Here is a 111,177-nt window from a genome sequence, read left to right as displayed (position 1 = left end):
CCGCCTCCGCCTGCGCCGGAGGGCCCACCGGGCACCTCCGCGCCGCCCGCGCCGCCCGTACCGGCTGTGCCGTCGGCTCCGGCGTCCGCTCCGTAGCTGCCGGCGCCGCCGCTCCCACCGGCCGAGGATGTCCCCCCGCCGCCGGGGTTGGACCCGAGGCTCGAGCTGCCGCCGGGGGTGCCGGCGGCACCGCCTCCGTCCCCTCCGGCGCCCGCGGCGACGCGGGTGTAGTTGCCACCGCCGCCACCGCCGCCGGCCACCAGCACCCGGTCGTCCAGGCCGTAGCCGGGGCCGGTGCGCACGTCTGAGGCGCCGCCGCCCGCGCCGCCGTCGAGGTACCCGAAGATGTTCCCGCCCTTGCCGCCGGGGCCTCCGCCGCCGTAGCCGCCGGTCCCTCCGACGATGATCTGGAGCTCCTGCCCGGGGGTGACGGCCAGGGTGGCCTTGACCTCCCCGCCCAGGCCGCCCGCGCCACCCGGGGTTTCGCCGGGCCCGGCCTGGCCCTGGGCGCCGAACGCGTCTACCTCGATCGAGGTCACGCCATCCGGCACGGTGAACGTCTGCGGGCCACCGGTGTAGGAGAACGTCACCGTCGTGGCGGCCTGGGCCGCCGGGGCCACCGCGGCCAGGCCGCCGGCGGCCAGGGCCAGGGCCAGGGTGCCCCGCAGGGCCAGCCTGGTCAGACGGCCCTGCGGGCTGCGCCCGCGCAGGGAGATGTTCGTGGTCGAGGGCATGAGGAAGGACTTCCCTTCGGCTTCGCCGCCTCGACCGCCCGATCCCTTTCGGACCGCGCTGCACAGCCGGGCGCCCAGACACGGCGGCGCGCACCTGCCCGGTGTCCCCGAACCCCGACTTTCATCACCGAACAGAACAGTTCAACGCCACGTCACGGTGAAACTCTCATCGATCATGTGGGCGCGACAGTCACCCGTCCGCGCACTAACCGCTGTCTTCGCAGGCGAAGCATTACTCACTTCACGCTTCTAGCGTTGCTGCCTTTTCTGCGCTAAAGCCGCCTATCAGGTCACACAAGGGCGAATTTGGAGGATCCAAGCGATCTCCGCAAACCCGGAAGCCGGGTGGGCAGCAACAACCGCCAAGAGCGGGCCTATCCCCAACCGCACGTCGACGAACGTCGCGGGGTGCGCGCCCGGGTCGGCGCCAGGACCGGATGGTCCGGCGGGTCATTTCCAGAACTTGGTCTCGGGAAAGGCGCCGGAGGGACCGTCCAGGAGAGGCCGGCCGCGGCCGCGCAGGTGCCGGTCCATGAAGGCGGCCACGTACGCCCGCGTGATCTCCAGATCTCTGGCCGATCGCTTGGTCAGCACCGTGTAGTCGGTGAACGAGGCGTGGTCGCCGCCCTGGATCGTGAGCCAGCGCTTCCAGCTCTTCATGAGCGCCCAGTCACGGCCCCAGGTGAAGTCCTTGCCGCCCGGCTCGTGCACCTCGCCGGCGCCCATCAGAATGAACGGCCGGGACAACCCCTCGCCGGGAAGGGGCACGAAGAACGGGCCGTCCATGTCGACCCCGGCGCGTACGCGCGAGTCCTTGACCATGGTCCACGACGTGCTCGATCCGCCCAGGGAGTGCCCCGTCATGCCGATGCGCGAACGGTCGACGAGCCGGGCGCCCTTCCAGACGGGGTGCCGTCCGAGCAAGCGGTCGAGCACGAACGACACGTCCGCCTGGCGTCCCCTGACCGCCTTGTCGCCGAAGGCCCGGGCGTCGGCCTCCTGTTCCGGGCAGGCTGCGCAGGCGGCCAGACGGCCTCCGGGGAGCGTGGTCCCGTACGACTCGTGGACGTGGTCGACGCCGACGACGACGTAGCCCCGGCTGGCCAGCTCCTCGGCGAGGCCGGTCAGCGACGAGCGCGTCATCGTGAACCCGGGCGAGAGCACCACCAGCGGCAGCGTCCCGTTCCGGCCGGCCGGGCGGGCGGGCGGGCGCCGGTCACCGAGTGGGTCCTGATGCCGCTGACCGCCTTGCTCGGGACGTCCGTGACCTTCTGTCCCTTGAGCATGGCGGCGGCTTCCTCGTCCGTCATGTAGGGCGCGGGCCGGCCGGCGGCCTCTCCGGCGGGGTACCACAGCGAGACCAGGTGCAGGCTGACCGTCCCCACGGCCCGGGTTCCGGTCGGGGCGGGCAGCGCGAAGGGCTGGACGGGCTTGGTGTGTGGCTCGGTCCGCGGCCCGGCGGGCCGTGGCCGCCCAGCGCAGGCGGGGACGCGGGCCGCGGGCGAGGGGCAGCCGGAGGCCCTGCCGCTGGGACGGCGCCTCGAATACGCCCCTCGCATGAGTTGTCAACCAGAGGTCAACGTGCGATTCGCCCGGTCAGGCTGGACAGACGGGCGGTGACGGACGTCACCTGCGCTGTGCGTACTTCTACGCCGAGCGAAATCCTGGCCGCCCCTACCGTCGAGGACATCGAACCGAACTCCTCGAACGGAGAACAGCCATGTCCCTCAGATCCCGCCGACCGATGATTGTGAAGCGTCTGGCGACCGCGGGCGCCGCAGCCACCATCGCCGCCGGTGCCGTCCTGGCCGGTTCGGCCGGGCCGGCACAGGCGGCCGGTGAAGACCTTCATGTCACGCTGCGCTTATGCACGATCTTCAAGACCCAGACCATCACCTGCGCGCCGGACTTCGTCCTGGCGAAGGACCCGATTCCCGCGGACGTTCCCTTCCGCAGGAACTACTCCCTGATCCACCGCCCGAACAGCCTGATCCAGAGCAACTTCAGCGTTCAGGTCTTCAGGAACGACACCGGGGGCCCGGTGATCGCGCAGACGAAGTCCGTCCTGCTGATCGACCAGCAGACGGGCAAGACGCTCGCCAAGGCGGTCGGCCCCCAGGTCACGCTCCCGGCCAACACAGTGATCACGAAGAACCTCTCCGTGTCGGAATCCGTCAACCCCAGCCAGGCCAACAGCGGCTACACGATCACCTGGCACAAGTGATCCGTCCGGATCGGGAGACCGCGCGACGGCTGGCCTGGCCTGGCCAGAGCCGTTGTTCTTACAGTCCCTGGTTACAGCAGGCCGCCGCCGCGGTGGACGACGTGGAGTTTGCCGTCGTACGCCGCGACGGCAGGGCGTTCGACGGAGGTGGCAGCGGGGCTGAAGGAGGTGTCAGTGCTCCAGCTGGTGCCGTTGAAGCTGGACCAGTAGAGCTTGGTGTTGCGGTTGGTGTAGCTGCCGCGGTGGACGACATACAGCTTGGCCCCGGTGCCGTCGTTGAAGACCGTCAGGGATGGTGAGACGGCACTGTTGTGGGTGCCCAAGGGGACGGGGCTGCTCCAGCTGCCGCCGCCCATGGTGTTGCGGCGTGCCCAGTAGAGTCTTTCGTCGGAGCCTGGGCCGCGGAAGACGCAGTACAGCTTGTTCTGGAACACGGCGAGTGCCGGACCGTCCGCGCTTCTCTGGTCCCAGGCGTTGCCGTGGTACCAGCCGTTGCCGTTGTAGTACACCGTGTGCAGATGGCCGTTGCCCTGGCCACGGTAGACGCAGTACAGGGTGTTCCCGAGAACCGCCAGCGCCGGCGCGGAGGGGCTGGCGTGGCCGCCGATCGGCGTGTCGGCGCTCCAGCCGGTGCCGTCGAAGGTCGACCAGTACAGCTGCTCGTTGTCGTTACTGCCACGGTGGACGCAGTACAGCTTGTTGTCGTAGGCGGCCAGTGCGGGCGCGGCATTGCTGAGGGGGCCGGGGAAGAGGGTGTCGGCGCTCCAGTTGGTGCCGTCGTAGTGGCACCACCACATTTGCTGGAAGTCGCCGCTGGTGTGCGCGCAGTACAGCTTGTTGTCGAAGACAGCCAGCGCGGCGCCCGTGCGAGCGGTAGCGGTGGGCAGCAGCGTGCCCTGGCTCCAGGTGCCGGCGTTGGAGGAAGTGGTCAGGCGCAGCCGTTCCTCGTCAGGCAGGGTGAGGCGGAGGTGGAGATCGAAACGGCCGATGCCGTTGAAGCCCCAGTGGTCGATGGCGCCCGGGCGGTTGGCCAGCGCGGCAAGCGCGGGCCGACTGAAGACGATGGTGCGATTCTGCACCAGATCGTCGTCGTTGCGGAACCACTCGATCAGCGCTTGGACGAGCGCGGTGATGACCGTGAGGTAATCCCCGATGTCCGATCCGCCGCCCTCCCAGTACCAGGCGGGATTGTCCTTGAACTGGTAGGCGATCTGCTGCAGCTTGTCGCCGATCTTCTTCAGGTCTTCGACGAGCTTGTTGTGCCAGGAGGAGGGGCTGTCGTCGGCTTCCCAGCACTGGATGTGGATGGGCAGGCTGTTGCCGACCCGGCCGTTGAACAGGGTGGTGCCCGCGTCGAACACGCGCACCGAACCGGTCTGGACGTCGCCGTACTCCCGCGTCTTGTTCCACTTGTTCCTGGCGGTCTCGTTGGCTGAGGCGTAGGCCCAGTAGATCTCGTCTTGAGGGCCGAACACGGTGTCTCCGGTACTGCGCCGGCATTCGAACCGTTGCAGGTCGAGCCTCAGGTCTATCGGCGGGGGCGAGACCGGGGTCGCGGTGTCAGAGCGGGAGGTGCCGACGACGGTGACGCCGTAGCCGTAGTCGGCCATGGCCTGGAGGAAGTCCTCGCTGTCGAAGGGCTCGTCCTCGGCGAGGGCGTCGATGTTCACGAAGTTCACGTTGGGCAGGGCGCGGAGTTCCTCGCCCAGGGCGGCGATGTCCTTGGCCAGGTCGTCTTGTGTGTAGCCCTCGGTGAGGGGACGATCGGCTACGGTGGCGGAGAGTGTCTGGCGGGTGCCGGCCGTGTTCTCCTCGGTGAAGGTGCGGCCGAATGCACGGACCTCCTCGTCGTCGTCCGCCAGTGGCCGGAGCAGGTCTACGAGTTCTTGTTCGAGCTCGGTCAGCTCCAGCCCGGCCTCCAGGCGCGCGGCGCCGCGCAGCATCACCCCGACCAGCAAGAAGACGGCCGGGGGCGGCGTTGCCCGGCGGGCGAGGCGTTCGGTGGCCGGGCGGCCCTGCAGGGTGGCCCGTACGCGTTCCAGTCGCTCCGCGCGCGTGGGATATGGCATGTGCTACCTCCATCACGGCCGGTCCCGCACAGACCGGCCCGGCATTGACGTTACGTACCGCAAAGGGTCGATTACACCCCTCGGGTAGGCGGAGACGGGAATTGTCCGCAACCGGCCAACGGGGTGCGGTCACCTCCGCGGGCCGATGTCCCGACAGTGGCCTGCCCTCCTCCCTCTCACGGCACGCTGCGCAGACGGCAAACCCTCCTCTCCCGCCCGGAGCGCGGCGACAGGCGTACCGCTGATCTCTGCACTCAGCCTCCTCGAAGACCGATGGGACAGAATGGGTTCAGCCTGGTGTGGGCCGCAGGACCCTGAACGTGTGCAGCGCCTGTCCCCTCGATCCCCGAAGGCCGTCCTGCGGGCACGCTCGATCAGGTCGCGGATGGCGTACGACCTTGTCCGAAGGAGATGTCATGCGGGTAGCGGTGGTCACGTTCGACGGGTTCAACGAACTCGACAGCTTCATCGCCTCGGCGCTGATCAACCGATGCCGGGCCGACGGGCTGGAAGCGTTCATCACGACGCCTACACCGGTGGTCACGTCGATGAACGGCGTCCCGGTGACCGGGCAGCGTCCGATCGAGTTCGTGCGCGAAGCCGAGGTCGTGCTCATCGGGAGCGGGGTGAAGACCCGCGACGTGGTCGCCGACGACCGGCTGCTGTCCATGTTGCCGCTCGACCCCGCCCGGCAGTTGATCGGTTCGCAGTGTTCGGGAGCGCTGGTGCTGGCTCGTCTGGGCCTGCTGGAGCACATGCCGGCCTGCGCGGACAGAACCAGCCGGCCGTTCGTCGAAGCCTGCGGCGTCACCGTGCTGGACGCCCCCTTCCACGCGCAGGGGAACATCGCGACGGCGGGCGGGTGCCTGGCGTCACAGTATCTGGCCACCTGGGTGATCACCCGCACCCTCGGCGAGGACGCCGCCCGCGCGGTCCTCGACTACGTCGCCCCGGTCGGCGAGAACGACGAAACGGTCGACCGCGGTCTCCGCGCCGTCCACGAGGGCGGCGGGCTCACCCTGCGTTGAGCCTGGCGAGCCTGCAGTATGACCGCGGGCGGCTCACGACACCAGGTAGGTCTGGCACGTCGTGCCCATGCCTCGACGGGCTCCCAAGCTTGCCTTGGGGCCGATGGAGGGTGAGGCGGCCGAGTGTGACCTGCTGTTCGTGAATCTGTTCCACGCCCGGATGGGCGAGAGCCGCTTTTCAAGTGGAACGGGTTCTATTGCGCTCCGCTGCTATGCGGTTCGCCCATGCCGGGTCCATGACCGACCCGTCGTACTGCGTCCCGCCGACCCAGGCCGCCGAGGTGGTGGGATGCGCGAGCGTCAGCGGGGCGGACTCGATCGTCCCCCGAAGGAGTCCGACGCGAGCTACCCGTACGCCCTGCGCGGCTACTGGGAGTTCCTGAAGGACAAGAGCTTCATCGAGACGTTCGTCCTGGCCGCGGCCATGGGAGCGGCGACCTCGACTATCCGGTTCACGACGTTTGTGCTCAAGCTACCGATTCGCCCGCCGGTGCTGGTCGCCCAACAGGCGAGTTCGATCGCCTGCCCGACCAGCAACCGGCTGGGCCTCGGCGTGTGGCTCAGCCCATGGCCCGAGGGCTTCGCGGCGATGGGGGTGCCGTGGTCACGAGCTGGACGCGCCGCCGGCCAGGCTGGCCGCCCTGCGGGCCAGGGAGGGAACAGCCGACCGGCCTTTCGAGATGCACGCGATCTCCTCCGACGCCTACAGCGCGGACCGGGTCAAGCGGCTGGCCGACAAGGGGATCATCGACCTGATCGTCGGTTTCCGGTGGCCGTACATGAAGGGTCCCGACACCGAGCCGCAGGCCAGGAAGATCGAGAAGCCGGAGCGCTTCGCCGAGTCCGCGATCTCCAGGATCAACCCCTAGCGGCAAACGAGAACAGGTTGTAGACACGCGGCCGGGCAACGAGAGCGGCGTCCATCACGGACGAGTATCGAGGCGATCACGCGGCATTCTCGGAGCTAGCAAACCGACTGATCAGTCAGTAGGCTCGCCGACGAAATCCATGGCGGCTTCGAGCAAGGGATACCGCGATGCCTGGATCTGATCAACTCGCCGGCCGTACGGCGGTCATCACCGGTGGGGCCAGCGGCATCGGGGCCGCGCTCTCGGCCGAACTCGGCGCGCGCGGGATGTCGGTCGTCGTGGCCGACATAGACGGCGCCGACGCCCGGCGCCTCGCCCGCGAACTGGATGAGAGCGGGATTCCCGCGCTCGGCATTCGCGTCGACGTCTCCGACCCCGAGTCGGTCGACGCCCTCGTACAGGCCAGTTACGCCGAGTTCGGCTCCGTCGAGGTGCTCTGCAACAACGCGGGCGTGCTCGCCTTCGGCACGGTCGCCGAATCGTCGCTCGGTGACTGGCGCTGGCTCTCGTCGGTGAACATCGAGGGCATGCTCAACTGCCTGCGTGCCTTCCTGCCGAGGATGCGCGAGCGGACCGGGTGGCGTCACGTGATGAACACCGCGTCGACCCATGCCTTCCTGCCCGACCCGCAGGGCACGTCCCTCTACAGCGCCACAAAACACGCCATCGTCGGCCTCTCGCTCGGGCTGCGGGCTGAACTCGAGCCCGACGGCATCGGCGTCACGATTCTGTGTCCCGGCCAGGTGGCGACCCGCATCCTCGACTCCCAGCGCAACCGGCCCGACGTGTTCGGCCCCCCGGCGGCCGAGTTGTTCGGAACAGGCACCGTCCCGATGGCCATCGAACCCGGTGAGGTCGCGCGCGACGCTGTCGAAGGCATGCTGCGCGGCGCCCCCTTCGTCTTCTCGCTTCCCGCGCACGACCACGACCGGTTCCGGTCCCAGGTCGAGGAGCTGTGGCGGCTCGCGGGCGATGCCCTGAACGACAGCGTCGAGCCGTAGGGACATCTCGATGGACGAGCGGCTCCCGCCCCAGTCCCCGCCGCAGACTCACGCGGCCGGCGTCTCTTCGACCGCGCCCGCGCCTCCTGAGTCGTCCGGACCCGGCGATCGGCACCGGGAGGACCGCGGTCTGCGGCGGCTGTTCGTCACCGTGCCGTTCGTCAGCGCCGCCGCACCACTGGGCTACGCCGTCTCGGCCTACTTCCTGGCGCTTCAGGTGCAGGCCATCGACACCACGGCCAAGGTCGAGAACCTGACCATCGTCAACACCATGAGCGCGCTCGCCGCGATGATCATCCAGCCGCTCGTCGGCGTCCTGTCCGATCGCACCCGTACGCGCTTCGGCGCACGTGCGCCATGGATGCTGGCCGGAGCCCTCTTCGGCGCCGTCGGGCTGATCACCGCGGGACTGTCGACGACCGTGACTCAGTTGGTCGTGGTCATGATGGCCGTACAACTCGGCTTCAATGCCCTCCAGGGTCCGCTCGCGGCGATCCTGCCAGACCGCGTGCCCTCCCGGCTGCGCGGACGGTACTCGACGCTCACCGGGCTCGGCGCGATCGCCGCGGCGATCGCGGGCCCGGTCCTCGCCTCCGCCTTCGCCACCCGCATCCCCGTCGGCTACGCCGGCTTCGCGGGCGTCATCCTGCTGATCATCGTGGTGTTCGTCGTGGTCAATCCCGACACCGACAACCGCGGTGTGGCACGGCCGGCGTTCTCCATCCGGGCCTTCCTCAAGGCGTTCTGGGTCAATCCCCTGCGCCATCCCGATTTCTTCTGGGCGTTCCTGGGCCGCGTGCTCATCTTCGGCGGCTACTACATGGTGCAGACCTTCAACATCTACATCGCCCAGGAGTACATCGGCCTGAGCCTCACCGAGGCCGCGCGGCTGGTTCCCCTGATCGGACTGATGGGCCTGCCCGGGTTCATCATCGCCATCGCGGTGTCCGGGCTCCTGTCGGACCGTGTGGGCCGGCGCAAGCCGATCGTCCTGGTCGGCGGGCTCATCATCGCCGCATCGGCGCTGTTCCTGCTGATCTTGCCGACTGTGGGCGGTCTGATGATCTCGACGGTCGTCCTGACCATCGGCTTCGGTGTCTTCATCTCGGTGGACCAGGCCCTCGTCTCGGAGGTCCTGCCCAGTGAGGACGACCACGCCAAGGATCTGGGCGTGATCAACATCGCCGCGACCCTGCCGAACACGATCGCGCCCGTCGCCGCCGGCGGCATCGTCACGATCTTCGGAGGGTACGCGGCGTTGTATCCCGTGGTGGCGATCGTCGCGGGCGCGGGCGCTCTGGCGGTTCTTCCGATCAAGAGAGTGCGCTGACGGGACAAGGCGCCCTCCCGGGCGGCCGGCCACGCGGGTGAACGGTAGGCTGGCGCGGAAGAAATTGGGCCTTGCACAACCATGTCCGCCTGCGTCGAGCGAGGCACCCGGACGACAGGAACGACGGATGGCGAAGACGCATGACGCCGAGCGAGCCGGTGCCGCCCGGCGCGCCAAGATCGTGAGCGCCGCCCTCACGCTGTTCGCGGTACAGGGCTACCGGGGGACCTCCCTCGCGGCCGTCGCCAAGCAGGCCGGGATCACCCAGTCCGGCCTGCTGCATCACTTCCCAACCAAGGAAGCTCTGCTGGCCGAGGTGCTTGCCGAACGCGACCGGCAGACCTTCGACGCGGTCGAGGTCGGCCGCGAGTACGAGGGGCCGGCCATGGTCCGCGCCCTGGAGATCGTGGATGACATGGTCAGGCGGAGCCGGCAGAACCGCGAGCTCACCCGCATGGGGCATCTCGGCGCCTTCGGCTCGAACGACCTCCCGGAGATCGCGCTGGAATGGGCGCGGGAGCGTGTCCGCACGTTCCGTGCTCATCTGGCCGCCGTGGTCAAGGAAGGCGTCGCTACCGGGCACGTACGCGCGGATGCCGACCCCTCTGCGGTGGCGTCGCTCATCATCGGCACCATCACCGGCCTTGAGGAGCAGTGGCTGCTCGACGAGTCCTTCGACATGGTCGCGGCGATGGGTGCCTTCATCCGGATCCTGCGCCGCGACCTGATCATCGAGGGCTAGCGCCGCCCTGGCCGGAGCCGTGGGCGAAGCCCGTGCGGGCCTCGCCCACTTGATCGGATGTCAGACCTTGACGGCGTTCGTGGAGTCGGCATGCTGCCGGTCGGCCTCGGTCCCGCGCAGGCTCTCGCCTTCGATGTCGAGATTCGGCAGGACCCGGTCGAGGGGCCGGGGCAGCCACCAGGCCGCGCGGCCGAGCAGCGACATCGCGGCCGGCACCAGGGTCAGGCGGACGATGAACGCGTCGACGAGCACGCCGACGGCCAGCGCGAATCCGATGGACTTGATGATCGGATCGTCCATGAACACGAAACCGCCGAACACGGCCGCCATGATCAGCGCGGCGGCGGTGACGACGCGGGCGTTGTGACCCAGGCCGTTGACGGTGGCCTGCCGCGGGCTGTCGCCGTGCACGAAGTCCTCGCGCATCCGGGAGACGAGGAAGACCTCGTAGTCCATGGCCAGGCCGAACAGGATCCCGATGAGCAGGATCGGCAGGAAGCTCACCAGCGGCCCCGGGACGTCGATGCCGAGCAGGTCGGCCAAGTGCCCCTGCTGGAAGATGGCCACGGTGATGCCGAACGTGGCGCCGACGGTGAGCAGGAAGCCCAGCGCCGCTTTGAGCGGCACCAGCACCGAGCGGAAGACCAGCATCAGCAGCAGGATCGACAGCCCGGCGACGAGCAGCAGGTAGACGGGCATCGCCTCGGCGAGTTTCGCCGACACGTCGATGCCGATGGCGGTGGCGCCGGTCAGCGCGATGGTGGCGCCCTGGACGGCGGCCACGCGCTCCCGGATGGAGTGCACGGTCCGCTCTGTGGCCGCGTCGGTCGGGCCGGCCTTGGGGATGATGGTCATCAGTACGGTGGTGCCCTGCTGGTTGGGCTGCGGCGGGGAGACGTGGAGCACACCGTCCGTGGACTCGATCAGCCGCGCGGCCTGCTCGGCGGCCATGCTGGTGGCCTGGGCGTCGGCGCCGGAGACAACGGCGATCAGCCTCCCGTTGAAGCCGGGCCCGAATCCCTCGCTGATCAGGTCGTAGGCCTCGCGGGCCGCCGAACCGGAAGCCGCGGTGCCGGCGTCGGGCAGGGCCAGGCGCATGTCCTGGGCGGGCAGGGCCAGCGCGCCCAGTCCGGCGACGCCGACTAGCAGGATCGGGATCCGCAGCCGGGTGACGAGCCGGCCCCAGGCGTACCCGAAGCCCTCGGGCCCGGGGGCGGGCATCCGCCCGCCACGCTGCCTACGAGGCAGGACGCGGGCGTCGGCGAAGCCGAGCATCGCGGGGAGCAGGGTGAGGGCGACCAGCACCGCCAGGGTGACGGTGCCGGCCGCGGCCAGCCCCATGACGCTCAGGAAGGGAATGCCGACCACGGAGAGGCCGGCCAGGGCGATGACGACGGTGGCGCCGGCGAAGACCACAGCGGAACCCGCGGTGCCGATCGCACGCCCGGCGGCCTCCTCCGCAACCTCACCCTCGGTGAGGTACTGCCGGTAGCGGAAGGTGATGAACAGCGAGTAGTCGATGCCCACGGCCAGCCCCAGCATCAACGCCAGGATGGGCGCGGTGCCGGTCAGTTCCAGCACCCCGCTGAGGGCGAACAGCCCGGCCATCCCGGCCGCGACGCCGATCAGCGCGTTCAGCAGCGTCATGCCGGCGGCCACCAGAGAACCGAAGGTGATGAGGAGGACCACCGCGGCGACCAGGACACCGAGCGCCTCAGTGGAGCCGATCTCCCCTCCCGCCTTCATGATCTCGCCGCCGTGCTCCGCCCGGAGCCCGCGCGCGGAGGCGCCGACCTGCTCGTACGCCGTACGCTGCGCCGCGCTGACCTCGTCGGCCGGGGTGTCGAACTGGACCTGGACCAACGCGTAGCGGCCGTCCGGAGTGACCGAACCGGCCGTGAAGGGATCGATGGCGGCGATCACACCGGGGACTCCACCGGCCTCCCGCACGACGGCCGCGACCGCGGCTTTGTCCAGTTCCCGTCCTTCGGACGCGGCGAGGACGATGGTTCCGGTCACGCCACCGGCCTGCGGGAACTGCACCCGCAGGGAGTCGAGCGCGCGCTGGGACTCCGTGCCGGGGATCGAGAAGTTGTCAGTGGTGGGACCCATGAAGGCGGCGGCCGCCCCGCTCAGCAAGGCGAGCAGAAGCAGCCAGACGGCCAGCACACGCCCCCGGCGGCGGAAGGAGAACCGGCCGAGCCGATACAGCACAGAAGCCATGAAGGATGTCTTTCCTCGAAGTTCAACGGGGGGCGCGGCCGAGCGTGCGCAGGGCGCCGTCGATCAGCTCGGCACGCAGGTCCTCGTCCGGCACCGGCACGTCACTGGCGCAGGTCACCGATACCGCACCGACGACCATGTAGGCGGTGACCAGGCCCCGGGACTCGGTCGAGCCGTCCACCATCGCGGTCATCAGCCGCCCCACGACGGCCGGCACGGCCCCCAGAGCCGGATGGCCGGCCAGCACGGGAATGTCCTGGAACAGGACCTTGACCTCGCGCCGGAACCGCATGGCCAGATCGACGAAGCCGGTGACGGCCGCGGCCACCGCCTGGTCTCCCTCCAGTCCGGAAAGCCGGGCGTCCAGCTCTCCCAGCCCTTCACCGGCGGGGGTCAGCAACTCGGCGAGGATCGCCTCCTTGCTGACGAAGTAGTAGAGCAAGGACGCCTTCGAACAGCCGACCACCTGAGCGATGTCGTGCAGCGAGGTGCCCTTGTATCCACGCGTGGCGAACAGACTCAACGCCGAGTCCAGGATGTGGCCGCGCAGGGCGGAAGCGGGACGTGCCATGCCCTCAACCATAACTGTCCGATCGGTCAGCTCTGACCGATCGGACAGGATTCGACTGTGGCCTTCCTCACGACGCAACATGGGCGGTTTATCCTGAGGGGCGGCCAGTCCGTCACGCTGCCCGCGACCGTCTCCGGCACCGCGACCTTCGCCGCGCGGGTGGAGATTTTCTCGGAGAAGATCCGGCTCACCTCGGCGGCATTGAGGGAGTCCAGCTGAGCGTCCAGCGACTGGCGAGGCGGCCCCGCCACAGGTCATGACCATGGACGGTCTCGTGGCCAACGCCCCAGCCGTTCAAGGGCCCCGCACGCAGAGTTTCACGCTGGTCAAGCAGAACGAGGGCAGCACCGGCATCCGTGCCTTCTATGGCGCCTAAGGGGGCACCCCTGGGGCTTTCGGCGGTGAAAACGACGCCGAACTGACGTTCACTCGCGTAGACGATCTGTGAACCCGGCGGCGCGCCGACGGGAAGCCCGCCGGCTGCCCGACGCTGTCCGTCGTCTGGCCCATGGTTCATGAACGCAGCCCCGCCAACGGTGCTGTGGTCAGCCCTTGATGGCCTCCGATCCGGCGCTCCCCGTGAAGCGGCGGGACGGGGAACGTCGTCCTCTGCTGAGGAACGGCGGCAGCTTGTCGCCCCGTTGGCCGGTCGGCGTGGTTGTCACGTGGGGCGACCTTCCGGTGGCAGGCGGGGGATGTCGGCGCGGTAGAGGCTGAGGAGCAGTCCGTAGGGCTCGGTGCCGTGTTCGGGGTTGAGGCGCTGACCGTGTTCGTAGTCTTCGATCCGTCCTGCCAGCGTGCGGGCCTCTTCCGGGGTGAGCCAGACGTGGTGCAGCACGGTGTGGCCAGGGTCGCCCGGTCGTACGGGTGACATCTCGGCCAGAGCCGCGTCGTGCAGGAATCTGGCGCCGGTCTCCTCGTCGAGCTGGAAGCCGCGGTTGACGAGTTCGAAGCGCTGTTCGGTGCCGCCGCGCACCTGGCGGGTGCTCGCGAGGCGGACGAGCCCGGCCTCGCGCAGGACCCGCACGTGGTAGCCGACCGTGCCCTTGGTGGAGTCGAGCGCGGTGGTCAGCTCGCTGAGGGTGGCCGGGCGCTGGCGCAGCAGGTTCACCATGCGGTGGCGCATCGGGTGTCCGAGCGCCTTGTACTGCGCGGATGAGCGCAGAGAGAGGAGCTGCTCATCGGTCATGAGGTCAAGTGTCGAGGACCGTCGACGCTTTTGACAAATCGCGCGAGACGTTGGCAGACTGCCGAGCGCCTAAAGCGTCGACATATCTAAACACTTGGAGGATGCATGCTTCTGTCCACGGCACACGTCGCGACCGACCGCCCCGAGCGGTACGCCAAACAGCTCGTCTCCCATCTGGGCCACAAGGCCGCCGCCGAGCACACCGGCCCGGGGTGCGCGACGATCACCTTCCGCTCCGGAGCCTGCTCTCTGCGGTCGAGTCAAGGGGTGCTCGTCCTGGTCGTCGAGGCCGCGGACCTCGACGCGCTGGGCGGCGTCCAGGACGTCGTCACCAGGCATCTCCTGCGCTTCGCCGCTCACGAAGAACTCCACGTCGACTGGACCGGGAGCCGGCGATGACCAAGGCCGCCCACGACCCCGACTTCCCGCCCAGGCTCCTGGAGTTCATGCGCGCGGCCTGGCTCGACCAGCCGCTGGACGTGCGTCCCCAACCGGGCGTGCCGCACTACGCGCGCCGCCGCGCAGAACTGTCGCGCGCTTTTCCCGGGGAGACGCTGGTCATCCCCACCGGACCTGCCAAGATCCGCGCCAATGCCACCCTCTACCGCTTCCGCCCGGGAAGCGACTTCTCCTACCTCACCGGCGACCACGACCCCGACGGTGTGCTGGTCCTGCGACCGGGCGGTGACGCCCTGCTCTACACCCACCAGCGCTCCTCGCGGGAGACGGACGAGTTCTTCCGCGACCGGGCCGGCGAGCTGTGGGCCGGGCGCCGCCGTACGCTCGACGAGAAGACGACCGAGCTCGGTGTCGACACCGCCCCGCTGGCCGGCCTCGACGCCGCCCTGGCGCGATGCGTGCCAGGGCGCACCCGGGTGCTGCGCGGGCTCGACGCCAGGGTCGACGCGGCCGTGCCCGCCGACGACGTCCGTGACCGGGCGCTCTCGGCGGCGATCGCCGAACTCAAGCTCGTCAAGGACGAGTGGGAGATCCGCCGGCTCCAGGAGGCGGTCGACGCCACCGTCCGGGGGTTCGAGGACGTCGCCCGGGTGCTGCCCGCCGACCGGGGTGTGTCCGAGCGGCTGATCGAAGGCGTCTTCGGGCTGCGCGCCCGGCACGACGGCAACGACGTCGGATACGGCTCGATCGTCTGCGCCGGAGCGCACGCCACGATCCTGTGCTGGAAGCGCAACGACGGCTTCACCGCGCCCGGCGAGTTGCTGCTCATGGACATGGGAGTGGAAGGCCATCAGCTCTACACCGCCGACATCACCCGCACCCTGCCGGTCTCCGGTGTCTTCACCCCGCTCCAGCGCGAGGTCTACGACATCGTCCACGCCGCCCAGCAGGCCGGTATCGCAGCGGTCAAACCGGGGGTGAAGTTCGCCGACGTCCATCTGACCTGCATGCGGGCGCTCGCCGAGGGCCTGGTCGAGCTCGGGGTGCTCAAGGTGAGCGCCGACGAGGCGATGGACCCGGCGTCGATGCACTACTGGCGGTGGACGCTGCACGGGTTCGGCCACATGCTGGGCACCGACGTGCACGACTGCGCCAACGCCCGGCCCGAGCGCTATCGCGGGGGCGAGCTCGGCGCGGGCAACGTGCTGACCGTCGAGCCCGGGCTGTACTTCCAGCCGGAGGACGATCTGGTTCCCGCCGAGCTCCGCGGGATCGGGATCCGGGTGGAGGACGACATCCTGGTCACCGCGGAAGGCGCGGTCAACCTGTCCGGCGCGCTGCCCAGCCGGGCCGACGAGGTGGAGAACTGGCTCGCCGCCCAGCGCGAGGCGGGACCTCGACTGCCGTGAGTCTCCTGGATGTGGCACGTGCCCGCCTCGACACCCCGGGATGCGCCGAGGTGGTGCATCTCAACAACGCCGGTGCGGCGCTCGCTCCGGCCCCGGTGCTCGACGCCGTCATCGGACACCTGCGGCTGGAGGGGCGGCTCGGGGGATACGAAGCCGCCGCCGTCGCGGCTCCGCAGGTGAACGCGGTCTACGAGGCGATCGCCCGGCTGATCGGCTGCCTGCCGGGCGAGATCGCCGTGGTCGAGAACGCCACCCGCGCCTGGGACATGGCCTTCTACGCGCTGCGCTTCGGACCGGGGGACAGGATCCTGACCTCCCGCGCCGAATACGCCAGCAACGTGATCGCCTTCCTGCAGGTCGCGAGCCGTACCGGGGCTCGGGTCGAGGTGGTCGACGACGACGAGCACGGCCAGTTGTCGGTGCGCGACCTGGAGCGACGGCTCGCCGCCGACGTCAAGCTCGTGGCCGTCACCCACGTCCCGACCCAGAGCGGACTGGTCAACCCCGCGGCCGAGATCGGCCGGCTGACCCGCGCCGCGGGCGTACCGTTCCTGCTCGACGCCTGCCAGTCCGTTGGGCAACTCCCGGTCGATGTGCGGAAGCTCGGCTGCGACCTGCTGTCGGCCACCGGCCGCAAGTTCCTGCGCGGGCCGCGCGGCACGGGTTTCCTCTACGTCTCCAAGCGGCTCGCCGACACCTTGGAACCGCCTTTCCTCGACCTGCACGCTGCCATCTGGACCGGCCAGGACACCTACGAGATCCGTTCAGGCGCGCGCAGGTTCGAGAACTGGGAGGCCAACTACGCGGCCAAGATCGGCCTCGGCGTCGCGGTGGACTACGCCCTGAGCTGGGGCGTCGAGGCGATCGCGGAGCGCGTCACCGCGTTGGCCGCCCGGCTGCGGCGGCGGCTGGGGGAGCTGCCTCGGGTGACCGTTCAGGACCGGGGGCAGCGGCTGTGCGGGATCGTCACCTTCACCGTCGACGGCGAGTCCGCTGCCGACGTGCACCGCCGCCTGAGCGCGGCCGGGATCAACACCAGCGTGTCCGCGGTCACGTCCGCCCGCTACGACCTGGGCGAGCGTGGCCTGGCCGCCGTGGTGCGGGCGTCGGTGCACTACTACAACACCGACGAGGAGGTCGACGCGCTCTGCGCCGCCTTACAGCGTCGGAACTGAGTGTTTCGTTCTGAAACTAGGAGTCCTTGATGTACCTCATAACCGGCGCCACCGCCCACTTCGGCCGACAAGCCGTCGAAGTGCTGCACGCCGCGGGCCACCCTGTCCGCGCTCTGACCCGCACGCCCGAACGAGCCGCCCTGCCGCAGGGCGTCGAACTGGCCCAGGCCGATCTGACCAAGCCCCAAACCCTCCCGGCCGCGCTCGACGGAGTGAGCGCCCTCCTGCTGGTCCTGCAGTACGGCATGGACCCGGCGCCGCTGCTGGCCGCCGCCCACGAAGCCGGGGTGAGCCGGATCGTCTTCCTGTCCTCGGGCGCGGTGGTCGACGGCGCAGGCGCGCAGCCGGATGTGATCGCCCAGTACCACGGCGACGTGGAGCGGGCCATACGCGAGTCCGGCCTGGAGTGGACGATCCTGCGGCTGCTCTTCCCGGCGATCAACTCGCTGACCTTCGCGATGCAGCTCTCCGGCGGCGACGTGATCCGCGCGCCGTACACCAGGGCCGCCTTCAGCGCCATCCACGAATTGGACGTCGCCGACGTCGCGCTCGCGACGCTGACCCGCCCCGGCCACGCCGGGCAGACCTACCACCTGACCGGGCCGGAGTCACTCACCCAAGCCGACCAGGTCGCCATCCTCGGCCAGGCTCTCGGCCGCCCGCTCACCGTCGAGGACCTCGATCCCGCGCCGGTGCTGGAGCAGATGAGCGCCTTCATGGATCCGGCCTTCCTCGGCGCGTTGTTCGAGCTGATGGCGGCCTGCGTCGGCAAGCCCGCCGACGTCAACGACACCGTCGAGCGGATCACCGGCCACCCCGCCCGCACCTACGCGCAGTGGGCCGCCGACCACGCCATCGACTTCTGACCCAAGGATCCTCCACTCATGCTGTTCACCAAGACCCTGGCCGCGCTCACCCTCGCCTTCACCGCCGTCCCCGCCCAAGGCGGTACGACGCAGCCCCGCTGGACGGGCGCCTGGGCGGCAGCCGTCCAGCAGCCCTCACCCGGCGGGCTGCCTTGGTCGTCCAACTGGTCGGAGCAGGGCTTCGAACGCCATTCTGTCCGTCAGGTGCTCCGCGTCACCGGGCCGGGAGCCGCCCTCCGCATCACCATCTCCAACCGGTACGGCACCGCGCCTCTCACCGTGAACGGGGCGACGATCGCCAAGGCCGCGACCGGCGCCGCCGTGCGTCCTGGCACTCTGCGCGCCGTCACCTTCTCCCGGCGCGCGGACGCCGTAGTCAAGGCCGGCCAGGAGCTGGTCAGCGACCCGATCCCGCTCCAGCTGCAGGCGCTCGACCGGCTGGCCGTCACTCTCTACTTCCATGGCGCGACCGGACCCGCCACCTTCCACGACATCTCCTCGGCCACCAGCTACCGGGCGTCCGGCGACCACCGGTTCGACCCGCGCGGCAGCGCCTTCACCGACACCACCCAGTCGTGGTACTTCCTCAGCGGCGTCGACGTGCTCGGCGCCTCAGCCCGCGGCGCGGTGGTGACCTTCGGCGACTCGGTCACCGACGGCACCGGCTCCACCCCGGACGCTGACAACCGCTACCCTGACCAGCTCGCCGAGCGCCTCGTCGCCTCCGGCACCCGGCTGACCGTCCTGAACAGCGGGATCTCCGGCAACCGGGTCCTCTACGACCACCCGCTCTTCGGCGAACGCGCCCTCGCCCGCTTCCAGCGGGACGTGCTCGACAAGCCGGGCGTACGAACGGTGATCGTGATGGAGGGCATCAATGACATCACCTATCGTGACCCCGACGTCACCGCCGATCAGATCATCGCGGGACACCGCGAGTTGATCCGGCGCGCCCACGCCCGGGGGATCCGCGTCGTCGGTGGCACCATCATGCCGTTCAAGGGCAACCCGTGGCTCTACCCCGACGGTACGGCTGAGCCGTACGGTCTGGAGCAGGTCCGCGACCAGGTCAACGCCTGGATCAGGACCGGCGGCGAGTACGACGCCGTGGCCGACTTCGAACGCGCCCTCGTCGCCCCGGACGACCCCGACCGCCTGCGCCCGGAGTTCAACGTCCGCGACGGCCAAGAGGGCGACTGGCTCCACCCGAACGACGCGGGCCTGAACGCGATGGCCGAGACCATCGACCTGAACGCACTGTAGGACCGCGGCCCCGCCGTCACGCGCCGCGGTTCGGCAAGACACCCGACAGCTGTCTTGCCGGCTTGCATCCGCGTGGGGCCGTCATACGGATCCGAAGCCTCCGGCCAGTCCAGAGATCCGAACTCCGTACAGGCTCCAGGGCGCCGGCCGGGGCTTCGGATCCGCCAGGCCCCCCGCTCGTGGCCGCACGCAAGCACGGACGTCAGGCGCCCGGGCGGCGGCTCCAGCAGGGGCCGATGGCGGTCTTCGGCTGACCGTGAACAGTGTTTCCACGAGCCCGGTCGCGTCGTCCCGAGCGATGGGCCTACGTCCGGGGTGGCATCTCGATGCCGGCCCGGCTGACGGAAGTGCTCTTGGTCAGGACCCGCAACACGTCCCGGCGCACGCGCTCGCACCGGCCGCGCATGGCCTCGCGGGCGCCGTCCGCGTCCCGGGCGCGCAGGCGCTCGTGGACGCCCGCCAGCTCCCCGGGCGGGCTCGCCACCTCCGGAGCGATCAACGCGGCCATCCGCAGCACCCGCTCCAACTCGTCCAGTACGCCGACGATCGCCTTGGCGTACCGGCCGTTGCCGCCGGCGTCGGCGATGACGGCCTCGAACTCGATCCCGGCCCGCAGCGACTGCTCCAGGTCGGCCTCGCCCGCCGCGAGCGCGCGGGGCACCTCGGCCAGCTCTTCGAGCCGCTCCAGCGCCGGGTCCTCGACGCCGCGGCGCGCGGCGGCGGCGGCGCTCTCGCCGGCCAGCAGCGTACGCAGCGCGCACAGGTCGTCGGTGTCCTGGAGGGTGATTGGGCTGACGACGTAGCCGGCGCGCGGCAGCGCGTCCACGAGCCCGTCGCGCCGCAGGCGGGCCAGCGCCTCGCGCACCGGCGTCTTGCTCATCTGCCACTGCCGCGCGAGCGACGCCTCGCTGAAGCTGCTGCCCGGCGGCAGTGTCAGGTCGATGATCTGGCGCCGGATCGCCCGGTACGCCTGGCCGGTGCGGTCGAGGCCGGTGACCTCCTGGCCGACCAGCAGCAACGCGGGCAGGTGAGCCATCGCGCCGGTCACGGGGTGAAGCGGGCGGGACGCCTCCCGCCCGTCCGCGATCAAACTTGCCACTTGTCGCACGACACCACTTCGAACCCCCGGCTCGGGAAGACGGCGTCCACGAAGAAGTCGTGCAGCGCCGGATCGCCGTCGCCGCAACCGTCGCTCAGCACCGTCACCTGGTAGCCGCGGTCGGCCGCGTCGTAGCAGGTCGCGGCCACCATCGCACTGGTGGCGACCCCGGCGACCGCCACAGTGGTGACGCCCCGCGCGCGGAGCACGAGGTCGAGGTCGGTCCCGGCGAACGCGCTGGCGCGGCGCTTCAGCACGACGACGTCCTCGTCGGCGACCGGCAGGGCGAGCTCGGTTCCGGCCGACCCCTCGTGGAAGGCGTCGCCGGCCTCGAAGAACGACTTCATCAGCGCGCTGCCGGGCGGCACGTCCGCCCCGTTGGCCCGGAACGCGAAGTGCACGAACACCACCAGGACGCCGGCCGCCCTGGCGCGGGGCAGCAGTTCGGTGAGCGGCGGCACGACCTGCTGGGCGAACGGGTAACCGCCCGTGATGCCCCGCTGGAGGTCGCCGATGATGAGTGCAGTGGTCACGACATTGCTCCGTCCAGTGTTTCCGGCGGGCGCGACGGCCCGCGCCTCCTCCGGTCAAACTGGGATCACAGTAGGCAAGAGTTGAGATATCAGCAACCGGAGCGCGACGGCGACGGTCTTCCGGCGCGCCGGAATTGCTGCGCCTTCGCGTGCCGCTGGTCTTCTTGGCCTCCGTGGCTCAGGTCCCCATCGCCCTGCCCGGCAACGTGGGCGGCATCACCTGGCCGGTGTGGCGGAAACGCCTGTCATGCGCGATCGGTGTCCGAGGCTCATCCTGCGATCGTGAGGGGCAGGCCGGACAGCAGGCGGTCGCGCAGGACGTCGCCGCGGACGCCGATCTCGGGCAGGTCGTCGGGGCCGGGGGCGCCGCTGATCAGCAGTTCCGGCACGAGGAGGCGGCTGAGCGGGACCTCGGGCGACGGGTCGGCCAGGGCGCCGACGTCGGCGTCGGACAGGTCGAGGTAGGCCGGCGTGAGGGCCCTGCCGTGCAGGGTGCCGGCGACCAGGTCGGGGCAGAACTCGTCCCAGAAGATCGAGACGGTGGTGCGCAGGTCACCATGGATCACCACCAGCTTGTCGGTCATGTCGCCGACGAACGTCTCGGCCGTCACGTGGCCGCGCACGACCAGCTTGGCGTCACCGGCCAGGTAGACGTTCCGCGCCCGCAGGTCGCCCAGGACGATCAACGCGGCGGAGCCGTCGTCCACGTCGGTGACGTTCCCGTCGACGACCAGGTCGCCGTCCACGATGTAGCCGGTCGCGGCGTCGGGGGCGTGCTCGCGCCACGGCGTGCGCTCGTGCTCGTCGAGGGGGAGCTCGCCGGTCACCGTGGCGGGACCGGGCACGAGGATGTACTCCTCCTCGTACAGGTTCCCGTACGTCTCCTTCGGCAGGCCGCGCCGCTCGAACAGGTCAACCGCATCGTCCCAGGCGAGATAAGTCGATCGCATGCGCGTGACCCTAGCAATCCAGCCGGGTGGTGTTCGCCGGGCGTGTTCCCGGCCGCCGAGATCACCCGCGGCGCGGGGCTCGTACGATGGCGGGGTGCGGTCAGTTGTGCCGGTTCGCGGTCAAGTGCCCGGATGGGAGATCACCGTCCCGTCGCGGCCCGGCGGCCTGCCCGGGGTCGTCATGGCGGGGTTCAGCGACCGGGCCAACGAGTTCCGCGACCTCGCCCTGGTCCCGCACCCCGCGGTCACCCTGCTCTTCGACCTCGGCGACGAGCCGTTCGTCATCGAGGACGACCACGGTTCCAGGCAGCTCGGACGCGTCGTCGCCGGCCTCGCGCCCCGGCAGGTGCGGGGGAGCGGTCTGACCCGCCGGATGGAGTGCCTGCAGATCCGGTTGTCGCCGATGGCGGCGCACGCCGTCCTGGGCGCGTCCGCCGAGCTGAGCGGCACGGTGGTCGCGCTCGACGACCTCTGGGGGCGCGAGGCCGAACGCGTCCAGGAGCGGCTGCGGGCCGCCCGGTCGTGGGAGGACCGGTTCGCGATCGCTCGGGACGCGCTGGCCAGGCGGGCCGACGAGGGCCGGGCCGCCGATCCGGAGGTCGCCTTCTCGTGGCGGCGGATGGCGGCCAGCGGCGGGCGGGTGCCCGTCGAGCGGCTCGCCGCCGAGGCCGGCTGGAGCCGCAAGCGCCTGTGGGCCCGGTTCCGCGCCCAGGTCGGCCTCACGCCCAAGCGGGTCGCCCGGCTCATCCGCTTCGACCATGCGGCCCACCGTCTGGCCGCCGGTGATCGGGCCGCCCTGGTGGCGGCCGAGAGCGGTTACGCCGACCAGTCGCATCTGCACAGGGACGTCATGACCTTCGCGGGGGTGACGCCGGCCGCGGTCGCGCTCTCGCCGTTCCTCGCGGTGGACGACGTCGCCTGGCCGTCCGGGCCTCCCCGCGACCTCGCCTAGCGGCTCAGGTCCGGCCGCCGCCGACCAGGCGCAGCGCGCTGTCCAGGCACAGGGCCGCCGCCTCGGGGGCGGTGAGTCGGCCGCCGGCGATCTCCTCCGCGGCGGCGTGCTGGAGCCCGATGACGGCCGCGGCCAGCCAGGCGGCGGGGGGCGACCGGTCGAAGTCGCCGGTGTCCTGGCCGCGCCGGACGAGCCGTTCGAGGCGCGGCGGCACGACGTCGTGGGGGTCGTCGTCCGCGGGCCGATGGGCCCGGGACACGGTGAGGTCGAGCAGCAGGGGATGGCGGCGCAGGAACTGCCAGCCGGCGTCGAGGAAGCGGGCCAGCGCGTCGGCGGGCGGGGCCGTGTCGAGGCCGGCGGCGTCGAGCAGGGCCGCGTACTCGGCGGCCGCGCTCTCGATGAGGGCGGCGAGCAGGGCGTCCCGTGAGGGGAAGTGGGCGTAGACGGTCTGGCGGGTGACGTTCGCGGTGGTGGCGATCTCTTCCACGCTGGCGTCGGGCCGCTCGCCGAGGACGACGCGGGCCGCTTCGAGGATCGCGTCGATGCTGCGGCGGGCGTCGGCTCGCCGGCGGCGGGTGCGGGTGGCGGTGTCGAGTGCGTCGGCCATCGCAGCGATGATAGCCCGCCGACGCAAACTTGACAGCGCGTAAGAGATAATTAAGTCTTACGGCATGTCAAAGTTAAGCGGCGATCCCGCGATCGAGGCGTACGGACTGGTCAAGGTCTACGGCGGGCACCGGGCGCTGGACGGGATCGACCTCACGGTCCAGCGCGGCCAGGTGTTCGGGTTCCTCGGGCCCAACGGCGCGGGCAAGACCACCACGATCCGCGTCCTGGCCACCCTGACCCGCCCCGACGGCGGCGCCGCCCGCGTCCTCGGCCACGACCTGCTCACCGAACGGGACGCCGTCCGCGCCCGCGTGGCCGTCACCGGCCAGTACGCCGCCCTGGACGAGGACCTGACCGGCCGCGAGAACCTGACCATCCTGGGTCGCCTCCACGGGCTGTCCCGCGCAGCCGTCCGGCGGCGCGCCGACGACCTGCTCGACGCCTTCGAGCTGACCGGCGCGGCCGGCCGTCCGGTGGGCGGGTACTCGGGCGGGATGCGCCGCAGGCTGGACATCGCGGCCAGCCTGATCGTGCCGCCCGAGCTGCTGTTCCTCGACGAGCCGAGCACCGGGCTCGACCCGCGCAGCCGCGGCCACGTGTGGGACCTGGTCCGGCGGATCGCCGCGGCCGGCACGACCGTGCTGCTCACCACCCAGTACCTGGAGGAGGCCGACCGGCTCGCCGAGCGGATCGCGGTCATCGACCACGGCCGGATCGTGGCCGAGGGCACCAGCGCCCAGCTCAAGGCCCGGGTCGGCGCGGGCACCCTGCGCCTGCGGCTGCTCGACGGCGGCCAGCGCCCGCGGGCCCGGCAGGTCCTCGCCGAGGCGCTGGCGGGGACGGTCCGGCTCGCCGACGACGACCCGCTCGCGCTGTCCATGCTGCTCAGCACCCGTGCCGACGCCACGGACACCGGCCGGCTGATCGGGCACGCCATGACCCGGCTCGCCGAGGCGCGGGTCGGCATCGCCGAGATCACGCTGGGACAGCCCAGCCTGGACGAGGCGTTCCTCGCCCTGACCGGCGACCTGTCCACCCCCGACCACCAGGACGTGAACGCATGACCACCACGGCACAGCCCTACCGGACCGACGTCCTGATCGCCGCGACCGGGGCCCGCCGCCGCGCCGGCGCGTTCACCGCCACCGCGACCTTCGCCCGGCGGGCCGTGCTCAAGACCAGGCACGACCCCAAGCAGCTGGTGGACTCGATCGCGATCCCGGTCCTGTTCACCGTGCTGTTCACGTACCTGTTCGGCGGCGCGGTCAGCGGTTCGCCCGGCGACTACCTGACGCTTCTCCTGCCGGGCACGCTCAGCATGAGCATCGCCATCGTCACCATGTACGGCGGCGCCCGCCTGGCCAAGGACGTGACGACCGGGGCCTTCGACCGGTTCCGCTCGCTGTCGGTGTGGCGGGGGGCGTTCGTGCTCGGCGGGCTGGTCAGCGACGCCGTCCGATACGTGTTCGCGTCCGGGATCGTGGTGGGGCTCGGGCTGGTCATGGGGTACCGGCCCGCGGGCGGGGTGGCGGGGGTGGCCGCGGCGGTGGCGCTGGTCGTCGCGTTCGGGCTGTCGCTGTCGTTGTTGTGGGCGGCGGTCGCGCTGCTCGTGCCCGACCAGGCGGTGGTCATCAGCATCGCGAACGTCGTGCTGATGCCGCTCTCGTTCGCCAGCAACATCTTCGTCGAGCCCGCGACGATGCCCGGCTGGCTGCGGGCCTTCGTCGAGGTCAACCCGCTCAGCCACGTCGCGACCGCGGCCAGGGGACTGATGAACGACACCGCGGGCGCCGCCGGGGCCGTGACCTGGTCGCTCGTCGCGACCGCCGCCGTCGCCGCGGTGTGCGGGCCGCTCGTGCTCTTCCTCTACGGCAGGCGCGGGTGAGGTGACGGCTCCTGGTGGGCGGCTCTGGTGATCTCGTGCACCGCGACCGGCCGTCCGTGGCCCGGGACCACCGTCTCGAACGCGAACCGCAGGCCGAGCTTGTCCATCACCCGGCGGGACCGCTGGTTGTCCACGTGACGGATGCTGACGATCCGGTCGAGGCCGCACTCGGCGAACCCGAACCACAGCAGCCGTCCGGCCGCCTCGGTGGCGTAGCCGTTGCCCCAGTACGCTCGTCCGAGCCGCCAGCCGATCTCCACGGCGGGCAGGATCTCGGGGAGGAACGCGGGCACCGTCAGGGTGACCCAGCCGGCCGCCAGCCCGGTCTCGCGCACGACGACGGAGAGCAGGCCGTGCCCGCTTTCCTGCCATTCCCGCCGGGCGCGCGCGATCCACGCCGCCGTGCGGTCCGGGTCCGGCGGCAGGACGGAACCGTCGCCGATGTACCGCATGACCTCGGGATCGGCGTTCATGGCGGTGAAGGGGGCGAGGTCGTCGTCGTCCGGCAGACGCAGCAGCAGGCGGTCGGTCGTCATGGGGATCATCCGGCGATGATGCCAGAACCGGGCGGCGCGGACGGTACCGGCGCGGCCCCGCGGCGCAGGGCCCACCACGTCGCGACCGCCGCGTACGCGCCCAGCACGGCGAGCCCCGCCCACCCGGGCAGCGGGAAGTATCCCGCCGAGGGCGCGTAATGGGCGGTCACCTGCGGATACTCCACCCGCGTCTGCAGCACGGCGAAGCCCGCCGCCGGGGTCAGCCGCAGCAGCCACCCCGCGACGGCGTCGGGCAGCAGCGGGAACGCCGTCAGGCCGTACGGCAGCGCGACCAGCGCGAGCGCGACGAGGGCCGCCGCCCGGCGCAGCCACACGCCCAGCCCGTACGCGAGGACGGCGCCGAGCGCGAGCACCAGGCCGGCGCCGGCGATCACCCGCGCCCCGGTGAGCAGCGGCAACGGTTGCGCCGGCACGCCGTTCCCCTTCATGATCGCGATGCCCACCGGCAGGACCACCCCCGCGGCGACCAGCCCGGTCACGAAGGCGGCCACCCCTGCGACGGCGGCGCGCACGGCGACCACCCGCCGCGGGACCGCCTCCCGGGCGGTGCGCGAGCCGAGGCGGGCCGCCACCACGAGCACGACGGCGAGCGCGATCACCAGCCCGGCCAGGAGGTTCTCGACGACGCGCGGGCTGTCCTCGCCGAGGGGGCCGATGTCGCCGGTGCCGCTGACCGTGACGACCTCGCCCTTCCGCACGGCTCCGGAGGGATTGTGGTACTTCTCCCAGTCGGTCTGGTTCATCTGACCGACGGGTTCACTGACCCAGTCGCCGTCGCCGCCCTCGACGGTGACGTGGTCGAAGACGCCGACGGCCTGGGTGAACCGCGACTCCTCCACCGCGCCGCCGAGGCCGGTCTCGCGGAGCGTGAGGTCGCCGGGTGAGGTGGCGAACAGGCCGACCCGCACGGTGTCCGGGAGCCCGGCCAGCGTCGCCGTGCCGACGGTGTGCCAACGGTTGCCGTCGGCGGACTCGGCGCCGGTGATGGTGTCGCCGGAGCGGGTCAGGCGCAGCCAGCGGGGGAGCCGGTCGCGGCTGCCCGCCACGTCGTGCCGGTAGTCGTACTGGAAGCGCACGCCGTGGGCGCCGGTCATGGCCAGGGCCGCGTAGCGGGAGCCCTGGCGGGGGCCGTCCTTGACGATGATCCCGGCCTTCGCCCAGGGCACCAGACCGGCGACGATGCTGTCGTGGTTCGGCGGGGGGTAGGTGATCGTCCCGGTCATGGACGTCATCCGGACCGTGATGGCGCCCTGGCGGCCCAGGCCGCGGTGCAGGAACCAGAACGTGTCGCCGACGGCGGAGCCGTCGGCGGCCACGGGGGTGGCGGGGCTGGCGGGGCAGGGGCCGTCGCAGGAGGAGTGGCTCCCGGACGCCGACGACAGGCCCAGCCCGATGACGGCGAGGACCGCGACGGCAAGGGCGGTCAGGCGGCCGGGACGGCGGAACGCGGCCCATTCCCGGCGGAGGAGGTCGGTGATCGACATGCCAACGGTTATAGGGATCGACGCCTAACACCCCCAGAACGACGCCTGTCACCCCGCTGTCACCGGGCCGCCTCGCTGTCGCGGCGGCCCTTCGGCGGGTCGGGGATGCTTCAGAATCCGGGGGGCGACGGACGGCGTGGCGGTTCTTCAGGGGGTGCGGGGGCGGCGCAGGGTGAGGGCGATGAGCGGGCCGGCCGCGAGCAGGAGTGAGAGGGCGGCGTAACCGTAGGTGAGCGAGGCCAGGGTGGCGACGCCGGCCACGAGCAGCGGGCCGCCGGCGTCGCCCAGCTCCCGGCCCAGTTCGGCGGCGCCCATGGTCTGGCCCATGCGTTCGGCCGGGGTGCGGGCGGCGAGGGCGGCGAAACCGAGCGGGGTGATGAGCCCCGTCCCGGCCCCGATCAGCACGGCGGCCGACAGGATGCCGGCCAGGCCGGGCAGCATGGCGCAGGCCAGCCCCGCCGCGGTGACCAGCAGCCCGCCCAGCAGGCCGGTACGGGTCGACAGACGCCCTTCGTCGAGGGCCCGCCCGGCCCTGGGCTGGACCACCGCCGCGCACGCCGCCAGGACGGACACCGCCGCGCCGGTCGCGACCGTGCCCAGCTCGGCGGCCCGGCCGGACACGGGCAGGAAGCCCACGCCGACCGACAGCGCGGCGGTGGCCCCGGCCAGCGCGGCGGTCGGCGCGAGGAAGGCCGGATCGGCCAGGCGCCGCGCCAGGTCCAGCACCGTCTGGCGGACCTTGGGCAGCGGCGGCACCGCGGGCACGGCCAGCGCGGCCCACACGGCGACCGCCGCGCCCAGCACGGTCAGGACCGCGAACAGCAGCCGCAGGCCGCCGGCCCACACCAGCACACCGCCCAGCAGCGGGCCCAGGGTGTAGCCGATCGACTTCCAGAAGCCGTAGCCGCCGAAGGCCCGGCCGAGCTTGGCGTCCGGATTGAGCCTGGCCACCAGCGCCGAGGCCGACGGTGAGAACGCCGAGGCCGCCGCTCCCTGGCCCAGGCGGGCGGCCCACAACCAGCCGGGGCTGTCGGCGACGACGTACAGTCCGGAGGCGACCGCGAACGCCACCAGCCCGCCCACCAGCACCGGACGGGCGCCTATACGGTCGGCGAGGCTGCCGAACAGGGGCTTGAGCAGCACCTCGGCGCCGTCGTACAGGGCCAGGAGCCCGCCGAGGACGAGCAGCGAGGTGACCGCGTCCGTGGAGAACCCGCCGAGGTTGGCGGCGATGCCGTGCGCGCCGAACGCGGTGGTGAACCCGGCCGCGTACAGCGGCCACATCCGCCGGCCCGCCGCCGCGGGCGCCGCCGCGGCGGAACCGGAAGGCGGCACAGGGGGCGGTGTGGTGGGCTCCCCGGAAGGCGGCCCGGGGGGCGGTGTGGCGGGCGGCCCGGAAGGCGGCCCGGAAGGCGGCGCGGGGGGCGTCACGCCGGCGGCCGGTCGAGTCTGGCGGCCACGGCGTCGAGGACCCACTCCAGGCCGGTCGCGAAGGACTCCTCGGCGGCCACCTCCGTGCCGTCGTGCACGAACTTGGCCAGCGTGGGGTAGCGGCCCGTGGCCAGCATCCGGCTCACGTGCGGGCCGTAGGCGCGCTGCCAGTCGAGCTTGGACAGGCCCGTGGCGCGCTCGGCCCGCAGCTGCGCGATCTCGCGCCTGATCGCGCCGGTCATGTACGCGCCGACGGTCTGCACGGCGTGCATGACGGTGTCGAGGTCCGCGAGGCCGTCGAGGGCGGCCAGCGTGCGTTCGGTCACGGCGAGGGCGTTCGGGCCCAGGCTCGGACGGCCGCCGAGCAGGTCGGCCAGCCATTCGTGACGGAGGGCGGCCTGCCTGGTGCGGACCGCGTGGCCGCGCAGCGCCTCCCGCCAGTCGCCGGGCGGCCCGTCGGGCAGGATCTCGGCGTGGACCTCGTCCACCATGAGGTCGAACAGCTCCTCCTTGGTGGAGATGTATCCGTACAGCCGCATCGGGCCGACGTCGAGCCGGGCGGCGACCTTGCGCAACGACACCGCCTCCAGCCCGCCCTCGTCGGCCAGCGCGACGGCCGCGGCGACGATCCGCTGCCGGTCGAGCGGCGCGGGGCGGGTCGGCGGCTCCGGACGGTCCCACACAGTCATGGATACATCGTACTGTTGCGATACAGCGTCTTGCGGCAATACAGTGTATCGGCATGAGACAACGTATCGCCGTAGTGGGAGGCGGCCCCGCGGGCCTCACCTTCGCCCGCGTCCTGCACCGTCACGGCCACCCCGTCGCCGTCTTCGAACGCGATTCCGCGCCCGACGCCCGTCCTCCGGGCGGCACGATCGACCTGCACGAGGGGATGGGCCAGCGCGCGCTGGACAAGGCGGGGCTGCTGGCCGAGTTCCAGGCGCTGTCCCGTCCCGAGGGGCAGGCCATGCGCATCCTGGCCCCCGACGGGACCGTGCTGCGCGACTGGCGGCCCCGTCCGGACGACCGGGCCAATCCGGAGATCGACCGCGGGCAGCTTCGCGACCTGCTGCTCGGCCCCCTGGACGTCCGATGGGGGCACGCCGTGACGGAGGTGACGCCCGGAACGCGGGACGGCGTGCTGCTCCGCTTCGCCGACGGGCGGCAGGAGACGTTCGACCTCGTGGTCGGCGCGGACGGGGCCTGGTCCCGGGTCCGCCCGGCGCTCTCCGCCGCGACGCCGCAGTACACCGGCGTCACCGCGGTCGAGACCTCCCTCGACGACGTCGACACCCGCCACCCGGACCTCGCCCGGCTGATCGGCGACGGTTCCCTGGCCGTCTACGGCGTGAACCGCGCCCTCGTCGCCCAGCGCAACAGCGGCGGCCACGTCAAGGTGTACGCCCAGTTCCGCGCGCCGCTGGACCGGCACGCGGGCACCGACACGGGCCCGGACGGCGCCGAAGCCGTGCGGTCCCGCCTGCTGGCGCTGTTCGAGGGCTGGGCCGACCCCGTGCTCGACCTCCTGCGCCGCGGCACCGCGTTCGCCGACCGCCCCCTTTACGTCCTGCCCGTCTCCCACACCTGGGCCCACGTCCCCGGGGTGACGCTCCTGGGGGACGCCGCCCACCTCATGCCGCCCTTGGGGGTGGGCGCGAACCTGGCGATGCTGGAGGGCGCTGAGCTCGCCGAGGCCCTGGCCGCCGGCCCCGGCGATCAGGACGAGGCCGTCCGCGCCTTCGAGGAACGGATGTGGGAACGGGCCGGCAGGTGGGCGAAGATGACGGCGGACGGCCTGGAACGTCTCGTCGGCCCGGATCCCGCCACGGCCATCGCCGTCTTCGACGAGGTCCAGGCGTCCTGACCGGCTTGCCGCCCGCCGGCCGCGTGCCCGACCTCACGGGACGGAACAGCTAGCCGACCGGCTCTCCCGCGCCGGTCCGCGGCAGCCGGTCGTACGGAACGGCGTGACGGGTCCGGCCGCGGACGCCGGTGGTGGTCGTCGCGGTGAACAGCGAGTTGAGCAGCGCCTCCTCCACCGCGTCCATGACCGCGGCGAACAGCGGGTTCAGACCGGCGTCGGGCAGGCGCGGGAGCTCCGGCGACGCGGTGCTGAAGGCGATGGCGTAGTCGCCGCTCCCGTTGGAGTACGACGCCCCGACGCGGCCCATCGCGAAGATCGCCCGGCGGGCCAGGCGGGCGAGCTGACGCGCGTCGAGTGGCGCGTCGGTGGCCACCACGATCATGCAGGAGTTGCCGACGGGCTCCTCGCCGGTGGCCCCCGGGACGAGCTCTTCGACCGGCATCGGGACGCCCCCCACGGTCAGCACGCCGCCGAAGTTCGCCTGGACGAGCGCCCCGACCGTCATCGCGGCCCCCTCGGCCACCGGCCGCCGGGACGAGGTGCCGATGCCCGCTTTGTAGCCCAGCGCCGTCGTCCCGGTGCCCGCTCCCACGCACCCTTCGGCGGGCAGCCCGCCGGACGCACCCTCCAGCGCGTCGAGCACGTGCCGCTCGGTGATCGGGCGGCGCCGGATGTCGGACAGGAAGCCGTCGTTGGTCTCGCCCACGACCGGGTTGAAGGAGATGCCCTCCGGGCTGCGGTCCATCAGGTAGGTGAGCAGCGCGTCCGCCGCCCGGAACGCCGACAGCGTGGCGGTCAGCACGACGGGCGACTCCAGCACGCCGAGCTCGTCGATCTGGGTGGAGCCGACCAGTTTGCCGTATCCGTTGCCGGCGTACACGGCCGCGGGCAGCGCCCGCCCTTCGGCGGTGAGCTGACGGGGGACGACGGCGGTGACCCCGGTGTGCAGGTCGGCGCCGTCGTCGAGGGTGGTGTGGCCGACCAGGACGCCTTCGACGTCGGTGATCGCGTTCAACGGCCCGGTCGGCAGTGCGCCGACGACGACGCCCAGTTCGCGCGCCCGCGCGCGTCCCCTCGTGGCTGCGGTGAGGTGATTGTCCATAATGTTCCCATTGTCGGGGCTCCGCTCCGCCGACGCGTGCCCCTCGGCGACCGATACGCTCGGAGCCCTTCGCGGGAGCCCCGGCCGGAGGGCCACCCGCCCGCACGGCACCGGAAGGGGCGCAGCAGGCAGATGACGGCCGGTCGGTGCACGCACGACCTCGAATTCCACGACGACGTCGCGATCAAGCGGTATGCCTCCTGGGGGCGGGGTGAACCCCGCCGGGAATGGCAGGCGCTCACCCTGCTCGCCGAACACGCCCCCGGCCTCGGCCCTGTCCCCGTGCGGGCCGCGCTCGACGGCCTCGCCACCGATCCCCGTCCGCCCGTTCTCGGGATGGCCGACGGCAACCGCGCGAACTACCTGTGGGACGAGCACGACCGCCGCGTCCGGCTCATCGACTGGGAGGACTCCGGCCGCAACGATCGCGCCTTCGAGCTGGGCGAGCTGTGCGAGCACATCTCCCGCCTCGACGGCGCCCTGGACGCGCGGCGTCTGCTGGCCCTGGTCGACCTCACCCCGGCGGAGGCCCTGCGCGTGCGGGACTTCCGTCTCCTGATCGCACTGGGCTGGTTCCTCCAGCTCGGCCCCGGTGGCCCGGCGGCGCCGCACAACCCGCCCGGCACGCTGGCGGTCCAGGCCTCGCGGGTGCTGCGGCTGCTCGGGTAGGGGCTGCCCGGGGCGCGCCGTCAGAGCAGGGTGCCGCCCGAGGCGTCCAGCCAGTGGCCGGTCACCCAGCGGCTGTCGTCGCCGGCCAGGAAGGCCACCGCGTCGGCCACGTCCGCGGGGGTGCCCACGCGGCCCATGGGGGACAGCGACGACAACCAGGTCAGCGCCTCCCCGACGAGTCTGCCCTGGTGCATGTCGGTGTCGATGACGCCGGGCGCCACGGTGTTGACGGTGATCCCGCGCGGCCCGAGCTGCTTGGCCAGCGTCGAGGTGAGCACGTCGAGCGCGCTCTTGGACATGGCGTAGCTGATCGCCGTCGGCATCGCCGAGCCGCGGGTCAGCATCGTGGAGACGTTGACGATCCGGCCGCCGTCACGCAGGCGGGGGAGTGCGAGCTGGGTGACGAAGAACGGGGCGGTGGCGTTGACCGCGAAGAGCCGTTCGAACTGCCGTCTGGTGACGTGCTCGATGCCGGGCTCGTCGTTCAGGATGCCGGCGTTGTTGACCAGGATGTCCAGCCCGTCGGCGCGGGCGTCGAAGGCGGCCCACAGGCGGTCGGCGTCGCCGGGCGTGCCCAGCTCGGCCCGCAGGGCGAACGCCTGCCCGCCCGCCGCCTCGACCGCGGCGACGGTCTGCGCGGCGGCCTGGTCGTTGCCGCCGTAGTGGACCGCGACGCGCGCGCCGTCCGCGGCCAGGCGCTGGGCGATGGCCCGGCCGATCCCTCTGCTCGCGCCGGTGACGAGCGCGGTCTTGCCATGGAGGTTGCTCATGATGTGTTCCTGTCGATCGGGGATGAGTCACCCGAAGGCCGCGGGCGGGCGGCAGGCGTGCCGCTCGACGCCCGCAGGGCGATCAAGGGGACTGGAGGAAGTCCAGGGTGGCCAGCTCGTTCACGGTCGTCTGCAGCTGGTCGATGCGGGCCCGGCCGATCCGGACCAGCTCCTCGCCCGCGGCGATCCACTGGCCGAGGTCGCGGGACAGGGGCGGGATGCCGGAGAGGATGTCGGCGCTCTCCTTGAGGGTGATGCCGACCCGCTGCGCGGCGAGGGCGAGCTTGATCCGGCAGACCGCGTCGACGGTGAAGCGACGGGCGTTGCCGCTGTTGCGGTGGCCGGTGATCACGCCGTAGCGCTCGTAGAAGCGGACGGCGTTGGGCGTCACCCCGGCGGCCCTGGCCACCTGCCCGACCGTGAGCGAGGCCGGGATCGTCTCGGATCCGGGACGGTCGGTGACGGTCATGGCGCGCTCACCGTCCTCTCAGCCGACTCCCGCCGGCCCGGTGTCGCCGAGTGCCGGGCCGGAGAGCGCAATCGTACGACGAGGGCCAGCGACATCACGACGAGGGCCGCCGCCTGGGTCAGCCGCAGGGCGTCGGTGACGGTGACCGCCTGCGCCGCCCTGTCCGCCGCGTCCATGGCGGCCAGGGCCGCGAGCGACGCGCCGCCGGTCATCGCGGCGGTCAGCGCCGTGAACAGCGCGCCGACCGCCACGGTGCCCATGCCGTTGGCGACCGTGCTCACCAGCGACAACAGCGCGGAACCCGAGGCCAGGTCGGGGCCGTGGAGATTCCGGCTGGAACCGGACATCGTCGGCATCATGATCGCGCCGGTGCCCGCTCCCTGGAGCAGCGCGAACAGCCCGAGCACCGGGTACGGGGTGTCCGGCGCGAGGATGATCACCTGGACCACGCCGGACGCGATCACGACCCCGAGCCCGGCGCCGACGACCCGCCGGGGGCCGAGCCGTTCAAGCAGCCGGGCCGCGACCTGCAGGCTGAGGCCCATGCCGACCGCGCCGGGGACCATCAGCGCCGCCGTGACCGAGGCGCTGTCGAGACGCAGCGTCTGGACGTAGGTGGGCATCAGCAGAGCCGAGCCGAAGTAGGGGGCGGCGTACAGGGCGAGCACCGCGGCGCCCCGGCCGAACGTCGGATCGCCGAGCAGCCGGATCCGCAGCAGCGGCTCCGGACGGCTCAGCGCCCGGGCGCAGAAGGCCGCGACCAGCACCGCGCCGATGGCCACCGCGGCGATCCGCGTCCAGGCCGGGCTGTCCTGGGCGCTGATGCCGTACGCCACCGCGACGATGCCGGGCACCAGCAGGATCGCCCCCACCAGGTCCGGCCGGACCCGCCGGCCGCCCGCGGGGCCGGCCGGCAACCAGGCCGGCGCGCCCGCGGCGGTCAGCAGCGCCAGCGGCACGGTGACGTAGAACAGCGCGCGCCAGGAGCCGGCGCCCAGGAGCGCCGCGCCGAGCAGCGGACCCAGGATCGGCCCGACCAGCATCGGCACCCCGGTGACCGCCGTCATCCGGCTGCGGCGTTCGGGCGCGACCGCGCCGAACCCGATCGCCATCCCCAGCGGCGCCAGCAGGCCGCCGCTGAGGCCCTGCGCCGCCCGCGCGGCGATCAGCCCGTCCAGGCCGCCGGCCGCGCCGGCGGCGGCGGAGGCGACCGCGAAGCCAACCAGCGCCGCCAGGTACACGCGCCGCGCGCCCCAGCGCGCGGCGAGCCCGGCGGCCAGCGGCATCGTCGCCACCATCCCGAGCGCGTACGCGGTGATGACCCATTGCACGGAGCTCAGCGACGCCCCGAACGCCGCCATCAGCGCGGGCAGCGCCACCACGACGATCGTGGCGTCCAGCACCGCGAGCAGCCCGCCGGCCATCAGGACGACCGCGGCGCGCAGCTCCGGCCCGGTCAGCCTGCTCACCGCCGACCGGCCAGGTCCGTGACGCGGACGGACCGCAGTGCCCGCGCCCACGTGCGCAGCTCGCCCATCGTCGTGTGCAGCGCCTGCGTCGTGCCCGGTGGGGGAACGAAACGGCCGCCGGCGTCCAGGTGCTCCCACGCCATCGGGATCAGCACCGACTCGCGGACCGTGGCGGCCCGCAGTTCGGGGAAGACCATGCGCAGCTGCGCCACGGCCCTGATGCCGCCGGAGGCGCCGTACCCGACGAACGCGACCGGCTTGTACGCCCACTCGGTGAAGTGCCAGTCGATCGCGTTCTTCACGGCGGCGGGGAAACTGTGGTTGTACTCCGGGACGAGGAACACGAACCCGTCGGCGCCGGCGAGCGCGTCGCCGATCGGGGACGCGGCCCCTCCGCCGGGCTGCAGCTCGTGCATCGGCAGCGAGACCGCGGCCAGGTCGATCATGTCGAGGTCGAGCCAGTCGATGGTGCTGAGCTCGCGCTCCAGCCAGGCGGCGAGCGGGTCGGCCATTCTGGGCCTGCGCACGCTTCCGATCACCACGGCGATCCGGAGGCGGCTGTCGGCGTTGGTTTCCGTCATGGGGCCGACGCTAGGAGTTCGCCTATGGGCGAACTCAAGTCGCCGAATTTTCGGCCTTTCCGGCGTCCGGCATAGTTCCGGGACGCCTGCTCGTCCTTGATGGGTGACATGAGGAGGAGGACGGGTGGATCCAGGCTTCGAGGCGGTTCTGCGGCAGTTCGTCATCGACCGGTCGGGGGCGCTGTTCCGCACGGCGTACCTGCTGACCGGTGACCGGCACGCCGCCGAGGACCTCGTCCAGTCGGCCCTGGCGAAGACGGCCGCGCGGTCGCGCGGTCGCGCGGCCTGCGCGACCCCGAGGCCGTCGAGGGGTACGTCCGCCGCACCATGTACCACGAGCAGGTGAGCCGGTGGCGCCGCCGGTCGCGGGTCGTGGAGGTGAGCACGGACGAGTGGCTCGACCGGCCCGGCGACGGGCACGCCGACGCCGCCGACCTGCGCCTGACGATGCGGGCGGCGCTGTCCCGGCTGACGCCCAGGCAGCGGACCATGCTCGTCCTGCGCTACTTCGAGGACAAGTCGGAGACCGAGATCGCGGACCTGCTGGGCGTGCGCGTGGGCTCGGTCCGCAGCCAGATCTACCGATCGCTGGAGCGGCTGAAGAAGACCGCCCCCGAGCTGAGCGCCGTGAGGGAGTTCCGTTGAACATCGAGAACCTGCTGCGTGAGACCCTCGCCGACATGGCGGACGAGCAGACGCCACCGCCTCCCGCCCGGTTCCTCCCGCAACGTCCTGCCCGGTTCCTGCGGCATCGTCCTGCCCGCCGGAGGGGCGTCGCGCTGGCGGCGGCGGCCGCCGTCGTCGTCCTGGCCGCCGGGGGGACGGTCGCCGTCCGGGCGCTCGCGCCGGAGCCGGGCCGCCCGGAGCCGTCCGCGGCCGCGCGGCCCGGTCCGGGACGGGCTCAGGTGGAGGTCGTCAACGACGGCGAACGGGTCTCCGGCCTGTTCGACGAGCTCGCCCGCGTGACCGGCAGGCCCGCGGAGTCGTTCGCCAAGGCCGCCGGGGACGGCCGGGCGCTCGGCCTGCCTCCGTACGCGAAGGGCGGGCTGGAGGGCTTCGCCTTCCCCGGCACGTACCGGTTCGCCGGCTCCGCCGCCCCGGCCGAGATCCTGGGCGAGATGGTGGCCCGCTTCCGCGCGACGGCGGACGAACTCGGCCTGGCCGCCCGGCCCGACGCCTTGGACGTGGTCATCGTGGCCAGTCTCGTCCAGGCCGAGTCGCCCACCGAGGCCGACATGCCGAAGGTGGCCCGCGTCCTGCGCAACCGGCTGGCCCGCGGCATGTCGCTGCAGGTCGACAGCTCGGTCCGCTACGCGCTCGGCAGGCGTCGCGGGCCCGTCACGATCGAGGACGTGCGGGTGCGTTCGTCGTACAACACCTACCGTCACCAGGGCCTGCCTCCTGGGCCCGTCGCCAACCCCGGCGCGGCCGCGCTCAGGGCCGCCCTCCACCCGGCCGCGGGCTCCTGGCTGTATTTCGTGCTCACCGACCCCAAGCGCGGCACCCTGGCCTTCGCCACGACCGAAAAGGAGTACACCGAACTGACCGAACGCGCCCGGAAACCCGGCTACCGAGAATGAGCGCCCGTTCGTCTAGTGTGCGTCGTCGGGGGACGCGGCGCGCATCAGCAGGTGGCCGCGGCGGAAGCGTTCGTCCTGCAGCGGCTCGCGGAGCATCCGGCCCACCTCGACGAACCCCTCCTTGCGGGCCAGGTCGGCCAGTTCGTCGATCGGCCACCGGTAGGCCGGCGTGACCTTGTGGTCGAACTCCGTGACCGGCCCGCCCTCGGACTCGAAGAAGCCGACCAGGAAGTGGCCGCCGGGGGCCAGCACCCGGCGGAACTCGGCGAGGTACGGCGGCAGTTCCGCCGGCGGCACGTGGATCATGGAATACCAGGAGATCAGACCGCCCAGCTCGCCGTCGGCCACGTCGAGGGCGTCCATCGAGCCGAGTTCGAAACGCAGGCCGGGATAGTCCCTGCGGGCGATGTCGAGCAGCGCGGGGGACAGGTCGACGCCGAACGCGTCCAGGCCGAGGTCGCGCAGGTGGGCCGTCATGTACCCGGGGCCGCACCCGGCCTCGACCACGGGCCGGGGCCCGGCGGCCCGGACGAGTTCGGCGAACGCCGCGACCAGCGCGCGGTCCAGCGGCAGACGGTCGAGCGAGTCGCGGGCGAGGTCGGCGTACAGGTCGGCGACGGCGTCGTAGGCGCGCGCCGTCGCCGTGAGGTAGGAGGAGTCGGCCATGGCGGACGACTGTAGCCCATCGGCTCGGGTGCCGCAGAGCCGTCGACGCCGCGACGGGCCGCCCGTTCTCGCGTATTCTGTGAACAAAAATCCAATCTGTTCATACAGATACAGCCCGGCCGGCGCGGCCATGGAAGGGATCCCCATGCTGAACGATCTGCCGTACCTGTCGGCCGGCGAAGGGCCGCCCCTGATCGTCCTGATCCACACCCCGCAGGCGGCCAACCCCACGGGCATGACGCGCTGGTCCACGATGCGGCTGGTCCGGCCGTTCACCCGGGACTTCACCGTGTACGTCGTCAACCGCCCGCCCGGACTGCCGTCCACCACGACGATGGGCGACCTCGCCGCGATCTTCGCCCGGGCGATCAGGGCCACGTTCGACGGACCGGTCAACGTCCTGGCCCTGTCCACCGGCGGATCCATCGCCCTGCAACTGGCCGCCGACCATCCCGGCCTGGTCGACCGGCTCGTCCTGGCGGGCACGGCCTGCACCCTCGGCCCGGTCGGCCGGCGGGCCCAGCGCGGCTACATCGAACGGGCCCGCCAGGGCAGGCGGCCGAGCCCCGCGCTGGCCGAGATCGTCACCGCGTCGGCCCTCGGCCGCGTCCTGCTCAGGGGCCTGCTGTGGCTGTCGGACGGCGGGCGCGCCGACCACGCCGACGCCGTCACCGTGCTCAACGCCGAGGACGGCTTCGACCTGCGCGGCCGGCTGTCCGAGATCAAGGCGGCCACCCTGCTGATCCAGGGCGGCGACGACCTGGTCTACCCCCTGGACCTGGCCCGGCAGACGGTCGACGGCATCCCGGACGCCCAGCTCGTCGTCTACCCCGGCCGCAGCCACAGCGGCACCTTCACCGACAGGAGATTCGCCCCCGACGCCCTCGCCTTCCTGACCGACGGCTGAGGGCCCGCCCCTCAGGGGCCGACCGGCCGCGGGGCGTCCCGCACCCGCCCCTCAGTGGCCGACCGGCCGCGGGGCGTCCCGCACCCGCGCCCGCAGCAGGGCGACGACGCCGAGCACCACGTGCAGGACCCCGGCCACCGCCGCGGCCACGTGCAGCCCGGCGACGAACGACGCCTCGGCCTGCGCGGCCGCCGCCGGCACGAGGGCGGGCAGCTGGAGGGTCTCGTCCAGGGTGGGGGCCAGGTCCGGCCCACGGAGCCGGAAGACCAGGGCGGCGAGCGAGCCGAGCAGCGCGATCCCGAGGGCGTTGCCGATCTCGTTGCTCGTCTCGGCCAGCGCCCCCGCCGCTCCGGCCCGTTCCGGCGGTACAGCCCCGACCGCGGTGTCGGCGACGACGCTGAACGAGATGCCGTACCCGACGCCCGCGACGACCGTGGACGCGACGTACCAGCCGGCACCGCCCGTGACGGCCGTCGGGAGCAGGAGCAGCAGCCCCACCGCGACGGAGAAGTGGCAGACGGCGAGCGCGGCCCGCCGGCCGACGCGGTCGACCACGAACGGCGTGACGACGCAGGTGACGGTGAGCACCACCGCGCCGGGCAGCGCGAGCAGCGCCGCGTCCAGCACGGGCAGGCCGAGAACGGACTGGAGGTAGACGCCCGACAGGTACGCCGTCGCCGACCACGCCGCCAGCGGCAACAGCCCGGTGACGATCGCCACGGTGAACACCCGGTCGCGGAACAGCGAGAACTCGATCAGCGGCTGCGCCAGGCCGCGCTGCCTGCGGACGAACCACGCCAGCAGCCCCGCCCCGGCCGCCCCCGCGACGACCGGGACGGCCGACAGCCCGTCGGCGGCGGCGTGCTTGAGCGCGTAGATCGCGAACAGCAGCCCGGCCGCGGACGTCACGACGCTGGGCACGTCCACGCGCCCGGCGCGGGTCGGCCGCACCTCGCGCAGCAGGACCGGCGCGAAGACCAGGAACAGGGCGAGGACGGGCAGGTTGACCAGGAAGACCGACCCCCACCAGAACCGTTCCAGCAGCACGCCGCCCACGATCGGCCCGGCGGCGAACCCGGCCGCGAACGCCGCGGCGAACACGCCGATGGCCTGCGCCCGGCGCCGCGGGTCGGCGAACAGCTCGCTCAGCACGGCCAGCGCCGACGGCAGCAGGGTCGCGCCCGCCACGCCCATCAGCGCGCGGGCCGCGATCAGCAACTCGGCGCTGGGCGCGAACGCCGCCGCCGTGGAGCCGGCGCCGAAGACCGCGGCGCCGGTCATGAGCAGCCGCAGCCGCCCGTACCGGTCGCCGAGGTTGCCGAACGCGATCAGCAGGGAGCCGACGGCGAAGCCGTAGACGTCGAGGATCCACAGGGCCTGGCCCGCGGTGGGGGTGAGGGCCTGGCTGATCCGGGGCATCGCCAGGAACAGGATCGAGCCGTCCATGGAGACCAGCAGGACGGGCCCGAGGATCACCAGGAGACCGAGCCAGGCCCGCAGGCCCGGGGAAGTGCGCGTGTGCTGTCGATACATGGCGCCGACACTCGGGCAGGACGCGCCCGGCAGCCATCCCCCTGGCGTGGGTGCACCCAGCAGGTGTACCCACGCGGCCCGCCGGTCGGCCTAGGCTCGGTGGCGTGGAGAGTCTCGGAGCGTTTCTGAAGAGCCGTCGTGACCGGGTCACGCCCGCCGCGATCGGGCTGCGCACGTTCGGGACGGCCCGCCGGGTCCCGGGGCTGCGGCGCGAGGAGCTGGCGCAGCTCGCGGGGGTGAGCGCCGGGTACTACACGCGTCTGGAACAGGGGCAGGCGGAGACCGCCTCGGAGCAGGTGCTCGACGCTCTGGCGCGGGTGCTGCGGCTCGACCGGATCGAGACCGTCCACCTGCACAATCTCGCCCGGCAACCGGCCCGGTCCCGGCTGTCCCGGCCGCCCGTGGAGGAGCCTCATCCGCGGGTGCTCGCGCTGCTGGAGTCGCTGAAGGACACGACGCCGGCGGTCGTGCTCGGCCGGCGTGGGGACGTGCTCGCGTGGAACCGTACGGGTCATGCGTTGATGGGGGAGCATCTGCCGTTCGAGGCGCCGGGGGATCCGGCGGACCGCCCGTCCGTCCCGAGGATGTTCTTCCTGGATCCGCTCTTCCGCGACCTGCACCGCAACTGGGACGAACTAGCCCGCATCCATGTCGCCTACCTCCGGCTCACCGCCGGCCGCTTCCCCTCGGACGCCCGCCTGGCGGAGCTGATCGGGGAGCTGACGATGCACAGCGCCGAATTTGCGGCGTTGTGGGCGGTGGGCGAGGTCGCCGACTGCACGGTGGGCACGATGCGCCTGCGGCATCCCACGGTCGGCGCGGTCGACGTCGACTACCAGGTCTGGCTCCAGCCCGACAGCCCCGACCACCGGGTCGAGATCTACACCCCGGCCGACCCGTCCTCCGCCGACGCCCTTCGCATCCTGACCCAGCAGAGCGGCCGGACGTCCTGAGACGTCCGGCCCTCGGGGGCCCGCCGGTCGCAGAGCTGTGGGGCCTTGGCAGCTGCTGCGGCGCGCGTCGCGCCCGGCGGGCACCCCGGCGGGTACCCGGGTTACGTCAGACGGTGCCGTTGAAGCGGCTGTAGTACGCGCCCACCTCGTTGCGGTGGACGTCGTCGTTGTACACGGCGTCCTCGTCGAACTTCGGCGAGTCCTTGATCTCCTGCTTGGTCCGCGCGAGGTGGACCTTGCGCTCCTGCGGGTCGATCCGCGTGACGGTGCCGGCCGGCAGCACGACCTTCTTGCCGAAGATCCACGGACCGGTGTCGACCACCAGGTAGCTGTCGCCGACGGTGTGGCTCGCCTCGTCCACCGAGCCGATCGAACCGTCGGTGGCCTCGACGTCGAAGCCGACCACGTCGAGAGTCTTGTCGCCGTAGACGTCGGAACCGTAGCTCCACATGTCCTGAGACAAGGGGTTTCCTCCTGATGATCTAGAGAACGTTGCCCACCCACTCTTCCCGGCTCAGCCGCGCCAAACATCGGGCCGCGGTCACTTTGCCGCGCGGGCGGCGTACGCGGCGAGGCCGTCGGCCATGCCCTGCATGAAACGGGTCAGGTACCACCGCCAGAAGCCACCCGAGAGCGGCATCCTCGGCTCGAAGGCGGCGGACCAGGTGATGTCGGTGCCGCCGTCGGCGGCCGGCGCGAGCTCGACCGTCCCGCGGTAGGAGCGGAACGGACCGCCCAGGTTGTCGTAGACGAACCGCCGGTCGGGGACGAGCTCGACGACGCGCTCGCGCGAGACGTTGCGCCCGGTGCGGAAGACCCTGGTGTCGCCCGCCTGCTGCCGGGCCGCCGGATCGCCGCCCTCGACGTCGGCGGAGTCGATCGGCGACCACGACGGCCAGGTGGCGGCGTGCGTGAGCGCCGCGAAGACGGCCTCGGGAGCGGCCTGCGAGCGGGCGGTCACGGCGAAGGAGTACGGCATGAGCCCCAACGTAGGCACCGGCCCGTCCGGAGGCCATGCGCACGATTGCCGTCGATCGGTCAGTTCTTGCGGTACGCCGACGGCCGCACGCCGGTCTGTCGCAGGAAGGCCGACGACAACGAGCCCGCACCGGCGAACCCGCACCGCCCGGCGATCTGCTCGACGCTGAGCGAGGTGGACGACAACAGCCGTCGCGCCTCCTCGACGCGCAACCGGGTGAGGTACCGGTGGGGCGTCTGGCCGGTGCCCTCCCGGAACACCCGGACGAAGTGGTACACGCTCAGATGCACCTCGGCCGCGACGGCGGCCAGCGTCAGCGGCTCGGCCAGGCGCTCGGTCATGACGGCGACAGCCGCCCGGACGGCCGCGTGCTCCGGGCCGGGCAGGCGCTCGTCCCCGCCCTGGGTCAGCAGGTGCGTCACGAGGAAGGCGGCGGCGGACTCGGCGTACAGGTCGCCGGCCGCCGCGCGGCCGGGCAGCGCGCGCAGGAGCTGCTCGACGACCGGATCACCGGCCGCCAGGGCCGCGGCGGTCGCCTCGAAGTCGGGCTCGCGGCCGCCCAGCGCGTCGGCGGCCCGCCGGACGGCCGCCGCGGGCACGTGCACCTGGACGGTGCGCAGCCCGGCCGCCGCCCGGTAGCTGATCGACCCGGCGCGGCCGGGGACCATGAGCTCCAGGTGGCCCGGGACCCAGCGCCGCCGGGCCGGCCTGCCGCCCGCGTGCATCCGCAGGTCGGCGTTCCCCGCCACGCAGAGCACGAGATGCAGGTCGGACACGGCGGGCAGCGCGAAGTGCTCGGCCTCGGGCGCGTGCCGGAAGCCCTGCACCAGCAGCGACCGCCAGCCGGCGTCGTCCCAGCTGTTGTACGTGTGCCGCACGTACGCCGAGGTGTCGAGGCCGGCGTAGGGCGCCAGGTCGAAGTCGGGCGAGTCGAACACGTTCCGAGCCTAACCGGATCACCGCGGCGGGGCCTCGGCGAGCGAGAGGCTGTTGCCGTCCGGGTCGAGGACGTCCACGTGACGCACGCCGTTGCCGTACGTCTCCACGGGCCCGTGCTCGATGCCGTGCCCGGCCAGCCTGGCCAGGATGTCGTCGAGCCCGGACACGCCGAACGTGATCATGGTGCCGCCGACGCGCGCGGCCCGCATGTGCCGGTCGTCGATGACGACCCACGCGTTCTCGCCGACCTGCCACAGGTGCTCCTCGCCGACGACCTCGTCCGCCGGGCGGCCGAAGAACGCCTCGTACCACTGCTGCGCCGCCGCCCGGTCGCGTACGCACACCACGCTGTACAGATCCACTCGGACCACTCCTTCCTGTCGCCATGGAGACTGCGCCGGTGGGGCGAACTCATCGGCTGACAGCGGGATGTGTGCAGTTTGTGAGCGGGGGGCCGGAGGGTGGGGGCGTTGGTGTCACCCGATGGAGGAGGAACCGGTTCATGTACCCCTGTGATGTCCCGTCCCGGCGGGCTGCCCGGCCGCGGTGGCTGCGCGCGCTCACGGCCGCCGTGCCGGCTGTGGGCCTGGCCGTGGTCGCGGCGCTCCCGGCCGCCGCCACGTCCCGGCCGGCCCTGGACGGGACGCCCGCCCTGCTGCAGCGCCTGGCGCGGGAGGTGGTGGCGGCCGGGGCGCCCGGCGTGCTCGTCCGGGTCGACGACGGCCGCGGCCGGCCCGTCGAGATCGCCGAGCAGGCCGCCTGGACCAGACGCGACCACGTGCTCAAGCCGGGCGACGAGTTCCGCATGGGGTCCAACACCAAGACCATGGTCGCCGTGCTGGTGCTGCAACTCGTGGCCGAGGGCAGGCTCGCCCTGACCGACCCGGTGGACAAGTGGCTGCCCGGCCAGGTGCCCGGCGGCGGCGCGATCACGCTGCGCATGCTGCTGAACCACACCAGCGGCCTGTACGACTACACCGACGACCCCGCCATCCTGCCCTCGCTGCTCGGCAAGGACAGGCGGCGGTGGACCCCGACGAAACTGCTGGCTTTGGGGGTGAAGCACGCTCCGCTGTTCGCGCCCGGCGCCAAGTGGTCCTACAGCAACACCGGCTATGCCGCCGTCGGCGCGGTCCTGGAGCGGGTCACCGGGGCGAGCCTGGCCGGCCTGGTCAGGGACCGGATCGCCCGGCCGCTCGGCCTCGCTCATACCTACTACGCGACCGGGCCCGCCTGGCGCGGCCCGTACGCGCGCGGCTACGAGCCGGACGCCGCCCACCAGCCGCCCGCGGTGCCGGCCGCGTTCCGGCGGCTCGCCGGGCCGCGCCACGACGGGCATGTGGACGTCTCCGGCCACGACCCGGGCTGGGGCGGCCCGGCCGGGGCGGTGGTGTCCAGCACCCGCGACTGGGCCCGCTTCCACGCCGCGCTCATGTCCGGCAGGCTGCTGCCCGCCGCCCAGCTCGCCCAGCTGCGCACCACCGTCCCGATGGACCCGCGGCAGCCGGACGGGCCCGGCTACGGGCTGGGCATCCAGACCGCCGCCCATCCGTGCGGCACGTTCTGGGGGCACGACGGCGGCATGCCGGGCTACCTGACCACCGGCCTCACCGACCGGACCGGCGGCCGCACGGCCACCGTGCTCGTCACGTCGGAGTACTGGGCCGAGTTCGAGGCCGACCCGAAGCTCGCCAAGGCCGTCCAGGCGCTGCAGACGGCGGTGACCTGCACGATGTTCGGCAAGCCGGTGCCGGGCGCCGGCTGAGCGGCGCGTTGACCGGGCGGCGTCGGCTGGGCGGCGCTAGCTGGGCGGCGTCGTGACGGCTGCTGCCACCAGGCTCTCGGCCTGTGCTCGTGACATCGCCGCGCCGCCCGCGTGTGCGGCGGCGAACGCGGCGGGGCCCAGGGCGGTCTCGGCCCGGCGGGTGAGCCGCCGCAGGTCGGGGTCGCCGGGGCCGGTCCAGCCGCCCAGGACGGTGGCGGCCCCGAGCAGTCGGCCGGCCCGTTCCGGCCGGTCCCGGCCGAGCTCGATCGCGGCGGCCACCACCGCGGTCGCGGCCGCGACCGGCGTGTGCCAGGTCAGCGTCAGGCGCACCGCCGGATGGTCGAGCCGGCGGGCCGCGCGGTCGGGGAACCCCTCCGCGAGGTCCGCCCGAGCCAGTACGCCCAGCAGCAGCGCGGTCAGCGGCGGCGTGGTGGATCGATCGGGAGGGGCGCAGGCCAGACCGGCCAAGGCATGTTCGCGGGCCGCCGCCGCCCGCCCGGCGGCCAGCTCCAGCCGGGCCAGCCCCAGGCGCGCCTGGGTGCTCGACTCCGCCGACCCGCTGCCCCCGGCCCGGTCGAGCAGGCCGGTCAGGTCCCGCCGGCCGCCGTCCACGTCGCCGGACTCGGCCCGGTGCAGCGCGGCGGCCACCTCGTTCTCCATGGTGTGCTCGGGCATGCCGAGCTCGCGGAAGCACCGGGTGGCGCGCTCGGCCAGGGCGGGCGCGGCGGCCGCCGCGCCGGACCGGACCAGCGCCGAGCCGAGGGCGCTCAGCGTCATGCCCTGGCCCCACCGCTCGCCGAGCTGCTCGAACCCGGCCAGCGCGCGGCCCAGCGTGTCCTCGGCCTCGGCGAGATGGCCGTTGTTCATGGCCAGCACGCCGCTGACCAGCAACGCCAGCGACCGGCTCCACGGATCCGTCCCCTCGGCCGGTACGGCGTGGTCGCCCTTCGCGGCTATGCCGACCGCCAGGCGGGCCATCTCGGCGATGGGATGCGTGCCCGGGACGAGCTGGGCCAGGGCCGTCCTGATCCGGTCGAAGGCGGCGTCGGTCTCCTCCGGCCCGGCGGCCTCGACGGTGGCGATCGCGTGGGCGGCCGCGACCAGCGCGCGGGATCGCGGGTCGGCCGGGCCGTCGGCCTGGAGCACCTGGCCGAGCAGGTCGAGCGACTCCGGCGGGAAGTCCCGCAGGAACCAGTACCAGCTCAGCGCGACGCCGAACCGCACGGCCCGTCCGGCGTCCCCGGACTCGACCGTCCAGCGGATCGCGGCCGACAGGTCGTCCCGTTCCGCCGACAGGCGGGCCAGCGGGCGGAGCTGGTCCGCCGTGCGCAGGTGGGGGTCGGCGGCCTCGGCCAGCCGCAGGAAGAACCGGGCGTGCCGGTCGCGCGTGGCGGCGACCTCGGCGCGTTGGGCCAGGCGCTGCAGACCGTACTCGCGGATGGTCTCCAGCAGGCGGTAGCGCGGCTCGGCCGGGTCGGCGGAGTCCACCAGGTGCAGCAGGGACTTGTCCACCAGCGCCGCCAGCAACTCCGGCACGTCGCCCGCCCCGCCGATGACCGCCGCGGCATCCGAGCCACCGATGGCGGCCGCATCGTCAGAGCCACCGAACGCCGCCCCGGCATCCGAGCCGCCGATGGCGGCCGCGGCGGCCTCGGTGAAGCTGCCGCGCACGACGGACAACCGTTCCAGCAGGGACCGTTCGCCGGGGTCGAGCAGGTCCCAGCTCCACGCGACGGCGGCAGCCAGGGTGCGGTGGCGCGGCAGCGCCGTCCGGCTGCCGGCGGTGAGCAGCCGGAACCGGTCGTCCAGCCGGGCCGCGACCGCCTCGACCGGCAGGACGCGCAGCCGAGCGGCGGCCAGCTCGATCGCCAGCGGCAGGCCGTCGAGGCGACGGCAGATCTCGACCGCCGCCGCCAGCGCGCCGCCCTCCAGGACGAAGCCTGGCCGTACGGCGGCGGCGCGGTCACGGAACAGCCGGACCGCCGCGACGGACCGAGCCGCCTCCGGCGTCGAGCCCGGTTCCGGCAGGTCCAGCGGCGGCACCGGGTGCAGGGTCTCGCCGTCGATGCGCAGGGGTTCGCGGCTGGTGGCCAGCACCCGCAGCCGCGGGCAGCGGCCGAGCAGCGTCCCGCACAGCGTGGCGGCGGCCTCGATCACGTGCTCGCAGTTGTCCAGCACCAGGACCAGGTCGTCGTCCGCGAGGAGTTCGACCAGGTCGTCCGGCTCGGCCCGCGCGGGCGCGCCCTCCTTGCGCGTCCGGAGCAGGTCGAGCAGCACGCGGGGGACGTCGTCGGGCCCGACCGCGGCCAGCGGCACGAACCACACCCCGCCGGACGGCGTGAGCCGCCGGCCGACCGCGCCGGCCAGCCGGGTCTTGCCCGCCCCGCCGGGGCCGACCAGGGTGACCAGCCGTGCCCGGCCGAGCAGGCCGGTCACCCGCCGCACGTCCTCGTCGCGGCCCACGAAGCTGGTGAGCGGGACGTCGAGATTGCCATGCGACCGGCTCGACGGCAACGGCCCGGACGGCCCAAGCGCCCCGGATGGCACAGGCGGCCCGGATGGCCCGAACGGCCCAGGCGGCCCAAGAGGCCCGGAGGGCACGGAGGGCCCACCCGGCCTGGATGGTCCGGGGGGACCGGCCGCCCGGCGGGGGCCGGGAAGGTCGCCGCGCAGGACCGCCAGGTGGGCTTGCTGGAGGTGCGGTCCGGGGTCGCCGCCGAAGTCGTCGGCGAGCCGGGCACGGATGCGCTGGTAGGCGGCCAGCGCCTCGGCCCCGCGCCCGTCGCGGGCGAGCGCCCGGATGAGCTGGGCGTGCAGGCGCTCGCGCAGCGGGTGGGCGGCGGCCAGCGATTCCAGCTCGGCGACCAGGCCGAGGCCACCGCCCAGCCTCAGGCCAGCGCGCAACGGGTCGCCGTCCAGTGTCAGGTCACCGCCCAGCCCCAGGTCACCGTCCAATGTCAGGTCACCGCCCAGCGTCGGGTCACCGTCCAGCGCCAGGTCACCGTCCAACCTCAGGTCAGCACCCAGCGTCAGGCCGGCGCCCAGTGTCAGGTCGGCCTCGATGCGGTCCTCCAGGGCGGCCAGCCGGGCGCGTTCGAGCCGGTCGGCCCCGGCGGCGGCGAACGGCGCCGCCCGCACGTCGGCCAGGGCCGGTCCGCGCCACAGGCCCAGGGCCTCCCGCAGGACGGCGGCCGCCTCGGCGGGCCGGTCCCGAGCGGCCGCCCGCCCCTGCCTGACCAGCCGCTCGAACCGCACGGCGTCGACGGCGTCCGGCTCGACGGCCAGCCGGTACCCGGCGGGGCCGGAGGTGAGCAGCCCGGGATGCCCGAGGACGCGCCGGAGCCGGGACACCAGCGACTGCAGCGCGTGCATGGGGGCCTCCGGCGGCGCGTCGTCCCACAACGCCTCGGCCAGGGTCTCGGGCCGGACGGCCCGACCGGCGTCCAGGGCCAGCCTGGCCAGCAGCGCCCGCAGCCGCGCGCCGCCGACCCGCGCCGGGCCACCGGCGGTCACCAGCGACAGAGGGCCGAGGACGCCCACGCGCAGCTGCCCGCCGTCGCCGTCCGGCCTGGTCGAGTCCGCCATGGCCAGGAGTCTGGCACGCGGCGGCGGGTCGTGCCGCCCTTGACTAACCGGACCACAGTCCGATACGTTGCCGGACACATTCGGACCGCAGTCCACTTGGAGATCGAGATGCTCAGGAAAATGATCACGGCCGGTTCGCTGGCGCTCATGGTGCTCGGCGCCTCGAGCGCGTACGCCGACTCGGGCCCCGGCAAGGTCGTCCACCACTCGCACAAGGAGGCCGGATCACCCTGCGAGGGGCTGAAGGGCTGCACGTTCGTGCAGCTGAAGGGCGACCCGAAGACCGGCCCCTCGGAGGCCGTGTTCACCCTCAAGGCCGGCACGCCCTTCCCGCCGCACTGGCACACCAGCCCCGAGCACGTCGTCGGCGTTTCCGGCGTGATGTCGTGGAACGTCAAGGGCCACAAGACGTACCGGATCGGCGCGGGCGACTACCTGTACTACCCGTCGAAGGCCGAGCACTGGGGCAAGTGCGCGGCGGGCGCCGACTGCGTCTACTACGTGTACGACTCCAAGCCCTACGACTTCCACCCCGCCGGCCGCTGAGCGGGCGTCGCCCCGCGGGCGCGGAAGGTGCGCCGGTAGGCGTCCGGAGGCACGCCGACCGTGCGGTTGAAGTGCCGGCGCAGCGTGGCCGCGGTGCCCATGCCGGTGGCCTCGGCGATGGCGTCCACGCCGTCGTCGGTGGTCTCCAGGAGCTCCTGGGCGCGGCGGATGCGCTGGGTGAGCAGCCACTGCAACGGGGTGGTGCCGGTCATCGACCTGAAGTGGCGGCCGAGGTGGCGCGAGCTCAGGTTCGCCCGGCGGGCCAGGTCCTCCACCGTCAGGGGCTGGTCCAGGTGCCGGCCCGCCCAGGCGAGCAGGTCGCTGAGGGGATGCCCGTGCGGCTCGGGGACGGGGGTGGCGACGAACTGGGCCTGGCCGCCGGGCCGGTGCGGCGCCACGACCAGGCGGCGCGCGATCGCGTTGGCGACCGCCGAGCCGTGGTCGCGGCGGACCAGATGCAGGCACAGGTCCAGGGCGGCGGCCTTGCCCGCGGCCGTGAGCACGCTGCCCTCGTCCACGTAGAGCACGTCGGGATCGACCTCGATCCGGGGATGGCGGGCGGCCAGGGTCTCGGTGTGGGCCCAGTGGGTGGTGGCCCGCCGTCCGTCCAGCAGGCCGGCCGCGGCCAGGACGAACGCGCCCGTGCACAGCGAGGCGACCCGCGCGCCCGCCTCGTGCGCCGCGCGCACGGCCGCGACGAGGTCGGCCGGCGGCTCCTCGTCCACCTCTGCCCAGCCGGGGACGATCACCGTGTCGGCCCCGACGAGCCGGTCCAGCCCGGCGTCGGGTTCGAGCAGGAACCGCCCGTCGGCCCGTACGGGACCGGCTCCGCAGATGACCGGCTCGTACCAGCGTTCGACGGGGACGGGCGGGGGCGAGCTGAACAGCTCGTAGGCCAGGGCCAGCTCGAAGTGCAGGATCCCGTCGGCGACGGCTACCGCGACTGTGGTCACGTCCGGAATTGTACGCATCATGTCGTTCCGGACGCTCGTGCGGCGGGGCGGTGGGCCGCCAGGATGTCCGCATGACGCATGCAGAGCTGACGAAGAACAAGGTGGCGGTCTACGGCGCGTACGGGCACACGGGCCGTTTCGTGGTGGCGGAGTTGCTGCGGCGCGGGCTGGCGCCCGTCCTGGCGGGCCGCGACGGCGACGCGCTCAAGGCGCTGGCCGAGGCGTACCCCGGGCTGTCGGTCAGGCAGGCGTCGGTGGACGATCCGGCGGCGCTGGACCGCGTCCTGGACGGAGTGACCGCGGTGATCAACTGTGCCGGGCCCTTCGCCGCCACGGCCGCCCCCGTGATCGAGGCGGCCCTGCGCGCCGGCGTCCCGTACGTGGACGTCGCGGCCGAGATCGAGGCCAACGTGGACACCTTCGAGCTGTTCGCGGAGCGCGCCCGGAAGGCGGGGGCGGTGATCGTGCCCGCGATGGCCTTCTTCGGCGGGCTCGGCGACCTGCTGGTCACGGCGGCGATGGACGACTGGACCGGCGCCGACGAGGCGCACGTGGCCTACGGGCTGGACAGCTGGCACCCCACGACCGGCACCCGGGCCGCGGGCAAGGTCTCCAGGGAGCGGCGCGACGGCCGACGCGTCCGCCACGCCGGCGGCCGGCTGGAGTACCGCGACGACCGGGCGCCGGCCGGGAAGTGGGCCTTCCCCGAGCCGACCGGGACGCGCGACGTCATCGCGGAGTTCTCGATGGCCGACATCGTGACCGTCCCGAGCCACCTGGACATCCCGGAGGTGCGCAACTACATGACGGTCGAGGCGGCCACGGACGTGGTGAACCCCGACACCCCGGCCCCGGTCGCGGCCGACGAGCACGGGCGGTCGGCGCAGCCGTTCGTCGTGGACGTGGTCGTGCGTTCGGGCGCCGGGGAACGCCGGGCGGTGGCCCGCGGCCGGGACATCTACGCCGTCAGCGCGCCGCTCGCGGTGGAGGCCGTCGAGCGCGTCCTCACCGGCCGGACCAGGGCCGCCGGGGTGGCGTCGGCGGGGCGCATCTTCGACGCGCCGGACTTCCTGCGGGCGTTGTCGCCCCACATCGAGGTCGAGCTCGACACCGCGGCGCAGCGCTGACCCTCGCGCGTCTGGACCGCGTGCGGGTCGCGGCGATCCTCCTGCCCGGCCCTGGTGGACACCGCGCGCCTGCGGCGGGCGCGGCGGGCGCCGATCCACGCCGCCGCGGGCGGGTTCAGCCCGGCAGCACCGACAGTTCGCAGGCGTAGGAGTCGGCCGGCGCGTTCAGCGCCCACACGACCATCGCGGCCAGCGATTCCGGCCGGATGCACGCCTGCGGGTCGTACGGGCGGCCGAAGGCGGCCCTGACCTCGCCCAGCAGGTCGGTCGCCGTGGCCGCGGGGTAGACCGTGGTGACCCGGACCCCGTGGACGGCCTCCTCCTCGCGCAGCGAGTCGGCCAGTTCGCGCAGCGCCGCCTTGCTGGCCACGAACGCCGACCAGCGCGGGACGCCGGTCAGCCCGGGGGAGGCGTTCACGAAGATCACATGGCCCTTGGACCGCCGCAACGCGGGCAGCGCGAGCCGGACGAGCTCGGCGGCGGAGGCCACGTTCACCGCCATCGTGCGCCGCCACGTGTCGGGGCCGGCCTCGGCGACGGCCTCCACGGGGGAGATGCCGGCGCAGTGCACCACCGCGCGTATCTCCGTGAGCTCCGCCGTCAGCGCCTCCATGGCGGGGGCCAGCGACGCGGGGTCGGCCAGGTCGGCCTCGATCCCGCGGACGTCCAGCCGCCCGACGTCACGTCCGACGGCGATCACCCGATGCCCGGCCGCGCCGAGCGCGGCGGCCAGCGGCCTTCCGATTCCTCCGGTGGCGCCGGTCAGCAGCACGTTCCCCATGGCGGCCGATCATTCCGGCAGGACGAGCAGGACGCAACGGCCTTTCCGCCCGTCCGCTCACATCCATCGGGAACGGTTCGATTTCACCTCTGGTGCACCAGGCGTATTCAGCGTACGTTACTCAGCACTCAGTATTCAGAGTGTGACATGTTACAGATCCAGAGGTCACCGTGAAGATCCACACAATCGCCGCCGGGCTGCTGGCCACCGGACTTCTCGCCGCCGGATGCGCCACCGGCGGAACCGGCACGGCCAAGGGACCCGCTCCCTCGATCGCCGCGTCCACCCCCGCGGAGTTGTCCGGTGAGGTCAAGGTGTGGTCGTTCGACGTGGGTGCGACCGCCCTGAAGCGTCTGGCGCCCGAGTTCACCAAGCTGCACCCCAAGGTGAAGATCGACGTGACGGACGTCGGCTACGACAACATCTACGAGAAGGTCACGGTCGGCATGCAGTCGGGCACCGGCCTGCCCGACGTCGTGCACCTTGAGGACGAGCGGGTCCCCGGCTACGCCAAGAACTTCCCCAACGGGCTGGCCGACCTCGGGCCGGTCGCCGGCAAGCTGAAGGCCGACTTCGACCCGGCCAAGTGGCAGACGGCCTCCGGCGAGGGCGGCAAGCTGTTCGCGCTGCCGTGGGACTCCGCGCCCGTCGGCCTGTTCTACCGGCGCGACTACTTCGAGCAGGCCGGCATCAAGGCCGAGGACATCCAGACCTGGGACGACCTGATCAAGGCCGGCGAGACGCTGAAGGCCAAGACCGGCAAGAAGCTCATGGTCTCCGACCTGGGCAACAGCGAGCCGCTGTTCACCACCCTGTTGCAGCAGCAGAAGCAGGGCAGGTTCGTGGACGGCAAGGTCGCGGTCAACACCCCGGCCGCCGTCAAGGCGCTGACCCTGATCAAGACGATGAACGACAAGGGCCTGCTGCAGAACGAGCAGGGCTGGGACGGCCGGGTCACCGCGACCAAGGAGGGCAAGGCGGCCGTCGCGCCCACCGCCGTCTGGTGGACGGGCACGCTGGTGTCGGAGATGCCGGAGCTCAAGGGCAAGTTCGGCGTGATCCCGCTGCCCGCGTTCGAGCCGGGCGGGGTGCGCACCTCGGCCAACGGCGGGTCCATGCTGGCGGTCACCGGCCAGACGAAGAACCAGCAGGCGGCGTGGGCGTTCGTCGAGTTCGTCACGGCGAACAAGGACAGCCAGCTGTCGATGATGAAGCAGGAGTCGCTCTTCCCGGCCTACCTGCCCGCGCTGGCCGACCCGTACTTCTCCGAGCCGGTCGAGTACTTCGACGGGCAGCCGGTCAACAAGATCTTCGCCGACCAGGTGCGCGCCATCCCGGCCGTGGAGTCCACCGACGACGACGCCGAGGCCAGTGAGCTGCTGAAGAAGCTGCTGCAGCGTGCGGTGGTGGGCGGCAAGGACCCCAAGGCCGTGCTGGACGAGGCGGCCGAGCAGATCGCGTCCGCCACGAAGCGGGAGATCGGATGACCGTTCGGCGCCGCCTGGTCCCCTGGATCTTCGCGGGGCCCGCCGCCGCGCTGCTGGCGCTGTTCTTCGCCTACCCCCTCGGGGCCAGCCTCTGGCAGAGCCTCCAGCGGACCGAGGACGGCCTGACCGAATGGGCCGGCCTGGAGAACTACCAGCGCCTCCTGCACGACGACAGGTTCCTGCAGTCCCTGGTCAACGTGGGGCTGATCCTGGTCGTGCAGGTCCCGATCATGATCGGGCTGGCGCTGGCGCTGGCGTACGTGCTCAACCAGTCGTGGCTGCGGTTCCGCGCCACGCTGCGGATCGCGTACTTCCTGCCCGCCGTGACGACGCTGGTCGCCTACGCGGTGGTCTTCCGGGTGCTGCTGCGCACCGACGGCGGCATGGTCAACCAGCTGCTCGGCGCCGAGATCGCCTGGCTGGACGACCCGGCCTGGGCGCGGGTGGCGCTGATCGCGTCCATCACCTGGCGGTGGACGGGCTACAACATGATCATCCTGCTGGCCGGCCTGCAGGCGATCGGCAAGGAGCAGTACGAGGCCGCCTCGATCGACGGGGCCGGGCCGCTGCGGTCGTTCGTCAGCGTGATCGTGCCGCAGCTCAAGCCGGTGATCCTGTTCTGCTCGATCACCTCCACGATCGGCACGCTCCAGCTGTTCGACGAGAACAAGCTGCTCACCGACGGCGGCCCCGACGACGCGACCACCTCGCCGATCCTGCTGCTCTACCAGGTCGGCTTCAAGCAGTTCGACTTCGGTTACGCCGCGGCGATGGCCTGGGTGGTGGTGCTGCTCATCGGGGTGCTCTCCTACGCCCAGTTCAAGTGGTTCGGGAAGGAGAAGTCATGAAACGCCTGCTGCTCTGGCTGCTCATGGCGGCCGGCGCGGTGGTCAGCATCGCGCCGTTCTACTGGATGTTCGTCGCCTCCACGCACGACACGTCGGAGCTGTTCCGCAGCCCGCCCCCGTTCCTGCCCGGCGACGACCTGCTGGACAACCTGCGGTCGCTGGAGGAGACGATCGGCTTCTCCCGCGTGGTGCTCAACAGCCTCGGCACGGCCCTCGTCTACACCGCGCTGTCCGTGCTGGTCAGCGCCATGGGCGGGTACGGCCTGGCCAAGTACCGCTTCCGCGGGCGCGGCCTGCTGCTCGCGGTGATCCTGGCGACGATGATGATCCCGTTCCAGGTGCTGCTGGTGCCGCTGTTCCAGATGATGGCCAGCATCGGCTGGGTCGACTCCTACGAGTCGATCGTCATCCCGTTCCTGGCCAACTCCTTCGGCATCTTCCTCATGCGCCAGGCCTTCCTCGACTTCCCCGACCAGCTCATCGAGAGCGGACGCCTCGACGGCGCCGGAGACCTGCGGATCTTCTACCGGATCGTGCTGCCCGTGGTCCGGCCGCAGCTCGGCGCGCTGGTCATCTTCACGTTCATGAGCCAGTGGAACTCCTTCATCTGGCCCCTGCTCATGCTCACCAGCGAGGAGAAGTACGTGCTGCCGGTCGCGCTCAGCCACCTCACCGGGCTGACCCGCGTCGACTACTCGGGCCTGATGCTGGGCGCGCTGCTGGCCACGCTGCCGCTGATGCTCATCTTCTTCGTCTTCCAGAAGCAGTTCGTCTCCGGGCTGCTCGGCGGAGCGGTGAAGGGGTGAAGGGGTGAGTTCGCGGCCCGCCGGAGCGCCTCGACTCCGGCGGGCCGCCCGCCTCGAACGACCTCGTATGACGTAACTCACCCTCCTCGACGTCACATCTCGGCCGCCGATCCCGTCTTGAAGGCGAAGGCGAAACGAGGAGGGTCCGATGCGCTCATCGGTGCGGAAACGTCAGTCGTCGGGGCTCGGTCATTGGTCGTTCATGTTCGCCGAGGTGGCGATCTGGTCCTTCGCCGTCCTGGTGGTGACCGGGCTGTTCCTCATGGTGTTCTTCGACCCGGACATGTCCCCGGTGCTCTACCACGGCGTGTACACGCCGCTGAGCGGCGTCCCGGTCAGCAGGGCGTTCGACTCGACCATGCGGCTGAGCCTGGAGGTGCGCGGCGGGCTCTTCGTCCGGCAGGTGCACCACTGGTCGGCGCTGGTGTTCGTGGCGGCGGTCGCGATGCAGTTGCTGCGCATGTTCGTGACCGGCGCGTTCCGGCGGCCGCGCGTGCCGCAGTGGCTGATCTGGGTGACGCTGCTGCCGCTCGGGATGGCCGCGGGGGAGACCGGCAACATCCTGCCCGACGACATGCTCTCCGGCGGCAGCCTGTGGCTGATCCAGTCGGTGCTGCTGTCGATCCCCGTCGTGGGGTCGTACGGCGCGCAGCTGCTCTTCGGCGCCGGGTTCCCCGGCGACAGCATCATCCCCACCATGTACTGGACGCACGTGCTGGTGATCCCGGCGGCCATGGTCGCGCTGCTGGCCGCCCGTGAATGGCTGGTGCGGCGGCACGGGCACTCGCGGTTCGCCGCGCCGGTCCCGGCCCGGGCGGGCGTGCGGCCGTTGATGGCGGGCACGACGATCGGCGTCCTGGTCATCCTGGGCCTGGCCTTCCAGATCGCCCCCATCTGGTTGTACGGCCCGGCCGGGCCCGGCCAGATCTCGGCCGGCTCGGTGCCCGACTGGTACATGGGCTTCCTCGACGGCGCTCTGCGAATCATGCCGGGCTGGGAGCTGACGATCGGGGGGTACACGCTCAGCCTCGCGGTCCTGGTGCCCACGCTGGTGGTCCCCGGGGCGTTCTTCACCGTCCTGGCCGGCTACCCGCTGGGCGAGCGCCTCGTCCTGCGGCGTCCCGGCCGGCGCGACGCGCTCGGCCGGCCCAAGAGCAGGAGCCGCCTGGCCGCCGAGGCGAGCGGGCCGGCCGTGCTGGACCGGCCGCGCGAGGCGCCCGTGCGAACCGCCGTCGCCGCCGCCGGGGTCGCCTTCTACGGGCTGCTGTGGGCCGCCGCGGCCAACGACCAGCTCGCCCACCAGTTCCACCTCTCGGTGGAGGCCGTGACGATCTTCTTCAGGTACGCCGTCCTGCTCGGCCCGGTCGTCGCCTTCTGGCTGACCCACCGGCTCTGCCTCGGCCTGCGACTCCAGGACCGGCACGACGCGGAGCACGGGCCGGAGAGCGGCGTGATCGTCCGGACCGCGCAGGGCGGCTTCCACGAACGCCCGATGCCCGTGGAGCCCGAGCGGCAGCACGCGGTCACCGCGCCGCGCGACTGACCGCGCGGGCCGGGCCGCTTGACCTTGACACTGTGACAAGGTCTTCACTGGTCGCCGAGGAGGTGGTCCCGATGACCAGGCAGGAACGAGACCCGGACCCGAGCGGCGCCGTCGGAGGGCTGGCGGCCGGCGACCCGTCCGTACGGCTGCGGGCGGCCCTGGCGGTGGGCACGACGCCGGACCCGCGCCTCGTCGGCGCGCTCGTCGAGCGCTGCGCGGTCGAGCCGGAGTTCCACGTGCGCGACATGCTCACCTGGGCGCTCACCCGCCACCCGGCGGAGCTGACGGTCCCGAGGCTGCTCGGCGAGCTGCGTTCGGAACGCGCGCAGGCCCGCAGCCAGGCGCTGCACACGCTGTCCAAGATCGGCGACCGGCGGGCGTGGCCGGCGATCACCCGCGAGCTGCTGACCGACGCCGACGACGAGGTGGCGCGGAGCGCCTGGCGGACCGCGGTGCTGCTGGCACCCGAAGAGGAGAAGCCCGGACTGGCCGAAGTATTGTCGACACAGCTCGGGCGCGGCCGACGGGAGACCCAGCTGAGCCTCAGCCGGGCGCTGGTCGCGCTCGGCGAGGTGATCGAGCCGGTGCTGCGGGCCGCGATGGCCGACCCGGATCCCGGCGTGCGCGCGCACGCCGGGGCCACGGAACGGCTGCTGCGCGACCCGGAGGCCGGATTCGAGTTCGCGATCGAGGAGGCGAAGCGCGTCGTGGCCCTCGGCGCCGGCGGCCAGGAGGGATGATGGGCTGTGCTGATCGGCGACGTCGCGCGACGGTCCGGGGTGAGCGCCCGCATGCTGCGCCACTACGACGCGCTCGGGCTGGTGCGCCCGACGGGCCGCAGCCACGCCGGCTATCGCGAGTACTCCGGCGAGGACATCCGGCGGATCTTCCACATCGAGAGCCTGCGGTCGCTGGGCCTGTCGCTGCGTGACGTCGGACGGGCGCTCGACGATCCGGGCTTCACGCCGTCCGGGCTCGTCGAGGACCTCATCCGGCGCACCCGGGAGCGCATCGCGGCCGAGACGGAGCTGCTCACGCGCCTGCGCCGGATCGACGCCGCCGACCCCGCCGGCTGGGACGACGTGCTCCAGGTCGTCTCCCTCCTGCAGGGGCTCGGGTCGAAGAACGCCGGCCGGCGCCAGAGCGCGGCGCTGTCCGCGGTCGCCGAGGTCCCGGTGGAGGCGCTGGTCGAGGCGGCGCTGGGCGAGAGCGACCCGAACGTCGCCGGAGCCCTGCGATGGGCTCTGGCGCAGTCGGGCGAGGGCGCCGCCGCGCTGCTGGCGCAGGGTCTGCACGCACCGGCGGCCGAGGTGCGCAAGCGCGCGGTCCAGTCGATCGCCGAGCTCCCGGACGTCACGGCGACCGCCCTGCTCCAGGACGCCCTGACCAGCCCCGACATCGTGGTCCGCCGCTACGCGGCCCTGGCGCTCGGGGCACGCGGCGTGGACGACGCCATCCCCACGCTCATCGACATGGTCGTCGAGGGGACGAACGACGTCGACGCGGCCGACGCCCTGAGCACGCTGGCGGGCCGCCCCCGCGCGGCGGACCCGATCGCCGCCGGGCTCGTGGACTGCCTCGCCCGGCGTGGCGCCGAGCCGTCCGCGCGCCGGCGGCTGACGCAGGCGCTCGCCGACATCCCGGGCGCCACCGCGTCACGCGCCCTCGCCGACCTGACGCAGGACGACGACCGCGCCGTCGCGCTCACCGCGACCTACGTCCTGGGGCTGCGCGACACGCGATGAGCGCTCGGCCCCGTTCGGGGAGCGTGTCACCCTGCCGGGGTCCGGCGCTGCGCCGCCGCGGCGGCCTGGCCGACACCCTGCCTGATGCGGCTCTCCACCCGCGCGACCGCGCCCGTGCCGGCCGCCATGCTGGCCCCGGTGACCTGGGCCTGGCCGGTGACGAAGATGCCGTTGTTCAGGATGGTCGTCTGGCGGTCGCGCAGGTCGCTCACGTCGACGTTGTGCTCCTCCAGGAAGTCGGCGACGGCGTCCATGATGCGCTGCTCGGCGGCCTTGACGTACATCTCCTTGTCGAGCTGCTGGAAGTAGCGGTGGTAGAGGTGGTCGGTGGCGTGCTCGCGGGGGTTGTAGGCCGCGCCGTAGTTGAAGGTGTGGCCGCGGATGGCCTTGATGCTCGCCTTCTGCTGCCGCCTGCGCCTTCTCGGCTCCGAGAGCGCGGCGAGGGTGTTGGGCAGGGCCAGCACCAGCCCCGCGGCGGTGCGCCGCAGCGCCGACAGCGCGATGCGGGCCATCCGCTCCGAGGGCGCGCAGTTGACCAGCCGGTCGACGTCGCGGTAGGCCTCCCGCAGCGGCGGCAGCAGCGAGTAGCCGGCCTCGGTGAACATCATGCCCTTCTCGGCGAGCAGCACGAACCGCAGGAAGATCGAGATCACCACCTCGCCCTCCCAGCCGGTCACGCTCACCGTGAGGTAGGGGCGGGCCCGCGTGCGCGGGTTGTCGCGCAGCTGGTGGATGAACCGCTCGCTCACCGTCGGCACCGGCGGCAGGAGGGCGTCGGGCAGCACGGCGGCCTGGAGCTCGGGGTCGGTCTCGTAACGCAGGTCGAGGCCGTTGACGAAGAGCTTGTCGCCGACGGTGAGACCGGGCAGGCCGAGGGCGGCGATCTCGGCGGCCACCCGGTCGTAGAGCTCGCCGACCGCGAAGGGCACGACCGTCTCGCCGGGCCGGGCCTTGGCGACGTTCATGGTGAACGACCAGTTGTTGATCCTGCTGCCGTAGCCGACGAAGGGGGAGTAGTCGGCGAACACCGTGACGTTCCCGGCACCGCGGTCGGCGATGTCGACCAGATGGTCGCGCAGCGCGGGCGAACTGGGCAGCGGCGCCTCGGCCGGATCGAAGGAGTCGCGGGTCAGCCTGGTCAGGATGACCGACTCGTGGGCGTCGTAGAGCTCGGCGAAGACGACGAGCCAGGCCAGGAAGATCGGGAGCAGGACGAGCGGGCTGGACAGCAGGGCCAGGGTGGCCACGGCGAGCCCGGCCAGCACGGCGTCGCGCACGTGCTGGCGTCTTCGGGCCATCAGGCCGTACTTGAGCATCGTGGCCAGGTCGACGCCGGGGGACTGGGCGACGGCGCGGAAGCGGTCATGAAGAATCGAGCGAATGGTGGAATTACGCACTTTCGCGTCGAGCATCATGGCGATGCAGAGATATCGGGTGACTTCCGTCGCGGCCGGGCGATCACCCTGGAAATGGCGGCCACAATTAGCGCAGACCAGGGAATCGGGCAGGTTGGGGCTGTCGCAGTGACCGCAATTCATCAGCTCAGTCCTCTGGTTGGGGCTTCGTGGAGCCTGACGTCACCCCGACTTTAACGAGCGCGCGTCCGGCGTCGCCACGCAAAAAGAATTCGCCCTGAGGACATTATTCGCCAAACATAATAAACAACAATGCCGGACCTCAGATCTCCTTGAGGAAGACGATCGCGTCCGCCTGGTGGACGGTCGCGGGGTCGAGGGCCAGGTACGTGTGGTCCACCGGGACGCGGGGCGCCGGCCCGCGGTCGAGCGCCCCGGCCAGGCGGCGGGGATCGACGACGGCGCGGGCGTCGCACACCTCCGACAACATGCCTTCGAGGGTGTCGGGGGCCGGGACGTCGGCGCCGCGGGAGCCGAACGTCGAGGCGGCGAAGGCGTACCGGTCGCCGAGGCACGCGGCGAGCACCGCCCCCGCGCTCCACCACCGCAGCTCCTCGCCCGCGAACCGCAACCGGCTCTCGTCGCGCTGCAGGTGGCGGTTGTGGGCGAAGACGAGGGTGGGGCCCCGGCGCTCCTCGCGCCGGACGATCGCGTCGAGGTTGCCGGCCATCATCGCGTCGCGCAGGCTCATGAGCGCGCCGAGCCGGCGGGGCGAGGGGTCGGCCATGCCGGCGTGGTGGCGCAGCAGCCCGGTGGCGGCGCGGGCGTGCAGACCGGCGCGCCACCGGTCGTCGCCGGACGTGACGGCCGCCAGGTGCGGGGCGTGCGCGGTGAGCAGCACGCCGAGGTCGTCGGCGATCAGGCGCAGCTCCCTGGCCTCCGGCGCGGCGCCGATCGAGCGGGCCGGGTCCGTGAGGGCGGCCGGGTCGGTCCAGCGCTCGTCGGGGCCGAGCAGCACGTCGAGCCTTTCGCGGGTCAGGGGCAGGTCGAGGTGGGGGGCCAGGTAGTCGTACAGGGCGGTCAGGGCCGGGCGCGGGGCGGCCGGGCCGGTGATCTCCACCGGGGCGTCGAAGCCGTCGAAGCGCAGCCGGTCGCGCGGCGCGGACCGCTCGTTGCGGGCCCGCATCCAGCGCAGGAGCTCGCGGTTGGCGGGCGAGGCGCCGAACCCGTGGCTGAAGCCGCGGCTCATCGCCTCGTCGAGGCTGACGTCGCCGCCGGTGACGTACGCGTCGGCGGTCAGGCCGGCCAGGCAGTCGCTCTCGATGGCGATCGACCGGTAGCCCTCGTGCTCCACGAGGTGACGGAAGAGCTCGTTGCGCAGCTCCAGGAAGGCTTCGACGCCATGCGTGGGCTCGCCCAGGCCCAGCACGCGGACGCCGGGGGGCAGCAGCGCGGCGAGGGCGCCGCCGGTGAACGCCTGGGCGGCGTCCCGGATCGAGGTCGTCATGCCTTCAACCGTATCGTTGAACTTCTCGTGTAAACTTCCGGCCGTTCCCCCAGCGGGCAGGAGGGCATACCTTCAACATGCGGCCCATCGATCTGGCGCGCGCGCACGGCCTGTCCACGCAGGCGGTGCGCAACTACGAGGAGGCGGAGATCCTGCCGCCGTCCGAGCGTTCCGCGCACGGCTACCGCGTCTACACCCCACGCCACGCGGCGGCGCTGCGGACGTTCCTGGCGCTGGTCCCCGCCCACGGGCACGCGACCGCGACCGCGATCATGCGGGCCGTGCACGGCGGCCGCCTGGCGGCGGCGCTGCGCCTGATCGACGAGGGCCACGCCCAGCTCGCCGAGGACCGCGGCACGCTGGAGGCCGTCGAACGCGCGCTGCGCGACCTGGCGCCGCCGCGCGAGCCGGAGCCGGGCGTGACGTTCATCGGCCCGCTGGCCCGCCGGCTGCGCATCAAGCCGGCGACGTTGCGCAAGTGGGAGCGGGCCGGGCTGACCGTGCCCCGGCGCGACCCGCGTACCGGCTACCGGGTCTACACCGCCGCCGACGTCCGCGACGTGCTGCTGGCCCACCAGCTGCGGCGCGGCGGCTACGGGCTGGAGCAGATCCGGCAGGTGCTGGAGCAGGTGCGCGCGGCGGGCGGCATGGAACCCCTGCAGGCGACGCTGCGCGACTGGCACGACCGGCTCACGGCCAGGGGCCTGGCCATGCTCACCGCCGCCGGCGCGCTGGACGCCTACCTGCGCGAGGGGAACTTTGCGACCGGAGAGGGCATCTAACACGCCGTGGAAGCGTCGAACGCCGGAGAACCGCAGCGTATAGGGCAATACTGGCTGGCCGGACAGCTCGGGTCCGGGGGCCAGGGGGTGGTGTACGACGCCTACGACCCCGAAGGCCGCCGGGTCGCGCTCAAAGTCCTGCACATGGCCGACAGCCCGGCGAGCCGTGAGCGGTTCGCCAAGGAGGCGGCCGCGGCCGGGCGGGTGGCGTCGTTCTGCACGGCGCGGGTGCTCGACTGCGACCTGTCGGGCAGCAGGCCGTACATCGTCAGCGAGTACGTGCCGGGCCCCAGCCTGCGCCGGGCGGTCGAGCAGGGGCGCCGGTTCGCCGGGGACGACCTGCACCGGCTGGCCACGGCGATCGCCACCGCCCTGACCGCCGTGCACGACGCGGGGGTGATCCACCGGGACCTGAAGCCGGACAACGTGCTGCTCGGCACCGACGGCCCGCGGGTGATCGACTTCGGGGTCGCGCGCACCCTGGACATGTCGCTGACCAGGACCGGCGAGGTGGCCGGCACGCCCACGTACATGGCGCCCGAAGCGTTCACCGGACAGCGGGCGGGCGCGCCCGCCGACGTGTTCGCCTGGGGCGCGATCATCGTGTTCGCCGCCACGGGCGAGGACCCGTTCCGCGCCGACAACCTCGGCGGGGTCATGCACCGGGTGTTGTCGAGCCAGCCCGACCTGAGCGGGCTGCCGCCCCGGCTGGCCTCGCTGGTGTCGGCCGCGCTGGAGAAGGACCCGGCGGCCCGTCCCACCGCCCGCGACCTGCTGCTCGCCCTGGTCAGCGGCAACAGCGCCGACACCCGCGGGCTGCTGACGGCGGGCAGCCGCGCCGCCAGGGGCGTGCACGTGCCCGAGCAGGGCGACCCGGCGCTCGGCACGATCGCCGAGGACGCCTACGGCGCGCTCGCGCCCGAGGAGCGCGAGCTGGCCGCCGAGGTGTTCCTGCGCCTGGTGACGGTCACCGAGGACGGGCACGAGGCCGTGCGCTGGGCGTTGAAGGAGGACCTGCTGGCCGGGCGCTCCGAGGGGGAGACGCGCGCGATCGAGCACATCCTCCAGGTGTTCTCCTACCTGGTGACGCAGAAGAACGAGGCGGTGGCGCTGTCGCGTCCCGCGCTGCTGCGCGCCTGGCCGCGGCTGCGCGTCTGGGTGGACGGCGACCGCGACGGGCTCGCCGTGCTCGGCCAGCTCAGCGACGCCGCCCGCCAGTGGGCAGGCAACGGCCGCAAGGACGGCGACCTGCTCCAGGGCAGCCGCCTCGACCAGGCGCTGACCTGGGCCGCCACCGGCCGCAGGCACATCACGCTGACCCCGCTCGAACGTGACTTCCTGGCCGCGGGCACCGGCCTGGCCAGACGGCGCGTGCGCCGCCGGCGGCTGACCACGGCCGCGCTGGCCGGGCTGCTGGTGGTGGCGCTGGCCGCGGGCGGCCTCGCCGTGCTGCGCGGCAGGCAGGTGACCGAGCAGAGCAGCCTGGCGGGCCGGCAGCGCGACCAGGCGGTCGGGCGGCAGGCCGCCGCCGAGGCCGACCGGCTGCGGACGAGCGACCCGGTCACGGCCATGCTGCTCAGCGTGGCGGGCTGGCGGCTGGCTCCCACTCCCGGCACCCGGCGGAGCCTGACGACCTCGCTGACGATGCCGGAGAGCGCCGTCTTCCGCGACCCCGGCGCCAAGGGCGTCTCGGCGTCGGCGTCGGCGGCCGGCGGGCGCGTCCGGGCCATCGCCGGCGAGGACGGCGTGCGGGTCTACGACGTGCCCTCCGGGCGGCAGACCGCGTTCTGGCGGTGGCCGCGCGGCCTGGACGCGCTGCCGTCGGCGGCGGCGCTCAGCCCGAGCGGGCGCACGCTGGTGGTGGTCAGCAGGGACACGGCCTACGCCTGGGACGCCAGGACAGGCGCCAAGCTGCGCGAGCACCGCGTCGGCGAGGGCGGCGTGCAGGTCGCCTTCGACGGCAACGAGAACCTGGCCGCGGTGATGCGCGACAGCACCCTGGACTTCCTGTGGGACACCAGGACCGGCGCCTCCTACACCCCGAAGCTGGAGGCGAGCGGCGCTCCGGCGATCGCGCCCTCCGGCGCCTACATCGCGGGCGTCGGGCCGAACCAGGGCGGCCTCAAGGTGATCCGCCTGCCCGGTCTCACCGTGGACACCCGCCTGCCGAAGGCGTGCGGGCCGGTGGTGGCGTTCACGCCGGACAGCAGGCGGCTGCTGTGCGCGAACGGCGACATCGCGGCCTTCGACCTGGCCACCGCCAGGAAGGTGCCCGACGCCGACCGGCCCTTCTGGCAGGAGTCGGCCCTGGACGACACGCTGGCCGGACGGCTGCGGCTGAGCCCCGACGGCCGCCGGATGCTGGCCGTCGAGGGCCGCACCCTGCACCTGCTCGACGCCGACGACGGCGACGAGGTGGCCCTCTACCAGGCCGAGGGCGAGCCCGAGGACGTCTGGCTGGAGGCCGACGGCCACACCGTCCGCTACGTGCTCGACAACTCGACCGTCACCGCCGACCTGACCTCCCGCCTCCCCTCCACCCGGCTGCCGCAGGGCTACGAGCTGGACGCCTTCAGCCAGGACGGCCGCCTGGCCGCCGCCACCAAGGACTCGGGGCCGGTCCGCGTGTGGGACGGCGGCCGGCTCGGCGTCCCGATGGCCGGCAGCGCGGGCGTCACCGGGCAGCTGTTCGACCCGGCGGGCGCCCGGCTGTCCGCCGAGGGCGCGGACTCCTCGGCCGGCCTCTGGGACGTCGCCACCGGCCGCCGGTTGTGGCGCCACGCCGTGCCGCGCACGCAGTTCGTGCTGTCGAAGACGTTCACCCCCGACGGCCGCCGCCTGGTGCTGTCGCTCAAGGAGCTCAGCCAGCGGGACGCCCGCAACGAGCTGGTCGTCCTCGACGCCGGCACCGGCCGGACGCTCGCCCGCCACCCCTTGGCCTCGGCCACCGAGACCATCGTGTCCACCCGCGACGGCACGGGCGTGGTGACCGCCACCGGCAAGGTCTACGACCTGCGCACCGGCAAGGCCGTCGGCCCCGGCTTCAACCGGTCGGGCCTGGCGATCGCGCTCAGCCCCACGGCGCAGGTGCTCGCCCTCGGCTCGGCCACGGTCGAGCTGTGGGACGTCGCCGGCGGCCGCGAACTGCCGCCCGCGCTGCGCGTGGCCGCCCGGGCGCAGGTCGAGACCGTGCTGTTCAGCCACGACGGCTCGCTGCTCGCGCTGATCGGCAGGTCCATCGGGGAGACGTTCGACGACGTCTACACCGTCCAGGTCTGGGACGTCGGCTCGCGGGAGCGGATCGGCTCCTTCCCCATCGGCATCCTCGACCGGCTGGCCTTCAGCCCCGACGACCAGACCCTGTACGTCTCGGGCAACACCTCCGGGACGATCATCCGGATCCCGGTGGGCGCCGAGTCCGTGGCCCGCCTGGTGTGCGAGCGCGCGGGCCGCACGATGAGCCCGCAGGAGTGGCGGCGGCACCTGAAGGACGTGCCCTACCGGGACGTCTGCCCGGGCGCGCGGCGCGGACGGTCGTGACGCGCGCCGGTCGTCAGATCGCGGGCAGGCCCCGGTCGCCGTTCAGCACGCCGCCGCGCAGGCCGTCCAGGGCCGTGACGCGCGGCGGCACGCGCAGCGTCAGCATGGCGACGTCGTCGTCGTTGTCCTCGGGCCGGACGCGTGCCAGCAGCATGTCGCCGAGCGCGTTCAGCGGCCGGTGGGTGTGGGAGGCGGCGTACCGGCTCAGGCGGGCCAGCCCCTCGTCCAGGGAATGCCTCGGGGACTCGATCAGCCCGTCGGTGTAGAGCACGAGGGTGGACCCCGGCGGCAGCTCCACGACGGCGTCGGCGCGCTCCCCCTGGATGCCGGTGCCCAGCAGCAGGCCCTGGCCCTCCTCCAGGAAGCGGGTACGGCCGTCGCGCTCGACCAGCAGCGGCGGCGGATGGCCCGCGTTGCTCCAGCGCAGCAGCCAGCGGCCGTCGTCGGTGTGCTCCAGCCGGGCCAGGACGACGGTGGCCATGGTGGCCTGCGCCATGCGCACCACCGCGCGGTCGAGCCGGTCGAGGATGGTGCTGGGCAGGTCCTGCTCGGCGCCGGCGTAGGCGCGCAGCATGTTGCAGACCTGGGCCATCCCGGCGGCGGCCTCCAGGTCGTGGCCGACCACGTCGCCGATCACCAGGGCGGTGGCGCCGTCGGGCATGGTGAAGGCGTCGTACCAGTCGCCGCCGACCTGCGAGGCGCGGGGGGCGGGCACGTAGAGGGCGCTCATCTCCAGGCCGGGCACGGACGGCAGGCGCGGCAGCAGATGGCGCTGCATGGTCTCGGCGACCCGGCGCTGCCGCTCGTACAGGCGGGCGTTGTCCAGGGCCAGCCCGGCGCGCCGGGCGATGTCCTCCACCAGCAGCAGGTCGGCGGTGGTGAACGCGCCGGGCCGCTCGGCGCGGCCGAGCGTCAGCGCCCCGACCACCTCGCGCACGCCGCGGATGGGCGCGATGCCCGCCGAGTGCATGCCGGTCCTGCGGAACAGCTCCTGCTGGAAGACCGCGATGCCGGAGTCGGGCGCGCCCTGGTAGGTCTCCGGCCCGGCCAGCGTCGCGGTGACCCCGCGCAACGCCCGCGACAGCGGCATCGGCGACTCCTCGGGGACCGCGGGCATCGGCCCCTCCAGGTCCTCGTGGTGCACCAGGACGCCGTCCTCGTGGTGGACGACGGCGGCGCGGCTCACGCCGCCGTGCTCGGTGAGCAGGTCCACCACCACCCAGTCCGCGAGCAGCGGCACCACCAGGCGGACGAGCTGGCGCAGCGTCTCGTCCACGTCGAGGCTGGCGGCGAGCGTCGTGGTGGTCTCGGCCAGCAGGGCCAGCCGGTCGAGCTCGGACATCGACGTCTCGTGCGCCGGCTCGGGGATCTGCGCGCCGGGCTCGTCGGCGTCGTGGAAGAGCACCAGCGCCCCGGTCCTGCCGTCGGCCAGCAGGCAGGGCGTGACCAGCCAGGAGGCCGGCAGCAGGGAGCCGTCGCCGCGCGCCAGCCATTCCCGCTCGCCCTGGGAGGTGCCGCCGGTGATGAGCGGGCGTCGCATCGCGCACCGGCTGCGCGGCAGCGTCTCGCCGCGCGGGCCGCGGTGGAGCAGGTCGTGGGCGTCGCCGCCGAGCAGTTCGGCGGCGGGGCGGCGGAGCAGCGCCTCGGTGCGCGGGGCGACCTCGACGATCCGGCCCCGGTCGTCCACGACGTACCCGCCGGCGTGGGTCAGGTCGCACAGCCCGCGGGGACGTCCGTCCTGCGGCCGGTGCGGCCCGGCGTCGTGCTCGGGCACGTTCATGGTGTCGGCTCCTCTCGTCCCCACCTCCTACCCGCCGGCCCGTCCGTCATCGACGCCTGCGGTCCTGACAGTATGGACGAGCTTATGGGGATGCGTTCAGCCGTCGAGGATCCGGGTGCGGTCGCCGGCCCCGTCGGAGAGGAACGACGCCAGGGCGCCTCCCTCCTCGCCGACGGCGGCGCGCTCGGCCGGGGACAGGCCGCGCAGCGGCGTGACGAGCACGGTGCCGTCCTCGACGGTCCAGGTGGCCGCGACCCGGCCGTCCACCAGGACCATCCGGGCGCCGGCGACCGACAGGCCACGGTGTTCGCGGTCGATGATGCGGTCGCGGTCGTCGTAGCCGAGTATCGCGTTGTCGAACGCCGGCAGGAACCGCACGGGGGCGGGCGTGCCGGGGTCGGGCCGCGGCGCGCCGGGCAGGTCCAGCAGTTCGCGGCCGCGTTCGTCCCGGAAGGCGACCAGCTCGTCGCGTACCGCCGCCACGGCCTTGGGCAGGCCCGCCAGGCCGGACCAGGCGCGCAGGTCGGCCGTGGCGGCGGGGCCGTACGCCGCCAGGTAACGCCGTACGAGAGCCTGCCCCACGGGGTCGGAGCCGTCGGCGGACGGCGGGTCCACCTCCCGCCCCAGCCAGGACGACAACGGCAGGTTGCGCACGCTCGCCCGCGTCCGCCACAGCCCGCGCGGCGGGAGCTGCGCCATCGGGACCAGCGCGGCGACCAGCATCTCGCCCAGCGCCCGCGGCCCCGGTCCGGGCCAGCGATCGGCCACCGCCCGCGCGAGCTGCGACATCGAGCGCGGCTCGCCGTCGGCCAGCACCGCCCGTCCGGCCGCCGCGAGCTCGTCGAGGTCCACCCCGGCCAGCTCGCGGCGGTAGACCCCGAGCACCCGCTGGCGCAGCATCGCGTCGTGCCTGGATCGCCAGGTCAGGACGTCGGCGGCGGTGACCAGGTGGACGGTGCGCCGCATCAGGTGGGTCCGGACCACGTCCCGGCCGGTCAGCAGGTCCGACAGCGCGGCCGGGTCGAAGGCGCGCAGCCGTGACCAGAGCCCGGTGAAGGGCTCCTGCGGCTCCTGCGCCTGCAGGCCGCACAGGTGCCCGACGGCGTCGAGGACCGGCAGGCCGGCGCGGTCGAGCAGCAACTGGCGGGCGAGCGTGGCGCGGTTGAGCGCCCTGGTGCTCAGAACGGTCATCTTCTCTTCCCGCGCTCAGCCGTTTCCTCGCGCTCAGGACGCGCCGTGCTCGACGATCCAGGTCACCCCGAAGCGGTCGCGCACCATGCCGTGCAGCGGCACCCACTGCGCGGGCCCGAGCGGCCGCACGACGGTCGCGCCCGCGCCCAGCCCCTCCCAGTACGCGGTGGCCTCCTCGGCCGTGTCCGCGCCGAGCGAGACGAAGAACGCGTTCTCGCCCTGGTCCCAGGGCAGGTGGGCGGGCACGTCGTAGGCCATCAGGCGGAAGCCGCCGGGCGCGGCCACCTGGCCCCACATCACCCGGCCGGCGTCGGCGGGGTCCTGGACGTTCCCGGCGTCCGCGTAGGTCACGGTGGTGACGTCCCCGCCGAACACCGACCGGTAGAACGCGAGCGCGGCGGCGGCCTCGCCCCGGAAGTTCAGATGAATCACGACATTTATAGACATGGCAGGCTCCTCGCCGGTTCGGCTCATGGTCGCCGGGAGCCGTCCGGCCCCGGTTGCGGTGCCCATGCTGGCGGAGGAAGCGGTCAGGTTGTGGCCTCTTCTTGCGGCACCATGGAAACATGCAGAAGACCTCGGCACGCCTGCTGGCCCTGCTCTCGCTGCTCCAGATGCGCCGCGACTGGCCGGGGGCGCTGCTCGCCGAACGGCTGGAGGTCAGCCCGCGCACCGTGCGCCGCGACGTCGACCGTCTGCGCGACCTCGGCTACCCCATCGCGGCGATCAAGGGCCCCGACGGCGGCTACCGGCTCGACGCGGGCAGCGAGCTGCCGCCGTTGCTGTTCGACGACGAGCAGGCCGTCGCGCTGGCCATCGCGCTCCAGATCGCCGCCACCGCCGGGGCGGGCATCGAGGAGGCCGCGGCGCGGGCGCTCACCACCGTCCGGCAGGTCATGCCCGCACGGCTGCGCCACCGGATCGACACCCTCCAGGTGACCGCCGTCGAACGGGCGGGCGCACGGCCCGAGCCGCAGGTCGCGGGTGGGGTGCTCGTCGCACTCAGCGCCGCCGTCCATGCCCGTGAGGTGTTGCGCTTCGACTACCCGTCGGAGGCGGACGACGGCGGCGCGCTGCCGCCGCCCCGGCGGGTGGAGCCGCACCACCTCGTCACCTGGGGCGGCCGCTGGTATCTCGTCGCGTGGGACCTCGACCGCGCAGACTGGCGCACCTTCCGCGCCGACCGCATCCGGCCGCGCACGCCCACCGGGCCGCGCTTCACCCCGCGCGAGCTGCCCGGCGGCGGGGTGGCCGCCTTCGTCACCGCGCGCTTCCGCGGCTCGGACGCGGCGGGCGACTGGCCCTGCCGCGGCGAGGTGATCCTCGCGCTGCCCGCGGCGGTCGTGTCCCGTTACGTCCGGGACGGGCTCGTCGAGGAGGCGGGGCCGGACCGCTGCCGGATCGTCATGGGCTCGTGGTCGTGGCTGGGGCTGGCGGCCGCGCTCGGCAGGTTCGACGCCGACATCGAGGTCGTCGGCCCCGCCGAGCTCAGAGACGCCTTCGCCCAGCTGGCCCGCCGCTACACCGCCGCCGCCTCCTCCTCCTGACCCCCGGCTCACTTCTCCGGGAGGCGGGCGACGTCGGAGACCGGGCCGAGATGGGCGAGCTTGTCCGGGTTGACCACCGAGTGGATCGCCTGGATCACGCCGTCGGCGACGTCCAGCTCGACCACGCCAGCCACGCGTCCCTCGGCGTCGTACATGACCGCGCCGGGGCGGCCGTTGACCCAGGCCGTCCGTACCGTGACGCCGAGCGCGCGGACCCGGCGCAGCCCCGCCACCAGCATCTTGACGACGCGGGGCGCCCCGGCCGCCGGTCTGGCCATCGCCTGGGCCTTGCCGCCGCCGTCCCCGTGCAGGACCACGTCGGGCGCGAGCATGCCGAGCAGCGCGTCCAGGTCGCCGCCGCCGGCCGCGTCGAAGAACCTGCGGGCCAGCTCCTCGCCCGCCGCCCGCCGCGCCTGGGTCGGCGCGTTGTCGCGGGACTGCCGTCCGGCGGCGACGCGCTGCCTGGCGCGGGCGAGGATCTGCCGGCAGTTCACCTCGGTCTTGCCGGTGATCCGCGCGACGTCCTGGTAGCCGTACCCGAACACCTCGCGCAGCATGAGCACCGCCCGTTCCACCGGCGACAGGGACTCCAGCAGCACGAGGAACGCCATCGACAACGAGTCGGCCAGCTCGGCGTGCTCGGCCGGCCCCGGCTCGCCGGGGTGCGCCACGACCGGCTCGGGCAACCATTCGCCCACGTACGTCTCCCGTCGCACCCGCGCCGAGCGCAGGTGGTCGATGCCCAGCCGCGTCACCGCGGTCGTCAGGTACGCCTTCGGCTCGGTGATCGCGGTGCCCGCGTTGCGCGCCCTGGTCAGGCCCAGGAACGCGTCCTGCACGATGTCCTCGGCGTCGCCCACGGAACCGGTCATCCCGTAGGCGATGGAGAACAGCAGCGGCCGGTATCCGGTCACGTCCGGCTCCTCCGCCAGGGGGGCGGTCGCGTCGGCTCCTGTACCGCGGCTCATCTGCTCGGCCTTCCCGTCCGGAGGTGCTTGTGTACGACCCGCAGCAGGGTAGCCGTGCGGCTGGACCTCCTCGTGACCAGGCAGGCCGGTCCGGTGGCGCACCGAGGTCACCACGCGATCGGGCCGAGGCGGTCGACGAAGACGCCGGTCGGGCCGTCGGGGCCCAGGGTCGCGAGCCGGACGATCGAGTCCGTGCCCTCGGTGACCGTCAGCAGGCCGGTGTGACGGTTCATGTCGGTGGCGGCGAACTTGTGGTTGGCGGTCTCGCCGGGGGTGGCGACGTTGAACTTGATGTGCGGGAGCGCCTGGGCGTACCGGACGGTGATCATGTTCAGGGCCGCCTTGGAGGAGCTGTAGGCGAGCTCGTGCATCTTCGAGACGGGCTGGTCCGGATCGGTGATGACGGCGAAGGAGCCGCCGCCGCTGGACACCATCACCACCCGCGGGTGCTCGGCGGCCTGGAGCAGCGGCAGGAAGGCGTGGGTGACCCGGACCGGGCCGTAGACGTTGGTGTCGTAGACCGCGTGGATCTCCCCGGCGGTGGCCTCCGCGGGCGGGACGGCGTTCCCCGGCGCGCCGGCGTTGTTGACCAGCACGTCCAGGTGGCCGGTGTGCTCGCGGACGAGCCGCGCGGCCTCATTCACGGACGCGTCGGAGGTCACGTCCAGGGGGATCATGATCACGTCGATGCCGTCCTCGGCCAGCCGGGCGGCGGCGGCCTGCCCGCGGGCCTCGTCGCGGGAGCCGAGGAAGATCGTCCAGCCGAGTGCTCCGAGGCGGCGGGCGGCTTCGAGGCCGAGCCCCTTGTTGGCGCCGGTGATCAGTGCGGTGGTGCGTTCCGTGTTCGTCATGCGCTCTAAGACGGAACCCCCTCCGTGGCTGTGACAGTTTGTGAGCGACGTCACAACGGCGGCGGTTCCGAGCTGGGTACAGCCTGGCTTCGGTCGACGACCGTCACCGACTCCCGTGCCGGGTTCGCCGGTGGGGGCTTCCGAAGAGCATCGGTGGCCCTTCTCCGGTCGCGTCGCCCCGGCCGCTGAAGTCGGCGGGTGCTGGGATGGCACCTCGTCATGCCGCGAGGGCGGCCACCACCTTGTCCGCGAGCCGCTGCAGGCGGGCCGGGTCGGCGGGGGCCTGGCGGACGGTGGTGCTCCAGTAGAGGGGGCCCGCCAGCAGGTCCAGGCCGAGTTCGAAGTCGGTGTCGGGCGCGAGTTCTCCGCGTTCCACGGCCCGCCGCAGGACGCTGACCGCCTTCTCGCGTCGAGCTCCACCGACCCTGTCGCGCAGGGAGTCGGCGATGTTGGGATGGTGGATGCCCGCAGCGAACAGGTCGGGCAGAATTCGCGACACCAGTGGATGCCGGAGCGCCCCGTCGACCGCGGTCAGGAAGGCCAGGACGTCGCCGCGCAGGGTTCCGGTGTCGGGGGTGTCGGTTGCGGCGATGGAGACTTGGGTGATCAGGTCGATGGTCACGGCTTCCTTGGACGGCCAGCGCCGGTAGATGGCGGCCTTGCCCGAGCCGGCCCGCCGGGCCACGGCCTCCAGCGACAACCTTCCGTAGCCGACCTCGGCGAGCTCTTCCAAGAAGGCGGTGCGGATCGCGTCGGTGACGGCGCCCTGAAGCACGGGCCCGCCGGGCGGGCGAGCTGCTGGCGATCGACTCATGCCGCCGAGCATACCCGAGACGGAACGGTTGCGTCTCGGGTCGGACCGGGGCTATGGTGCGAACATGTCGAGACGGTCCCGTTCCGTCTCGTTCAGTGAGGGGAGTCCGCCGTGAAGTTCCTCTTCGAGTCCCTTCGTACGGTGTGCGTCGCCCCCCACGGCGGGCCCGACCTGGGCGAGGTGATCGGAACCGCACGGGCCATCCCGGACGAGGAGCAACGGGGAGTCCGGGCCCGCGCTGCGGGACTTCCTGGTCGACCAGCGGGGCTCCTGTCGGCGTTCGCGCCGGCGTTCGTCCTGCCCACGGTGGCACGCGCCGTTCCTGCTCCTGGTCGCCTTCCGTTCCCGACCGCGGTGATCAGCGCATCGATCACCAACCCGATGGCGCGGACCCTGTTCGCCGCTAAGGCGGACCCCCGCCGTCCGCCTCCGCACTCGCCCGCCCGATTCCAAAGCCGGGGCAACCCGTGAACCTCAGCGGTGAACCCGGGCGGACCTGATCAATCCCCAAGCGCGATGAGTACCGAAATGAGCAACCAGATGACCAACACCATCGGCCGGATCGACCAGGCCGTCCACATGACCGCGACCATCGTCAAGGGCATCACCGACGAGCAGCTCACCGCCCCCACACCCTGCCCGGGATGGGACGTGCGTACCGAGCTCAACCACCTGGTCGGCGGCATGCGCATCTTCGCCGCCGAGCTCACCGGCACCGACCCCGGCGGCGAGCACGAGGATGACTGGCTGGGCACCGACCCGCAGGGCGCTTTTCTCGGAGCCGCCCGGCTCGACCTCGCGGCCTGGCACCGCGAAGGTGCCCTGAAGACGACCGTGCGGCTGGGATTCGGGGAAGTGCCCGGGCCGATGGCCGCACTCATCCATCTGACCGAGGTCCTGGTGCACGGCGTCGACCTGGCGATCGCCACCGACCAGGAAACGCTGGTGGACGAGCAGGCCTGCGACGACTTGCTCGCCACCATGCGCGGCATGGACTTCGACGCCTTCCGCCGCCCCGGAATGTTCGGCCTCGAACTTCATCAGCCCGCAGGCGCACCCGCCCACCGGCGGCTGCTGGCCTTCCTTGGCCGCGACCTCGCCCCGCATCGGGCCAAGTGACGTCCAGGCCACCGTGACCAGAACCCCGGCCAGGTGCGGCGTGGCCGGCCTTCAAGTCCGGCCACTCGGGTCGGAGGTGAGGTAGTTCTGCGTAATCGAGGGCGCTTCGAGCTCGACTTGACCCGCCACCTGGGCTGGAGGTCGTCGCCGATCCGCCACAGTGATCGGCGCGGCGAGGGCGGACCGCTGGTCGGTGAAGCTCCGCCCGGATCACGAGCGGCGGTTTCTTCAGCCTCTGCGGCTGCTCATGTGGCGATCATCGAGAAGACGGCCAGGTCATGAGCCTCGCACCCGTCCCGCTCCGCGACCCGCACCGTGCCCTCCCGCTGGTATCCGGCCTTCTCGGCAACCCGGAGGGAAGCGGCGTTGTCGATCCGGGAGCGCAGCTGAACACGCCGTATCCCACCGTTGACGAGCGCCCACCGTCCAACCGCGCGCGGCCTCGGTCGCGTAGCCGCGACCTCGCTGACCAGTGTGAATTCCGTAACCGATCTCGGTACGGCCGGCTTCCCAATCTGTGTCGCGCAGCCCGATACTGCCGACGATCTCGCCGGTGGCCTGCTCCACGATCGCCAGGTGTACACCCTCGCTGTCCAGCCGTCGCCGGTGCGCGGTGTCGGTCAGCCACCCGTGCACGTCGGTGACCATCTGCGGAGAGCCGGGCGGCAGGGCCGTTCGATCCCCGGAGGCCACGAATGCCGCCACAGGCACGGCATCCTGCGGCCCGAACTCACGAATCACCAACCCATTGGAGATGATCTTCACTTGTGTTCGCGCTGCCCCGTCGGTCAGCCCTGCGCACCGCGTGGCGCGACGTGGCGCTGAACCTGACGAGGGTGGCGCGAATCGTACGAGCTGGTCATCGTCCTGTGAGTGTGCGCGCGGGAACGTGGAGCTGGTGGTCACGTCCGGCACGGTGGCCGACGCGCCGGCACGGCGGCGGACACGAACGAACTGTCGGTGCGGCACGGCATTGTGGTGAGCGGCGGAGACGCGAAGAGGGCGACACGCCGGAGACGTTGCATGTCCGTCCGGTGGGCCGGAGGCGGCGCGGCCGGGGGCTGTGCTCAGTGGCGGACGTCCGGCCGTTCACGCGGGCAGGGGGCTGACCTGCGGTGGCGAGGGCTTACCTCGCGCGCATGGCACTGCGATGGCGACTTCGTCGTGACCTCCCATGCGCATGGTCAATTTCTGGATTCGAATTTCCAGAAATTAGAAAATGTTAGGGTGTCGCCGTGACTGCGGAGGTCGGCGTGGTGACGCCTTGCAAGCATTGTGGAGCTCCCATCGAGCAGCGGCCGGGGCGCGGGCGGCCGAAGTCGTACTGTCCGGAGAAGGGGTGCCAGGCGGCGGCCAAGCGGGAGCGCGAGCTGCGGCGGGCCACCCCCGGGCTGGAAGGCGCGCTGGCCAGAGCCGAGCAGTTGTACGACCGGATGGAGACCGGGCTTCTCGCGGCCATCGAGCCGCTGGCCAAGGCCCTGTCCGACGAGCTGAGCCCGGCCGGGGTCGAGGCCAAGCTGAGCGCCGTCCAGGCAGAGGCGCACACGCGCGTGGCGATCGCCCGCACCGAACGGGAGCAGGCCTTCGAGCAGGTACGCCTGGCCCGGGAGGCCACCGAGCACGCGCGCCGGCAGACCGCCGAGATGCGAGCCCGGCTGGAGGAGGCCGAGAACGAGCGTGAGACGGCGCTGCAGGACGCCGAACGCGCCCGCGAGCAGGCCCTGGCCGCGTTGCGCGAGGCGGCCAGCACCGAACGGCAGGCGTTGCAGACCGCCGAGAAGGCGGTCCGCCGGGCGGAGCAGGCCGAACGGCGGGTGAAGGAGGCGTCGCGCCAGGCGGAGCTGACCGAGCAGACCCGGGATCAGGTCGTCCAGGAGCTGGCCGAGCAGGCGGAGGCGGCCGAGGACCGGGCCGAGGAGGCGCGGGCGCAGGCCGTACAGGCCGGGCTGGAGGCGGACCGGGCGCGGGAGGAGAGAGATCGCGCCCGTGAGGAGGCGGCGGCGGCCGGGCGCGCGCGCGAGCTGGCGGAGCGGGCGGTGATCGCGGCCACGGTCAGGGAGGAGGCGGCCGCGCAGGAGCGGGAGCGAGCCGTGGAGCGGGCCGAACGTGCCGAACGGGCGGCCGCAGAGGCCGAGCGGGACCGGGCGGTCGCGCAGCGGGAGGCCGCCCAGGCCGCGACCGAGGTGGGTGACCTGGCCCGGAAGCTGGCGTCGGCCGAGGAGGACGCCGCCGCGGCGCTGGCCAAGGAGCGCAGACAACACGCCCGGGAGAAGGTACGGGCCGCGGCGGCGGTCAAGGAACGCGACCAGCTGCTGGGGGAGTTGCGGCTGGAGCGCATGCGCCTGGCGGACGTACGGGCCGAACTGGACGCCGTACGCGCCGAGGCCGCCCTGCTACGGGAACGAGCGGTCGCCGCCGAACTCACCCAACGAGCCCTCGGCCCCGAACCACAGGCGACACAGGCCGACTGACCGCGGGCGACACCGGGCAACGAACTTGCGGGCAGCGAGGACGCGGGGCATCAACCAGAAACACCCGCCCGGCCGCAGACAACCAGAGCCACATGCCGCATCGCGCATCACCTGCACCGCAGACTGCCCGAACCGCACTCCGGACCGCACCTCGGACCGCACCTCGGACCGCGGGCTGCGCGACTCGGACCTCGTAGCTCGCGGGCGGCGAAGGCGATCAGGTCGCCGCGGTAGTCATGGCGCCAAAGACCGGGTCCGATCCTCCCCGGAGGCCTACTCCTCCGGCTCCCAGGCGCGGAGCAGGTCGAGCAGCCCTGCGTCTCCGTCAACGTGCAAGGAGTCGGCCGGGATACGGTCGTACAGGTAGAGGACCAACTCGCTGGCCGTGCCGTGGACGGAGGCGCCGGCTGCGTCCCAGTCCTCGCCGGGCGCGGCAGTGGGCGACGGGATGCGGGTGGAGCGTGCGCCGTCGCCGTCGACCGTGAGGCGCCAGGAGCGGCCCTCGGCAGCGTGGAAGTCGAAGGCTGTGGGCTTGTGCGGCCAGGCGCTGGGTGTCGCGACGCAGGTGAACAGGAACTCCTCGACGCCGTCGAGGGCGACCTCGGCCGGCACCGGCTGCGGGGCGCCCGCGGCGAGCTGGGCGTCGTACGTGTGCACGGCGCTCTCCTGAACCCGATGCCGGGCGACTCCGCCGGAGGTCCGTGGCGTCTGCAGGGCACTCCACCACGCCCAGCAGCCGGCGTCCGGGCCCGCCTCCCGCAGCACGCCCAGCAGAAGTTGCGTGGACTCCTCCAGCCAGGCCAGCAGGGCCTCGCGCTCCCGCGGCACCTCCAGCGCGGCGCGCGCGGCGGCGGCCTCGGCCGGGGGAGCGTCGGCAGGCCCCGCGCCGACGATGGCGGCCCAGAAACGGTCTCCCCCGCCCAGGTGCTTCACCAGATCGAACAGCTTCCACTCGGGGCAGGTCGGCACCGGCGCGTCGAGACTGGGCGCGGCGGCGACCGTGGCGCGGAAGGCGGTCGACCGTTCATCGATCAGCCGCAGCAGGTCAGGAAACTCCAGGTTCTTTTCCACGCCGGATGTCTATCACCGTCGATCCCGGGACCGGTAGCGGAGCGGTTCGGTCAATGCGCACGAGGTCGCGGCGGAAGTGGTCAAGCGGCCGGGTCTGTGCACTGAGCATGCGGTCACCGATCGCGAAGACCGCTTGAAGGCCCGCCAGGCATGTTCGGCAAGTGATGGGAAGGCCCGGAGGCGCCGGGGCATGCTGGAGGCATGAAGGATGATCAGGTGGCCGCCGCTGTCCGTGTGCTGATCAATCGGTACGACCCCGAAGGTCTGCTGGGCATGGGGGCTCCCGAGGACGAGTACGACCCTGAAGTGCGTGATCTGACCGCTCTGGTGCGCGGTGAGGAAGAGGTCACCGCCGAGGCTGTGGGCGCGGTCTGGAACCGATGGTTCAACGAGGTCTCCGAGTGGAGCACCCGGAAGCCTGAGCAGGTCCATGAGGTTGCGGCCGCGCTGGAGAGGCTTCGTGGCCGGCAGCAGCGCTCGAATCTGCCCTGATCACAGGGCTCGCGATCGCCGGCTCGGCGAACGGGTCGTCATTCAGGCGGTAGCCCGGGCGTCGCCGGTGTCTCCCAGGCCGTCAGCTGCCTGGCGCTGAGGTCCAGCCTGATGACGACCTCGGTGAGGGCTCTGGCAAGAGTGCGATCGAGCGGAGTCATGACGGGGGCCTCCTGGGCGGTGAATTCGGGCCGTGCGCGCGCGGGGGCTTCGGCGACCCTCACTGCGGCCGAACGGCGACCGATTCGGCGGAGAGCGTGACCTCGACGGTGATGCGCGGATTGTCCGGCTGCGGGAGCTGAAGACCTCGCTTGAACTCCTCGGCATCGTCCGGCATCACCTTCGGCTGGATTGTGACCTTGACCTGGCCGGTCTCCTCATCTGGGCGCGCCGTCATCGTGGCCACCTCAGGACGGGACCGGAGCCAGGAGACGACCGTGTCCTGGGCCTGCCGGAGCTCCGAGGCCGAGAATCCCTTGCCGCCGATCAGGGTGACCTCCATGGGAAGGGTCCTGGCCAGCTCGATCGCGCGAGCCGGGATGGGCCCCTTGAAGCCGACGCGCAGCCCCCGCTGGCCGTCGACGTAGCTGACGCCGGAGATCTCGTCAGGGAACTCCGCATGAAGTCTGTCGATCACCTGGCTGTTGGACGACTGTGAGCCGAAGCGGTCGAGGGCCTCCTCATAGGAGATGCCCTCCGATCTGGCGACGGCCCCGAGGTCGACCAGTTCGGCGTAGGGGATGCCGTCGATGACCACGTCCGGCTCGGTCACGGCAGGGTCGTAACCCTCGAAGTCCGTCGGCCTGGGCGAGGAGGTGGCGGCCACCCGGGTCGCGTACCGCTTGACGACCTCCTCCAGGGATTGGCCCGACGACGCCGCCTCTCGCTTGAGTCGCTCCAGGGTGGGCCGATGCGCTTTGGGCTGATCGGCCCGCGGCAACACGATCGTCTCGGTCCCGGCCGCAGAAGGCACCGGGCCGGCACCGGACGGGCCGCAGGCGCACAACGACGCGAGCAGCGCGATGACGGTCAACCGCGATCTCTTCATACCAAAAGGACGCCCCGCCGGCCTGGAGGGTTCATCCAGACATCCCATCCAGTACGGCGAAGCCCGTTCATCGGCCCGGATACCCGTGCCGGACGCTGCGGATGGCCGCCGTGCCGTACCGGTTCGGCTACCCCGGCCACCGAACGGAGTGGCTGTGAGCGGCATCGTCCTCGGCCGAGGACGTCTGTCGATGGCGCCGGGTCGGGACGGACCCGGGCGACGAGGACGCCTTCCCCGAGATCGGGTGAGGGTCTGGTGGGGGCGGCGGTAAACCGTGGCCCCGCCAAGGGCGCGGCCACGGTGGCGCGATGCGGGGTTGAGCCCTAATCGGTTCGGGCCGTCCTGGCGGCCTGCTCGATCTTCGCGCAGTAGGCTGCACGGGCTTCCTCGTCGATCTGCTCCTCGTACTCGGCGCGCGACCCGGTCCGGCCGTCGAGGCCCTCGCGCAGGATGTCGGCGTGCCCGGCATGCCGGGTGGACTCGCCGAGGACGTGGACCATGATGGCGAACAGGTTCATGTGCCAGGGCGGCGTTGACTCCGGCCACCACGGCACGTGGCCGGGGGCGTCGAGGGGCAGCTCGTTGATCGTCGCGTCCGAGTGTTCCCACGTGCGCCGGTAGAACCCGATGATCTGATCGCGAGTCTCGTCCTCGGTCGCCCACAGATCGCTGCCGTTGGAGTCCTGCCATCGGGGCAGCGGTTCCGGGGAAGGGCGGTCGAAGACCTCGCCGAAGTACCTGGCCTCGACGGTGGCCAGGTGTTTGACCAGGCCGAGGAGGTTGGTCCCGGTCACTGTCAGAGGTCGGCGGGTGTCGTATTCGGACAGCCCGTCGAGTTTCCAGAGCAGCGCCTTGCGGTCCCGTCGCAGTCTCTCGTGCAGGTTGTCTTTCGCGAAATCGTCAATCATGAGTCTCGATCCTGTCAGGCTGCGCCGCTGGTAGCTGTACTGGCGTAGAACGTGGCCAACGACGACTGGCGTACCTTCCGGGCCGACTGGATCGAGCAGCCGCTCGGGCCGCCGGGGACGCGCTTCACGCCGCGCCTGCCGTCCGAGGAGGACGTGGCCGCCCACGTCTCGCACGCCATCAGCTCGGCTCCGTACGCCGACCAGGCCCGCGTGCTCTTCCACGCCCCGCTGGAGGCGGTGGCGAAGCGTGCGTCGCCCGGCGCTGGACGGCTGGAGGCGTGGACGCGCGTACCTGCCTCTTCACGGCCGGCTCGAACTCGCTGCGAGAGCGTTCACGGAGCCGGAGGCGTTCGACATGGTCCGCGCTCTGGACGAGACGGCGGGCTGCCCCTCCCCCTCTCTGATCATCCCGTCCCGTTCCGGCATCGGGGCGGGACGGTAGCGCATCTCTTCAGGTTCCGTGTGCCGTCCGTGCGGCGTGCGCGCGCGGAACCTGCCGGAAGGAACCACCCCGCATGACCAGCACCAACTGTGCCTTCGTGCACGTCGTCCACCTCGACTGGGAATCGCTCAGCACCGCCGAGCCCGTGATCCTGGTGGGTCCCCGACGAGGCCGTGTCAGGCAGTCCGCTTGAACCCGAAGGCATGGAGCTTGTGCCAGATCAGCGCGTAGTCATCAGTGCTGACCGCCAGCGGTGCCGCGGGCAGATTGTCGCCGAGTACCTTGCCCGTCCTGTCGTCCAAGGCCAGGTAGAGAGGCTCGGCTCCCTGCTCTTGCTTGACCTTGAGGTAGGCGATTCCACCGAAGGCCGACTCGACCGACACCTCACGCTGGTTTTCCACGGTGGGGACGAGGAGCTTGCCAGTCCTGGAATCGATCAGCGTCAGTGGCTCGTCGCACAGCACTGTATCGCTGTCGGCGTCGAAGGCGGACGTCGCGCATCGCACCCCCACCGAGTTCGAAACCTCGAACCCGCCCACCCGCTCACCCGACATCAGGTCGTAGAGCGAGTGAGTGGAGGACATCCCGTCCGACTGCCAGGTGAGCAGAAAGTCGCCGACGATGGTTCGGGCCTGCACATCTCGCGGTAGCCGCCAGGCCAAGCTCCCGCCCTTGGAAAGGTCAAAGCCATGAACGACCGCCGCCTCCTCGTCCAGGAGCATCCCCCTCGGCCAGTACACCGCCTTGTCCTTGATGACGCCGAGCAAGGAGTTTTCTTCCTCGGCGCCGATCGGCAGGGCGACGGCCTGTTCGCCTGCGAGGGTGGACAGTTTGGACACGTTGCTGAGACCGGCTCCGTCCGCCTCGCCTTCGGCGGCGTAGCCACCGATGAAGAAGGTGCCCTGTCTGCCGTCGCCGTCCTCTGGCGAGCGCCAGACCTCCGAGCCTGTCTCGTCGATCACCAGGTCGGACACCTGGCTGGACTCGGCGGTCAGCCCCGATGCGGCCAGTTGCCGCCGATGCCGTACCACTGCCACCGGTTTGCCGTGATCAGTGTCCGCGCGCAGGGTCGCGTCCTCGTCTTCGATCGGAATGCTCTTGAGCTCTCTGCCCGTGGCGGCATCGATCACCTGGAGGGCGAAGATGTCGGCGGCCCGCCCAAGTACGGCGAAGGACTTGCCGACGGCGACGGCGTCACGGATGGAGCCGAGGGGCAGCGTCCACGCCTGCTCCGTCGCGAGTCCCGGCAGAGCGGGGCCCTCGTAGGCGCGTCCTGCAGGCGCGGTTGTGGCCGCAGTTGGCGCGGGCCCTCCAGGTGTCGCTGTCGAGCACGAGCAGAGCAACAGGACGATCAGTGAAGCCAGTAACCGACTGGGCATTCATGGAACGTATGTCCAAGATCACCCCCTGTCAACGCTGTCAAAGTCGGCCTCCCCGAAGGCCGATCATTTTGTCAAGGGGTGGTCCACCAGTCTCAGGAGCGGACAGCGGACGGTCCTCAACACCCCGAATAAGGCCGCGCCGCAGGACTGGATGTGCGAGCCGTGGATGCTCGGCAAGACCGGCCTCACCGTGGCCGAGCACCAGCGGCGCACCGTCGCCGACTTCCTGCGCCTGGTCGAGCTGTGGCCGCAGTTCGGCGACACCGACTGTCCGGTCATGCCCGTCATCCAGGGCTGGACGGTGGACGACTACCTCGCCTGCGTCGCCCTGTACGAGGAGCACGGCGTCCGCCTGGCAGAGGACTACGAGATCGTCGGCGTCGGCTCCGTCTGCCGCCGGCAGGCCGGCACGGAGATCGGCGACATCTTCCGCACGCTCGCCCAGCTCGACCTGCCGCTGCACGGGTTCGGCGTCAACCTCGCCGGCCTGCGCCGGTACGGCCGCTACCTGGTGACGGCCGACAGCATGGCCTGGTCGTTCGCGGGCCGCCGCACTCCCACCCGGTGCGGCTCCACCCGTCACAAGAGCGAGGCCACCTGCCTGACGTTCGCGCTTGCATGGTGGGATCGTGTCGAAGCGGTCGCGGCCGACGCCAGGCGCGAGATCGGCCAGCCCGACCAGCTCGACCTGTTCCCCACCCCGGCCCGCGCCGCCCAGCGCGCCCCCAAGCTCGTTCAGCAGCTCCGGCCCACGCGGGCCGCCAAGGACGACCAGCTCGACCTGTTCGCGGCGGCATGACCTGATCGGCGGACGCAGACGCTAGCCCGCCCGGCCGTGTTCCCTGCCCTGCACACCGGCACGGGGCAGAGCAGGGAACACGGTGGCCAACAAGCGGACGTGGACAATTGGCGGAGTCACCTACACCGGCAGCCTGGAGGAGAAGGCCCGCAGGCTGCGCAACGCCTTCGACTCCGACCAGCCGCGCGACCGGAAAGGCCGCTGGATCGAGACCGGCGCCTCCGCGTCGATCTGGGGCGGCGGCACCGGCACCGTGGCCCGGAACCTGGGCGGCGGCCCGCCGCCGTGCCTGCGGTGGATGCGCGCGTACGGCTGTCGAACGGCGCCGAGGGCACCGTGGCCGGAACCCGCGAGGACGGCGCACTCCTGGTCCGGCTCGACTCTGGCAGCCAGGTCAACGCGCATGCGTGCCGCCGTCACACCGGCGCTGCGCCTGATCGTCGCTCTGGACGCGATCCACGCCGCTCACCCACAGGCGATCCGCCAGCTCACCCTCGACGGCATCGACCTGCCCAACCGGCGCATCATCCTCGACGGCATCGCCCGCCCTCTCGACGAGCTGACCCACGAAGCCCTGCGCGACCACCTCGCCGAGCGCCGCCAGCTCTGGCCGCACATCGCCAACCCGCACGCCCTGATCTCCCGGCTCACCGCCACCGGAGTCGAGCCCGTCAGCACCAATTACCTCAAGCAATACCTGCTCCTCCGGCACCAGGTCCGGCTCGAACCGGGCGATAGCCGACAACCTGCCGTGCACGAGCGGGGCTTCGTGTCGCGGGACCTGACGCCGAACACCGTCACCGTCGGGCCGGACGGCTCCTGCCGGTCGGTCGACCTGGAGATCGCCGCTGTCCCCGGCGCCCTCATCCCCCCGCACCGCGCACTGCCGGGACAGTGCCTCGGCCGTGGATCGCCGGGGCCGCGCTTCGCCGGAAGCGGAGCTCCGGCTGTGGTTACCAGAAGCGCACCTCGGGCCAGTCCGGTGACGGCCTGTCCAGGGCGGGGGCGGGCTTGTGCTTGAGGTGCAGGTCCAAGAAGGCGGTGACGTACCCGCGGGTGATCGCGATGGCGCGTTCGCCGTCGATCGGGGTCTTGGGCAGGCCGAGTTGCGGCTGGAGCACCGCGTAGTCGATGAAGCTCATGTGCTCGGCCCCCGTCACGGTCAGCCACCGCTTCCAGTCGCCGGTCACGTGCGGCCAGAACGTGTCCCACGAGCCGTCGGGGCCGCCGGATCTCGGCTGGTGCCGGGGGTTGCCGATCATCATGAAGGGCTTGTCCAGCGGCTGGGCGGGGGTCTTCGGGTTGTAGGTGCCGTCGAGGTTGACCACCGCCTTGATCCGCCGGGAGGCGGGCAGCAGGTGCGCGGCGCTCTGGCCGCCGACCGAATGTCCGACCATCGCGATGCGCCGCTCGTCGATCAGCGCGTTCCAGCGCCTGCTCCGGTCCAGTTCGTCGAGGACGAACTCGGTGTCGGCGGCCCTGACCCGGGCCACCTTCTCGCCCGTCTCGGGGGTCTGTCCGGCCTTGCCGGCCTCGAAGGTGACGGTGCGGCCGTCGGGGAAGGTGGTGGCGACCGACTCGTAGGTGTGCTCGATGGCCGCCACCAGGTAGCCGCGGGTGGCGAACTCCTCGGCCAGCGAGGTCATCGTCGCGCGGGGCAGCGTCATGCCGGGTGACAGGACCACCAGGGGCCATCCGCCCTTCCGCCCGACCGCGGGGGCGTCGGCGCGGGCGTGCGTCCTGGTCCTGGCGAGCGTGTCGGACGGGAGGTCCTTGAGCTGCGGCACGCCCTTGAGGACCAGTTCCGACTCCTTCGGCGTGAGGTACGGCGCCGGCCTGCTCGTCCCCTTGCGGGCCGGGTACCAGAGGGAGACCATCACCTCGCGGGCGTCGCGGCCGGTCACCCAGGGGTCGGGGCGGCTGCGGTCCACCAGGTGCAGGTCCACCTTGCCGATCGGGTACGGGCCGGTCGGCGCGGGCAGAGCGGTCACGGGCGCGGTGGTCACGGCTTCAGCAGCCGCGGCTTGGGCGGGGTACGGAGTGGTGGCGGCGAGCGCGAGGGCACTCGCGACAAGGATCTTGTCCATGCGCTCCACCGTGCCGCGCACCCCCGCCGAACCGTCCCCGGCGAAAGTCACAGGCCACGTGCGACTTTCGTAGGGGATGGGCGGCCTGCCGGGACTTGTAGCCTCTGGCCATGATTGACCGGACATCGACGATCGCCGAACGGGTCACGCCGTGGGCGCTCGGCACGACGGTTCTCCTGCTGTCCATGGCCTCGGTGACCGGTTCGGCAGGGGTGCGGTCCGCGCTGCCCCTGCCGGTGCTCGTGGCGGTGGCGACGTGCTGCGGGCTGGCCGCGGCGCTCGGGCGGCGGTGGTTGTGGCCGCTCGTCGTGGTGGGCGCGGTGGCCCACCTCTGGCTGGTGATGTGGCCCGCCGCGGTGGTGGCCTCCTACTACGCGGGCACGCGGCTCCGCCGCCGTCGCGACCTGTGGCTCTACGTCGTCGGCGCGGTCGTGCTGTTCGCGCTCGCGGGGCTGGTGTCGTCCTGGAACGAGGGGTATCGCGCGCTGGTCGCGGGCACTGCCGTCAACGTGCTGCTGATGGGCGGCGCGATGCTCGGGCTGCCGCTGGTCGCCGGCCTGTGGGTGGGCGCCCGGCGGCAGGTGCTCGACGCGATGCGCGAGCAGTCCGAGCAGTTGCTGCGTGAGCAGGTGCTCCGCGCCGACCAGGCGCGCGACCAGGAGCGGGCGCGCATCGCGCGGGAGATGCACGACGTGGTCGCCCACCGGGTGTCCCTGATGGTGCTGCACGCCGGGGCGCTGGAGGTCAACGCCCCCGACGCCCGTACGGCCGAGGCCGCCGCGCTCATCGGCGGCGTGGGCAGGGAGGCGCTGACGAACCTGCGGGAGGTGCTGGGCGTGCTGCGCTCAGCAGATCCGGGACGCGGCCCGCAGCCCACGCTGGCCGACCTCGACCGCCTGCTCGACCAGTCCCGGGCTCTGGGCATCGTGGTCAACCGCCACGACGAGGGACGCCCCCGCCCGCTGCCGCCCACCGCGGAGCGCACCGCCTACCGGGTGGTCCAGGAGGCGCTGACCAACGTGCACAAACACGCGGGCGACGCCGAGACCGACGTCTACGTCCGGTACCGGCCGGCCGAGCTGGAGGTGCTGGTCCGGAACCGGTCCTGCGCGGCGGCGGACGGCGACCTGCCCGGCTCGGGCTGGGGCCTGGTGGGGCTGCGCGAACGCGTCGAGCTGGCCGGCGGCAGGCTGGAGGCCGGTCCCCGGGACGAGGGCGGCTTCCAGGTGCTGGCCGGGATCCCCGCCGCATGATCCGCGTCCTGGTCGTCGATGACGAGGCGCTGGTCAGGTCGGGGTTGCGGATGATCCTGGAGGCGGCGGGCGAGATCGTGGTCGTCGGCGAGGCGGCCGACGGCGACGGAGCCGTGACCGCGGTGGCCCGGCTCAGGCCCGAGGTGATCCTGATGGACGTGCGCATGCCCGGCGCCGACGGCCTGACCGCCGCCGCCCGCATCATGGCCGCCCCCGACGCACCCAAGTTGATCATGCTCACCACGTTCGACCTGGACGAGTACGTCCACGAGGCGCTCCGGCTCGGCGCGGTGGGCTTCCTGCTCAAGGACACCCCGCCGCGCGACCTGGCCGCCGCCGTCCGGACGGTCGCGGCGGGCCAGGCCATGTTGTCCCCCACCGTCACCAAGCGGCTGATCGGCTCGTTCGTGGACCGGGCGCCCTCCCGTGCCGAGTCGGCGCGCAGACGGCTCGCGGCGCTGACGGCCAGGGAGGAGGACGTGATCAGGGCCGTGGCCCGCGGCCTGTCGAACGCCGAGATCGGCCGGGAGCTCAGGCTGACGGAGGCCACGGTGAAGGCGCACGTCAGCCGGGTGCTGAGCAAGCTGGCCCTGGCCAACCGGGTGCAGGCCGCCATCCTCGTGCACGACGCCGACCTGGGCTGACCGTCCCGCACGACGCCGACCCGAGCTGACCGTCGGCGGCGCGCCCCGGCCCCGGCAATCGGCGGCGAGCCGAGGAGTCAGCGCAGGGGGCGGAAGAAGGTCCTGACGTCCTCGACGAACAGGTCGGGGGCCTCCATGGCGGCGAAGTGGCCGCCGCGGTCGAACTCCGACCAGTGCACGACGTTGTGCTCGCGCTCGGCGATCCGGCGCACCCCGGCGTCCCCGGGGAAGACGGCGACGCCGTGCGGCAGCCCGGAGTACTCGGCCACCGCGCCCCAGCCCTTCTGCCCCTCCTTGTACAGGCGGGCCGAGGAGGCGGCGGTCCCGGTGAACCAGTAGACGCTCACGTCGGTGAGCAACTGGTCAAGGTCCACCGCGTCCTCGGGCAGCTCGCGGGCGGGGTCGGTCCACTCCTTGAACTTCTCCGCGATCCACGCCAGTTGCCCGGCGGGGGAGTCGTGCAGCCCGAACGCGAGGGTCTGCGGCCGGGTCGCCTGGATGATCGCGTAACCGGCCCGGTCCTGGTCCTGGTACTGGCCCAGGCGGGCGAGCTCGGCGGGGGTGAGCTCGCGCAGCTCGGCCGGGTCGCCGCTGGGAAACCCGAGCGCGCCGTTGACGTGCACGCCGACGACGTTCCCTGGCGCGGCGCGGCCGAGCATCGGCGAGATCACCGAGCCGCTGTCACCGCCCTGCGCGCCGTACCGGGGGTAGCCGAGGCGGTCCATCAGCTCGGCCCACGCCCGCGCGACCCGCTCCAGGTCCCAGCCGGGCTCGGTGGTGGGGCCCGAGAAGCCGAAGCCGGGGATCGAGGGGGCGACGACGTGGAAGGCGTCGGCCGGGTCGCCGCCGTAAGCCGCCGGGTCGGTGAGCGGGCCGATGACGTTCATGAATTCGGCGACCGAGCCCGGCCAGCCGTGCGTGACGATCAGCGGCAGCGCGCCGGGCTCGGGGGAGCGGACGTGCAGGAAGTGCACGTTCTGCCCGTCGATGAGGGTGGTGAACTGCTCGAAGGCGTTCAGCCGCCGCTCGGCGTCCCGCCAGTCGAACGAGGTGCGCCAGTACTCGGCCAGCTCCTTCGCGTAGCCCACCGGGACGCCGTAGGACCAGCCGACGCCGGGCAGCTCGTCCGGCCAGCGGGTCGCCGCCAGCCGGGCGCGCAGGTCGTCCAGCTGGGCCTGCGGGATGTCGATGCGGAACGGGTGGATGCGCGGGTCGTCGTTCATGTTCATGACCATAGGCGGGGGTTAGGACAGTTCCGGTCCTAGGATGGACGGCATGCTGGAGACGTCGGCGCGATTGTTGCGCCTGTTGTCGCTGTTGCAGACCCCCAGGGATTGGTCGGGCGCAGAGCTGGCCGAACGGCTCGGCGTCTCGCCCCGCACGGTCCGCCGCGACGTCGACCGGCTGCGCGAGCTCGGCTACGTCGTCGACGCCACCCCGGGCACGGCCGGATACCGGCTCGGCGCCGGGGCCGGGCTCCCGCCGCTGCTGCTCGACGACGAGGAGGCGGTCGCGGTCGCCATCGGGCTCGGCACGGCGGCGGTCTCCGGCGTGACCGGCATCCAGGAGACCTCGGTCCGGGCCCTGGCCAAGCTCGAACAGGTGCTGCCGGCCCGGCTCCGGCACCGCGTCGGCGATCTGCGTTCGGTCACGGTCCCGCTGGCGGGGGCGGCGGAGGCGGTGGACCCGGCCGCGCTCACGGCGATCGCCGCGGCGGTCCGCCGCCGGGAGAGCCTGCGGTTCGACTACCGCTCCCACGACGGCGTCGGGGATCGCCGTGCCGCGGAGCCGTACCGGCTGGTCAACTCGGGTCGCCGCTGGTACCTGGTGGCCTGGGACACCGGCCGGGCGGACTGGCGCACGTTCCGCGTCGACCGGCTGCGGCTGCACACCCCGAACGGCCCGCGTTTCACGCCCCGCGAGCCGCCCGCCGCCGACCTCGTCCGTTACGTCTCCGAGCGGATCTCCGTCGACCCCTACCGCTACCAGGGGCGGTTCACGGTGCGGGCGCCGGCGGACGTCGTCGCCGCCCGGATGCCGCCGACCATGGCGGTGGTCGAGCCGGCCGGCGACGGCTCCTGCGTCCTGTCCGCCGGGTCGCACTCGCTGGACGAGCTGGCGATGTGGGTCGCGCAGCTCGGCGTGCCGTTCGAGGTGCACGAGCCGCCCGAGCTCGTCCGGCACGTCCGCGCCCTCGCCGCCCGTCTCCTCGAAGCCGTCCCCGATGCCGATCCGGCGTGACCGCGGCTACGGTTGCCCGCCGGGCTGGGCGAGCCAGGCCAGGCACCGGCGGGTCAGTTCCGGGTCGCGGGCCGCGTCCAGGTGACCCGTTCCGGGGTGCACGGTCACCCTGATCCGGCCGGCGTGCCGCGGGTAGACGTGCTCGATCGTCTCGCGGAAGCGCAAGGCGCCCTGGGGCGGCACATGGCTGTCGTCGGCGCCGCACTCGAAGGCGATGGCCGGGCCGTGGGCGTAGGCGCCGATGTTGGTGAGCGGGTTCAGCCGGTCGAACCACCACTGGGCATGGCGGCCCGCGTGCCCCTGCGGCAGGAGGCGGGCCGGGTCGTCCAGCGCGCACATGCCCGGACGGGTCCAGTCGGCGGTGGCCGCGACGGCCGCCACCCTGCGTACCCGGTGGTCGAGCCCGGCCAGCGCCACCGCGCAGTCGCCGCCCATCGACACCCCGCCCGCGACCGCGCCGGGTCCCGCGCCGAGCTCCGCGGCCGCCCAGTCCAGGACCCGGACGCACTCCACCGTCGTACGGCCCAGCAACGGCCACATCTCCTGGCGGAAGTCGCCCAGGACGCGCTCGGTCAGCTGCGCGGCGCTCTCGCCGCCGCGCCGGCCGTGCCGCCACGGGTCGAGGCTGACGGCGATCATGCCTAGTTCGGCCAGCTCGCGCATGGCGGGCAGGCAGGCTTGCGTGCTGCCGCCCAGGTGCGGGAGCCACAACGCCACGGTGGCTCCGCCCGCGCCGGCCGGCGGCTCGATCCATGCCACGGGGACGTCGTCCACCCACCCGTGACGCACGCCCTCGCTCTCCTCAGTGCTCGTCACGATCTCCTCCGACTCGAAAGTGTCAGATTCCCCGTTCGCCGCGACGTAGTCGGGGCCGGGGTGGCGCGGCCAGCGGTCGCCATGCCACACTCGCTGTTATAGAACTCTTGCCAGAGTTATAGAACGAGGTGAGCAGAATGCGAGAAGCGACGCCACTGCGCGAGCCCGTCCCGGCAGCCGGGCTGATGGGCGAGCCGGGAGCCCGCGGCCGGTTCGGCGAGTACGGCGGCCGGTACGCGCCGGAGTCCCTGGTGGAGGCGTGCCGCGAGGTGGACGAGGCGTTCCGGCAGGCGTGGGCGGACCCGGGCTTCCGCGGCGAGCTGGCCGAACTGCTCGCGCTGCACGCCGGACGGCCGACCCCGCTGACCCCAGCCCGACGGCTGTCGGGAGAGCTGGGCGTGCGGCTCCTCCTCAAACGCGAGGACCTCACCCACACCGGCTCCCACAAGATCAACAACGTGCTGGGCCAGGCGCTGCTCGCCAGGCGGATGGGACGGCGCCGGCTGATCGCCGAGACGGGCGCGGGCCAGCACGGCGTGGCCACCGCGACCGCCGCCGCGCTGCTCGGGCTGGAGGCCACCGTCTTCATGGGCGAGCGCGACATCGAGCGGCAGGGCCTGAACGTCTTCCGCATGCGCATGCTGGGCGCCGAGGTGGTCCCGGTCACCACGGGCAGCCGCACGCTCAAGGACGCCACCAGCGAGGCCATGCGGCACTGGGTCGGCGTCACCGGCGACACCCACTACTGCGTCGGCTCGGTCATCGGGCCGGACCCCTACCCGTGGATGGTCAGGGAGTTCCAGCGGGTCATCGGCGAGGAGGCGCGCGCCCAGTTCGCGGCCGGCCAGCCGACCGGCGTCCCGGACCACGTCGTCGCCTGCGTCGGCGGCGGCTCCAACGCGGCCGGCACGTTCGCCGGCTTCGCCGGCACCACGGCGCGCCTCGTCGGCGTCGAGGCGGAGGGCGGCGCGGGGGCGGCCCGCGGCAGGCTCGGCGTCCTGCACGGCTGCCGCTCGCTGTTCCTCCAGGACGACGACGGCCAGATCGTCGAGGCCCACTCCGTCGCCGCCGGACTCGACTACCCGGGCGTCGGCCCCGAGCACGCCCACCTGCGCGAGCTGGGCCGGGCCCGGTACGTCACGGTGACCGACGAGGAGGCCGTCGCCGCGGCGCTGCGGCTGGCGCGCACCGAGGGCATCGTCCCGGCGCTCGAATCGGCGCACGCCCTGGCCTGGGTGATCCGCGCGGCCGGCGGCGAGCTGCCCGCCGGATCGACCGTCCTGATGACGCTGTCGGGCCGGGGCGACAAGGACGTCTCCGCCCTGAAGGAGCTGCTGTGACCGACATCCTGACCCCCGGCGCGGTCGAGCGCCACCTGCGTGCCCGCCGGGACACCGGCCGCGCCCTGCTCATGCCGTACATCACCGGCGGCATCACGCCCGGGTGGACGGCTTACCTGCGGGCGTTCGCCGCGGCCGGCGCGGACGCCGTCGAGGTCGGCCTGCCCTTCTCCGACCCCACGCTGGACGGCGTCACCGTCCAGCAGGCGAGCCAGGCGGCGCTGGCCCGGGGGGCGAGCACCCGCCGGATCCTCGCCGACCTCGCCGACGTGCGGGACGTGGGCGTGCCGCTGATCGCCAGCACCTACTACAACCTCGTGCTGCACGACGGGCCCGAGGCGTTCTGCGCGGCGCTCCGGCGGGCCGGCGTCGACGGCCTGATCGTGCCCGACCTGCCGGTGCACGAGGCGGACGAGCTGGCGGACGTGGCCGCCGCCGCCGGGATCGACCTGGTCCTGCTGGCCTCACCGGCGACGCCGGAGCCGAGGCTGGCCGAGATCGCGCGCCGCAGCCGCGGATTCGTCTACGCGGTGTCGCTGATGGGCACCACCGGCGAGCGGGCCACCCTGGCCGCCTCGGCGGCGGAGCTCACCGCCCGGCTCAGACGCGGCACCGACCGGCCGATCTTGCTAGGATTTGGCATTTCCACGCCTGACCAGGCGCGGGAGGCCGGCCGGCACGCCGACGGAGTGGTGGTCGGGGCCGCGGTCATGCGGCGGGTGCTCGACGGCGCCGGGCCGGACGACCTGCGGGCCTTCGTCGCGACCCTGCGGAAGGCCCTCGACCAGGAGTGACGCACCACGATGACCCCCGACGCCGGGCACGAGGCGAGATACCGCGCCATCGCCGCCGACCTCGCCGCGAAGATCCGGTCGGGCCATTACGCCCCTGGGGAGGCGCTTCCTCCGCAACGGGAGCTGAGCGCCTCCTACGGGGTCACCCTCATGACGCTGCGCCAGGCGTTGCGTGAGCTCAGCGACGAGCACCTGATCGTGCAGCGGCCCGGCAAGGGCACGTACGTGGCCCCGCCCCACCTGGCCTACCAGCTCGGCTCGCTCCGCAGCCTGGCCGACGACCTGCGGGAACAGGGCCATGACGTGCGGACCGTGGTGGCCGGGCGGGCGATGCGCCGGGCCCCCGACCGGATCGCCGCGGAGCTGCGGCTGCGTCCCGGCGACACGGCCCTGCGGCTGGAGCGGGTGCGGGAGTTCGCCGGGCGGCCGGCCGTCCATCAGGTGTCGTGGGTGCGCAGGCCGGTGGCCGACCAGATCCGCGACCGTGACTTCACCGCCGTCTCCCTCTACGCGGCGCTCGCCGACGCGGGGGTGGCGGTCGCCCGCGCGTCGGAGGTGGTCGGGCCCGGCCTGCTCGACGCCGCCGCCGCGCGCCGCCTGCACGAGCCCGAGGGCAGCGCCGTGCTGGTCAGCACCCGGATCACCTACACGCCCGACGGCGTTCCCGTCGTGTCCGACCACGCCACCATCCTGGGCACCATGATGGAGATCCGTACCGAACGGGCGGTCACCGGCCTCTCGCTCGCCTGGGGGGCCACCAGCTAGCGCCTCACCGCAGGGCGGCGACGGCCTTGTCGACGTCGTCGTGGAAGGACAGCAGGCGGGTCAGCCCCATGATCTTGAACGGGTGCTCGAGGTCCGGGCTGAGCCCGGCCAGCGCCAGGCCGGCGCCCGCGTCCTGGGCCCGCTGATGGGCGCTGACCAGCACCGAGATGCCGGTGGAGTCGCAGAACCGCAGCCCCGACATCTCGATCACCAGGCCGTCGCCCGGCGCGAGGCCGAGCTCGTCCAGGGCCTCGTGCAGGCGGGGGGAGGTGTGGTGGTCGAGGTCGCCGGCCACCGTGAGGATGCGGACGCGTCCCGAGTGGGGCCGTGAGGTGATGGTCAGACCGTGGTCGTGCTGCACTGGGGCTCCTCAGAACAGACGCCCGTCGAGCGGGCGGGGACGGACAGGGCGAGCACCGCGGTGTCGTCCGACACGCCGTCGCCGAAGGTCGTGATCAGTTCGTGCACCGTGGCCAGCAGGCCGTCGGCGCTGGTGGGGGCGGCGGCGGCCAGGTGGGCGGCCAGGCCCTCCTCGTCCAGCCTGGCCCCGGTGCCGGTGCGCGCCTCGGTCAGGCCGTCGGTGTAGAGCAGGAGGGCGTCGCCGGGCCCCAGGCGGGTGCTCACCTGGGCGAAGTACGGGTCGCGCAGGATGCCGATGAGCTGCCCGCCCTCGGGATGGACGGCCTCGACCGCGCCTGCGGCCCGCACCACCAGCGAGGGCGGATGCCCGCCGCCCGCCAGCGTGACCTCGAAGCCGCCCGCCACCGGGTCGAGCACGCCGAAGACCGCCGTGCAGTACGGCGGTGGCATGACCTGACCGGCGTGCTCCTGCTGCAGGACCGCGTCCAGGTTGGCCAGCACCGCGCACGGGTCGGGGTCGTAGACGGCGGCGGCGCGCAGGGTGTAGCGGACGAGCGAGGTCAGCACGGCCGCGTCGGCGCCCTTGCCGCAGACGTCCCCGAGGAAGAACGCCCAGCGGTTGCCGTCGAGCGGGAACAGGTCGTAGAAGTCGCCGCCGACCTCGTCCACCGAGACGGGGTGGTAGGCGGCGGCCGCGCGCAGGCCCGGCACCTCCGGCAGGGTGTGCGGGACGAGCGTCTGCTGCAGGGTGCGCGCCAGGCGCTCGGCGTCGGCGCGCAACGCGCGCTCGGTGGCCAGGGTGCGCGAGGCGGCCAGGCGCAGCGCCAGCTCGTCCATGACCAGGGCGGCCAGATCGCGCAGGGCGCTGACGTCCTCGTCCGCGGCCTGCCGGGGACGGACGTCCATGACGTTGACGCTGCCCACGCAGCGGCCGTCGGGGACGGTGATCGGGGCCGCCGCGAAGAAGCGCACGCCGGTCCCGCCGGACGGATCGGCGGCCATCGCCGGGTCGGCCGTGACGTCCGGGATCACGCACACCTCGCCCCGCGCGAGCACGGCGGCGTACAGGCTCTCCTCGCAGCCGCCGGGGAACGGGCCGGCCGGCGTGCCGTGGGCGGCCACCCGGCGCACCCCCTCGTCACCGGCGAACGTCACGGTCGCCATGGGGGCCTGGAACATGCGCGCCGCCAGCGAGGCCACCCGGTCCAGCGTCGCCTGGCCCGGCACGGCGGGGAGTTCGTGCCCCTGGAGGGCCGCCGCGCGGTGCGTGTCTTCGGCGGTGCTGACGTCCGGCTCCTTCCGCTCAGCTCCGCCGGCACGGGCGCCGAGCAGGGGCGGAGGCCCGACCCCCGGAGTGATTTGCCCTATTCTACCTACGGTCGAGGTGATACCTGACCTGCTGGTCCACGGCCGCGGCGGCATCACCGGCGCGACGCGGGGTAGGCGCGCCCGCAGCGAACGAGGGGGAGCCGGATGACACACGACGACCACGGTGAGCGGCGGCCAGCGGCGGCGGCCGGTGCCGGGATCTTCACCGTGGACGACGAGGTCGGCCGCGACCTGGCCGAGGTCGACTGGGAGGCGACCCCGCTCGGCGGTCCGGAGCGCTGGCCGCAGAGCCTCCAGACGGCGGTCAGCATCCTGCTGTCGTCCCGGTTCTCCATGTGGATGGCGTGGGGACCGGAGCTGACGTTCTTCTGCAACGCCGCCTACCGCCGCGACACGCTGGGCCAGAAGTACCCGTGGGCGCTGGGCCGGCCGGCCCGCGAGGTGTGGGCGGAGATCTGGGACGACATCGGCCCGCGGATCGACGCCGTCCTGACCACCGGGAAGGCGACCTGGGACGAGGCGCTGCTGCTGTTCCTTGAGCGGGCCGGCTACCCGGAGGAGACGTACCACACCTTCTCCTACAGCCCGCTGCGCGACGACCACGGCTCGGTGGTCGGCATGCTCTGCGTGGTCAGCGAGGAGACCGAGCGGGTCATCGGCGAACGCCGCATGGCCACCCTGCGCGATCTCGGCTCCGACCCCAGCGTGGTCCGCACCGAGCAGGAGATGCTCGCCTTCGCCTGCCGCCAGCTCGGCCGCAACCTCCGGGACCTGCCCTTCACCCTGACGTACCTGTTCGACGGCGACGGCCGGGCGCGGCTGGCCGGCTCGACCGGGCTGCCCGCCGGGCATCCGGCCGCCCCGGCCGTCGTCCCGCCCGGCGACCCGGACGCGGTGTGGCCGGTCCAGGCCCCGGCCCGCGGCGAGCCGGCGCTCGTGGCGCTCGACGCGGCCCCGTACGCCGGGCTGCCGCCGGGGGACTGGCCGGAGCCGCCCACGCACGCGCTGGTGATGCCGCTGCTGCAGCAGGGAGGCAGGCCGTACGGGTTCCTGGTGGCCGCGCTCAACCGCTACCGCGCCCTGGACGACGGGTACCGCGGGTTCGTCGAGCTGGCCGCGGGGCACGTCGCCACCGGCATCTCCTCGGCCCGCAGCTACCAGGCCCAGCAGCGGCGGGCCGAGGAGCTGGCCGAGCTCGACCGGGCGAAGACCGTCTTCTTCTCCAACATCAGCCACGAGTTCCGCACGCCGCTCACCCTGATCATGGGCCCGGTGCAGGAGTTGCGGAACACGCTGGCCGGCGCCGCCCCCGAGGTGCGCCAGGACCTGGAGGTGGTCCACCGCAACGCCCTGCGCCTGGGCAGGCTCGTCAACACGCTGCTCGACTTCTCCCGGATCGAGGCCGGCCGCATGCAGGCCCGCTACGAGCCGGTCGACCTGGCGGCGGTGACCGCCGACCTGGCCAGCGTCTTCCGTTCGGCGGTCGACAAGGCCGGCCTGTCCTTCGAGGTGGACTGCCCACCGCTGGACGAACCGGTCTACATCGACCGGACCATGTGGGAGAAGGTCGTGCTCAACCTGCTGAGCAACGCGCTGAAGTTCACCTTCGACGGCTCGATCGCCGTCCAGGTGGGCATGCGGGACGGGCAGGCCGTGGTGACCGTCTCCGACACGGGCATCGGCGTCCCGGCCGAGGAGCTGCCGCGGCTGTTCGAACGGTTCCACCGGATCGAGAGCGCCCGCTCGCGCTCCAACGAGGGCAGCGGCATCGGGCTGGCTCTCGTCCAGGAGCTCGTCGGCCTGCACGGCGGCACGATCACCGCCGAGAGCGCCGAGGACAAGGGCACGACCTTCACCATCCGGCTGCCCTTCGGCGCCGACCACCTCCCGGCCGGGAGCCTGGTGCCGGCCCGCCCGGCGGAGCCGGTCTCGTCCGGCGCCGAGCCGTTCGTGCAGGAGGCGCTGCGCTGGCTGCCCGAGGACGACGTCACCGGCGCGGGGACGTCCTCGGACGTCTCGGCGGACGGCGGCGGCTCCCAGGGGCCGAGCGCCGGCCCGCCGGCCCGGGTGCTGATCGCCGACGACAACCGGGACATGCGCGAGTACCTCGTCCGGCTGCTCAAGGGAGCCGGCTACCACGTCACCGCCGTCGGCGACGGTCTGCAGGCGCTCGACGCCGTGCACGCCGAGGAGCCCGACCTCGTGGTCAGCGACGTGATGATGCCGCGTCTGGACGGCCTGGCCCTGGTCGCGGCCCTGCGGGCCGATCCGCGTACCGCCGGGGTGCCGGTGCTGCTGCTGTCGGCGCGCGCGGGGCAGGAGGCCTCGATCGAGGGCCTGGCGGCGGGCGCCGACGACTACCTGGTCAAGCCGTTCTCCGCGGCCGAGCTGCTGGCGCGGGCGCGGGCCAACGTGGAGCTGGCGCGGCTGCGCAACCATCACACCCGCTGGCGCAACGCCATGATCGACTCCTTGCAGGAGGCATTCTTCGTGACCGACGAGGACGGCGCGGTGATCGAGATCAACTCGGCGTTCACCGACATCCTCGGCTACGGCCCCGACGGCCTGCCCTACCGGCCCCGGCACCCCTGGTGGCCGGACGAGCAGCGCGACCCGCAGGCCCACGGCCTGGTCGCCGAGGCGTTCGGCCGGCTCGTCGGCGAGGGCAGGGGCAACGCGGTCATCCCCGTCACCCACCGCGACGGGCACCAGGTGTGGGTCGCGGTCACGTTCAACTCGGTCACCGACCCCGACACCCGGCGGCGCCGCGTCGTGGGGACCCTGCGGGACGTGACCGCCGAGCACTACCTCGTGCAGCGCGAGAGCGCGCTCGCCGCGCTGGGCCTGCGCGTCTCGCAGGCGGGCAACATGAACGACGCCCTGGCCGGCGGGCTGGACGCGCTGCAGGAGGTCTGGCACGCCCGGCAGGTCGCGGCCGTCGTCTGGGACGAGGACGGCTCCCGCGGCCTGGTCGCCGCGCCGTCCGGCCCGGCCTGGCAGGACCTGCCGGAACAGGTGCGGGCCAAGCTGGCGGGCCTGCGCGAGCAGCCGCCCCTGCGGGCCGTCGCCTCCGAGACGGACGGGGCCGGCATCACCCTGGAGCACCCCGAGGGCCTGCTCGCCGTCTGGATCGACCTGGGCCAGAACCGGCCGTTCACCCACGAGGACCAGACCCTGCTGGCGCTGCTGGCCGGCCACCTGGGCCAGGCGCTGCACCGGGTGCACCAGCTCGACCAGCAGCGCGAGACGGCCGTGGCGCTCCAGCGCGCCATCCTCGGCCCGTCCCGGCTGCCCAGCGGCTTCGCCGTGCGCTACGAGCCCGCCACCAGCCCGCTGGAGGTCGGCGGCGACTGGTACGACATCGTGCCGCTGTCCGGCGAGCGCATCGGGATCGTCGTCGGCGACTGCGTGGGGCGCGGGCTGGAGGCCGCGGCCGTCATGGGACAGCTGCGCAGCGCCTGCCGGGCCCTGCTGCTCCAGGACGCCGGGCCCGCCCAGGTGTTCACCGCGCTCGACCGGTTCGCCGCCCTCATCCCGGGCGCCAAGTGCACCACCGCCTTCTGCGGCGTCCTGGACACCGCCACCGGCGACCTCGTCTACTCCAGCGCCGGCCATCCCCCCGGCATCCTGGCCCACGCGGACGGCAGCACCGAGCTGCTGGAGGGCGGCCGCTCGACCCCGCTGGCCGTACGGTCGGCCCGCGGGCGCACCGAGGCCAGGTGCACCATGCCGCCCCGGTCCACCCTGCTGCTCTACACCGACGGCCTGGTCGAGCGGCGGCGGCGTCCGCTGACCGCGGGCATCGGCGAGGCCAGCACCGCCGTCCAGGTCGGGCGGTCCACCCCGATCGAGGAGCTGGCCAGCGACGTCATGTCCTCCCTCGCCCCGGACGGCGGCTTCAACGACGACGTCGCGCTGCTGCTCTACCGCCAGCCCGCCCCGCTGGAGGTGGACTTCCCGGCCGAGTCGAGCCAGCTCGCCCCCGTGCGCTCGGCCCTGCGGGAGTGGCTGGCCCGCTGCCAGCTCACCCCTTCGCTGGTGCAGAACGTGCTCGTGGCGGCGGGGGAGGCGTGCGCCAACGCGATCGAGCACGGCCACCGCAACGCCCCCGGCCGGACGATCCGCCTGCGGGCCGTCGCCACCCCCGGCGACCTGCGGCTCACCGTCGCCGACACCGGCCGCTGGAAGCCTCCGGAGCCGGAGGCGAACCCGCACCGGGGCCGGGGCGTGGCGCTCATGCGCGCCCTGATGAACGAGGTCACCATCGAACCCGGCGCGGCCGGTACCACCGTCGACATGCAAGCGAGGATCAGCTCATGACCACCCCTCTGACCCTTGCGGCCTCGACGCGGCCGGACGGCACCCAGGTCCTGGCCGCCGCCGGCGAGATCGACATGAGCAACGCCGGAGCCCTGGAGGAGGCGCTGGCCCGAACCGGCGACAGCATGGTGCTCGTCGACCTGAGCGAGGTGGAGTACCTGGACAGCGCGGGCCTGACCGTGCTGTTCACGCACGCCTCGCGGATCCGGCTCGTCGCCAACCCGGTGCTCGAACCCGTCCTGACGATCGCCGGCTTCGCCGACGTCGCCGCCATCCAGGAGATCACGTACGTCGACCCGTCCCAGGACGGCCACAGCGCCTGAACGCCGCCGGCCGCGCTTCCTGGACACGCCCTGGCCCGAGGCGGGGATCACGCGTCCCGCTCGTCCCGCCAGCCGCCGGGTTCGGGATGGTAGCCGTAGGCGGCGGCCCGCACCGTGTCCTCGTCCTCCAGCCCGGAGCCGATCGTGCCGCCGACGGTGGCCAGTGAGCTGATGATCCAGGCCAGCTTCAGATAGTCGGTGAGATCGACCGGCCGCTGCAGGTTCTCTGCCAGCACGGAGGTGTCGATCAGCAGCGCCGCGACGAGTGTCGTTCCGGCGAACAGCACCAGATAGGACACCGCGGCGGCCAGGGTGAGGGTGAGGACCGTGCCCAGGTTGAACAGCCGGGCCAGCTCGGCCGGTGTCTCCCGGTCTGATTTCTCCCACAGGTCGTGCGCGATGATCAGCCAGGTCACCAGCGCGGTCAGCCCGAGAAACATGATCACGGTGAGGCGGAGTCCGCCGAGCGCGTCACCCATCTCCCAGATGGTGTTGGTGGTGAGCGCGAACGCGGCCGTGGCGAAGGCGCCGACCAGGAGTTTGGACAGGCCCAATAGGGCGCGCCCCGGGCGGTTGGCCCGGATCATTCCGGTCAGCAGCCGCACCCGGCCGGCCAGCCGCGAGGCGAGGTAGCCCAGCTCCCCGGCTTCGGCCTCGCCGACCACCCGGTGAATGGCGGCGACCTGGGCGGCCAGTTCGGCCGGTGCCCGGTCGGCCGGCGGCACCCGCTCCTCGGAGGCGTCAGTGAGCAGCCGGCGCACGAGGCCCGGGATGGCGGCGCGGAGCGCTCGCAGCTGGCACAGCCCCAGCGCGGGCAGGGACACCGCCGCGACGCGGCGCCGGCCGGACGTCTGCGCGACCAGCGGCACCCGCTCGGTGTGCAGCGGCAGGTCGGTCAGGCAGATCGCGACGTCCCACCGGGCGTCGGCGCGCCGGCGGGCGAGATCGTCGAGCAGCGCCTCGACACCGCCGTCGCGGCGCGGCGCCACGTCACCCCAGCCTGCCCGGACGGTCCACCGCACGTGCGGGTCCACCTGCTCGGCGAGCCGGTCGGCCAGCTCGGCGGCGAGCCGCGCGACCACCTGCGCCGGATAGTCCGGCGGGGTCGCCACGAGCCCGACGACGATCTCCGGCCGATGCCGCTCACTGATGGCCATGAGCGCTCCTCGCCGGTAGCCGGGTGGACCCCGGGACCGAATACCCACAGTCGCGCGGCACATGCATTGTGTATCGGGTGATGCCTCGGCCTCGTCGCCGGCGAACGTGCGTCCGTCGCTGTCCGCGCCGACGCTGCTTCCGGCGATCTCGCCGATCTCGACATCGGTGGCGTTCGGGCTCGACGTGCCGGCACGACATGGCGACGTCCGGTCCGTCGTGGACGGCCATCCAGACGACCTCCACCTTCAATGCCTGAATCCGCTGGTGTCAGCCGTTTTGTCGGGGGCAAGGGACGCGGGGGCGTCAGCAGACCGGGGGCCGCCTGCGGCGTACGCATAAACCACTGCAACCTGCGTTAGGACACATGATGACCGACAAATTCGCCCGTGCGCTCGGGTGGGCCAGCCTCGCGCTGGGCGCGGCGCAACTGGGGGCACCACGGGCCGTGACCCGCCTGTGCGGCGTCGACGACGCGCCCGGGGCCGCGGCCGTCGCCAGGCTCGTCGGCGGGCGCGAGCTCCTGCACGCCGCGCTGCTGCTCGGCGCCAAGAACCCCGCCCAGTGGGTGTGGACCAGGGTCGCCGGCGACACGATGGACCTCGGCGTCCTGGGCCGGGCCGCCGCCGGCCGCACCGGCGCCCGCCGCACCCGCGCGCTGGCCGCGCTCGGCGCCGTCGCCGGCCTCACCGCCCTGGACGCCGCCTGCGCCCGGCGCGGCACCGCCAGGGCCAAGGGCCCGCTCCAGGTGCGCGCCTCCATCACCATCAACAAGCCCCGCGACGACGTCTACCGCTTCTGGCGCGACCTGGAGAACCTGCCCACGTTCATGGGCCACCTGGACTCGGTGCGCACCATCAACCAACGCCACTCCCGCTGGAAGGCCAAGGGCCCGATCATCGACCTGGAGTGGGAGGCCGAGATCATCGACGAGCGGTTCGGCGACCTGATCGCCTGGCGGTCGGTTCCCGGCACCGGCATCGCCACCGCCGGCCTGGTCAGCTTCACCGACGGCCCCAGCGGGCACGGCACGGTCGTGGACGTCTCCCTGGAGTACGGCGCGCCCGGCCGCAAGCTCGCCGCCGCCGTCGCCCGCATGTTCGGCGAACACCCCGAGCAGCAGCTCCGCGACGACCTGCGCCGCTTCAAACAGGTCATGGAGACCGGCGAGGTAGTCCGCTCCGAGGGCAGCCCCGAGGGCCACCGCGCCCGGCGCCGGCTCCACCAGCGTCCCGCACAACCGATCGGAGGACGGGCATGAAGGCCAACGTGTGGGCGGGCCGCAACCGCCTGGAGATCCAAGACGTCCCGGACCCGCAGATCCTCAACGCGCGTGACGCGATCGTCCGCGTCACCTCGACCGCGATCTGCGGCTCCGACCTGCACCTCGTGGACGGCTACATCCCGACCGTCAAGAAGGGCGACATCCTCGGCCACGAGTTCATGGGCGAGGTCGTCGAGGTCGGCCCCGGCGTGCGCAACCTGCACGTCGGGGACCGCGTCGTGGTGCCGTTCCCCATCGCGTGCGGGGCCTGCTTCGCCTGCGAGGCCGAGCTGTACTCGCTGTGCGAGAACTCCAACCCCAACGCGGGCATGGCCGAGAAGCTGATGGGCCACGCGCCCGCCGGGATCTTCGGGTACTCCCACATGCTGGGCGGCTTCGCCGGCGGGCAGGCCGAGTACGTGCGCGTCCCGTTCGCCGACGTCGGCCCCATCAAGATCGAGGACGACCTGACCGACGAGCAGGTGCTGTTCCTGTCGGACATCTTTCCGACGGGCTTCATGGGTGCGGAGATGTGCGACATCAAGCCGGGCCAGACCATCGCGATCTGGGGCGCGGGGCCGGTCGGGCAGTTCGCCGCGGCCAGCGCGTTCCTGCTCGGCGCCGAGCGGGTCATCGTCATCGACCGGTTCCCGTACCGGCTGCGGCGGGTCCAGCGCACCGGCGCCGAGGTGCTCAACTACGAGGAGGTGAACGTGCTGGACGCACTGCGCGACATGACCGGCGGGCGCGGCCCCGACGCCTGCATCGACGCCGTCGGCATGGAGGCCCACCACCCGACCCCCGCCATGTACGCCTACGACCGCACCAAGCAGGCCGCCCGGATGGAGACCGAGCGGCCGTACGCGCTGCGCGAGGCCATCATGGCCTGCCGCAACGGCGGCGTCGTCTCCGTCATCGGCGTCTATGGCGGATTCGTTGACAAGTTCCCGATGGGCGCCGTCATGAACCGGTCGCTGACCATCCGCACCGGACAGTGCCACGTGCAGCGCTACACCGAGCCGCTGCTGCAGCGGATCCGCGCGGGCGAGATCGACCCGAGCTTCGTCGTCTCGCACCGCATGCCGCTCAGCGAGGCGCCGCGCGGGTTCGAGCTGTTCAAGCACAAGCAGGACGAGTGCAACAAGGTCGTCCTCACTCCGTAAGGCTGCCTTCGTGGCCCAGAGCCGGTTCCGCCCGATTCCCGCGGTGGCCCGCCGCTCCGCCAAGGCGGCGGAGCGGCGCAGGAACCGTCCGGATCAGCGCGGGCGAAGGGCTGTGGGATCGGGGCGTTCAGGCGGGGTAGGCGTGCGTCTCGGTGGCCTTGACGGAGGCCCAGATCCGCTGGCCGGGGGTCAGGTCGAGGTCGGCGACGGCGGCCGGGGTGATGTCGGCGAAGGCCGTCAGGGGGCCGTCGAGGTGCACGCGCACGTTGTCGCCGTGCCGTTCGATGCCCCCGATCCGGGCTTGCCACAGGTTGCGCGGGCTGCCGTCGGGGCGGCTGCGGTACAACGCCACGGCCGCGGGCGGGAAGGCCACGAACGCCGGCCCGTCGAACTCTTCGGACGTGTGCAGCAGCACCCCGCCGACCTTGACCCGCACGCCCTCGGCCACGCCGCGATAGAGGTTGAGCCCGACCAGGCGGGCCACGTAGTCGGTGCGCGGATGGCGGGCGACCTCGGCCGGCGGGCCCTCCTGCACGACCGTGCCGTGCTCGATGACGATCAGCCGGTCGGCCAGCACCATCGCGTCGAGCGGGTCGTGGGTGACCAGCACGGTCGCGCCCTCGAAGTCGGCCAGATGGCGGCGCAGCTGGGAGCGGATCTCCAGCCGGGTGTGGGCGTCGAGCGCGGCCAGCGGCTCGTCCAGCAGCAGCAGCTCGGGCCGTACGGCCAGCGCGCGGGCGAGGGCAACCCGCTGCGCCTGCCCGCCGGACAGCCGCCGCGGCCTGGCGGCGGCGTGGGCGGCGAGGCCGACCCGCTCCAGCAGCGCGGCGGCCGTCCGGCGGGCCTCGGCCTTGGGCACGCCCTGGCAGCGCGGCCCGAAGGCGACGTTGTCCAGCGCCGACAGGTGCGGGAAGAGCAGGTAATCCTGGAAGACCATGCCGATCGGGCGGCCCTCGGCGGGCAGCGTGTGCAGCGGCGCGCCACGCAGGCTGATGTGCCCAGCGGTCATCGGGGTGAGCCCGGCCAGGGCGCGCAGGGCGGTGGTCTTGCCGGCGCCGTTGGGGCCGAGCAGCGCCACCACCTCGCCGGCGGCGACCCGCAGCGAGACGTCGAGGGTGAAGGCCGGCCGGGTGACCACCAGACGGGCGTCGAGGGTCACGGCGCGCTCACCCACCGGTCGCGCAGGCTGGCCAGGATGACCACCGAGACGGCCAGCAGCACCAGGCTGAGCACGATCGCCGCCTCCGGCTCGGTCTCCAGCGCCAGGTAGACCGCCAGCGGCATCGTGCGGGTGGTGCCGGGGAAGTTGCCGGCGAACGTGATCGTCGCCCCGAACTCGCCCAGCGCCCGTGCCCAGCACAACACGGCCCCGGCCACCACGCCCGGCATCACCATGGGCAGCGTCACCCGGCGGAACACCGTCCAGCGGGAGGCGCCGAGCGTCGCGGCGGCCTCCTCGAAGCGCTGGTCGGCGCCGCGCAGCGCGCCCTCCACGCTGATCACCAGGAAGGGCATCGCGACGAACGCCTCGGCGACGATCACACCGGCCGTGGTGAACGGCAGCGTGACGCCGAAGGCGGACTCCAGCCACTGCCCGGCCAGGCCGCGCCGCCCCAGCACCAGCAGCAGCGCCACGCCGCCGACCACCGGCGGCAGCACCAGCGGCACGGTGACCAGCGCGCGCACCAGCCGCCGCCCCGGGAACGACACCCGCGCCAGCAACCAGGCCAGCGGCACGCCGAGCAGCAGGCAGAAGGCCGTGGCGACGGTGGCGCACAGCAGCGACAATCGCAGCGCCTCCAGCACGTGCGGCTCGGCCAGCCGCTGGAGCAGCGTGGACCAGGGGGCCCGGATCAGCAGCCCGGCCAGCGGCAGCACCAGGAACGCCAGCCCCGCCAGCGCGGGCACGACCAGCATCCACGGCGCCCGCCCCGAGATCTCACGGCCCGACATCTCACGGCCTGCTACCTCACGGCCCGAGACCTCGGGGCCCGCGGCCGGACGCCCGGCGGGCGGGTCCGCCGGGCCCGGACGCCGGGAGCGTGCGCTCACGCGGCCTCGAAACCGGCCTTGGCCAGGACGTCCTTGCCCTGCTGGGACAGCACCAGGTCGACGAACTGCTTGGCCAGGTCGCCGGCCGGGGCCCTGGTCAGGGCCGCGATCGGGTAGTCGTTGATCGCCTGGGCGGCCTCGGGGAAGTCGATGCCGGTCACCTTGCCACCGGAGGCGATCACGTCGGTGCGGTAGACCAGCGCGGCGTCCACCTCGCCCAGCTGCACCTTGGTGAGGGTGGCCTTGACGTCCTGTTCCAGGGTCACCGGCGTGACCTTGAGACCGGCCGCGCCGAGCGCCTTGACCGCGGCGGCCCCGCACGGCACCTGCTCGGCGCAGAGCGCCACCTTCACCGCGGGGTCGGCCAGGTCCTTCAGCTCGTCGACCTTGGCCGGGTTGGCGGCGGGCACGGCGATCTGCAGCTTGTTGCGGACGAACGTGGCCGGGGCGCCCGCGAGGGAGGCGTCGGTGACCGTCTTCATGGTGGCCGGGCTGGCGGCGGCGAACACGTCGGCGGGGGCGCCCTGGACGATCTGCTGGGCCAGGGTGGCGCTGGAGCCGAAGTTGAACCTCACCGTCGTTCCCGGATGGGCGTTCTCGAAGCTCTTGCCGAGCTCGGTGAACGTGCCGGTCAGCGAGGCCGCCGCGAACACCGTCACCTCCCCGGCGCCCCTGCCGGCGGACGAGGCGGGAGCGGACGAGGCGGACGTGGCCGGCGCGCCCGAGCCGCAGCCGGCCAGGCCGGCCAGCGCGAACGCAACGGGCAGGGCGATCGACCATCGGGAAAGACGCCTGAACACCAAGGGGGTCTCCTCACACCTGACTGGCCACGCGCTCGTGGCCGGGGATCTCCACGACGACGTTGGTGGACTTGATCACGGCGACCGCCACCACCCCCACCTGCAGGCCCAGCTCGTCGGCCGCCTGCCGGCTCATCAGCGACACCACGCGAAACGGCCCGGCGGCGATCTCCACCTGGGCCATCACCGCGTCGCGGATCACCTCGGTCACGATGCCGCGGAAGCGGTTGCGCGCCGAGGAGCGGCCGCCCTCGCCGTCGGACTCGATCTGCGAACGGGCGAAGGCCGCCAGGTCGGCGCCGTCGACCCGCCGGTGGCCGTGCTCGTCGCGCTCGGCCGCCAGCCGGCCCGCGTCGACCCACCGCCGGACGGTGTCGGAGCTGACCCCGAGCAGCGCCGCGGCCTCGCTGATCCGGAACGTCGTCACAAGCCCACACCCTACCTTCCGCATAATCCACCCTGAAGCCCAATTTGGCTACGCAACAGCGACACGATCGCCGGGCATGCCATCGCATTCACGAGAGCATGTCCGGCGCCCGCGCCCGGTCACCGCCGCCGGACCATCTTCCCGCCCCCGATCAGCGCCGCGTGACGCTCGCCGGCGACCTGTGGACAACGGCCGCCACGGCAAGTGCCACGACCACCAGCAGGGCGCTGACCCACAGCGCCGACCGGTAGCCGAGCCCGGCGGCGATGGCCGCGCCGCCGAGCGCCGGGCCCGCGGTGGCCCCCACGTTGAGCGCCGCCGTGGCGAAGGAGCCGCCGAGCGAGGGCGCCGCGGCGGCTGCGTACAGGACGCGGGCGATCAAAGTCGAGCCGACCGCGAAGGACAGCGCGCCCTGGACGAAGACCAGCACGAACGCCGCGGCCGGAACGCCCGCCGCGGCCGCGAACAGCGCCCACCCGGCCGGCAAGGCGAGCCCGCCCGCGACCAGCACCAGCGCCGGCCGCGCGTCCGACAGCCGGCCCGCGGCGGTCACCCCGGCGAACGACCCCAGCCCGAACAGCGCGAGCAGCACCGGCACCCACCCCTCGGAGACGCCGCTCACCTCGGTGAGCAGCGGCGACAGGTAGGTGAAGGTGCCGAAGGTGGCGGCGTTGACCAGCGCGCCCAGCGCCAGCGCGACCAGCAGGCGCGGCTCGCGCAACGCCCGCAGCTCGTGCCGGGCGCGCGGACGGGCGCTCTCCTGCCCGCCGGCCGGCACCGACCGCACGACCGCGACGACAGCCGGCAGCGACACCAGCGCCACCGCCCAGAACGCCGACCGCCAGCCGAACGCCTGGCCGAGCACGGCGCCCGCGGGCACCCCGGCGACGCACGCCAGCGTGATCCCGCCGAGCAGGACGGACGTTGCGCGGCCCTTGGCGTCGGGGGCGGCCATGCCGGCCGCCGTCGCCAGGCCCACGGCGAGGAAACCGGCGTTGGCCAGCGCCCCGAGGACGCGGGTGGCCAGCAGCACGGCGAAGTCGGTGGTGAGCGCGCCCGCCACGTGCACGAGCACGAAGGCGACGAGGAAGACGAGCAGCGCCTGCCGGCGTGGCCAGCGCAGGCTGAGCAGCGCCATGAGCGGCGCCCCGACGACCATGCCCGCGGCGAACGCGGACGTCAGCGCGCCCGCGGCCGGGACGGAAACGCCCAGGTCGGCGGCGATGGCCGGAACCAGCCCGGACAGCATGAACTCCGACGTTCCCTGGGCGAACACGGCCAGCCCGAGAACGTAGATGGCGAAAGGCACGAGCGGTACTCCAAAAAGCAGCACGAAGGAACGCGGCGCGCCGGCGGCACAGCGGGGCGCGGGCGCTACCGCGAGGAGGGAAGGCCCGGGTTCGACGCCACGACGGTGGCGGAACAGCCGGGAGAAACCGGTCCGTACGAAGGTGATCGGATGCCGGAAGGGCGCGCGGTCTCAGGGACGGCGCGGCCGCAGGACATCACGAGAAGCCACCGACGATCGGTGGCTAGCGTCTTGACGCTTCGGGACCGGACACGCGCCACACCCTAGCCGGAGATCATGGAAGCCGTCCACCGGGTTCCCGCGCGGCCGGTCACGCGGTCTCGGCGCTGAGTGCCTCGGCCACGGGCCGGCGGGCGGCCAGCCGGGCGGGCAGGGCGACGAACGCCGCGGTCGCCAGGAGGGTGGCCGGCACGGCGGCGGCCAGCCATGAGAAGGGGGCCTGCACCGAGTTCCCGGCCGCGAAGAGCGAGAGCAGGCCGAGACCCAGGGGGACGCCGATGACGGCGCCGGGCAGGCTGGGCAGCAGCTGGGCGCTGGACAGGCCCGCGGCGACCTGCCCGGGGGTGGCGCCGAGCGTGCGGGCGACGGCCATGGTGGCGCGCGCCTCCATGGCGGTGGTCCAGGTGAGCGTGACGGTGTTCACGACGGCCAGGACGATCAGCAGGGCGGTGACGGCGAGCATCAGCCGGCGGTCCTGCTCGCCGCGCAGGTTGGGCAGCACGGAGGAGCCGTCCAGGCCGTAGCCCCGCTCGGGCTGGACGTGGAGGGTCAGCAGGGCGACCATCGCGATCACCGTGGTGGCGGTGGAGCACGCCTGGAGCACCGCCCGGCCGGGACGGCGGGCGGTCAGCCGCAGCCCGAGCAGGAGCGGCGTGGGCAGCAGTGCCGACAGGGCCGTGATCAGGGGCCGGTGACGGGGTGGGCGCGCGGTCGCGGACAGCGCCGTGACGGTGGCCGTCCGCATGGCGCGCAGCGTGGGACGCAGCGTGGACAGCACCGCGACCGCCACGGCCAGGACGGTCGCGGCGACCACGACGGAGCCCCCCAGCTCGGCCGCGTCGCCGATCCGGCTGGCCGTGGGGCCGGCCAGGGCGGGCGCGGCCAGGCGGGCGATCGTCAGCCCCAGCGCGTCGCCGGCCAGCGCGAGCGCCAGGTACTCGGTGAGCAGGACGGTGGCGATCAGGCCAGGGGTGGCGCCGACGGCCTTGAGCAGCCCGGCCCGGCGCGTCTGAGCGGCGGCGCGCCCGGCGGCCAGCGCCGCGACCCCGGTGACGGCCAGGAAGCTGAGCAGCCAGCTCCCGACCACCAGGATCGGCTGGCTGTCCTTGAGGATGACGGTGTCCTGCTCGGCCGTGAACTGCCAGGAGTGGAAGTTGACCCGCAGCTCCGGGTCGCGGTGCGCGTCGCGGAACGCCTCGGTGGCGGCGGGGTCGCGCAGCCTGAGGTCGATGGCCGTGGTGACCGGCAGGCGCCGGGCGGAGGCCAGCGTCCGGGCGTCCGAGCTGGTCAGCCAGGCCAGGCCGGCGTAGTCGCTGGGGCCGCCGCCCGGCCCGATCTGCGCCGCCCAGGGGTAGACGGAGGTGGCCGCGGTGACGGCGATCCCGACGACGGGGTACGGCCGGCCGGCGATGGTGACCCGGTCGCCGACGCCGACGTCCAGGGCGGTGGCGAAGCCGCGTTCGAGGACGGCGCCGCCGGGGCGCACCCACCGGCCCGAGGTCACCAGCGGCCGGTTGACCGGGCCGGGCCGCTCGGCGAAGCCGTGCACCACCACCTGGGACGACGTCGAGCCGCGCGCGGTGAGGTCGGCGTAGACGATGCGGTAGGGGCCGTGGTGGGCGGCCACCTCGGGGGCGTCGGCCAGCGAGGCCAGGGCGGAGGTCGCCGCCCGGCCCGAGCCGCCGGACAGTGCCACCACGTCCGGTCCGGCGGTGGCCGCGCGGGTCTGCTCGTACAGGGAGCGGCTGGCGTCGCCCAGGGACAGGCCCAGGGCCATCGTCGCGGTGGCCACGGTCACCGCGAGCAGCAGCATCGCGGCCTGGACGCGGTGCCGCCGCACGTCGGCCAGCACCAGCCGGGTGACGAGCACGACGGTGCCCATGGCGTTCAGTCCTCCAGCCCGATCAGGCCGCCCAGCCCCCGCGGGCGGGCGGCGGCCAGGTGGGTGTCGTCGACGAACATGCCGTCGCGCATCGAGACCAGCCGGTCGGCCGTCGCCGCCACCCGCTCGTCGTGCGTGACGATCACGAGGGTCTGCCCGGCGGAACGCAGCTCGCCGAAGATCCTCAGCACGTCGAGGGTGGCGGCGGTGTCGAGGTTGCCGGTGGGCTCGTCGGCCAGCACCACCAGCGGGTCGTTGACCAGCGCGCGGGCGACGGCGACGCGCTGGCGCTGGCCGCCGGACAGTTGCGAGGGCAGGTGCCGGGCGCGGGCGGCGAGCCCGACCCGGTCCAGCAGCGCGTGGGCGCGCCGCCTGGCCTGGCGGCGTGAGCGGCCGGCCAGCAGCGCGGGCAGCTCGACGTTCTCGGCCGCCGACAGCTCCTCCACCAGGTGGAACGCCTGGAAGACGAACCCGACCGACCGGCGTCGCAGGCGGGCCAGGGCCCGCTCGCTCAGCGTGTCGACGCGCCGGCCGGCCAGCCACACCTCTCCGCCGGTGGGCCGTTCCAGGCCGCCGAGCAGGTGGAGCAGGGTGGACTTCCCGCAGCCGCTCGGGCCGGTCACCGCCAGCGTCTGCCCCTGGGGGACCTCCAGGTCGACCTCGTCCACCGCGCGGACCCGGCTCTGCCCCTGGCCGTGCGTCTTCACCAGGCCGCGGGCCCGTAACACGTTCATGCGCCCTCGTCTTCGTCTTCGGCCCCGGACCAGCTGCGCTCGCAGGCGTCCAGCCAGCGCAGGTCGGCCCGCAACCGCAGCACGACCCCCTCCAGCAGCAGGCCGGCGGGTGAGCCGGACGGTTCGTCCAGCGCCGCCCGCTGGACCTCGCGCAGGCGGCGCAGCAGCTCGCGGCGCTGCGCCGCGACCAGCTCGACCGGGTCGGCCAGCCGGGCCGCGGCCGCGGCGGCGAGTTTGAGATGGAACTCGGCCAGGTCCGGTTTCGGCCAGCCGACCTCGGCGAGCCAGGCGGCCACCCGGCGCTGGCCGTCGGGGGTCAGCGCGTAGACCTTGCGGTCGGGCCGCTCGGGGAGGCCGTCGGCCCGTTCGCAGGCGACGAGCCCGGCCTTCTCCAGCCTGGCCAGGGTCACGTAGATCTGACCCGGGTTCATCGACTCGCCCAGCGGGCCGAGGCTGTGCCGCAGGCGGGCGCGCAGGTCGTAGCCGTGCGACGGCTCCTTGGCGAGCATCGCCAGCACCGCGTCCTGCACGGCCCCACCCCCTAACGGTTAGCCAATAGATAGCGGTTATCCGTAGGAGGTGTCAAAACCTACGGGGACGGGCGCGGCCTGATCATCCACAGGCCCAGGCCGTACATCGCCAGGCCGAGCAGGACGAACCCGGCGGCGACCGGATAGCGCAGCCCGGCCGGCATGTACGTGGCCAGGAACCAGGAGTGGCGCAGCATGTCGTCGGAGACGAAGACGGCCGCGAGGATGCCCTGCGGCACCAGCGGGATCGCGCCGAGGCCGAAGCACCACCAGGTGACCATGCGCTGCGTCGTGGACAGCCGGTCGAAGCGGGAGGCCACGGCGGGCTGCTGCCTGCGGCCGGTGCGCATCAGGTCCAGCAGCTCGGGGCCCTGCGCGCGCAGGCGGCGTTCGGCGAGCAGGCCGAGGCCCCAGACGCACAACGCCCCCGTCAGGACGCCCACGGCGACCCCGGCCCAGCCGTACCGGAGGACGACCAGCGCCGCGGGCAGCCCGGTGAGGGCCACCAGGGCGAGGGGCAGGTAGGCCAGCCCGGTCAGGCCGCTGTCGTCCTCGCTGGTGCGCAGCGGGTTGCCGGCGCGGCGGTGCGGGTCGGTGCCGGGCACCAGCCCGTACACCGAGATCAGCGGCACCAGCCCGGCCGCGCCGCCCAGCACGGCCGCCAGCAGCGCCAGGACCAGCGGCCACGGACCGCCGGTGATCGCGGTGAACGCCACGGTCAGCACGGCCGCCACCGGCGTCTGCGCTGTCAGCCACGCCAGTTGCCGGCCGCGCACGTCGCTCGCGCCGGGGGTCATCAGGGTCAGCCAGAGCGCGGTGCCGTCGGCGCCGTACTGGTTGGCGGCCATGGCCGCGGCCATCACGACGAAGATCGGGCCCGCGTAGGGCAGCATGCCGTTCCAGCCGACGACCAGCGGGACGGCCGCGAAGCAGACGGCGTACGACAGCGCGAACGTGAGCTGGTGGTTGCGCACCAGATCACGTGACCAGGTGCGCAGCTCCTTGGCGACGATCGACCGGCCGGGGAAGCAGGGAGCACCG

Annotated in this window: 108 protein-coding genes and 1 pseudogene (2 of these 109 only partly in view); 51 read left to right on the top strand and 58 right to left on the bottom strand. The window is 73.0% G+C overall.

The genetic code is table 11. The features are described 5' to 3' along the window. The 3 genes from AB0C33_RS14060 to AB0C33_RS14050 all read right to left on the bottom strand — a co-directional run. On the bottom strand, nt 1-734 hold the 5' portion of the coding sequence (locus tag AB0C33_RS14060) for a DUF11 domain-containing protein (RefSeq protein ID WP_358287096.1). The gene continues 937 nt to the left of window position 1, outside the view; 734 of the gene's 1,671 nt are visible here — the first part of the coding sequence; its start codon is at nt 732-734; the stop codon falls past the left edge of the window. A gap of 450 nt (nt 735-1,184) precedes the next feature. Continuing rightward, entirely contained in the window at nt 1,185-1,901 is a 717-nt protein-coding gene (locus AB0C33_RS14055; protein ID WP_358287094.1) for a hypothetical protein, read from the bottom strand. Beyond that, nucleotides 1,874-2,119, bottom strand: a complete 246-nt coding sequence (locus AB0C33_RS14050; RefSeq protein ID WP_358287092.1) for a hypothetical protein — start codon at nt 2,117-2,119, stop codon at nt 1,874-1,876. The genes AB0C33_RS14055 and AB0C33_RS14050 overlap by 28 nt, the downstream gene beginning before the upstream one ends. A gap of 359 nt (nt 2,120-2,478) precedes the next feature. Here AB0C33_RS14050 and AB0C33_RS14045 point away from each other — a divergent pair, with 359 nt between their 5' ends. After that, nucleotides 2,479-2,958 (top strand): hypothetical protein, encoded by a 480-nt coding sequence (locus AB0C33_RS14045; RefSeq protein ID WP_358287090.1) that lies wholly within the window; start codon nt 2,479-2,481, stop codon nt 2,956-2,958. A gap of 71 nt (nt 2,959-3,029) precedes the next feature. Here the strand turns inward: AB0C33_RS14045 and AB0C33_RS14040 are convergent, their stop codons facing one another. After that, entirely contained in the window at nt 3,030-5,027 is a 1,998-nt protein-coding gene (locus tag AB0C33_RS14040) for a hypothetical protein (RefSeq protein WP_358287088.1), read from the bottom strand. Between the two features lie 416 nt (nt 5,028-5,443). On the opposite strand from AB0C33_RS14040, the gene AB0C33_RS14035 reads away from it, so the two are divergent. The 6 genes and pseudogenes from AB0C33_RS14035 (at nt 5,444) to AB0C33_RS14010 (ending at nt 9,997) form a co-directional block, all read left to right on the top strand. Continuing rightward, the gene (locus AB0C33_RS14035) at nt 5,444-6,055 is read left to right on the top strand and encodes a hypothetical protein (protein ID WP_358287086.1); all 612 of its coding nucleotides are present in this window, start codon (nt 5,444-5,446) and stop codon (nt 6,053-6,055) included. Between the two features lie 67 nt (nt 6,056-6,122). Next, nucleotides 6,123-6,656: pseudogene (locus AB0C33_RS14030) on the top strand (LLM class flavin-dependent oxidoreductase); the annotation flags it as partial. Between the two features lie 79 nt (nt 6,657-6,735). Continuing rightward, nucleotides 6,736-6,924, top strand: coding sequence for a hypothetical protein (locus AB0C33_RS14025; RefSeq protein ID WP_358287586.1), 189 nt, complete (start codon nt 6,736-6,738; stop codon nt 6,922-6,924). A 167-nt stretch (nt 6,925-7,091) separates the two neighbouring features. Then, nucleotides 7,092-7,925, top strand: a complete 834-nt coding sequence (locus AB0C33_RS14020) for an SDR family NAD(P)-dependent oxidoreductase (RefSeq protein ID WP_358287084.1) — start codon at nt 7,092-7,094, stop codon at nt 7,923-7,925. Nucleotides 7,926-7,935: 10 nt separating this feature from the next. Beyond that, nucleotides 7,936-9,255, top strand: coding sequence for an MFS transporter (locus AB0C33_RS14015; RefSeq protein ID WP_358287082.1), 1,320 nt, complete (start codon nt 7,936-7,938; stop codon nt 9,253-9,255). 127 nt (nt 9,256-9,382) lie between these two features. Further along, nucleotides 9,383-9,997 carry a TetR/AcrR family transcriptional regulator gene (locus AB0C33_RS14010; RefSeq protein WP_358287080.1) on the top strand — a complete coding sequence of 205 codons (615 nt, stop codon included), beginning with the start codon at nt 9,383-9,385 and terminating at the stop codon, nt 9,995-9,997. 60 nt (nt 9,998-10,057) lie between these two features. On the opposite strand, the gene AB0C33_RS14005 is transcribed toward AB0C33_RS14010, so the two are convergent. Further along, nucleotides 10,058-12,220, bottom strand: coding sequence for an MMPL family transporter (locus AB0C33_RS14005; protein WP_358287078.1), 2,163 nt, complete (start codon nt 12,218-12,220; stop codon nt 10,058-10,060). A gap of 22 nt (nt 12,221-12,242) precedes the next feature. Then, nucleotides 12,243-12,791: a helix-turn-helix domain-containing protein gene (locus AB0C33_RS14000; protein ID WP_358287076.1), complete on the bottom strand. Its 549-nt coding sequence runs from the start codon at nt 12,789-12,791 to the stop codon at nt 12,243-12,245. 57 nt (nt 12,792-12,848) lie between these two features. On the opposite strand from AB0C33_RS14000, the gene AB0C33_RS13995 reads away from it, so the two are divergent. After that, on the top strand, nt 12,849-13,010 hold the full coding sequence (locus tag AB0C33_RS13995) for a hypothetical protein (RefSeq protein ID WP_358287074.1): 162 nt from the start codon (nt 12,849-12,851) through the stop codon (nt 13,008-13,010). Nucleotides 13,011-13,452: 442 nt separating this feature from the next. On the opposite strand, the gene AB0C33_RS13990 is transcribed toward AB0C33_RS13995, so the two are convergent. Next, nucleotides 13,453-13,980 carry a helix-turn-helix domain-containing protein gene (locus AB0C33_RS13990; RefSeq protein ID WP_358287072.1) on the bottom strand — a complete coding sequence of 176 codons (528 nt, stop codon included), beginning with the start codon at nt 13,978-13,980 and terminating at the stop codon, nt 13,453-13,455. Between the two features lie 105 nt (nt 13,981-14,085). Here AB0C33_RS13990 and AB0C33_RS13985 point away from each other — a divergent pair, with 105 nt between their 5' ends. The 5 genes from AB0C33_RS13985 to AB0C33_RS13965 are packed head-to-tail and all read left to right on the top strand — an operon-like array spanning nt 14,086 to nt 19,092. Next, nucleotides 14,086-14,379, top strand: a complete 294-nt coding sequence (locus tag AB0C33_RS13985; protein ID WP_358287070.1) for a DUF2218 domain-containing protein — start codon at nt 14,086-14,088, stop codon at nt 14,377-14,379. Next, nucleotides 14,376-15,788, top strand: a complete 1,413-nt coding sequence (locus AB0C33_RS13980) for an aminopeptidase P family protein (RefSeq protein WP_358287068.1) — start codon at nt 14,376-14,378, stop codon at nt 15,786-15,788. The genes AB0C33_RS13985 and AB0C33_RS13980 overlap by 4 nt, the downstream gene beginning before the upstream one ends. A gap of 11 nt (nt 15,789-15,799) precedes the next feature. Continuing rightward, nucleotides 15,800-16,963, top strand: coding sequence for an aminotransferase class V-fold PLP-dependent enzyme (locus tag AB0C33_RS13975; RefSeq protein ID WP_358287066.1), 1,164 nt, complete (start codon nt 15,800-15,802; stop codon nt 16,961-16,963). Nucleotides 16,964-16,992: 29 nt separating this feature from the next. After that, a complete protein-coding gene (locus tag AB0C33_RS13970) occupies nt 16,993-17,829 on the top strand; it encodes an NAD(P)H-binding protein (protein ID WP_358287064.1) in 837 nt (278 codons plus the stop codon). A gap of 18 nt (nt 17,830-17,847) precedes the next feature. Then, nucleotides 17,848-19,092, top strand: a complete 1,245-nt coding sequence (locus AB0C33_RS13965) for an SGNH/GDSL hydrolase family protein (protein ID WP_358287062.1) — start codon at nt 17,848-17,850, stop codon at nt 19,090-19,092. A 304-nt stretch (nt 19,093-19,396) separates the two neighbouring features. On the opposite strand, the gene AB0C33_RS13960 is transcribed toward AB0C33_RS13965, so the two are convergent. The 3 genes from AB0C33_RS13960 to AB0C33_RS13950 form a co-directional block, all read right to left on the bottom strand. Continuing rightward, entirely contained in the window at nt 19,397-20,191 is a 795-nt protein-coding gene (locus AB0C33_RS13960) for a GntR family transcriptional regulator (RefSeq protein WP_358287060.1), read from the bottom strand. Then, on the bottom strand, nt 20,179-20,724 hold the full coding sequence (locus AB0C33_RS13955) for an isochorismatase family cysteine hydrolase (protein WP_358287058.1): 546 nt from the start codon (nt 20,722-20,724) through the stop codon (nt 20,179-20,181). The genes AB0C33_RS13960 and AB0C33_RS13955 overlap by 13 nt, the downstream gene beginning before the upstream one ends. Before the next feature lie 269 nt (nt 20,725-20,993). Continuing rightward, nucleotides 20,994-21,674 (bottom strand): polymer-forming cytoskeletal protein, encoded by a 681-nt coding sequence (locus tag AB0C33_RS13950; RefSeq protein ID WP_358287056.1) that lies wholly within the window; start codon nt 21,672-21,674, stop codon nt 20,994-20,996. A gap of 94 nt (nt 21,675-21,768) precedes the next feature. On the opposite strand from AB0C33_RS13950, the gene AB0C33_RS13945 reads away from it, so the two are divergent. Beyond that, nucleotides 21,769-22,626 (top strand): helix-turn-helix domain-containing protein, encoded by an 858-nt coding sequence (locus tag AB0C33_RS13945; RefSeq protein ID WP_358287054.1) that lies wholly within the window; start codon nt 21,769-21,771, stop codon nt 22,624-22,626. 4 nt (nt 22,627-22,630) lie between these two features. Here the strand turns inward: AB0C33_RS13945 and AB0C33_RS13940 are convergent, their stop codons facing one another. After that, a complete protein-coding gene (locus tag AB0C33_RS13940; RefSeq protein WP_358287052.1) occupies nt 22,631-23,233 on the bottom strand; it encodes a TetR/AcrR family transcriptional regulator in 603 nt (200 codons plus the stop codon). Between the two features lie 64 nt (nt 23,234-23,297). On the opposite strand from AB0C33_RS13940, the gene AB0C33_RS13935 reads away from it, so the two are divergent. Next, nucleotides 23,298-24,299 (top strand): ATP-binding cassette domain-containing protein, encoded by a 1,002-nt coding sequence (locus AB0C33_RS13935; RefSeq protein WP_358287050.1) that lies wholly within the window; start codon nt 23,298-23,300, stop codon nt 24,297-24,299. Further along, nucleotides 24,296-25,120, top strand: coding sequence for an ABC transporter permease (locus tag AB0C33_RS13930; protein WP_358287048.1), 825 nt, complete (start codon nt 24,296-24,298; stop codon nt 25,118-25,120). Before AB0C33_RS13935 ends, AB0C33_RS13930 begins: the two co-directional genes overlap by 4 nt. On the opposite strand, the gene AB0C33_RS13925 is transcribed toward AB0C33_RS13930, so the two are convergent. The 4 genes from AB0C33_RS13925 to AB0C33_RS13910 form a co-directional block, all read right to left on the bottom strand. Next, complete coding sequence (locus tag AB0C33_RS13925; RefSeq protein WP_358287046.1) at nt 25,102-25,665, bottom strand: GNAT family N-acetyltransferase; 564 nt, start codon at nt 25,663-25,665, stop codon at nt 25,102-25,104. The two genes, AB0C33_RS13930 and AB0C33_RS13925, sit on opposite strands and share 19 nt — an antisense overlap. Then, nucleotides 25,662-27,161, bottom strand: a complete 1,500-nt coding sequence (locus AB0C33_RS13920; RefSeq protein WP_358287044.1) for a hypothetical protein — start codon at nt 27,159-27,161, stop codon at nt 25,662-25,664. The genes AB0C33_RS13925 and AB0C33_RS13920 overlap by 4 nt, the downstream gene beginning before the upstream one ends. Before the next feature lie 147 nt (nt 27,162-27,308). Further along, entirely contained in the window at nt 27,309-28,496 is a 1,188-nt protein-coding gene (locus tag AB0C33_RS13915) for an MFS transporter (protein WP_358287042.1), read from the bottom strand. Between the two features lie 92 nt (nt 28,497-28,588). Next, nucleotides 28,589-29,281, bottom strand: a complete 693-nt coding sequence (locus tag AB0C33_RS13910) for a TetR/AcrR family transcriptional regulator (RefSeq protein ID WP_358287040.1) — start codon at nt 29,279-29,281, stop codon at nt 28,589-28,591. Nucleotides 29,282-29,334: 53 nt separating this feature from the next. Between AB0C33_RS13910 and AB0C33_RS13905 the strand changes: the two genes are divergently transcribed. Beyond that, nucleotides 29,335-30,459 (top strand): NAD(P)/FAD-dependent oxidoreductase, encoded by a 1,125-nt coding sequence (locus tag AB0C33_RS13905; RefSeq protein WP_358287038.1) that lies wholly within the window; start codon nt 29,335-29,337, stop codon nt 30,457-30,459. A 49-nt stretch (nt 30,460-30,508) separates the two neighbouring features. Here AB0C33_RS13905 and AB0C33_RS13900 read toward each other — a convergent pair whose 3' ends face one another. Further along, entirely contained in the window at nt 30,509-31,561 is a 1,053-nt protein-coding gene (locus AB0C33_RS13900; protein WP_358287037.1) for a P1 family peptidase, read from the bottom strand. A gap of 132 nt (nt 31,562-31,693) precedes the next feature. Here AB0C33_RS13900 and AB0C33_RS13895 point away from each other — a divergent pair, with 132 nt between their 5' ends. Beyond that, nucleotides 31,694-32,230, top strand: coding sequence for a phosphotransferase (locus tag AB0C33_RS13895; RefSeq protein WP_358287036.1), 537 nt, complete (start codon nt 31,694-31,696; stop codon nt 32,228-32,230). A gap of 20 nt (nt 32,231-32,250) precedes the next feature. Here the strand turns inward: AB0C33_RS13895 and AB0C33_RS13890 are convergent, their stop codons facing one another. The 4 genes from AB0C33_RS13890 to AB0C33_RS13875 all read right to left on the bottom strand — a co-directional run bounded on the left by AB0C33_RS13890 (nt 32,251) and on the right by AB0C33_RS13875 (nt 35,519). Next, the gene (locus AB0C33_RS13890; RefSeq protein ID WP_358287034.1) at nt 32,251-33,000 is read right to left on the bottom strand and encodes an SDR family oxidoreductase; all 750 of its coding nucleotides are present in this window, start codon (nt 32,998-33,000) and stop codon (nt 32,251-32,253) included. Between the two features lie 82 nt (nt 33,001-33,082). Next, nucleotides 33,083-33,469 (bottom strand): MerR family transcriptional regulator, encoded by a 387-nt coding sequence (locus tag AB0C33_RS13885; protein WP_358287032.1) that lies wholly within the window; start codon nt 33,467-33,469, stop codon nt 33,083-33,085. Next, nucleotides 33,466-34,938: a DHA2 family efflux MFS transporter permease subunit gene (locus tag AB0C33_RS13880; RefSeq protein ID WP_358287031.1), complete on the bottom strand. Its 1,473-nt coding sequence runs from the start codon at nt 34,936-34,938 to the stop codon at nt 33,466-33,468. The genes AB0C33_RS13885 and AB0C33_RS13880 overlap by 4 nt, the downstream gene beginning before the upstream one ends. Then, the gene (locus AB0C33_RS13875; protein ID WP_358287029.1) at nt 34,935-35,519 is read right to left on the bottom strand and encodes an NAD(P)H-dependent oxidoreductase; all 585 of its coding nucleotides are present in this window, start codon (nt 35,517-35,519) and stop codon (nt 34,935-34,937) included. Before AB0C33_RS13875 ends, AB0C33_RS13880 begins: the two co-directional genes overlap by 4 nt. A 124-nt stretch (nt 35,520-35,643) precedes the next feature. On the opposite strand from AB0C33_RS13875, the gene AB0C33_RS13870 reads away from it, so the two are divergent. From AB0C33_RS13870 to mltG, 3 genes are read left to right on the top strand one after another with little or no spacing between them, the layout of a single operon-like run. Then, nucleotides 35,644-35,865 carry a hypothetical protein gene (locus AB0C33_RS13870; RefSeq protein WP_358287027.1) on the top strand — a complete coding sequence of 74 codons (222 nt, stop codon included), beginning with the start codon at nt 35,644-35,646 and terminating at the stop codon, nt 35,863-35,865. Next, entirely contained in the window at nt 35,862-36,164 is a 303-nt protein-coding gene (locus AB0C33_RS13865) for a sigma-70 family RNA polymerase sigma factor (RefSeq protein ID WP_358287025.1), read from the top strand. The genes AB0C33_RS13870 and AB0C33_RS13865 overlap by 4 nt, the downstream gene beginning before the upstream one ends. After that, nucleotides 36,161-37,099: an endolytic transglycosylase MltG gene (gene mltG, locus AB0C33_RS13860; protein WP_358287023.1), complete on the top strand. Its 939-nt coding sequence runs from the start codon at nt 36,161-36,163 to the stop codon at nt 37,097-37,099. The genes AB0C33_RS13865 and mltG overlap by 4 nt, the downstream gene beginning before the upstream one ends. A gap of 12 nt (nt 37,100-37,111) precedes the next feature. Here mltG and AB0C33_RS13855 read toward each other — a convergent pair whose 3' ends face one another. Then, nucleotides 37,112-37,765 carry a class I SAM-dependent methyltransferase gene (locus tag AB0C33_RS13855; protein ID WP_358287021.1) on the bottom strand — a complete coding sequence of 218 codons (654 nt, stop codon included), beginning with the start codon at nt 37,763-37,765 and terminating at the stop codon, nt 37,112-37,114. A 145-nt stretch (nt 37,766-37,910) separates the two neighbouring features. Between AB0C33_RS13855 and AB0C33_RS13850 the strand changes: the two genes are divergently transcribed. Then, nucleotides 37,911-38,672: an alpha/beta hydrolase gene (locus tag AB0C33_RS13850; RefSeq protein ID WP_358287020.1), complete on the top strand. Its 762-nt coding sequence runs from the start codon at nt 37,911-37,913 to the stop codon at nt 38,670-38,672. Nucleotides 38,673-38,723: 51 nt separating this feature from the next. On the opposite strand, the gene AB0C33_RS13845 is transcribed toward AB0C33_RS13850, so the two are convergent. Further along, the gene (locus tag AB0C33_RS13845) at nt 38,724-40,205 is read right to left on the bottom strand and encodes an MFS transporter (protein WP_358287019.1); all 1,482 of its coding nucleotides are present in this window, start codon (nt 40,203-40,205) and stop codon (nt 38,724-38,726) included. Between the two features lie 104 nt (nt 40,206-40,309). Here AB0C33_RS13845 and AB0C33_RS13840 point away from each other — a divergent pair, with 104 nt between their 5' ends. Beyond that, nucleotides 40,310-41,158: a helix-turn-helix transcriptional regulator gene (locus AB0C33_RS13840; protein WP_358287016.1), complete on the top strand. Its 849-nt coding sequence runs from the start codon at nt 40,310-40,312 to the stop codon at nt 41,156-41,158. A gap of 106 nt (nt 41,159-41,264) precedes the next feature. Here AB0C33_RS13840 and AB0C33_RS13835 read toward each other — a convergent pair whose 3' ends face one another. The 4 genes from AB0C33_RS13835 to AB0C33_RS13820 all read right to left on the bottom strand — a co-directional run bounded on the left by AB0C33_RS13835 (nt 41,265) and on the right by AB0C33_RS13820 (nt 43,438). Beyond that, entirely contained in the window at nt 41,265-41,621 is a 357-nt protein-coding gene (locus AB0C33_RS13835) for a PRC-barrel domain containing protein (protein ID WP_352356660.1), read from the bottom strand. A 78-nt stretch (nt 41,622-41,699) separates the two neighbouring features. Next, nucleotides 41,700-42,137 (bottom strand): SRPBCC family protein, encoded by a 438-nt coding sequence (locus AB0C33_RS13830; protein WP_358287015.1) that lies wholly within the window; start codon nt 42,135-42,137, stop codon nt 41,700-41,702. Between the two features lie 59 nt (nt 42,138-42,196). After that, nucleotides 42,197-43,075 carry an AraC family transcriptional regulator gene (locus AB0C33_RS13825; RefSeq protein WP_358287013.1) on the bottom strand — a complete coding sequence of 293 codons (879 nt, stop codon included), beginning with the start codon at nt 43,073-43,075 and terminating at the stop codon, nt 42,197-42,199. 18 nt (nt 43,076-43,093) lie between these two features. Beyond that, nucleotides 43,094-43,438 (bottom strand): VOC family protein, encoded by a 345-nt coding sequence (locus AB0C33_RS13820; RefSeq protein WP_358287011.1) that lies wholly within the window; start codon nt 43,436-43,438, stop codon nt 43,094-43,096. A gap of 140 nt (nt 43,439-43,578) precedes the next feature. On the opposite strand from AB0C33_RS13820, the gene AB0C33_RS13815 reads away from it, so the two are divergent. After that, nucleotides 43,579-44,841, top strand: a complete 1,263-nt coding sequence (locus AB0C33_RS13815; protein WP_358287009.1) for a serine hydrolase domain-containing protein — start codon at nt 43,579-43,581, stop codon at nt 44,839-44,841. A gap of 36 nt (nt 44,842-44,877) precedes the next feature. On the opposite strand, the gene AB0C33_RS13810 is transcribed toward AB0C33_RS13815, so the two are convergent. Continuing rightward, a complete protein-coding gene (locus tag AB0C33_RS13810) occupies nt 44,878-48,426 on the bottom strand; it encodes a BTAD domain-containing putative transcriptional regulator (RefSeq protein WP_358287007.1) in 3,549 nt (1,182 codons plus the stop codon). 108 nt (nt 48,427-48,534) lie between these two features. Between AB0C33_RS13810 and AB0C33_RS13805 the strand changes: the two genes are divergently transcribed. Beyond that, the gene (locus AB0C33_RS13805) at nt 48,535-48,972 is read left to right on the top strand and encodes a cupin domain-containing protein (protein ID WP_358287005.1); all 438 of its coding nucleotides are present in this window, start codon (nt 48,535-48,537) and stop codon (nt 48,970-48,972) included. Here AB0C33_RS13805 and AB0C33_RS13800 read toward each other — a convergent pair. After that, complete coding sequence (locus AB0C33_RS13800) at nt 48,945-49,925, bottom strand: helix-turn-helix domain-containing protein (protein WP_358287003.1); 981 nt, start codon at nt 49,923-49,925, stop codon at nt 48,945-48,947. The two genes, AB0C33_RS13805 and AB0C33_RS13800, sit on opposite strands and share 28 nt — an antisense overlap. A 71-nt stretch (nt 49,926-49,996) precedes the next feature. Between AB0C33_RS13800 and AB0C33_RS13795 the strand changes: the two genes are divergently transcribed. Then, nucleotides 49,997-51,052: a saccharopine dehydrogenase NADP-binding domain-containing protein gene (locus AB0C33_RS13795; RefSeq protein ID WP_358287001.1), complete on the top strand. Its 1,056-nt coding sequence runs from the start codon at nt 49,997-49,999 to the stop codon at nt 51,050-51,052. Nucleotides 51,053-51,167: 115 nt separating this feature from the next. Here AB0C33_RS13795 and AB0C33_RS13790 read toward each other — a convergent pair whose 3' ends face one another. Next, a complete protein-coding gene (locus AB0C33_RS13790; RefSeq protein ID WP_358286999.1) occupies nt 51,168-51,833 on the bottom strand; it encodes an SDR family NAD(P)-dependent oxidoreductase in 666 nt (221 codons plus the stop codon). A 170-nt stretch (nt 51,834-52,003) separates the two neighbouring features. Between AB0C33_RS13790 and AB0C33_RS13785 the strand changes: the two genes are divergently transcribed. The 6 genes from AB0C33_RS13785 (at nt 52,004) to AB0C33_RS13760 (ending at nt 58,262) form a co-directional block, all read left to right on the top strand. Next, nucleotides 52,004-53,320, top strand: coding sequence for a sugar ABC transporter substrate-binding protein (locus AB0C33_RS13785; RefSeq protein ID WP_358286997.1), 1,317 nt, complete (start codon nt 52,004-52,006; stop codon nt 53,318-53,320). Beyond that, complete coding sequence (locus tag AB0C33_RS13780) at nt 53,317-54,168, top strand: sugar ABC transporter permease (protein WP_352356638.1); 852 nt, start codon at nt 53,317-53,319, stop codon at nt 54,166-54,168. Before AB0C33_RS13785 ends, AB0C33_RS13780 begins: the two co-directional genes overlap by 4 nt. Beyond that, nucleotides 54,165-54,974, top strand: a complete 810-nt coding sequence (locus AB0C33_RS13775; RefSeq protein ID WP_358286995.1) for a carbohydrate ABC transporter permease — start codon at nt 54,165-54,167, stop codon at nt 54,972-54,974. Before AB0C33_RS13780 ends, AB0C33_RS13775 begins: the two co-directional genes overlap by 4 nt. Before the next feature lie 148 nt (nt 54,975-55,122). Continuing rightward, entirely contained in the window at nt 55,123-56,517 is a 1,395-nt protein-coding gene (locus AB0C33_RS13770; RefSeq protein WP_358286993.1) for a cytochrome b N-terminal domain-containing protein, read from the top strand. A 71-nt stretch (nt 56,518-56,588) separates the two neighbouring features. After that, nucleotides 56,589-57,257 carry a HEAT repeat domain-containing protein gene (locus AB0C33_RS13765; protein ID WP_358287574.1) on the top strand — a complete coding sequence of 223 codons (669 nt, stop codon included), beginning with the start codon at nt 56,589-56,591 and terminating at the stop codon, nt 57,255-57,257. Between the two features lie 6 nt (nt 57,258-57,263). Beyond that, entirely contained in the window at nt 57,264-58,262 is a 999-nt protein-coding gene (locus AB0C33_RS13760) for a HEAT repeat domain-containing protein (protein WP_358286991.1), read from the top strand. A 26-nt stretch (nt 58,263-58,288) separates the two neighbouring features. Here AB0C33_RS13760 and AB0C33_RS13755 read toward each other — a convergent pair whose 3' ends face one another. Next, nucleotides 58,289-59,659 carry a hypothetical protein gene (locus AB0C33_RS13755; protein WP_358286989.1) on the bottom strand — a complete coding sequence of 457 codons (1,371 nt, stop codon included), beginning with the start codon at nt 59,657-59,659 and terminating at the stop codon, nt 58,289-58,291. A gap of 280 nt (nt 59,660-59,939) precedes the next feature. Further along, nucleotides 59,940-61,124: an erythromycin esterase family protein gene (locus AB0C33_RS13750; RefSeq protein WP_358286981.1), complete on the bottom strand. Its 1,185-nt coding sequence runs from the start codon at nt 61,122-61,124 to the stop codon at nt 59,940-59,942. A 77-nt stretch (nt 61,125-61,201) separates the two neighbouring features. Between AB0C33_RS13750 and AB0C33_RS13745 the strand changes: the two genes are divergently transcribed. After that, nucleotides 61,202-61,906 (top strand): TioE family transcriptional regulator, encoded by a 705-nt coding sequence (locus AB0C33_RS13745; RefSeq protein WP_358286978.1) that lies wholly within the window; start codon nt 61,202-61,204, stop codon nt 61,904-61,906. A gap of 6 nt (nt 61,907-61,912) precedes the next feature. After that, complete coding sequence (locus AB0C33_RS13740) at nt 61,913-65,446, top strand: serine/threonine-protein kinase (RefSeq protein WP_358286976.1); 3,534 nt, start codon at nt 61,913-61,915, stop codon at nt 65,444-65,446. 13 nt (nt 65,447-65,459) lie between these two features. Here AB0C33_RS13740 and AB0C33_RS13735 read toward each other — a convergent pair whose 3' ends face one another. From AB0C33_RS13735 to AB0C33_RS13725, 3 genes are all read right to left on the bottom strand, one after another. After that, nucleotides 65,460-67,226 carry a SpoIIE family protein phosphatase gene (locus AB0C33_RS13735; protein WP_358286974.1) on the bottom strand — a complete coding sequence of 589 codons (1,767 nt, stop codon included), beginning with the start codon at nt 67,224-67,226 and terminating at the stop codon, nt 65,460-65,462. 96 nt (nt 67,227-67,322) lie between these two features. Further along, nucleotides 67,323-68,417 carry a winged helix DNA-binding domain-containing protein gene (locus tag AB0C33_RS13730; RefSeq protein ID WP_358286972.1) on the bottom strand — a complete coding sequence of 365 codons (1,095 nt, stop codon included), beginning with the start codon at nt 68,415-68,417 and terminating at the stop codon, nt 67,323-67,325. Nucleotides 68,418-68,450: 33 nt separating this feature from the next. After that, nucleotides 68,451-68,864: a VOC family protein gene (locus AB0C33_RS13725; protein ID WP_358286970.1), complete on the bottom strand. Its 414-nt coding sequence runs from the start codon at nt 68,862-68,864 to the stop codon at nt 68,451-68,453. Between the two features lie 119 nt (nt 68,865-68,983). On the opposite strand from AB0C33_RS13725, the gene AB0C33_RS13720 reads away from it, so the two are divergent. Continuing rightward, nucleotides 68,984-69,964 (top strand): WYL domain-containing protein, encoded by a 981-nt coding sequence (locus AB0C33_RS13720; RefSeq protein WP_358286968.1) that lies wholly within the window; start codon nt 68,984-68,986, stop codon nt 69,962-69,964. Nucleotides 69,965-69,972: 8 nt separating this feature from the next. Here the strand turns inward: AB0C33_RS13720 and AB0C33_RS13715 are convergent, their stop codons facing one another. From AB0C33_RS13715 to AB0C33_RS13705, 3 genes are all read right to left on the bottom strand, one after another. Next, complete coding sequence (locus AB0C33_RS13715; protein WP_358286966.1) at nt 69,973-70,878, bottom strand: RNA polymerase sigma-70 factor; 906 nt, start codon at nt 70,876-70,878, stop codon at nt 69,973-69,975. 161 nt (nt 70,879-71,039) lie between these two features. Then, nucleotides 71,040-71,783 (bottom strand): SDR family oxidoreductase, encoded by a 744-nt coding sequence (locus tag AB0C33_RS13710; RefSeq protein WP_358286964.1) that lies wholly within the window; start codon nt 71,781-71,783, stop codon nt 71,040-71,042. A 217-nt stretch (nt 71,784-72,000) separates the two neighbouring features. After that, complete coding sequence (locus AB0C33_RS13705) at nt 72,001-72,597, bottom strand: TetR/AcrR family transcriptional regulator (protein ID WP_358286962.1); 597 nt, start codon at nt 72,595-72,597, stop codon at nt 72,001-72,003. Between the two features lie 528 nt (nt 72,598-73,125). On the opposite strand from AB0C33_RS13705, the gene AB0C33_RS13700 reads away from it, so the two are divergent. Then, a complete protein-coding gene (locus AB0C33_RS13700; RefSeq protein ID WP_358286960.1) occupies nt 73,126-73,716 on the top strand; it encodes a TIGR03086 family metal-binding protein in 591 nt (196 codons plus the stop codon). 276 nt (nt 73,717-73,992) lie between these two features. Here the strand turns inward: AB0C33_RS13700 and AB0C33_RS13695 are convergent, their stop codons facing one another. Then, the gene (locus AB0C33_RS13695) at nt 73,993-74,457 is read right to left on the bottom strand and encodes a GNAT family N-acetyltransferase (RefSeq protein WP_358287571.1); all 465 of its coding nucleotides are present in this window, start codon (nt 74,455-74,457) and stop codon (nt 73,993-73,995) included. Nucleotides 74,458-74,951: 494 nt separating this feature from the next. On the opposite strand from AB0C33_RS13695, the gene AB0C33_RS13690 reads away from it, so the two are divergent. Next, nucleotides 74,952-76,187 (top strand): hypothetical protein, encoded by a 1,236-nt coding sequence (locus AB0C33_RS13690; RefSeq protein ID WP_358286958.1) that lies wholly within the window; start codon nt 74,952-74,954, stop codon nt 76,185-76,187. 273 nt (nt 76,188-76,460) lie between these two features. On the opposite strand, the gene AB0C33_RS13685 is transcribed toward AB0C33_RS13690, so the two are convergent. Beyond that, nucleotides 76,461-77,258: a maleylpyruvate isomerase family mycothiol-dependent enzyme gene (locus tag AB0C33_RS13685; protein ID WP_358286956.1), complete on the bottom strand. Its 798-nt coding sequence runs from the start codon at nt 77,256-77,258 to the stop codon at nt 76,461-76,463. Nucleotides 77,259-77,459: 201 nt separating this feature from the next. On the opposite strand from AB0C33_RS13685, the gene AB0C33_RS13680 reads away from it, so the two are divergent. After that, the gene (locus AB0C33_RS13680) at nt 77,460-77,750 is read left to right on the top strand and encodes a hypothetical protein (protein ID WP_358286954.1); all 291 of its coding nucleotides are present in this window, start codon (nt 77,460-77,462) and stop codon (nt 77,748-77,750) included. A 220-nt stretch (nt 77,751-77,970) separates the two neighbouring features. Here the strand turns inward: AB0C33_RS13680 and AB0C33_RS13675 are convergent, their stop codons facing one another. From AB0C33_RS13675 to AB0C33_RS13665, 3 genes are all read right to left on the bottom strand, one after another. Then, nucleotides 77,971-78,783, bottom strand: coding sequence for a hypothetical protein (locus AB0C33_RS13675; RefSeq protein WP_358286952.1), 813 nt, complete (start codon nt 78,781-78,783; stop codon nt 77,971-77,973). A gap of 338 nt (nt 78,784-79,121) precedes the next feature. Continuing rightward, the gene (locus AB0C33_RS13670) at nt 79,122-79,871 is read right to left on the bottom strand and encodes a DinB family protein (protein ID WP_358286950.1); all 750 of its coding nucleotides are present in this window, start codon (nt 79,869-79,871) and stop codon (nt 79,122-79,124) included. Nucleotides 79,872-80,324: 453 nt separating this feature from the next. Next, entirely contained in the window at nt 80,325-81,527 is a 1,203-nt protein-coding gene (locus tag AB0C33_RS13665) for a hypothetical protein (RefSeq protein ID WP_358286948.1), read from the bottom strand. Between the two features lie 154 nt (nt 81,528-81,681). Here AB0C33_RS13665 and AB0C33_RS13660 point away from each other — a divergent pair, with 154 nt between their 5' ends. After that, nucleotides 81,682-82,329, top strand: a complete 648-nt coding sequence (locus AB0C33_RS13660) for a hypothetical protein (protein WP_358286946.1) — start codon at nt 81,682-81,684, stop codon at nt 82,327-82,329. Between the two features lie 120 nt (nt 82,330-82,449). Here AB0C33_RS13660 and AB0C33_RS13655 read toward each other — a convergent pair whose 3' ends face one another. Continuing rightward, on the bottom strand, nt 82,450-82,734 hold the full coding sequence (locus tag AB0C33_RS13655; RefSeq protein ID WP_358286944.1) for a hypothetical protein: 285 nt from the start codon (nt 82,732-82,734) through the stop codon (nt 82,450-82,452). Here AB0C33_RS13655 and AB0C33_RS13650 point away from each other — a divergent pair. After that, nucleotides 82,733-83,350, top strand: coding sequence for a hypothetical protein (locus tag AB0C33_RS13650; protein WP_358286942.1), 618 nt, complete (start codon nt 82,733-82,735; stop codon nt 83,348-83,350). The two genes, AB0C33_RS13655 and AB0C33_RS13650, sit on opposite strands and share 2 nt — an antisense overlap. Here the strand turns inward: AB0C33_RS13650 and AB0C33_RS13645 are convergent. After that, the gene (locus AB0C33_RS13645) at nt 83,283-84,416 is read right to left on the bottom strand and encodes an alpha/beta hydrolase (RefSeq protein ID WP_358286940.1); all 1,134 of its coding nucleotides are present in this window, start codon (nt 84,414-84,416) and stop codon (nt 83,283-83,285) included. The genes AB0C33_RS13650 and AB0C33_RS13645 overlap by 68 nt on opposite strands. Before the next feature lie 110 nt (nt 84,417-84,526). On the opposite strand from AB0C33_RS13645, the gene AB0C33_RS13640 reads away from it, so the two are divergent. Further along, entirely contained in the window at nt 84,527-85,669 is a 1,143-nt protein-coding gene (locus tag AB0C33_RS13640; protein ID WP_358286938.1) for a histidine kinase, read from the top strand. Further along, nucleotides 85,666-86,313 carry a response regulator transcription factor gene (locus AB0C33_RS13635; protein WP_358286936.1) on the top strand — a complete coding sequence of 216 codons (648 nt, stop codon included), beginning with the start codon at nt 85,666-85,668 and terminating at the stop codon, nt 86,311-86,313. Before AB0C33_RS13640 ends, AB0C33_RS13635 begins: the two co-directional genes overlap by 4 nt. A 77-nt stretch (nt 86,314-86,390) precedes the next feature. Here AB0C33_RS13635 and AB0C33_RS13630 read toward each other — a convergent pair whose 3' ends face one another. Next, the gene (locus AB0C33_RS13630) at nt 86,391-87,536 is read right to left on the bottom strand and encodes an epoxide hydrolase family protein (protein WP_358286934.1); all 1,146 of its coding nucleotides are present in this window, start codon (nt 87,534-87,536) and stop codon (nt 86,391-86,393) included. Nucleotides 87,537-87,588: 52 nt separating this feature from the next. On the opposite strand from AB0C33_RS13630, the gene AB0C33_RS13625 reads away from it, so the two are divergent. Beyond that, nucleotides 87,589-88,554 (top strand): WYL domain-containing protein, encoded by a 966-nt coding sequence (locus AB0C33_RS13625; RefSeq protein WP_358286932.1) that lies wholly within the window; start codon nt 87,589-87,591, stop codon nt 88,552-88,554. Nucleotides 88,555-88,560: 6 nt separating this feature from the next. On the opposite strand, the gene AB0C33_RS13620 is transcribed toward AB0C33_RS13625, so the two are convergent. Continuing rightward, complete coding sequence (locus AB0C33_RS13620) at nt 88,561-89,370, bottom strand: prolyl oligopeptidase family serine peptidase (RefSeq protein ID WP_358286930.1); 810 nt, start codon at nt 89,368-89,370, stop codon at nt 88,561-88,563. 137 nt (nt 89,371-89,507) lie between these two features. On the opposite strand from AB0C33_RS13620, the gene trpB reads away from it, so the two are divergent. The 3 genes from trpB to AB0C33_RS13605 are packed head-to-tail and all read left to right on the top strand — an operon-like array spanning nt 89,508 to nt 92,269. Further along, nucleotides 89,508-90,710 carry a tryptophan synthase subunit beta gene (trpB, locus tag AB0C33_RS13615; RefSeq protein WP_358286928.1) on the top strand — a complete coding sequence of 401 codons (1,203 nt, stop codon included), beginning with the start codon at nt 89,508-89,510 and terminating at the stop codon, nt 90,708-90,710. Further along, nucleotides 90,707-91,504 (top strand): tryptophan synthase subunit alpha, encoded by a 798-nt coding sequence (trpA, locus tag AB0C33_RS13610; RefSeq protein WP_358286926.1) that lies wholly within the window; start codon nt 90,707-90,709, stop codon nt 91,502-91,504. Before trpB ends, trpA begins: the two co-directional genes overlap by 4 nt. A gap of 9 nt (nt 91,505-91,513) precedes the next feature. After that, nucleotides 91,514-92,269, top strand: a complete 756-nt coding sequence (locus tag AB0C33_RS13605) for a GntR family transcriptional regulator (RefSeq protein WP_358286924.1) — start codon at nt 91,514-91,516, stop codon at nt 92,267-92,269. Nucleotides 92,270-92,273: 4 nt separating this feature from the next. On the opposite strand, the gene AB0C33_RS13600 is transcribed toward AB0C33_RS13605, so the two are convergent. After that, entirely contained in the window at nt 92,274-92,630 is a 357-nt protein-coding gene (locus AB0C33_RS13600) for an STAS domain-containing protein (protein WP_358286922.1), read from the bottom strand. Beyond that, nucleotides 92,609-93,856, bottom strand: coding sequence for a GAF domain-containing SpoIIE family protein phosphatase (locus tag AB0C33_RS13595; protein ID WP_358286920.1), 1,248 nt, complete (start codon nt 93,854-93,856; stop codon nt 92,609-92,611). Before AB0C33_RS13595 ends, AB0C33_RS13600 begins: the two co-directional genes overlap by 22 nt. A 246-nt stretch (nt 93,857-94,102) precedes the next feature. Between AB0C33_RS13595 and AB0C33_RS13590 the strand changes: the two genes are divergently transcribed. Next, nucleotides 94,103-98,278, top strand: a complete 4,176-nt coding sequence (locus tag AB0C33_RS13590; protein ID WP_358286918.1) for a SpoIIE family protein phosphatase — start codon at nt 94,103-94,105, stop codon at nt 98,276-98,278. Next, entirely contained in the window at nt 98,275-98,601 is a 327-nt protein-coding gene (locus AB0C33_RS13585; RefSeq protein ID WP_358286916.1) for an STAS domain-containing protein, read from the top strand. Before AB0C33_RS13590 ends, AB0C33_RS13585 begins: the two co-directional genes overlap by 4 nt. Nucleotides 98,602-98,648: 47 nt before the next feature. Here AB0C33_RS13585 and AB0C33_RS13580 read toward each other — a convergent pair whose 3' ends face one another. Continuing rightward, nucleotides 98,649-99,758 carry a hypothetical protein gene (locus AB0C33_RS13580; RefSeq protein ID WP_358286914.1) on the bottom strand — a complete coding sequence of 370 codons (1,110 nt, stop codon included), beginning with the start codon at nt 99,756-99,758 and terminating at the stop codon, nt 98,649-98,651. A gap of 365 nt (nt 99,759-100,123) precedes the next feature. Here AB0C33_RS13580 and AB0C33_RS13575 point away from each other — a divergent pair, with 365 nt between their 5' ends. Both AB0C33_RS13575 and AB0C33_RS13570 read left to right on the top strand, forming a co-directional pair. Further along, nucleotides 100,124-101,017 carry an SRPBCC family protein gene (locus AB0C33_RS13575; protein ID WP_358286912.1) on the top strand — a complete coding sequence of 298 codons (894 nt, stop codon included), beginning with the start codon at nt 100,124-100,126 and terminating at the stop codon, nt 101,015-101,017. Beyond that, nucleotides 101,014-102,183, top strand: a complete 1,170-nt coding sequence (locus AB0C33_RS13570; RefSeq protein ID WP_358286910.1) for a zinc-dependent alcohol dehydrogenase — start codon at nt 101,014-101,016, stop codon at nt 102,181-102,183. Before AB0C33_RS13575 ends, AB0C33_RS13570 begins: the two co-directional genes overlap by 4 nt. 127 nt (nt 102,184-102,310) lie before the next feature. Here the strand turns inward: AB0C33_RS13570 and AB0C33_RS13565 are convergent, their stop codons facing one another. The 9 genes from AB0C33_RS13565 to AB0C33_RS13525 form a co-directional block, all read right to left on the bottom strand. Further along, entirely contained in the window at nt 102,311-103,357 is a 1,047-nt protein-coding gene (locus AB0C33_RS13565; protein WP_358286908.1) for an ABC transporter ATP-binding protein, read from the bottom strand. Further along, nucleotides 103,339-104,136, bottom strand: a complete 798-nt coding sequence (locus tag AB0C33_RS13560; protein WP_358286907.1) for an ABC transporter permease — start codon at nt 104,134-104,136, stop codon at nt 103,339-103,341. Before AB0C33_RS13560 ends, AB0C33_RS13565 begins: the two co-directional genes overlap by 19 nt. Before the next feature lie 95 nt (nt 104,137-104,231). Then, entirely contained in the window at nt 104,232-105,035 is an 804-nt protein-coding gene (gene modA / locus AB0C33_RS13555; protein ID WP_358286905.1) for a molybdate ABC transporter substrate-binding protein, read from the bottom strand. Nucleotides 105,036-105,048: 13 nt separating this feature from the next. Further along, entirely contained in the window at nt 105,049-105,462 is a 414-nt protein-coding gene (locus AB0C33_RS13550) for a helix-turn-helix transcriptional regulator (RefSeq protein ID WP_357979097.1), read from the bottom strand. Nucleotides 105,463-105,613: 151 nt separating this feature from the next. Beyond that, nucleotides 105,614-106,771: a Cmx/CmrA family chloramphenicol efflux MFS transporter gene (locus AB0C33_RS13545; RefSeq protein ID WP_358286903.1), complete on the bottom strand. Its 1,158-nt coding sequence runs from the start codon at nt 106,769-106,771 to the stop codon at nt 105,614-105,616. A gap of 310 nt (nt 106,772-107,081) precedes the next feature. After that, entirely contained in the window at nt 107,082-108,872 is a 1,791-nt protein-coding gene (locus AB0C33_RS13540; protein WP_358286901.1) for an FtsX-like permease family protein, read from the bottom strand. 5 nt (nt 108,873-108,877) lie between these two features. Further along, nucleotides 108,878-109,606 (bottom strand): ABC transporter ATP-binding protein, encoded by a 729-nt coding sequence (locus AB0C33_RS13535; protein WP_358286899.1) that lies wholly within the window; start codon nt 109,604-109,606, stop codon nt 108,878-108,880. Next, complete coding sequence (locus tag AB0C33_RS13530; RefSeq protein WP_358286897.1) at nt 109,603-110,136, bottom strand: PadR family transcriptional regulator; 534 nt, start codon at nt 110,134-110,136, stop codon at nt 109,603-109,605. Before AB0C33_RS13530 ends, AB0C33_RS13535 begins: the two co-directional genes overlap by 4 nt. A 59-nt stretch (nt 110,137-110,195) precedes the next feature. Beyond that, nucleotides 110,196-111,110 carry a hypothetical protein gene (locus tag AB0C33_RS13525; RefSeq protein ID WP_358286895.1) on the bottom strand — a complete coding sequence of 305 codons (915 nt, stop codon included), beginning with the start codon at nt 111,108-111,110 and terminating at the stop codon, nt 110,196-110,198. A 16-nt stretch (nt 111,111-111,126) separates the two neighbouring features. Between AB0C33_RS13525 and AB0C33_RS13520 the strand changes: the two genes are divergently transcribed. Then, on the top strand, nt 111,127-111,177 hold the 5' portion of the coding sequence (locus AB0C33_RS13520; protein ID WP_358286893.1) for a serine hydrolase. It continues 426 nt past the right edge of the window; 51 of the gene's 477 nt are visible here — the first part of the coding sequence; the start codon lies at nt 111,127-111,129; its stop codon lies off the right edge, out of view.

This window comes from Nonomuraea sp. NPDC048881 (assembly GCF_040649795.1).
GTDB lineage: Bacteria > Actinomycetota > Actinomycetes > Streptosporangiales > Streptosporangiaceae > Nonomuraea.
Note: the sequence above shows the minus strand (reverse complement) of the source record. Positions and strands in the feature narration are given on the sequence as shown.

Bases quoted from the DNA above. Each gene is read 5' to 3' on its own strand.
- AB0C33_RS14045 (WP_358287090.1), top strand. From the start codon at position 2,479: ATGATTGTGAAGCGTCTGGCGACCGCGGGCGCCGCAGCCACCATCGCC.
- AB0C33_RS14040 (WP_358287088.1), bottom strand. From the start codon at position 5,027: ATGCCATATCCCACGCGCGCGGAGCGACTGGAACGCGTACGGGCCACC.
- AB0C33_RS14035 (WP_358287086.1), top strand. From the start codon at position 5,444: ATGCGGGTAGCGGTGGTCACGTTCGACGGGTTCAACGAACTCGACAGC.
- AB0C33_RS14025 (WP_358287586.1), top strand. From the start codon at position 6,736: ATGCACGCGATCTCCTCCGACGCCTACAGCGCGGACCGGGTCAAGCGG.
- AB0C33_RS14020 (WP_358287084.1), top strand. From the start codon at position 7,092: ATGCCTGGATCTGATCAACTCGCCGGCCGTACGGCGGTCATCACCGGT.
- AB0C33_RS14015 (WP_358287082.1), top strand. From the start codon at position 7,936: ATGGACGAGCGGCTCCCGCCCCAGTCCCCGCCGCAGACTCACGCGGCC.
- AB0C33_RS14010 (WP_358287080.1), top strand. From the start codon at position 9,383: ATGGCGAAGACGCATGACGCCGAGCGAGCCGGTGCCGCCCGGCGCGCC.
- AB0C33_RS14005 (WP_358287078.1), bottom strand. From the start codon at position 12,220: ATGGCTTCTGTGCTGTATCGGCTCGGCCGGTTCTCCTTCCGCCGCCGG.
- AB0C33_RS14000 (WP_358287076.1), bottom strand. From the start codon at position 12,791: ATGGCACGTCCCGCTTCCGCCCTGCGCGGCCACATCCTGGACTCGGCG.
- AB0C33_RS13990 (WP_358287072.1), bottom strand. From the start codon at position 13,980: ATGACCGATGAGCAGCTCCTCTCTCTGCGCTCATCCGCGCAGTACAAG.
- AB0C33_RS13985 (WP_358287070.1), top strand. From the start codon at position 14,086: ATGCTTCTGTCCACGGCACACGTCGCGACCGACCGCCCCGAGCGGTAC.
- AB0C33_RS13980 (WP_358287068.1), top strand. From the start codon at position 14,376: ATGACCAAGGCCGCCCACGACCCCGACTTCCCGCCCAGGCTCCTGGAG.
- AB0C33_RS13970 (WP_358287064.1), top strand. From the start codon at position 16,993: ATGTACCTCATAACCGGCGCCACCGCCCACTTCGGCCGACAAGCCGTC.
- AB0C33_RS13965 (WP_358287062.1), top strand. From the start codon at position 17,848: ATGCTGTTCACCAAGACCCTGGCCGCGCTCACCCTCGCCTTCACCGCC.
- AB0C33_RS13950 (WP_358287056.1), bottom strand. From the start codon at position 21,674: ATGCGATCGACTTATCTCGCCTGGGACGATGCGGTTGACCTGTTCGAG.
- AB0C33_RS13940 (WP_358287052.1), bottom strand. From the start codon at position 23,233: ATGGCCGACGCACTCGACACCGCCACCCGCACCCGCCGCCGGCGAGCC.
- AB0C33_RS13935 (WP_358287050.1), top strand. From the start codon at position 23,298: ATGTCAAAGTTAAGCGGCGATCCCGCGATCGAGGCGTACGGACTGGTC.
- AB0C33_RS13930 (WP_358287048.1), top strand. From the start codon at position 24,296: ATGACCACCACGGCACAGCCCTACCGGACCGACGTCCTGATCGCCGCG.
- AB0C33_RS13925 (WP_358287046.1), bottom strand. From the start codon at position 25,665: ATGATCCCCATGACGACCGACCGCCTGCTGCTGCGTCTGCCGGACGAC.
- AB0C33_RS13920 (WP_358287044.1), bottom strand. From the start codon at position 27,161: ATGTCGATCACCGACCTCCTCCGCCGGGAATGGGCCGCGTTCCGCCGT.
- AB0C33_RS13910 (WP_358287040.1), bottom strand. From the start codon at position 29,281: ATGACTGTGTGGGACCGTCCGGAGCCGCCGACCCGCCCCGCGCCGCTC.
- AB0C33_RS13905 (WP_358287038.1), top strand. From the start codon at position 29,335: ATGAGACAACGTATCGCCGTAGTGGGAGGCGGCCCCGCGGGCCTCACC.
- AB0C33_RS13900 (WP_358287037.1), bottom strand. From the start codon at position 31,561: ATGGACAATCACCTCACCGCAGCCACGAGGGGACGCGCGCGGGCGCGC.
- AB0C33_RS13895 (WP_358287036.1), top strand. From the start codon at position 31,694: ATGACGGCCGGTCGGTGCACGCACGACCTCGAATTCCACGACGACGTC.
- AB0C33_RS13890 (WP_358287034.1), bottom strand. From the start codon at position 33,000: ATGAGCAACCTCCATGGCAAGACCGCGCTCGTCACCGGCGCGAGCAGA.
- AB0C33_RS13885 (WP_358287032.1), bottom strand. From the start codon at position 33,469: ATGACCGTCACCGACCGTCCCGGATCCGAGACGATCCCGGCCTCGCTC.
- AB0C33_RS13875 (WP_358287029.1), bottom strand. From the start codon at position 35,519: ATGACGGAAACCAACGCCGACAGCCGCCTCCGGATCGCCGTGGTGATC.
- AB0C33_RS13855 (WP_358287021.1), bottom strand. From the start codon at position 37,765: ATGGCCGACTCCTCCTACCTCACGGCGACGGCGCGCGCCTACGACGCC.
- AB0C33_RS13850 (WP_358287020.1), top strand. From the start codon at position 37,911: ATGCTGAACGATCTGCCGTACCTGTCGGCCGGCGAAGGGCCGCCCCTG.
- AB0C33_RS13845 (WP_358287019.1), bottom strand. From the start codon at position 40,205: ATGTATCGACAGCACACGCGCACTTCCCCGGGCCTGCGGGCCTGGCTC.
- AB0C33_RS13830 (WP_358287015.1), bottom strand. From the start codon at position 42,137: ATGCCGTACTCCTTCGCCGTGACCGCCCGCTCGCAGGCCGCTCCCGAG.
- AB0C33_RS13815 (WP_358287009.1), top strand. From the start codon at position 43,579: ATGTACCCCTGTGATGTCCCGTCCCGGCGGGCTGCCCGGCCGCGGTGG.
- AB0C33_RS13810 (WP_358287007.1), bottom strand. From the start codon at position 48,426: ATGGCGGACTCGACCAGGCCGGACGGCGACGGCGGGCAGCTGCGCGTG.
- AB0C33_RS13805 (WP_358287005.1), top strand. From the start codon at position 48,535: ATGCTCAGGAAAATGATCACGGCCGGTTCGCTGGCGCTCATGGTGCTC.
- AB0C33_RS13795 (WP_358287001.1), top strand. From the start codon at position 49,997: ATGACGCATGCAGAGCTGACGAAGAACAAGGTGGCGGTCTACGGCGCG.
- AB0C33_RS13790 (WP_358286999.1), bottom strand. From the start codon at position 51,833: ATGGGGAACGTGCTGCTGACCGGCGCCACCGGAGGAATCGGAAGGCCG.
- AB0C33_RS13780 (WP_352356638.1), top strand. From the start codon at position 53,317: ATGACCGTTCGGCGCCGCCTGGTCCCCTGGATCTTCGCGGGGCCCGCC.
- AB0C33_RS13775 (WP_358286995.1), top strand. From the start codon at position 54,165: ATGAAACGCCTGCTGCTCTGGCTGCTCATGGCGGCCGGCGCGGTGGTC.
- AB0C33_RS13770 (WP_358286993.1), top strand. From the start codon at position 55,123: ATGCGCTCATCGGTGCGGAAACGTCAGTCGTCGGGGCTCGGTCATTGG.
- AB0C33_RS13765 (WP_358287574.1), top strand. From the start codon at position 56,589: ATGACCAGGCAGGAACGAGACCCGGACCCGAGCGGCGCCGTCGGAGGG.
- AB0C33_RS13750 (WP_358286981.1), bottom strand. From the start codon at position 61,124: ATGACGACCTCGATCCGGGACGCCGCCCAGGCGTTCACCGGCGGCGCC.
- AB0C33_RS13745 (WP_358286978.1), top strand. From the start codon at position 61,202: ATGCGGCCCATCGATCTGGCGCGCGCGCACGGCCTGTCCACGCAGGCG.
- AB0C33_RS13735 (WP_358286974.1), bottom strand. From the start codon at position 67,226: ATGAACGTGCCCGAGCACGACGCCGGGCCGCACCGGCCGCAGGACGGA.
- AB0C33_RS13730 (WP_358286972.1), bottom strand. From the start codon at position 68,417: ATGACCGTTCTGAGCACCAGGGCGCTCAACCGCGCCACGCTCGCCCGC.
- AB0C33_RS13725 (WP_358286970.1), bottom strand. From the start codon at position 68,864: ATGTCTATAAATGTCGTGATTCATCTGAACTTCCGGGGCGAGGCCGCC.
- AB0C33_RS13720 (WP_358286968.1), top strand. From the start codon at position 68,984: ATGCAGAAGACCTCGGCACGCCTGCTGGCCCTGCTCTCGCTGCTCCAG.
- AB0C33_RS13710 (WP_358286964.1), bottom strand. From the start codon at position 71,783: ATGACGAACACGGAACGCACCACCGCACTGATCACCGGCGCCAACAAG.
- AB0C33_RS13705 (WP_358286962.1), bottom strand. From the start codon at position 72,597: ATGAGTCGATCGCCAGCAGCTCGCCCGCCCGGCGGGCCCGTGCTTCAG.
- AB0C33_RS13700 (WP_358286960.1), top strand. From the start codon at position 73,126: ATGAGCAACCAGATGACCAACACCATCGGCCGGATCGACCAGGCCGTC.
- AB0C33_RS13680 (WP_358286954.1), top strand. From the start codon at position 77,460: ATGAAGGATGATCAGGTGGCCGCCGCTGTCCGTGTGCTGATCAATCGG.
- AB0C33_RS13665 (WP_358286948.1), bottom strand. From the start codon at position 81,527: ATGCCCAGTCGGTTACTGGCTTCACTGATCGTCCTGTTGCTCTGCTCG.
- AB0C33_RS13660 (WP_358286946.1), top strand. From the start codon at position 81,682: ATGTGCGAGCCGTGGATGCTCGGCAAGACCGGCCTCACCGTGGCCGAG.
- AB0C33_RS13650 (WP_358286942.1), top strand. From the start codon at position 82,733: ATGCGTGCCGCCGTCACACCGGCGCTGCGCCTGATCGTCGCTCTGGAC.
- AB0C33_RS13655 (WP_358286944.1), bottom strand. From the start codon at position 82,734: ATGCGCGTTGACCTGGCTGCCAGAGTCGAGCCGGACCAGGAGTGCGCC.
- AB0C33_RS13645 (WP_358286940.1), bottom strand. From the start codon at position 84,416: ATGGACAAGATCCTTGTCGCGAGTGCCCTCGCGCTCGCCGCCACCACT.
- AB0C33_RS13640 (WP_358286938.1), top strand. From the start codon at position 84,527: ATGATTGACCGGACATCGACGATCGCCGAACGGGTCACGCCGTGGGCG.
- AB0C33_RS13635 (WP_358286936.1), top strand. From the start codon at position 85,666: ATGATCCGCGTCCTGGTCGTCGATGACGAGGCGCTGGTCAGGTCGGGG.
- AB0C33_RS13630 (WP_358286934.1), bottom strand. From the start codon at position 87,536: ATGAACGACGACCCGCGCATCCACCCGTTCCGCATCGACATCCCGCAG.
- AB0C33_RS13625 (WP_358286932.1), top strand. From the start codon at position 87,589: ATGCTGGAGACGTCGGCGCGATTGTTGCGCCTGTTGTCGCTGTTGCAG.
- trpB (WP_358286928.1), top strand. From the start codon at position 89,508: ATGCGAGAAGCGACGCCACTGCGCGAGCCCGTCCCGGCAGCCGGGCTG.
- AB0C33_RS13605 (WP_358286924.1), top strand. From the start codon at position 91,514: ATGACCCCCGACGCCGGGCACGAGGCGAGATACCGCGCCATCGCCGCC.
- AB0C33_RS13590 (WP_358286918.1), top strand. From the start codon at position 94,103: ATGACACACGACGACCACGGTGAGCGGCGGCCAGCGGCGGCGGCCGGT.
- AB0C33_RS13585 (WP_358286916.1), top strand. From the start codon at position 98,275: ATGACCACCCCTCTGACCCTTGCGGCCTCGACGCGGCCGGACGGCACC.
- AB0C33_RS13580 (WP_358286914.1), bottom strand. From the start codon at position 99,758: ATGGCCATCAGTGAGCGGCATCGGCCGGAGATCGTCGTCGGGCTCGTG.
- AB0C33_RS13575 (WP_358286912.1), top strand. From the start codon at position 100,124: ATGATGACCGACAAATTCGCCCGTGCGCTCGGGTGGGCCAGCCTCGCG.
- AB0C33_RS13570 (WP_358286910.1), top strand. From the start codon at position 101,014: ATGAAGGCCAACGTGTGGGCGGGCCGCAACCGCCTGGAGATCCAAGAC.
- AB0C33_RS13560 (WP_358286907.1), bottom strand. From the start codon at position 104,136: ATGTCGGGCCGTGAGATCTCGGGGCGGGCGCCGTGGATGCTGGTCGTG.
- AB0C33_RS13540 (WP_358286901.1), bottom strand. From the start codon at position 108,872: ATGGGCACCGTCGTGCTCGTCACCCGGCTGGTGCTGGCCGACGTGCGG.
- AB0C33_RS13535 (WP_358286899.1), bottom strand. From the start codon at position 109,606: ATGAACGTGTTACGGGCCCGCGGCCTGGTGAAGACGCACGGCCAGGGG.